This window comes from Streptomyces sp. NBC_00846 (assembly GCF_045207325.1).
Lineage (GTDB): Bacteria > Actinomycetota > Actinomycetes > Streptomycetales > Streptomycetaceae > Streptomyces.
Genome location: NZ_CP108846.1, coordinates 2,123,475 through 2,238,817 on the forward strand (window position 1 = coordinate 2,123,475; position 115,343 = coordinate 2,238,817).

Annotated in this window: 96 protein-coding genes, 2 tRNA genes and 3 pseudogenes (2 of these 101 cut by a window edge); 23 read left to right on the forward strand and 78 right to left on the reverse strand. The window is 69.9% G+C overall.

Annotated features, from left to right (window positions below):
* A protein-coding gene (gene dnaG, locus OG936_RS09855; protein ID WP_406493967.1) for a DNA primase crosses the window boundary here: on the reverse strand, positions 1-764 show its 5' portion. Its footprint begins 1,144 nt before the window's first position; 764 of the gene's 1,908 nt are visible here — the first part of the coding sequence; it begins with the start codon at positions 762-764; its stop codon lies beyond the left edge, outside the window.
* A gap of 357 nt (positions 765-1,121) precedes the next feature.
* On the opposite strand from dnaG, the gene OG936_RS09860 reads away from it, so the two are divergent.
* Positions 1,122-2,462, forward strand: coding sequence for an IS110 family transposase (locus OG936_RS09860; RefSeq protein ID WP_406491871.1), 1,341 nt, complete (start codon positions 1,122-1,124; stop codon positions 2,460-2,462).
* A 52-nt stretch (positions 2,463-2,514) separates the two neighbouring features.
* Here the strand turns inward: OG936_RS09860 and OG936_RS09865 are convergent, their stop codons facing one another.
* Entirely contained in the window at positions 2,515-3,807 is a 1,293-nt protein-coding gene (locus tag OG936_RS09865) for an NAD(P)/FAD-dependent oxidoreductase (protein ID WP_406493969.1), read from the reverse strand.
* Between the two features lie 199 nt (positions 3,808-4,006).
* Positions 4,007-5,353, reverse strand: a complete 1,347-nt coding sequence (locus OG936_RS09870) for a deoxyguanosinetriphosphate triphosphohydrolase (protein WP_406493970.1) — start codon at positions 5,351-5,353, stop codon at positions 4,007-4,009.
* A gap of 263 nt (positions 5,354-5,616) precedes the next feature.
* Between OG936_RS09870 and OG936_RS09875 the strand changes: the two genes are divergently transcribed.
* Positions 5,617-6,360: a vancomycin high temperature exclusion protein gene (locus tag OG936_RS09875; protein ID WP_406493972.1), complete on the forward strand. Its 744-nt coding sequence runs from the start codon at positions 5,617-5,619 to the stop codon at positions 6,358-6,360.
* A 55-nt stretch (positions 6,361-6,415) separates the two neighbouring features.
* Here OG936_RS09875 and cutA read toward each other — a convergent pair whose 3' ends face one another.
* A complete protein-coding gene (gene cutA, locus OG936_RS09880) occupies positions 6,416-6,757 on the reverse strand; it encodes a divalent-cation tolerance protein CutA (protein WP_383756417.1) in 342 nt (113 codons plus the stop codon).
* 257 nt (positions 6,758-7,014) lie between these two features.
* Here cutA and OG936_RS09885 point away from each other — a divergent pair, with 257 nt between their 5' ends.
* The 4 genes from OG936_RS09885 to OG936_RS09900 all read left to right on the forward strand — a co-directional run bounded on the left by OG936_RS09885 (position 7,015) and on the right by OG936_RS09900 (position 10,174).
* Positions 7,015-7,815: an aminotransferase class IV family protein gene (locus OG936_RS09885; RefSeq protein ID WP_406493974.1), complete on the forward strand. Its 801-nt coding sequence runs from the start codon at positions 7,015-7,017 to the stop codon at positions 7,813-7,815.
* Between the two features lie 57 nt (positions 7,816-7,872).
* A complete protein-coding gene (locus OG936_RS09890; protein WP_406493976.1) occupies positions 7,873-8,352 on the forward strand; it encodes a DUF5990 family protein in 480 nt (159 codons plus the stop codon).
* A gap of 401 nt (positions 8,353-8,753) precedes the next feature.
* Positions 8,754-9,422: a hypothetical protein gene (locus OG936_RS09895; protein ID WP_406493978.1), complete on the forward strand. Its 669-nt coding sequence runs from the start codon at positions 8,754-8,756 to the stop codon at positions 9,420-9,422.
* 128 nt (positions 9,423-9,550) lie between these two features.
* Positions 9,551-10,174 (forward strand): class F sortase, encoded by a 624-nt coding sequence (locus OG936_RS09900; protein WP_406493980.1) that lies wholly within the window; start codon positions 9,551-9,553, stop codon positions 10,172-10,174.
* 25 nt (positions 10,175-10,199) lie between these two features.
* Here OG936_RS09900 and OG936_RS09905 read toward each other — a convergent pair whose 3' ends face one another.
* Positions 10,200-10,988 carry a sulfite exporter TauE/SafE family protein gene (locus OG936_RS09905; RefSeq protein WP_406493981.1) on the reverse strand — a complete coding sequence of 263 codons (789 nt, stop codon included), beginning with the start codon at positions 10,986-10,988 and terminating at the stop codon, positions 10,200-10,202.
* 90 nt (positions 10,989-11,078) lie between these two features.
* Here OG936_RS09905 and OG936_RS09910 point away from each other — a divergent pair, with 90 nt between their 5' ends.
* On the forward strand, positions 11,079-12,008 hold the full coding sequence (locus OG936_RS09910) for an oxidoreductase (protein ID WP_406493983.1): 930 nt from the start codon (positions 11,079-11,081) through the stop codon (positions 12,006-12,008).
* A gap of 34 nt (positions 12,009-12,042) precedes the next feature.
* On the opposite strand, the gene OG936_RS09915 is transcribed toward OG936_RS09910, so the two are convergent.
* The 4 genes from OG936_RS09915 to dusB all read right to left on the reverse strand — a co-directional run bounded on the left by OG936_RS09915 (position 12,043) and on the right by dusB (position 18,662).
* Positions 12,043-12,456 (reverse strand): VOC family protein, encoded by a 414-nt coding sequence (locus OG936_RS09915; protein WP_406493985.1) that lies wholly within the window; start codon positions 12,454-12,456, stop codon positions 12,043-12,045.
* Between the two features lie 103 nt (positions 12,457-12,559).
* Positions 12,560-13,534, reverse strand: coding sequence for an ArsR/SmtB family transcription factor (locus OG936_RS09920; protein WP_383756396.1), 975 nt, complete (start codon positions 13,532-13,534; stop codon positions 12,560-12,562).
* Between the two features lie 524 nt (positions 13,535-14,058).
* Positions 14,059-16,806 carry a pyruvate, phosphate dikinase gene (gene ppdK / locus OG936_RS09925; RefSeq protein WP_383756394.1) on the reverse strand — a complete coding sequence of 916 codons (2,748 nt, stop codon included), beginning with the start codon at positions 16,804-16,806 and terminating at the stop codon, positions 14,059-14,061.
* Between the two features lie 707 nt (positions 16,807-17,513).
* Positions 17,514-18,662 carry a tRNA dihydrouridine synthase DusB gene (dusB, locus tag OG936_RS09930; RefSeq protein WP_383756392.1) on the reverse strand — a complete coding sequence of 383 codons (1,149 nt, stop codon included), beginning with the start codon at positions 18,660-18,662 and terminating at the stop codon, positions 17,514-17,516.
* 70 nt (positions 18,663-18,732) lie between these two features.
* Between dusB and OG936_RS09935 the strand changes: the two genes are divergently transcribed.
* Positions 18,733-20,217: an MFS transporter gene (locus OG936_RS09935; RefSeq protein WP_406493988.1), complete on the forward strand. Its 1,485-nt coding sequence runs from the start codon at positions 18,733-18,735 to the stop codon at positions 20,215-20,217.
* A 103-nt stretch (positions 20,218-20,320) separates the two neighbouring features.
* Here the strand turns inward: OG936_RS09935 and OG936_RS09940 are convergent, their stop codons facing one another.
* The 3 genes from OG936_RS09940 to OG936_RS09950 all read right to left on the reverse strand — a co-directional run bounded on the left by OG936_RS09940 (position 20,321) and on the right by OG936_RS09950 (position 22,477).
* Positions 20,321-20,587 carry a DUF6243 family protein gene (locus OG936_RS09940; RefSeq protein WP_406493989.1) on the reverse strand — a complete coding sequence of 89 codons (267 nt, stop codon included), beginning with the start codon at positions 20,585-20,587 and terminating at the stop codon, positions 20,321-20,323.
* Positions 20,588-20,774: 187 nt separating this feature from the next.
* Positions 20,775-20,978 (reverse strand): hypothetical protein, encoded by a 204-nt coding sequence (locus OG936_RS09945; protein WP_383756383.1) that lies wholly within the window; start codon positions 20,976-20,978, stop codon positions 20,775-20,777.
* 116 nt (positions 20,979-21,094) lie between these two features.
* Positions 21,095-22,477: a glycine--tRNA ligase gene (locus OG936_RS09950; protein ID WP_383756382.1), complete on the reverse strand. Its 1,383-nt coding sequence runs from the start codon at positions 22,475-22,477 to the stop codon at positions 21,095-21,097.
* Between the two features lie 208 nt (positions 22,478-22,685).
* Here OG936_RS09950 and OG936_RS09955 point away from each other — a divergent pair, with 208 nt between their 5' ends.
* From OG936_RS09955 to OG936_RS09970, 4 genes are all read left to right on the forward strand, one after another.
* A complete protein-coding gene (locus OG936_RS09955; RefSeq protein WP_406493990.1) occupies positions 22,686-23,639 on the forward strand; it encodes a metal ABC transporter substrate-binding protein in 954 nt (317 codons plus the stop codon).
* A 38-nt stretch (positions 23,640-23,677) separates the two neighbouring features.
* Positions 23,678-24,460 (forward strand): metal ABC transporter ATP-binding protein, encoded by a 783-nt coding sequence (locus tag OG936_RS09960; RefSeq protein WP_383756378.1) that lies wholly within the window; start codon positions 23,678-23,680, stop codon positions 24,458-24,460.
* A 2-nt stretch (positions 24,461-24,462) separates the two neighbouring features.
* Positions 24,463-25,356 carry a metal ABC transporter permease gene (locus OG936_RS09965; RefSeq protein ID WP_406493992.1) on the forward strand — a complete coding sequence of 298 codons (894 nt, stop codon included), beginning with the start codon at positions 24,463-24,465 and terminating at the stop codon, positions 25,354-25,356.
* Positions 25,357-25,421: 65 nt separating this feature from the next.
* Positions 25,422-25,856: a Fur family transcriptional regulator gene (locus OG936_RS09970; protein WP_266746107.1), complete on the forward strand. Its 435-nt coding sequence runs from the start codon at positions 25,422-25,424 to the stop codon at positions 25,854-25,856.
* A gap of 126 nt (positions 25,857-25,982) precedes the next feature.
* Here OG936_RS09970 and OG936_RS09975 read toward each other — a convergent pair whose 3' ends face one another.
* Complete coding sequence (locus OG936_RS09975; RefSeq protein ID WP_406381280.1) at positions 25,983-26,807, reverse strand: isoprenyl transferase; 825 nt, start codon at positions 26,805-26,807, stop codon at positions 25,983-25,985.
* Positions 26,808-26,859: 52 nt separating this feature from the next.
* The gene (locus tag OG936_RS09980; protein ID WP_327275340.1) at positions 26,860-27,066 is read right to left on the reverse strand and encodes a FitA-like ribbon-helix-helix domain-containing protein; all 207 of its coding nucleotides are present in this window, start codon (positions 27,064-27,066) and stop codon (positions 26,860-26,862) included.
* A 17-nt stretch (positions 27,067-27,083) separates the two neighbouring features.
* Between OG936_RS09980 and OG936_RS09985 the strand changes: the two are divergent.
* A pseudogene (locus OG936_RS09985) lies at positions 27,084-28,362 on the forward strand (RNA-guided endonuclease InsQ/TnpB family protein).
* Here OG936_RS09985 and recO read toward each other — a convergent pair.
* From recO to leuA, 3 genes are all read right to left on the reverse strand, one after another.
* Positions 28,339-29,085: a DNA repair protein RecO gene (gene recO / locus OG936_RS09990; protein ID WP_406493995.1), complete on the reverse strand. Its 747-nt coding sequence runs from the start codon at positions 29,083-29,085 to the stop codon at positions 28,339-28,341. The pseudogene OG936_RS09985 and the gene recO overlap by 24 nt on opposite strands.
* A gap of 58 nt (positions 29,086-29,143) precedes the next feature.
* Positions 29,144-29,821, reverse strand: coding sequence for a TerB family tellurite resistance protein (locus OG936_RS09995; RefSeq protein WP_406500386.1), 678 nt, complete (start codon positions 29,819-29,821; stop codon positions 29,144-29,146).
* Positions 29,822-30,028: 207 nt separating this feature from the next.
* Complete coding sequence (gene leuA, locus OG936_RS10000; RefSeq protein WP_406493997.1) at positions 30,029-31,825, reverse strand: 2-isopropylmalate synthase; 1,797 nt, start codon at positions 31,823-31,825, stop codon at positions 30,029-30,031.
* A gap of 295 nt (positions 31,826-32,120) precedes the next feature.
* Here leuA and OG936_RS10005 point away from each other — a divergent pair, with 295 nt between their 5' ends.
* Both OG936_RS10005 and OG936_RS10010 read left to right on the forward strand, forming a co-directional pair.
* Positions 32,121-33,197 (forward strand): M4 family metallopeptidase, encoded by a 1,077-nt coding sequence (locus OG936_RS10005; protein ID WP_327259317.1) that lies wholly within the window; start codon positions 32,121-32,123, stop codon positions 33,195-33,197.
* Between the two features lie 48 nt (positions 33,198-33,245).
* A complete protein-coding gene (locus OG936_RS10010) occupies positions 33,246-33,512 on the forward strand; it encodes a protealysin inhibitor emfourin (protein ID WP_406493999.1) in 267 nt (88 codons plus the stop codon).
* A gap of 144 nt (positions 33,513-33,656) precedes the next feature.
* Here OG936_RS10010 and OG936_RS10015 read toward each other — a convergent pair whose 3' ends face one another.
* The 9 genes from OG936_RS10015 to OG936_RS10055 form a co-directional block, all read right to left on the reverse strand.
* Positions 33,657-34,685, reverse strand: coding sequence for a GTPase Era (locus tag OG936_RS10015; protein WP_406494001.1), 1,029 nt, complete (start codon positions 34,683-34,685; stop codon positions 33,657-33,659).
* 62 nt (positions 34,686-34,747) lie between these two features.
* On the reverse strand, positions 34,748-35,692 hold the full coding sequence (locus OG936_RS10020; RefSeq protein ID WP_406494002.1) for a WxL protein peptidoglycan domain-containing protein: 945 nt from the start codon (positions 35,690-35,692) through the stop codon (positions 34,748-34,750).
* 92 nt (positions 35,693-35,784) lie between these two features.
* Positions 35,785-37,140: a beta-xylosidase gene (locus OG936_RS10025; RefSeq protein WP_406494004.1), complete on the reverse strand. Its 1,356-nt coding sequence runs from the start codon at positions 37,138-37,140 to the stop codon at positions 35,785-35,787.
* Positions 37,141-37,383: 243 nt separating this feature from the next.
* Positions 37,384-37,737: a cytidine deaminase gene (locus tag OG936_RS10030; protein ID WP_383756330.1), complete on the reverse strand. Its 354-nt coding sequence runs from the start codon at positions 37,735-37,737 to the stop codon at positions 37,384-37,386.
* A gap of 57 nt (positions 37,738-37,794) precedes the next feature.
* Positions 37,795-38,148: an MmcQ/YjbR family DNA-binding protein gene (locus tag OG936_RS10035; protein WP_383756327.1), complete on the reverse strand. Its 354-nt coding sequence runs from the start codon at positions 38,146-38,148 to the stop codon at positions 37,795-37,797.
* Positions 38,145-39,437: a hemolysin family protein gene (locus OG936_RS10040; RefSeq protein WP_406494005.1), complete on the reverse strand. Its 1,293-nt coding sequence runs from the start codon at positions 39,435-39,437 to the stop codon at positions 38,145-38,147. The genes OG936_RS10035 and OG936_RS10040 overlap by 4 nt, the downstream gene beginning before the upstream one ends.
* Entirely contained in the window at positions 39,434-39,931 is a 498-nt protein-coding gene (gene ybeY / locus OG936_RS10045) for an rRNA maturation RNase YbeY (RefSeq protein ID WP_406494006.1), read from the reverse strand. Before ybeY ends, OG936_RS10040 begins: the two co-directional genes overlap by 4 nt.
* Before the next feature lie 12 nt (positions 39,932-39,943).
* On the reverse strand, positions 39,944-40,972 hold the full coding sequence (locus OG936_RS10050) for a PhoH family protein (protein ID WP_406494007.1): 1,029 nt from the start codon (positions 40,970-40,972) through the stop codon (positions 39,944-39,946).
* A gap of 139 nt (positions 40,973-41,111) precedes the next feature.
* The gene (locus tag OG936_RS10055; protein WP_406494009.1) at positions 41,112-42,236 is read right to left on the reverse strand and encodes a carbohydrate kinase family protein; all 1,125 of its coding nucleotides are present in this window, start codon (positions 42,234-42,236) and stop codon (positions 41,112-41,114) included.
* 355 nt (positions 42,237-42,591) lie between these two features.
* Between OG936_RS10055 and OG936_RS10060 the strand changes: the two genes are divergently transcribed.
* Positions 42,592-43,947, forward strand: coding sequence for an MFS transporter (locus OG936_RS10060; RefSeq protein WP_406494011.1), 1,356 nt, complete (start codon positions 42,592-42,594; stop codon positions 43,945-43,947).
* On the opposite strand, the gene OG936_RS10065 is transcribed toward OG936_RS10060, so the two are convergent.
* The 9 genes from OG936_RS10065 to hrcA all read right to left on the reverse strand — a co-directional run bounded on the left by OG936_RS10065 (position 43,911) and on the right by hrcA (position 54,534).
* Entirely contained in the window at positions 43,911-44,903 is a 993-nt protein-coding gene (locus OG936_RS10065) for an adenosine deaminase (protein ID WP_406494013.1), read from the reverse strand. The genes OG936_RS10060 and OG936_RS10065 overlap by 37 nt on opposite strands.
* 38 nt (positions 44,904-44,941) lie before the next feature.
* Positions 44,942-45,850, reverse strand: a complete 909-nt coding sequence (locus OG936_RS10070; protein WP_406494015.1) for a ribonuclease Z — start codon at positions 45,848-45,850, stop codon at positions 44,942-44,944.
* Between the two features lie 18 nt (positions 45,851-45,868).
* Positions 45,869-46,228, reverse strand: a complete 360-nt coding sequence (locus OG936_RS10075; protein ID WP_383756312.1) for a histidine triad nucleotide-binding protein — start codon at positions 46,226-46,228, stop codon at positions 45,869-45,871.
* A gap of 234 nt (positions 46,229-46,462) precedes the next feature.
* Entirely contained in the window at positions 46,463-49,696 is a 3,234-nt protein-coding gene (locus OG936_RS10080) for a S41 family peptidase (protein ID WP_406494017.1), read from the reverse strand.
* A gap of 80 nt (positions 49,697-49,776) precedes the next feature.
* Positions 49,777-50,208 carry a hypothetical protein gene (locus OG936_RS10085; protein ID WP_406494018.1) on the reverse strand — a complete coding sequence of 144 codons (432 nt, stop codon included), beginning with the start codon at positions 50,206-50,208 and terminating at the stop codon, positions 49,777-49,779.
* A gap of 186 nt (positions 50,209-50,394) precedes the next feature.
* Positions 50,395-51,141, reverse strand: coding sequence for a 16S rRNA (uracil(1498)-N(3))-methyltransferase (locus tag OG936_RS10090; protein ID WP_406494020.1), 747 nt, complete (start codon positions 51,139-51,141; stop codon positions 50,395-50,397).
* A complete protein-coding gene (locus tag OG936_RS10095) occupies positions 51,138-52,211 on the reverse strand; it encodes a nitronate monooxygenase (protein ID WP_406494021.1) in 1,074 nt (357 codons plus the stop codon). The genes OG936_RS10090 and OG936_RS10095 overlap by 4 nt, the downstream gene beginning before the upstream one ends.
* 169 nt (positions 52,212-52,380) lie before the next feature.
* Positions 52,381-53,517: a molecular chaperone DnaJ gene (gene dnaJ, locus OG936_RS10100; protein WP_383756299.1), complete on the reverse strand. Its 1,137-nt coding sequence runs from the start codon at positions 53,515-53,517 to the stop codon at positions 52,381-52,383.
* Positions 53,518-54,534 (reverse strand): heat-inducible transcriptional repressor HrcA, encoded by a 1,017-nt coding sequence (hrcA, locus tag OG936_RS10105; protein ID WP_266746133.1) that lies wholly within the window; start codon positions 54,532-54,534, stop codon positions 53,518-53,520.
* Positions 54,535-54,729: 195 nt separating this feature from the next.
* Here hrcA and OG936_RS10110 point away from each other — a divergent pair, with 195 nt between their 5' ends.
* Both OG936_RS10110 and OG936_RS10115 read left to right on the forward strand, forming a co-directional pair.
* Entirely contained in the window at positions 54,730-55,452 is a 723-nt protein-coding gene (locus OG936_RS10110) for an MBL fold metallo-hydrolase (protein ID WP_406494024.1), read from the forward strand.
* Positions 55,453-55,477: 25 nt separating this feature from the next.
* Positions 55,478-56,296, forward strand: coding sequence for a DUF3097 domain-containing protein (locus OG936_RS10115; protein WP_406494025.1), 819 nt, complete (start codon positions 55,478-55,480; stop codon positions 56,294-56,296).
* 93 nt (positions 56,297-56,389) lie between these two features.
* Here the strand turns inward: OG936_RS10115 and hemW are convergent, their stop codons facing one another.
* The 4 genes from hemW to lepA form a co-directional block, all read right to left on the reverse strand.
* Complete coding sequence (gene hemW, locus OG936_RS10120; protein WP_383756293.1) at positions 56,390-57,631, reverse strand: radical SAM family heme chaperone HemW; 1,242 nt, start codon at positions 57,629-57,631, stop codon at positions 56,390-56,392.
* A gap of 111 nt (positions 57,632-57,742) precedes the next feature.
* Positions 57,743-59,668, reverse strand: coding sequence for a SpoIIE family protein phosphatase (locus OG936_RS10125; RefSeq protein ID WP_406500387.1), 1,926 nt, complete (start codon positions 59,666-59,668; stop codon positions 57,743-57,745).
* 210 nt (positions 59,669-59,878) lie between these two features.
* Positions 59,879-61,768 (reverse strand): AMP-dependent synthetase/ligase, encoded by a 1,890-nt coding sequence (locus OG936_RS10130; RefSeq protein ID WP_406494027.1) that lies wholly within the window; start codon positions 61,766-61,768, stop codon positions 59,879-59,881.
* A gap of 395 nt (positions 61,769-62,163) precedes the next feature.
* Positions 62,164-64,038, reverse strand: coding sequence for a translation elongation factor 4 (lepA, locus tag OG936_RS10135; protein WP_406494028.1), 1,875 nt, complete (start codon positions 64,036-64,038; stop codon positions 62,164-62,166).
* Between the two features lie 213 nt (positions 64,039-64,251).
* Between lepA and rpsT the strand changes: the two genes are divergently transcribed.
* A complete protein-coding gene (rpsT, locus tag OG936_RS10140; protein WP_124717766.1) occupies positions 64,252-64,518 on the forward strand; it encodes a 30S ribosomal protein S20 in 267 nt (88 codons plus the stop codon).
* 223 nt (positions 64,519-64,741) lie between these two features.
* Here rpsT and holA read toward each other — a convergent pair whose 3' ends face one another.
* On the reverse strand, positions 64,742-65,728 hold the full coding sequence (gene holA / locus OG936_RS10145; protein ID WP_406494029.1) for a DNA polymerase III subunit delta: 987 nt from the start codon (positions 65,726-65,728) through the stop codon (positions 64,742-64,744).
* A 477-nt stretch (positions 65,729-66,205) separates the two neighbouring features.
* On the opposite strand from holA, the gene OG936_RS10150 reads away from it, so the two are divergent.
* Positions 66,206-66,451: a hypothetical protein gene (locus OG936_RS10150; protein ID WP_406494031.1), complete on the forward strand. Its 246-nt coding sequence runs from the start codon at positions 66,206-66,208 to the stop codon at positions 66,449-66,451.
* Between the two features lie 24 nt (positions 66,452-66,475).
* On the opposite strand, the gene OG936_RS10155 is transcribed toward OG936_RS10150, so the two are convergent.
* The 9 genes and pseudogenes from OG936_RS10155 to OG936_RS10195 all read right to left on the reverse strand — a co-directional run bounded on the left by OG936_RS10155 (position 66,476) and on the right by OG936_RS10195 (position 78,626).
* Positions 66,476-67,360, reverse strand: coding sequence for a YceI family protein (locus tag OG936_RS10155; RefSeq protein ID WP_406494032.1), 885 nt, complete (start codon positions 67,358-67,360; stop codon positions 66,476-66,478).
* 210 nt (positions 67,361-67,570) lie between these two features.
* Positions 67,571-70,174: a ComEC/Rec2 family competence protein gene (locus OG936_RS10160; RefSeq protein WP_406494033.1), complete on the reverse strand. Its 2,604-nt coding sequence runs from the start codon at positions 70,172-70,174 to the stop codon at positions 67,571-67,573.
* Positions 70,171-70,599 carry a helix-hairpin-helix domain-containing protein gene (locus OG936_RS10165; RefSeq protein WP_406494034.1) on the reverse strand — a complete coding sequence of 143 codons (429 nt, stop codon included), beginning with the start codon at positions 70,597-70,599 and terminating at the stop codon, positions 70,171-70,173. Before OG936_RS10165 ends, OG936_RS10160 begins: the two co-directional genes overlap by 4 nt.
* Positions 70,600-71,456: 857 nt before the next feature.
* Positions 71,457-72,302, reverse strand: a complete 846-nt coding sequence (locus OG936_RS10170) for a DegV family protein (protein WP_406494036.1) — start codon at positions 72,300-72,302, stop codon at positions 71,457-71,459.
* A gap of 108 nt (positions 72,303-72,410) precedes the next feature.
* Positions 72,411-73,154 (reverse strand): hypothetical protein, encoded by a 744-nt coding sequence (locus OG936_RS10175; RefSeq protein ID WP_406494038.1) that lies wholly within the window; start codon positions 73,152-73,154, stop codon positions 72,411-72,413.
* 175 nt (positions 73,155-73,329) lie between these two features.
* Positions 73,330-76,203 carry a leucine--tRNA ligase gene (leuS, locus tag OG936_RS10180; protein WP_406494040.1) on the reverse strand — a complete coding sequence of 958 codons (2,874 nt, stop codon included), beginning with the start codon at positions 76,201-76,203 and terminating at the stop codon, positions 73,330-73,332.
* Positions 76,204-76,492: 289 nt separating this feature from the next.
* Positions 76,493-76,565: transfer RNA gene (locus OG936_RS10185), tRNA-Ala, on the reverse strand.
* A gap of 200 nt (positions 76,566-76,765) precedes the next feature.
* The gene (locus OG936_RS10190) at positions 76,766-76,999 is read right to left on the reverse strand and encodes a hypothetical protein (RefSeq protein WP_015608461.1); all 234 of its coding nucleotides are present in this window, start codon (positions 76,997-76,999) and stop codon (positions 76,766-76,768) included.
* Positions 77,000-77,258: 259 nt separating this feature from the next.
* Positions 77,259-78,626, reverse strand: a pseudogene (locus OG936_RS10195) (MFS transporter).
* A gap of 186 nt (positions 78,627-78,812) precedes the next feature.
* On the opposite strand from OG936_RS10195, the pseudogene OG936_RS10200 reads away from it, so the two are divergent.
* A pseudogene (locus OG936_RS10200) lies at positions 78,813-79,677 on the forward strand (helix-turn-helix transcriptional regulator).
* A gap of 150 nt (positions 79,678-79,827) precedes the next feature.
* Here OG936_RS10200 and OG936_RS10205 read toward each other — a convergent pair.
* From OG936_RS10205 to OG936_RS10235, 7 genes are all read right to left on the reverse strand, one after another.
* Positions 79,828-79,900 (reverse strand) — tRNA-Ala (locus OG936_RS10205).
* A gap of 160 nt (positions 79,901-80,060) precedes the next feature.
* A complete protein-coding gene (locus OG936_RS10210) occupies positions 80,061-80,714 on the reverse strand; it encodes a histidine phosphatase family protein (RefSeq protein WP_383756505.1) in 654 nt (217 codons plus the stop codon).
* The gene (gene rsfS / locus OG936_RS10215) at positions 80,711-81,142 is read right to left on the reverse strand and encodes a ribosome silencing factor (protein ID WP_383756270.1); all 432 of its coding nucleotides are present in this window, start codon (positions 81,140-81,142) and stop codon (positions 80,711-80,713) included. Before rsfS ends, OG936_RS10210 begins: the two co-directional genes overlap by 4 nt.
* 114 nt (positions 81,143-81,256) lie before the next feature.
* A complete protein-coding gene (locus tag OG936_RS10220; protein WP_406494042.1) occupies positions 81,257-83,044 on the reverse strand; it encodes an LCP family protein in 1,788 nt (595 codons plus the stop codon).
* A gap of 19 nt (positions 83,045-83,063) precedes the next feature.
* Entirely contained in the window at positions 83,064-83,681 is a 618-nt protein-coding gene (nadD, locus tag OG936_RS10225; protein ID WP_383756266.1) for a nicotinate-nucleotide adenylyltransferase, read from the reverse strand.
* A 38-nt stretch (positions 83,682-83,719) separates the two neighbouring features.
* Positions 83,720-83,884, reverse strand: a complete 165-nt coding sequence (locus OG936_RS10230; RefSeq protein WP_406494045.1) for a hypothetical protein — start codon at positions 83,882-83,884, stop codon at positions 83,720-83,722.
* Positions 83,885-83,968: 84 nt separating this feature from the next.
* Positions 83,969-84,121 (reverse strand): hypothetical protein, encoded by a 153-nt coding sequence (locus tag OG936_RS10235; RefSeq protein WP_406494046.1) that lies wholly within the window; start codon positions 84,119-84,121, stop codon positions 83,969-83,971.
* Positions 84,122-84,230: 109 nt separating this feature from the next.
* Here OG936_RS10235 and OG936_RS10240 point away from each other — a divergent pair, with 109 nt between their 5' ends.
* Positions 84,231-85,418 carry a M48 family metallopeptidase gene (locus tag OG936_RS10240; RefSeq protein WP_406494047.1) on the forward strand — a complete coding sequence of 396 codons (1,188 nt, stop codon included), beginning with the start codon at positions 84,231-84,233 and terminating at the stop codon, positions 85,416-85,418.
* On the opposite strand, the gene OG936_RS10245 is transcribed toward OG936_RS10240, so the two are convergent.
* From OG936_RS10245 to rplU, 17 genes are all read right to left on the reverse strand, one after another.
* Positions 85,330-86,472, reverse strand: coding sequence for a hypothetical protein (locus OG936_RS10245; protein ID WP_406494049.1), 1,143 nt, complete (start codon positions 86,470-86,472; stop codon positions 85,330-85,332). The two genes, OG936_RS10240 and OG936_RS10245, sit on opposite strands and share 89 nt — an antisense overlap.
* Positions 86,473-86,909: 437 nt before the next feature.
* Positions 86,910-87,512: a hypothetical protein gene (locus OG936_RS10250; RefSeq protein WP_406494051.1), complete on the reverse strand. Its 603-nt coding sequence runs from the start codon at positions 87,510-87,512 to the stop codon at positions 86,910-86,912.
* A 67-nt stretch (positions 87,513-87,579) separates the two neighbouring features.
* The gene (locus tag OG936_RS10255) at positions 87,580-88,863 is read right to left on the reverse strand and encodes a glutamate-5-semialdehyde dehydrogenase (RefSeq protein WP_266746157.1); all 1,284 of its coding nucleotides are present in this window, start codon (positions 88,861-88,863) and stop codon (positions 87,580-87,582) included.
* A 214-nt stretch (positions 88,864-89,077) separates the two neighbouring features.
* Complete coding sequence (locus OG936_RS10260) at positions 89,078-89,593, reverse strand: hypothetical protein (RefSeq protein WP_406494053.1); 516 nt, start codon at positions 89,591-89,593, stop codon at positions 89,078-89,080.
* A 144-nt stretch (positions 89,594-89,737) separates the two neighbouring features.
* Positions 89,738-90,823 carry a glutamate 5-kinase gene (gene proB, locus OG936_RS10265; protein ID WP_266752172.1) on the reverse strand — a complete coding sequence of 362 codons (1,086 nt, stop codon included), beginning with the start codon at positions 90,821-90,823 and terminating at the stop codon, positions 89,738-89,740.
* Between the two features lie 165 nt (positions 90,824-90,988).
* A complete protein-coding gene (gene rfbC / locus OG936_RS10270; protein WP_406494055.1) occupies positions 90,989-91,585 on the reverse strand; it encodes a dTDP-4-dehydrorhamnose 3,5-epimerase in 597 nt (198 codons plus the stop codon).
* 88 nt (positions 91,586-91,673) lie between these two features.
* A complete protein-coding gene (locus tag OG936_RS10275; RefSeq protein ID WP_406494056.1) occupies positions 91,674-93,656 on the reverse strand; it encodes a glycosyltransferase family 2 protein in 1,983 nt (660 codons plus the stop codon).
* A gap of 143 nt (positions 93,657-93,799) precedes the next feature.
* Positions 93,800-94,594, reverse strand: a complete 795-nt coding sequence (locus OG936_RS10280; RefSeq protein ID WP_406494058.1) for a class I SAM-dependent methyltransferase — start codon at positions 94,592-94,594, stop codon at positions 93,800-93,802.
* Positions 94,595-94,750: 156 nt separating this feature from the next.
* Complete coding sequence (gene rfbD, locus OG936_RS10285; RefSeq protein WP_406494060.1) at positions 94,751-95,635, reverse strand: dTDP-4-dehydrorhamnose reductase; 885 nt, start codon at positions 95,633-95,635, stop codon at positions 94,751-94,753.
* On the reverse strand, positions 95,632-96,618 hold the full coding sequence (gene rfbB, locus OG936_RS10290; RefSeq protein WP_406494061.1) for a dTDP-glucose 4,6-dehydratase: 987 nt from the start codon (positions 96,616-96,618) through the stop codon (positions 95,632-95,634). Before rfbB ends, rfbD begins: the two co-directional genes overlap by 4 nt.
* Entirely contained in the window at positions 96,615-97,685 is a 1,071-nt protein-coding gene (locus OG936_RS10295; protein ID WP_406494063.1) for a glucose-1-phosphate thymidylyltransferase, read from the reverse strand. Before OG936_RS10295 ends, rfbB begins: the two co-directional genes overlap by 4 nt.
* Positions 97,686-97,832: 147 nt before the next feature.
* On the reverse strand, positions 97,833-99,059 hold the full coding sequence (locus tag OG936_RS10300) for a glycosyltransferase family 2 protein (RefSeq protein WP_406494064.1): 1,227 nt from the start codon (positions 99,057-99,059) through the stop codon (positions 97,833-97,835).
* 141 nt (positions 99,060-99,200) lie between these two features.
* Positions 99,201-101,225, reverse strand: a complete 2,025-nt coding sequence (locus tag OG936_RS10305) for a hypothetical protein (protein ID WP_406494065.1) — start codon at positions 101,223-101,225, stop codon at positions 99,201-99,203.
* Between the two features lie 154 nt (positions 101,226-101,379).
* A complete protein-coding gene (locus OG936_RS10310) occupies positions 101,380-102,879 on the reverse strand; it encodes a D-ribitol-5-phosphate cytidylyltransferase (protein WP_406494066.1) in 1,500 nt (499 codons plus the stop codon).
* Positions 102,880-103,204: 325 nt separating this feature from the next.
* A complete protein-coding gene (gene obgE, locus OG936_RS10315; protein ID WP_406494067.1) occupies positions 103,205-104,641 on the reverse strand; it encodes a GTPase ObgE in 1,437 nt (478 codons plus the stop codon).
* A 161-nt stretch (positions 104,642-104,802) separates the two neighbouring features.
* Complete coding sequence (rpmA, locus tag OG936_RS10320; RefSeq protein ID WP_018103204.1) at positions 104,803-105,060, reverse strand: 50S ribosomal protein L27; 258 nt, start codon at positions 105,058-105,060, stop codon at positions 104,803-104,805.
* A 14-nt stretch (positions 105,061-105,074) separates the two neighbouring features.
* The gene (gene rplU, locus OG936_RS10325; RefSeq protein WP_030921216.1) at positions 105,075-105,395 is read right to left on the reverse strand and encodes a 50S ribosomal protein L21; all 321 of its coding nucleotides are present in this window, start codon (positions 105,393-105,395) and stop codon (positions 105,075-105,077) included.
* Positions 105,396-105,637: 242 nt separating this feature from the next.
* Here rplU and OG936_RS10330 point away from each other — a divergent pair, with 242 nt between their 5' ends.
* Entirely contained in the window at positions 105,638-105,805 is a 168-nt protein-coding gene (locus tag OG936_RS10330; RefSeq protein ID WP_406494069.1) for a hypothetical protein, read from the forward strand.
* A gap of 441 nt (positions 105,806-106,246) precedes the next feature.
* Here the strand turns inward: OG936_RS10330 and OG936_RS10335 are convergent, their stop codons facing one another.
* The 5 genes from OG936_RS10335 to OG936_RS10355 form a co-directional block, all read right to left on the reverse strand.
* A complete protein-coding gene (locus OG936_RS10335; RefSeq protein WP_406494070.1) occupies positions 106,247-110,410 on the reverse strand; it encodes a ribonuclease E/G in 4,164 nt (1,387 codons plus the stop codon).
* A 232-nt stretch (positions 110,411-110,642) separates the two neighbouring features.
* Positions 110,643-111,425 (reverse strand): TIGR03936 family radical SAM-associated protein, encoded by a 783-nt coding sequence (locus OG936_RS10340; protein WP_383756220.1) that lies wholly within the window; start codon positions 111,423-111,425, stop codon positions 110,643-110,645.
* Positions 111,426-111,547: 122 nt separating this feature from the next.
* On the reverse strand, positions 111,548-112,738 hold the full coding sequence (locus OG936_RS10345) for a hypothetical protein (protein ID WP_406494071.1): 1,191 nt from the start codon (positions 112,736-112,738) through the stop codon (positions 111,548-111,550).
* 89 nt (positions 112,739-112,827) lie between these two features.
* Positions 112,828-114,753 (reverse strand): TIGR03960 family B12-binding radical SAM protein, encoded by a 1,926-nt coding sequence (locus OG936_RS10350; protein ID WP_383756215.1) that lies wholly within the window; start codon positions 114,751-114,753, stop codon positions 112,828-112,830.
* Between the two features lie 50 nt (positions 114,754-114,803).
* A protein-coding gene (locus OG936_RS10355; RefSeq protein WP_406494073.1) for a CHAD domain-containing protein crosses the window boundary here: on the reverse strand, positions 114,804-115,343 show its 3' end. The gene runs 981 nt beyond the window's last position; only the last 540 of its 1,521 coding nucleotides appear in the window; the start codon falls outside the window, past its right edge; the stop codon is at positions 114,804-114,806.

Sequence of the window (115,343 nt, forward strand, 5' to 3'; positions counted from 1 at the left end):
TTCTTCGCCAGGTCGATGCCGTAGAGCACCTGGGACTTCTTGTAGATCGCGGTCTCGGGGGTGTTGAGGTACTTCGGTCCGTTGTCGTCGTCGCGCAGCTTGCGGGCGCCGAAACCGACGACCTCGCCGGAGGTGTCGCTGATCGGCCACATCAGCCGGCCGCGGAAACGGTCGATCGGGCCGCGCCTGCCGTCCTGGGAGAGGCCGGAGGCGATCAGCTCCTTGTCGCTGAAGCCCTTGCCGCGCAGATAGCGGGTGAGGTGGTCCCAGCCCGCCGGGCTGTAGCCGACGCCGAAATGGGCGGCCGCCGCCTGGTCGAAGCCGCGCTCGGCGAGGAACTTCCGGCCGATCTCGGCCTCGGGGCCGTCCAGCTGCTCCACGTAGAACTGGGCGGCCACCTTGTGCGCCTCGACCAGCCGGATGCGCTCACCGCGCTGGTGGGAGGGGTTGTAGCCGCCCTCCTCGTACCGCAGGGTGATGCCCGCCTTGGCGGCGAGCCGCTCGACCGTCTCGGAGAACGAGAGATGGTCGATCTTCATCACGAAGGCGATCGTGTCGCCGCCCTCCTGACAGCCGAAGCAGTGGAAGAGACCCTTGCTCGGGCTGACCTGGAAGGAGGGGGACTTCTCGTCGTGGAACGGGCAGAGGCCCTTGAGGTTGCCACCGCCCGCGTTGCGCAGCTGGAGATACTCGGAAACGACGGCGTCGATCGGGACCGCGTCCCGTACCGCCTTCACATCGTCGTCATTGATCCTGCCTGCCACGGGTGAAGTCTACGGGTGGGGTACGACAGCCGTGCCGCGCGCCGATGTGATCCGTGGAACCGGGCGGGGCGCAGCCCGGCCCGGCCCCGCCCGTCGGTGCGGCCCGGCTCCGTTCAGGTCAGTCCCCCTGATCCCTTTCGGGTACGCCTTGCTGGCGTGAAAACATGATCGCGGTGCCTGCCCGCCGACCCCGATGTCTCGTTGGGACGTTGAGCCCGTAGGTCAGTCTGGCGCCGGGACCGCAGAGGGGCCACGCACTGTTGCCTTCGAGCACGCCGGTCAGATTCTCGCTCCCCCAGCGGTCCCACGGGCAGGCGCCGTTCTGTTCGCGGACACGAGGACTGAGGGGAGCTGTCCATGGCCGAGGCCGAGGACCGTGAGGACGTCGAGGAGATCGAGCAGGCCGCCGAGCTGGTGGAACGCGTCGCCGCGATCGATATCGCCAAGGCGTCCGGGATGGTCTGCGTGCGGGTGCCGCACGAGGACAAGCCGGGCAAGCGCGTCCAGCGGGTCTTCAACACCGTCGCGACATCCGGCGCGATCCTGGAGCTGGCCGACCACCTGATCTGCCAGGGCGTCACCCGGGTGGTGATGGAAGCGACCTCGACATACTGGAAGCCGTACTTCTTCCTCCTCGAATCCCGAGGACTGGAGTGCTGGCTGGTCAACGCCCGGGACGTCAAGAACGTCCCCGGCCGGCCCAAGACCGACCGCCTGGACGCGGTCTGGCTGGCCAAGCTCACCGAACGCGGCATGCTCAGGCCCTCCTTCGTACCCCCGAAACCCATCCGTGAACTCCGCGATCTCACCCGGGCCCGGGCGGTGATGACGCACGAGCGCACCCGTCACAAGCAGCGAACCGAGAAGCTCCTCGAAGACGCCCAGATCAAGCTCTCCACCGTGATCGCCGACATCTTCGGCGTCTCCGGCCGGGCAATGCTCGAAGCACTCATCGCCGGGGAACGCAGCCCCAAGGCCCTCGCGGACCTGGCCCACGGCACCATCAAGGCCAGCCACGCCACCCTGGCCGAATCACTGACCGGCCGTTTCGAAGAACACCACGCCTTCATGTGCCGGATGCTGCTGGACACCGTCGACTACCTCACCGTGCAGATCGACAAGCTCACCGCCCGCATCACCCTGCGCCTGGCCGGACTGTCCACCACCGAGGACGACGAGGGCCCCGGACAGGGCACCCTCATACCGATCACCGACACCGAACGCCTCGACGAAATCCCCGGCATCGGACCGGGCACCGCGCAGGTGATCCTCGCCGAGACCGGCCTGGACATGAGCGTCTTCCCCACCGCCGGGCACCTGGTCTCCTGGGCGAAACTCTCCCCACGCACCATCCAGTCCGGCGGCAAGAACACCTCCGGACCCACCGGCAAGGGCAACCCCTGGCTCCGCGGGGCCCTCGGCGAAGCAGCGATCTCCGCCGCCCGCACCGACACCTTCCTCGGCGCCCGCTACCGCCGCATCGCCAAACGCCGCGGCCACATGAAAGCCCTGGTCGCCGTCGCCCGCTCCATCCTGGTCTCCGTCTGGCACCTCATGAGCGACCCCACCGCCCGCTACCGCGACCTCGGAGCCCACTTCCACACCCGCAACCTCGACCCCACCCGCAAGACCCGCGACCTCGTCCGCCAGCTCGCCGCCCTCGGCCACGACGTCACACTCACCCCGGCCGCCGCCTGACCGAACCCGCCGAAGCCCCCGCAAGCAGCCCCTCGACGTCACCGACCAGGGGCTACCTCGCCGTACCCGTCTCACCGTGGAGTTTTCCGGTCAGGGAGGTCAGTGGTACCGACGGGTCCGCCAGTGCGTCCGGGTCGATCTGCCGGTCGGACCGGATCAGTTCCTGCACGGCGTCGGTGACATCCCACACGTTGACGTTCATCCCGGCCAGCACCTTGTGGTCCTTCAGCCAGAAGGCGATGAACTCGCGCTTCCCCGCGTCGCCACGGATGACCACCTGGTCGTAACTGCCCGGCGGCGCCCAGCCCGAGTATTCGAGGCCGAGGTCGTACTGGTCGGAGAAGAAGTACGGCACCCGGTCGTAGCCGACCTCCTGGCCGAGCATGGCGCGGGCCGCGGCCGGGCCGCTGTTCAGCGCGTTCGCCCAGTGCTCCACGCGCAGCCGGGCGCCCAGCAGCGGATGGGCCACGTTGGCGACGTCCCCGGCCGCGAAGATGTGCGGGTCGGAGGTGCGCAGCGAGGCGTCGACGGCGATGCCGCCGCCGTCCTTGCGCGCGGCCATGGCGAGCCCCGCGGCTTCGGCGAGACCGGTGCGGGGGGCGGCGCCGATCGCGGCGAGCACGTCGTGGGCGGGGTACTCCTCGCCGTCGTCGGTGCGGACCGCGAGGACCAGGCCGTCCTGGCCGATGATCTCGGTGAGACGGACACCGAAGTGGAAGCGGACACCGTGGTCGCTGTGCAGATCGGTGAAGATCTGGCCCAGTTCGGGGCCGACGACATGGTGCAACGGGGTCGGCCCCGATTGGACGACGGTGACCTCGGCACCGTACTCGCGCGCCGCCGCCGCGACCTCCAGGCCGATCCAGCCGGCCCCGGCGATCACCAGGTGGCCGTTGTCGCGGCCGAGGGAGGTCAGCACGTTGCGCAGCCGGTCGGCGTGGGCGAGGCGGCGCAGATGGTGGACGCCGGCCAGGTCCGTACCCGGAATGGGGAGGCGGCGCGGCTCGGCCCCGGTGGCGAGCAGCAGCTTGTCGTAGTGGACGACGGTTCCGTCGCCGAGCTGTACGGAGCGGCCCGCCCGGTCGAGGACGGTGACGGGCTGGCCCAGATGGAGCTCGATGTCGGCGCCCGCGTACCAGGCCGTCTCGTGGACGAAGACGCTGTCCCGTTCCTCCTTGCCCAACAGGTAGCCCTTGGAGAGCGGCGGCCGTTCGTACGGATGGTCGCGTTCGTCGCCGAGAAGGATCACCCGGCCGCTGAAACCCTCCGTCCGGAGTGTCTCGGCCGCCTTCGCTCCTGCCAGTCCTCCGCCGACGATGACGAACGTCCGATGTGCGTCGACCACGTGATGCCTCCTCGGTGCTTACTGCGCGGGGCCCGACTGCGAGCGTCCCGCACGCAGCGTGATGGCGAAAGAGGGTGTACACCGATCAGGTCACACCCAGTGGTCGTGGGCAAGCCCGCGGACGAGGCCGGGAGGCGGTGACCGCCGGGCGCACGCGGTCGTACGCGGCGTGGTCCGGCCGCGTGGACGGGACCTCCGGTCAGCGGCGGCGTCTGGTGAGGGATGCGTGCAGGGAACGCGCCGAGGCGTCGGTCAGGGCGGCGATCTGGTCGACGAGGACCCGCTTGCGGGCCCGGTCCCCGGCGGCGGCGTCGAACAGTGCCCGGAACTGCGGCTCCAGCCCCTCCGGGGCGCGTGCGGTCAGCGCGGCGGCCAGTTCCGCGATGACGATCCGCTGGTCGGCGCGGATCGCCTCCTGCTCGGCGCGCTGCATGACGTACCGGTCGGCGACCGCCTTGAGGACGGCGCACTCGTTGCGTGTCTCGCGGGGAACGACGAGCTCGGCCGCGTACCGGATCAGCCGGCCCGTCCCGTACCTCTGCCGGGTGCCGGTCTCGGCCGCGAGGCAGAACCGGCCGATCAGCTGGCTCGTGGCGTCCTTCAGCCGGGCCTGGGCGACGGCGGACCCGTCGTAGCTGTGCGGCCACCAGTCCTGGGCGATGAGCCGGTCCAGGGCGTCGGACAGCTCCTCGGGGTCGGTGTCCGCCGGGACGTAGCGGCCGATGGCGACCGCCCAGATCGCGTTCCGCTCGGGCTCGGCGTAGAGGCAGTTGGGGTCGATGTGCCCGGCGTGCAGCCCGTCCTCGAAGTCGTGCACGGAGTACGCGACGTCGTCGGACCAGTCCATGACCTGGGCCTCGAAGCACTTGCGGTCCTTCGGGGCGCCGTGCCGGGCCCACTCGAAGACGGGCAGGTCGTCCTCGTACACCCCGAATTTCGGCGAGCCGGGGTCGGTGGGGTGTCCGCCGCGCGGCCACGGGTATTTGGTGGCGGCGTCCAGCGCGGCGCGGGTCAGGTTGAGTCCGACGCTGACCAGCTCGCCGGTCCGGGTGTCGGGCACGAACCGCTTCGGTTCGAGCCGGGTCAGCAGGCGCAGCGACTGGGCGTTCCCCTCGAAGCCTCCGCAGTCCGACGCGAAGTCGTTGAGCGCCTGCTCCCCGTTGTGTCCGAACGGCGGGTGGCCCAGGTCGTGGGCCAGGCAGGCCGCCTCGACCAGATCGGGGTCGCAGCCGAGCGCGGCCCCCAGCTCGCGGCCGACCTGGGCGCATTCCAGGGAGTGGGTGAGCCGGGTCCGCGGGCTGGCGTCCCAGGCGTTGCTGCGGGTGCCGGGGGTGACGACCTGGGTCTTCCCAGCGAGCCGGCGCAGTGCGGCGGAGTGCAGGACCCGGGCGCGGTCACGCTGGAACGCGGTACGCCCGGGCCGTTTGTCCGGCTCGGTGTCCCAGCGCTCGGCGTCGGCGGCACGGTAGGGGGCCATGCCGTGGTCCTGGGTGCCGTGGGTGCACTGGGTGCCGTGGGTGCACTGGGAATCCTGCGTACCGTCCATGGTTCCGACAGTAAACGGCCGGACCGACAGGACGGCTCAGCTGGTGCCGACTCCGTCGTGCGCCAAGGACGCGAGGGCGGGATTGCCGCATCGGTGCGCGGGAGCGAGGGCCGCTCACCGGGGGCGTCGCATCGAGCGGAGTGATCGGAAACGGTAACGAAATCAACGAAATAGGGAGATGGAGAACCCTTTCTCCCCGTCGGTCGTCCGATCATGTGGGACAGCGTGGACAGGGCGGGACGAGCGGGAACAGGGGAACACCCATGCGCGAGAAGCAGCCGGGACGGCTGAGAAGGCTCGGGCAGATCGGGCAGCTCGGGCGGTTTCGGCCGCGGTGGCCGCGGACGCGGCGCGGGCAGCGGCGGGCCGTACAGGGGGTGATGGTCGCCTGCCTGGTGGCGCTGGCACCCGCGACCTGGATGTACTCCGTCGCCGACGCCCGGGTCAGGACGACCGCGGACGCGCCCGCGCAGCAGGTCGCCGTGATGTTCGGGGCCGGGCTCTGGCAGGGCAAGCCGTCGCCGTATCTCGCGAACCGGCTCAAGGCCGCCGCCGAGCTGTACCGGGGCGGGAAGGTGAAGGTCGTGCTCGTGACCGGTGACAACAGCCGCGAGGAGTACGACGAGCCGGACGCCATGCGCACGTATCTCAGGGAGCAGGGCGTGCCGGACGAGCGGATCGTGAGCGACTTCGCCGGGTTCGACACCTGGGACTCGTGCGTCCGGGCCAAGAAGATCTTCGGGGTGGACCGCGCGGTGCTGGTGACCCAGGGGTTCCACATCCGGCGGGCGATCGCGCTGTGCCGGACCGCGGGGATCGACGCGTACGGCGTCGGCGTCGACGCCGTACACGATGCGACCTGGTACTACGGCGGGACGCGGGAGGTGTTCGCGGCGGGGAAGGCGGCGCTGGACGCCGTGTTCAGGCCGGACCCGCACTTCCTGGGCCCGAAGGAGCCCGGGATCGGGGAGGCCCTCGGGAAGGCCCTGGCGGCGGACGAGCGGTGACGGCCGCGGGTGCCGGTTCTGCAGAGTGCCGGGCCGGTTCTCAAGAGTGCCGGTTCTACAGAGGGGTGACCGGGGCGGTCTCGGCCGCGACCCAGTCGAGGTAGCGGGCGCTGCCCCGTACCACCGGGATCGCGATGACCTCGGGGGTTTCGTAGTCGTGCGCCGCCAGGAGATGCGCCTCCAGTTCGTCGTAGCGCCCGGCCGTCGTCTTGAACAGCAGCTGCCACTCCTCGGTGGTCTCGATGGCGTTCTGCCAGCGGTAGACCGAGGTGACGGGCGCGGAGATCTGTACGCAGGCGGCGAGCCGCGCCTCCACCGCGCCCTGCGCCAGGGAATGGGCCTTCTCCTCGCTGTCGGTCGTGGTCAGTACGGTCAGCCATGCCGGCGGCGTCGTCACCTTCGGGCTCCTCGGTGTCGGTCACTGGGTCATCAGGTGCCCTTCGATTGTCGGGGGCGTCGCGGCGCGGCGCAGTGCCCGGTGTCAGACGCCGTACGGACGGACGGGCGGCCTTCAGGGGCGCGGCGGAGGCGGTGGGGGTGGGTACGGGTGCTGTGGTGAGGTCCATGCGGAGAGGTTCATATGTCAACCATGGTTGAGGTCAAGGCCGGTCCGTCGGGGTCCGTCATCGCCCGTCGCGGCATACCGTGGGCCGCATGACCACTCCCCCTCCCGCGCCTTTCCCGTACGCCGAGTTCAACGGGCACCCGGCCACCGAGGCGGATCTGCGGATTCCCGCCTTCCTCGGCTACGGCCATTTCACGGCCATGCAGGTCAGGAACGGAAAGGTGCGCGGCCTCGCCCTGCATCTGGCCCGGCTGGACTCGGCGAACCAGGAGCTGTTCGAACGCCCGCTGGACGGGGAACGGATCCGCGAACTGATCCGGCACGCCCTGGACAGTGCCGGGGTACAAGACGCCTCGACCCGGGTGTACGGCTTTCTGCCGCCCGGCGATACGGAGACGACCGTCGTGGTCACGGTGCGCGGGCCGGCCCGGAAGTCCACCGAGCCGCACGACCTGATGTCCGTCCCGTACGCCAGGACCGTGCCGCACATCAAGCGTCCCGGCGAGTTCGGCCAGACGTACCACGCGCGGCTCGCCGCTCGCGCGGGTTTCGACGAGGCCCTGCTGACCCTGCCGGACGGTACGGTGACGGAGGGGGCGATCACCAACGTCGGCTTCTGGGACGGCACTTCGGTCGTCTGGCCCGCCGCCCCCGCCCTGCTCGGCATCACCATGGCGCTGCTGGAGCGGCAACTGCCCGGCGCGGGACTGGAGTCCGTACGGCGTCCGGTGACGCTGGACGGGCTGGCCGGGTACCGTTCGGCGTTCCTCACCAACTCACAGGGCATCGCGCCGGTCCGGCGGATCGACGACATCGAGTTCACGGTGGACGAGCAACTGATGAAGCACATCGGACAGGCGTACGACAGCGCGCCGTGGGACACGGTCTGAGGTCTCCCGGCGTCACGCGGGCCGACCGGCGCCCGAGGAAGGAAGGAGCATGGAGTCATGCTGATCCACATCGAAGGCTCTCGTCTCCCCGGCCTCACCTGCGGGCCCGACAGCGATTTCCCCGCCGCCCACAACATCCACGTGGCCGTGCAGCGCAAGGACAGGCCGGGCGAACTGCTCGGCCTGCACCGGGGTGACGCCCCGTCGGCCTCGTGGACCCTGAGCTGCACCGCGACCCCCACCGCGGACGGCGTCGATATCAAGGGGCCCTACGTGCAGAACCGGCTGGGTGGGCGCTTTGTCTACCTGTCCTGGGGCACGGTCGACGAGGACGGCGTCTTCAGCATGTTCCGGCGGGCCAAGCTGATGCTGGGCGACATCGATCCGGCCGTGCTCGAAGCCGCCGTGCGCTCGGGGCATCTCACCGCTCGGCTGCCTCTCTCCGATGCCAAGGGGCAGCCGCTCTGCGCCAGGGTGCGCCCGCCGGTCATCGAATGGTCCGCCACCGCGCCGTCCCGGGTGCGCCGCGTGTCCTGAGAGCGCCGCGCGGTTGCGGGAACGGCATGTCGCGGGGCGTCCGGCACGGAACCGCCCCCACCGGAGCCAGGGGGGATGGAGCCGGTGGGGGCGGCGGCCGGGGGCGGCCCGGTGCACCGTCCCGTGGGGGGCTTCAGGCGTGTGCCCGACCCCCACGAAGTCATGCGTGTGACGTACGCCACTCTCCTCCCGGATGGCATCACTCGATCGGCACCGAACGGTGAGATGCCAGCCACACTCACTTCGATCACGGCCGTGACCTGCACATATGCATCTTGGCAAGGATGCCGCGCCGAGCCGTCCGGGTGAAAGCTGACTTGGTGTCAGCAGGCATGGGCGACGGCCGGCCCGTTAGCTCGTGGTCAGGACACACCTACTCGCGCCATTGCCGGAGGAACCCCATGCGTCCTGCTCGCCCAGTGACCGGTGCCGCGGCTTTCGCGGTCACCATAGCCTCGCTCGGCCTCTTCAGCGCCGGGCAGCCCGCGTACGCGGGCGATTCCGGCACACTGCGCGCCGGTTCGGCGGCCGTACCACGGACCAACAGCGGCCCGCAGACGCAGGGCGGCGACAACGACAACGGGGACGACCCGCCCGGGGCCGCGCGCGACACCCCCTTCGGCCTCAATGTCCCCTCGCTGCTCGACTCCGTCGGCGGGCTCAACGCCTTCTCCGGGCTCAGCACCCCCTCCAGGAACGAGGACTCCAACGAGCGCGGGAACGGAAACCGGAACCCGTCCGAGGACCAGTGGGGCTCGTCCGGGCGCGACAACTCCTCGGGCCGCGACAACTCCTCGTCCGGACGCGACAACTCGTCCTCGGGCCGGGACAACTCCTCATCATCCGATCGCGACAACTCCTCGTCATCCGGCCGCGACAGCTCCTCGTCCGGACGCAACGACTCATCCGTGCCCACCGGTCCCATCGGGCGCGTCAAAACAGGCGTCGGCGGCAGTGTCCGGTCCGACACCTCCCAGATCGCGGCGGGCGCCGGCGTACTCGCCGGTGCCGCCGTCGGCGGAGCCTGGCTCCTGCGTCGCCGGGCGAGCGGCACGCAGGAAGCCGGCTGACGGAGACGGATTCACGTCTCCGTACCGCCAGGTTCCCGTCCCGGTGGCCGCGCGACCACCGGGACGGGACTGCTCCGTACCCGAACCCGTCCCCCTCCCGTCCGCGCTTCGTCACCCGGAGGACGACCGTGTCCCAGAAGGCCAAGGGCTGGCTGCTGGTCATCGCGGTGCTGGCCGGTGTCTGGCTGATCCGGCACGGCGCCGGCACCCAGCTGCTCCCGCCCCAGCCGACCACCGCGCAGGGCTTCGCCGCGGGCCCCGAGCCGCAGCCGGGGTCTCCCCTCGCCGAACCGCTGAAGCCCTCGGCACCCGTGCGCATCCGGATCCCGAGCATCCGGGTGAACGCCCCGATGATGCGGCTGGGGCTCGGGGCCGACGGCAGTCTCGACGTGCCGCCGGCCGGGAACCGCAACGTCGTCGGCTGGTACCGGGACGGCACTCCCCCGGGCTCCAAGGGCAGCGCCATCGTCGCCGGTCATGTCGACAACGCGCAGGGCCGGTCGGTCTTCTACGACCTGGGCTCCCTACAGAAGGGCAGCACGGTCGAGGTGGTCCGCCAGGACGGGCGCACCGCCGTCTTCTCCCTCGACGGGATCGAGGTCTACGAGAGCGACGACTTCCCCGACGAGCGGGTGTACGGTGCCTCGCCCTACGCCTCGCTGCGGCTGATCACCTGTGGCGGCGGATTCTCGAAGGCTACGGGCTACCGGGGCAATGTGGTGGCGTACGCGCACCTCACCGCGGTGCGGTGAACCGGGCGCACCCGGAGCGCGTCGTTCACGCCGCCCACTGGTCGAACCCCAGCTTCGCGACCAGTGAGAGCACCACGACCAGCAGAACGCCGCGGACGAACTCACTGCCCTTCCGAAGCGCCAACCGCGCCCCGATCAGCCCGCCCGCCAGGTTGAATACCGCCATCAGCGCGGCCAGTTGCCACAGCACGCTGCCCTGGTACGCGAACATCGCCAGCGCCCCGCCGTTGGTGCAGACGTTGACGATCTTGGCGGTGGCCGAAGCCGTCACCAGATCGAGGTGGAGCACCGCGGTCAGCGCCAGGACGAGGAACGTTCCGGTGCCGGGGCCGAACAGCCCGTCGTAGAAGCCGATGCCGCCGCCGACGAGCACGATCGCGGTGACGGTGCGGGCCCGGGTGACCTGGCGCCTCGTACCGTCGTCCACCGTGCTGCCGAACGAGGGCCGCAGCATCACGAACGCCGCCACCGCCAGCAGCACGACCATGATCACCGGGCGCAGCACCTCGCTGCTGATCCCGGCCGCGAAGAACGCCCCGGCCATCGAGCCGGCCAGCGCCGCGAGCCCGATCCGCAGGGCCGCCCCGACCTTGACCGGCGCCTTGCGTACGTACGTCACGGCGGCGCCCGTCGTACCGACGATCGCGACCGCCTTGTTGGTGCCGAGTACCTGCGCGGCCGGGGCATGGGGCAGTCCCAGCAGCAGGGCGGGCAGCAGGAGCAGCCCGCCGCCGCCGACCACCGCGTCGATCCAGCCCGCCGCGGCTGCCGCGAGGCAGAGGACGACCAGTGTGGTGAGTGCTATATCAGGCATGATCGCGACCTTAAGGACGCGACACGTGCCTCGTCCAACCGGTTCCGCCCGGCCCGTTCTCGCCGCGCGCCGCGGCCGTACGCTGGGCCCATGAGCCAGGGCTGGAACGCGAGCGACATCCCCGACCAGAGCGGCCGTACGGCCGTGGTCACCGGAGCCAACAGCGGCATCGGGCTGATCACGGCGCGGGAACTGGCCCGGCACGGCGCGCGCGTACTGCTCGCCTGCCGTGACGAGTCGCGCGGCAAGGAGGCCGCGTCCCGTATCCGGACGGCCGTGACCGGCGCGGACGTGGAGTTCGTACCGCTCGATCTGGCCGATCTGGACTCCGTACGCGCGTGCGCGGCGAAGCACACGCCCGACCGGATCGATCTGCTGATCAACAACGCGGGTGTGATGGCCCTTCCTTACGGGAAGACGGCGGACGGCTTCGAGAGGCAGTTCGGCGTCAACCACCTGGGGCACTTCGCCCTCACCGGGCTGCTGTTCCCGAAGCTCCTCGGCACCCCCGGGGCGCGCGTGGTGAGCGTCTCCAGCGGTATGCACGCCCTGTCCAACATCGACATGGGAGATCTCAACAGCGAGCGGAACTACCGCCGTTGGATCGCCTACGGCCGCTCGAAGACCGCCAATCTGCTCTTCGTCCACGAGCTGGCGCGGCGCCTGACGGCCGCCGGTTGCGAGGTGGTGGCCGCCGCGGCGCACCCCGGTTACGCGGCGACCAATCTGCAGACGGCGGGCGTCCGGATGGAGAACCGCAAGGCTGCGGACCTGGTGTTCCGGCTCGGCAACCGGCTCGTCGCGCAGCCCGCGTCGTCCGGCGCGCTGCCCACCCTGTACGCGGCCACCGCGCCCGGCGTGCGGTCCGACTCGTTCATCGGCCCGAAGCTGCTGGGCTGGCGCGGCGCACCGACCCCGTCCTGGCGGGCGGGCTGGACGCTGAACGATGTGGCGAGCGAGCGGCTCTGGGTGGCGTCCGAGCAGCTCACGGGGGTGACGTATCCGGTGCTCACGACCTGATGAGGACCGGATACGCCACCGCTGATCGGCGCGTTCAGGACTGCTGACCCTCGACGGCGGCCGGGTCCATCCACATGACCTCCCAGATGTGGTGGTCCGGGTCCTGGAAGGAACGGCCGTACATGTGGCCGTAGTCCACCGGCTCGTTGGCGGGCGATCCCCCGGAGTCGAGGGCGGTGTCCACCAGCTCGTCCACCTTCTCGCGGCTCTCGGCGCTGAGCGTGAGGATGACCTCGATGGACTTCGAGGAGTCGGCGATCTCCTTCTTCGTGAACTCCTTGAAGCGGGGCTCCGTGAGGAGCATGGCGAAGATGGTGTCGCTGATGACGAGACATGCGGCGGTCTCGTCGCTGAACTGCGGGTTGCAGGAGAAGCCGAGCTTGCCGAAGAAGGCCTTGGTGGTCTCAAGGTTCTTGACCGGCAGGTTCACGAAGATCATCTGAGGCATGGCTGTTCCGTTCTCTCTGGTGTTCTAACGTTTTACGACAGGTAGACGGCGGGGCTGCGCGGAACTCATCGGTACCGGCGAGGAAATTCTCCGTCCCGCGGGGTCAGGACAGGGCGAGCGGCGCGCCGCCCCGGAGCAGCGATCCGCCCAGCGGGGTCAGCGTGTGCAGGACCGAGCTGCCGTGCCGCAGCGTGTGGATCAGGCCCGCCTCGCGCAGCACACAGGCGTGCTGGCTGGCCGAGGCGAGGGAGACTCCTGCCCGGCGGGCGAGTTCGCTGGTCGTGCAGCCGCTGCCGATGGCCCGCAGGACCGTCGAGCGGGTGTGGCCGAGGAGCCGGCCGAGCCAGGGGCCCGGTTCGGCGAAGACCGGGGCGCGGGAGTGGGTGACCGGGTAGACGAGGACCGGCGGGAGTCGCGGGTCGCGCTGGACGACCGGGGTGACGCGGCAGAAGAAGGACGGCTGGAGCAGTAATCCCCGGCCGTTGAGATGGAGTTCGCGGTCCACGGGGTAGTCCGCCTCCAGCACGGGGGCCCGCCAGCGGATCATGGGCGGGAGGGAGGCGAGCAGTTCTTCCGCGCCGCCGTCCAGGAGGGCTCGGCCGCGGAGAGCACGGTCGGCCTCGACGCTGGCCTGGATGTGCGGCCAGTACGGTTCGATCGCGGCGCGGTGGTAGCTGCGCAGTGCGCCGACGAGCCGGTCGAGCGATTCGACGCGCCCGTCCTGGGTGCGGGCGCTCTCGCGGCGTCCGGCGGCCAGCAGGGCGAGTTCTGCGCGGATCCGCCCGGGCGGGGTGTCGCGCAGCGCCTGTATTCCGGCGTCGATGCCGTAGGGCTCGCCGCTTTCCTGAGATGGCGTCAGAAAGTCCGGGAAATAGCCGCGCGGTGGAATCACGGCGGACAACAGACGTACTTCACTGTTCAACCGGGGTCGGGTTTCCGTACGCCATTTCCCGAACACCGCGGGACCACGCCGGTCCCGCAGCCGATGGAAACTCAGAATGGTTTCCCACAGCGCATCGGGCCGGGTAGCCATCCGCACCTTGGAAAGGTCCACACCGGACATGTGGATACGCAGCACCGAACCCCCATTTGTTGCACCTGCAATTACCCCCGCTCAAGGGTAGGTGATCCGTAACAGCACGTCACCACGGGGTTTCGGCCAGAGGTGAAACGTCTCGCCTCCACACCCCGGCACCCGAAAGGCTGTACGTCGTCGGGTGCGAATCCGGTGCCACCGGAAGAGCGAGTGAAGGCCGTGGGGGGTTTTGCTCGTTCGGCGACGGTGCGCGACGGTGCGGCTCCGTGCCCGACGGCGGTAGGCCGGGTGCGGCCCATGGATGGGGATCCAGGGGCCGCACCCCGGTCCGTTCCGGGTCCGGCGCTCCGGCCCGCCCCGGTCCGGGTCTTTGCGCAGGGAACGAACTTTGCGCAGGGAACGAGAAAAGGCACAACGTCGAACAACTTGTTTCCCCAGAACGAAACGGAGGCGGCGGCACCCCGCGCGGGGTGCCGCCGCCTCCGGGAGTTCCGGAGCCGCCGCCGGCTCGGTGAGGGTACGAGTGGGCCGACGGCGGATCCGGGGTCAGGGGGGCGGGTGCCGGGTCAGCGGCTGTCGCTGCCGGACGAGTCCGCCGCCGCCCGGCCCGCCTCCAGGCGGGCGACGGGGATACGGAACGGGGAACAGGACACGTAATCCAGGCCCACCTCGTGGAAGAAATGCACCGACTCCGGGTCGCCGCCGTGCTCACCGCAGACGCCGAGCTTCAGGTCCGGGCGGGTGGCCCGGCCGGCCGCGACGGCGCTGCGGACCAGCGAGCCGACGCCGTCCTTGTCGATCGTCTCGAACGGCGACACCCCGAAGATGCCCTTCTCCAGGTACGCGGTGAAGAACGAGGCCTCCACGTCGTCACGGGAGAAGCCCCACACCGTCTGCGTCAGGTCGTTCGTGCCGAAGGAGAAGAACTGTGCGGCCTCGGCGATCTGACCGGCGGTCAGCGCGGCGCGCGGCAGCTCGATCATCGTGCCGATGCTCAGCTTCAGCCGGGTACCGGTGGCGGCCTCGACCTCGGCGATGACCTGGTCGGCCTCCTCGCGGACGATCTCCAGCTCCTGGACCGTGCCGACGAGCGGAATCATGATCTCGGCGCGCGGATCGCCCTTGGCGTTCTTGCGCTCGGCCGCGGCCTCGGCGATCGCCCGTACCTGCATGGCGAACAGGCCGGGGATGACGAGGCCGAGACGGACCCCGCGCAGACCCAGCATCGGGTTCTGCTCGTGCAGCTTGTGCACGGCCTGGAGCAGGCGCAGGTCGTTCTCGTTGGCGTCCTTTCGGGACTCGGCGAGCGCGACCCGTACCGAGAGCTCGGTGATGTCGGGCAAGAACTCGTGCAGCGGCGGGTCGAGCAGCCGTACGGTGACGGGCAGTCCGTCCATCGCCTCGAACAGCTCGATGAAGTCGGCCTTCTGGAGCGGAAGCAGCTCCTCCAGCGCGGTCTCGCGCTCGGCGTCGGTGTCCGCGAGGATCAGCTTCTCGACCATCTCGCGGCGCTCGCCGAGGAACATGTGCTCGGTGCGGCACAGGCCGATGCCCTGGGCACCGAAGCGGCGCGCCCGCAGCGCGTCCTCGGCATTGTCGGCGTTGGCCCGCACCCGCAGCCGGCGCACCCGGTCCGCGTACGCCATGATCCGGTGCACGGCGGCGACCAGCTCGTCGGCGTCGTCGGCGCCCGCGTGCATCCGGCCCTCGAAGTACTCGACGACCGGGGACGGCACGACGGGGACCTCGCCGAGGTACACCTTGCCGGTGGAGCCGTCGATGGAGACGACGTCGCCCTCCTCGATGACCCGGCCGCCCACCGCCATCCGGCGGCGCTTGGTGTCGACTTCGAGCTCCTCGGCGCCGCAGACACAGGTCTTGCCCATGCCGCGGGCGACGACGGCGGCGTGCGAGGTCTTGCCACCGCGCGAGGTCAGGATGCCCTCGGCCGCGATCATGCCGTCGAGGTCGTCGGGGTTGGTCTCGCGGCGGATGAGGATGACCTTCTCGCCGGACCGGGACCACTTCACCGCGGTGTACGAGTCGAAGACGGCCTTGCCGACCGCGGCGCCCGGTGAGGCTGCGATGCCGCGGCCGAGCAGTTCCGTTTTCGCTTCGTCGTCGAAGCGCGGGAACATCAGCTGCGCGAGCTGCGCCCCGTTGACCCGCTGGAGCGCCTCGGCCTCGTCGATCAGGCCCTGGTCGACGAGCTGGGTGGCGATCCGGAAGGCGGCACCGGCGGTGCGCTTGCCGACCCGGGTCTGGAGCATCCACAGCTGGCCGCGCTCGATGGTGAACTCGATGTCGCACAGGTCCTTGTAGTGCGTTTCGAGGGTTTCCATGATCCGCATCAGCTGGTCGTACGACTTCTTGTCGATCGACTCCAGCTCGGCGAGCGCCACGGTGTTGCGGATACCGGCGACGACGTCCTCACCCTGCGCGTTCTGCAGGTAGTCGCCGTAGACGCCCTGGTGCCCGCTGGCCGGGTCACGGGTGAAGGCGACGCCCGTACCGGAGTCGGGGCCGAGGTTGCCGAACACCATCGAGCAGACGTTGACGGCCGTGCCGAGGTCGCCGGGGATGCGCTCCTGGCGGCGGTAGAGCTTGGCCCGGTCGGTGTTCCACGAGTCGAAGACGGCCTTTATGGCCAGGTCCATCTGCTCGCGCGGGTCCTGCGGGAAGTCACGTCCGGCGTCCCGCGAGACGATCTTCTTGAACTGCTTGACCAGCTTCTTCAGGTCGGCCGCGTCGAGATCCACATCGACGGTGACGCCCTTGGCCTCCTTCGCCGCCTCCAGCGCCTCCTCGAAGAGGTCGCCGTCGACACCGAGGACGGTCTTGCCGAACATCTGGATGAGGCGGCGGTAGGAGTCCCACGCGAACCGCTCGTCGCCTGCCTGGGTGGCGAGACCGGCCACGGACTCGTCGGACAGGCCGATGTTGAGGACCGTGTCCATCATGCCGGGCATCGAGAACTTCGCCCCGGAGCGGACCGAGACCAGCAGCGGGTCGTCCGCCTGGCCGAGCTTCTTGCCCATCCGCGCCTCAAGGGCGTCGAGATGTGCGCTGACCTCGTCCCGGAGCTCCGCCGGCTCCTCGCCACTGTCGAGGTAGACCTTGCACGCCTCGGTGGTGATGGTGAAGCCCGGAGGGACGGGAAGCCCGAGATTGGTCATCTCGGCGAGGTTGGCACCCTTCCCACCGAGGAGGTCCTTCAGATCCTTGTTGCCCTCGGTGAAGTCATAAACGAACTTCTGGCCCTGGGCCTCCCGGGATTCCGGGGTGGATACGTGGGGATCTTTGTTTTCCGACACGGGTCTCGACTCCTCGAGGACGCGGTGGCTGCCCTGACGGCGAGGAACATACCCAGATCGAAGGTGTCTGGGTACGTCCGCTTGCGCGCCATGAGGCCTCAACCACCCGTCCGCCAGCAGATCGAAAGTGACATGGTCCGTCCCTCGATCGAAGGAATGTCTTCACTTCTTGAATGAATAAGCACTCAGCGCCACCGGAATCCCGCTGATCGATCACACAGAGCACCGGGAACGTCGATCGATCAAAATGGAGCCCATTGGCACCCAGTGCCACCATTTGAGAAGTGCAGCTCTCAAATTCGCGCTCATCTGAGCGTCTCGGTTCTCAGGGTGGCGAGAATCACTCTACGAGCAGCGCTCAGATGTCACCATCCGGACGCGTGTGCGGCGCCTGTCGGTCACGCGTTGATCATCGAGACGCAGCCGAGCGTGAACAGATATGGCTGCGCGAAGTCCGATGTGGATCTATCGGGACTCACCCATGGCCGGATGTCGTCGAACCCGGCCAAATAAGTCGCTCAGATGAGCGACGCTCGCGATGCGGCACGCGGTGCCTGTGCTGCGGTGAGCCTCCGACGGGGTCCGGAGGGCCGAAAGGGCTCCGGAAGGGCCGGAAGGGGCCGGAAGGGGCCGGAAGGGCACGAAAAGGGGCTCCCAGGAGCCTGTGCGGCTCTTGGGAGCCCCGGAAGAACCCGGGGGCAGCCCCGTCAGCCGCCCGAGGTGTCCAGCTCCGCGTCGGCGCCGACGCCCGCGCAGTCGTAGGGGTCCTTCAGCCAGCCGTCCGGCAGAACCACGCGGTTGTTGCCCGAAGTACGTCCGCGTGGCCCGTCGGCGCCGTCCGGCCACGGCTGGTCAAGGTCCAGCTCCCGCAACTGCCCGCCCAGCTCCTCCAGCGACGAGGTGATCGCCAGCTTCTTGCGCATCTCCGAACCGACCGAGAAACCCTTGAGGTACCAGGCGACGTGCTTGCGGAAGTCGATCACGCCACGGGTCTCGTCGCCGATCCACTCCCCCAGCAGCGTCGCGTGCCGGAGCATCACGTCGGCGACCTCCCGGAGCCCCGGCGCCTGCCGCGTCCGCGTCCCCTCGAAGGCGCTCACCAGGTCGCCGAACAGCCAGGGGCGGCCCAGGCAGCCGCGCCCGACGACCACACCGTCGCAGCCGGTCTCGCGCATCATCCGGCGGGCGTCGTCCGCGCACCAGATGTCGCCGTTGCCGAGGACGGGGATCTCCGGGACGTGCTCCTTGAGCCGGGCGATGGCGTCCCAGTCGGCGGTGCCGCCGTAGTGCTGGGCGGCCGTCCTGCCGTGCAGGGCGACGGCCGTGACGCCCTCCTCCACCGCGATCCGGCCCGCGTCGAGATAGGTGATGTGGTCGTCGTCGATGCCCTTGCGCATCTTGATCGTGACCGGCAGGTCACCCGCGTTGGAAACCGCCTGGTTGAGGATCGCGCGCAGCAGCGGCCGCTTGTACGGGAGCGCCGAGCCGCCGCCCTTGCGGGTCACCTTGGGGACCGGGCAGCCGAAATTCAGGTCGATGTGGTCGGCGAGGTTCTCGTCGACGATCATACGGACGGCCTTGCCGACGGTGACCGGGTCCACTCCGTACAGCTGGATCGAGCGCGGGGTCTCGCTCGCGTCGAAGTGGATGAGCTGCATGGTCTTCTCGTTGCGCTCGACCAGCGCCCGGGTGGTGATCATCTCGCTGACGAACAGCCCCTTGCCGCCGGAGAACTCCCGGCACAGGGTGCGGAACGGGGCGTTGGTGATGCCGGCCATGGGGGCGAGCACCACCGGCGGCTGCACCGTGTGCGGGCCTATCCGGAGCTGCGGGAGCGAGGGGGCGAGCGTGGTCATTGCTCCATTGTCGCGTACGGCGCGGAGCGCCCCGCCAGCAGAGTTCGTTAGTTAACCGTACTATCCATGTATGCCCGAGCTGAGCCCCCACCGACGGCAGTTGGTACTGGCGATCTGCTGTATGAGCCTGCTGATCGTCAGCCTCGACAACACCGTCCTCAATGTCGCCCTGCCGTCCATGCAGAAGGAACTGCACGCCACCGTGGCGGGCATGCAGTGGACGATCGACGCCTACACCCTCGTCCTCGCGTCGCTGCTGATGCTCGCGGGCTCCACCGCCGACCGGATCGGGCGCCGGAAGATCTTCAAGATCGGGCTCGTCCTCTTCACCCTCGGCTCGGTCCTCTGCTCCCTGGCACCGAACCTTGAGTCGCTGGTGGCGTTCCGGATGGTGCAGGCGGTAGGCGGCTCGATGCTGAATCCCGTCGCGATGTCGATCATCACCAACACCTTCACCGACCCGCGCGAGCGGGCCCGCGCCATCGGGGTGTGGGGCGGTGTCGTCGGCATCTCCATGGCGGCGGGCCCGGTGATCGGCGGTCTGCTGGTGGACTCGGTCGGCTGGCGATCGATCTTCTGGATCAATCTGCCGGTCGGTCTCGTCGCGCTCCTGCTCACCTGGCGGTACGTCCCCGAGTCCCGCGCCCCGAAGCCGCGCCGTCCCGACCCCGTGGGGCAGCTGCTGGTGATCGCGCTGCTCGGTTCACTGACGTACGCGATCATCGAGGCGCCCTCGGAGGGCTGGGACTCGCCGCGGATCCTGCTGTTCGCCGCGCTCGCCGGGTGCTCCCTGATCGGGCTGCTGCTGTACGAGCCGCGGCGTGCCGAGCCCCTGATCGATCTGCGCTTCTTCCGCAGCGCCCCGTTCAGCGGGGCCACCGTCATAGCGGTCTGCGCCTTCGCCGCGCTGAGCGGATTCCTCTTCCTCAACACCCTCTATCTGCAGAACGTGCGCGGGCTGAGCGCACTGCACGCCGGGCTCTACATGCTGCCGATGGCGGCCCTGACCTTTGTCTGCGCACCGCTGTCGGGGCGGCTCGTCGGCAGCCGGGGGCCGCGGCTCCCGCTGCTCGTGGCGGGGGTGGCCATGACGGCATGCGGGCTGATGTTCGCCGCGCTCGACGCGGAGACGAACGACGTCCTGCTGTTCACCGGCTACGTGCTGTTCGGCCTCGGCTTCGGCATGGTGAACGCGCCGATCACCAACACGGCCGTCTCCGGGATGCCGCGCTCGCAGGCCGGTGTGGCGGCGGCGGTCGCCTCGACCAGCCGGCAGGTCGGCGGGACGCTCGGGGTCGCCGTGATCGGTGCGGTGCTGGCGGCGGGCGTGGCCGGTACGGGGTCCCCGCGTAGCGCCGCGTACGCGACCGGGTTCGTGGACGCGAGCAAGCCCGCCTGGTGGATCCTCAGCGGGTGCGGGCTGTCCGTCCTGCTCGTGGGTGCACTGACCAGCGGGCGCTGGGCGCGGGAAACGGCGCGCCGGACCGCGGAGCGCCTGGAGGCGTCGGCGGGCGCCGCTGCCGGGGATCAGGCGTCGGCAAGCTCCAGGGTGTAAAGACGGAGCGGCCGCCGCCGGGGCGCGGACAAGCGGACAAGGGCGTGGGCCCGGACCACTTCAGGTGATCCGGGCCCACGGTCGTACGGGTGATCAGGAGGCGTCAGCTCCGCGCCGAGTCGTCCTGCTCGGACGCGCTCGGCTGCGCGGTGCCGTCCGACGACGGCTCGGCCCGGACAGAGCCGTCGTCGGAGTCGGAGGCTGATCCCGACTGCGCGCGCTCGCGCATCTTGCGCAGCAGTTCCTGCTTCTGGTCGGCGGCCGCCTTGCGGTCGGTGGTGCGGGCAGCGCCCACGCCCTGCTGCTCGGCGCGGGACAGCTTCTTGCGCTGTCCGCCCACACCGAGGAGGTTGTTACGGCTCTTGGCCACGGCGTTCTCCCATTCGTGGTGAGAATTGAGGTCTGAGGCGACCTGGATCGGTCCGATGGGCGGCGGGCGGTCGGGCCCGCCGCACTCTCACTCGTAGATCTGGAAGAACGAAGACATGCCCGAACCGTACCCCGGCCGGAACGGGCTCAGCACCCGGTTTTCCACCGGGTCGGCGCCCGCGGCCCGCTCAGGCGGTCCGGTCGACCGTTGCCCGGTGCGCCTCGGCGAGATGTTCCTCGGCCTTGAGCCAGGGCAGGAACTGGACGCCCTTGCGCCAGCCGCAGGTGTCGCAGTCCAACTGCCGCTGCATCCCCGGCTTCGTCACGTGGACGATGTGTTCACGGCCGTGCTGATCCCATCTGCTGACCTTGCTCGTGGTCGTGGACGGCATACGGGCCTCCTGGTGACGCGTGGACGCAACTGTTCGGCGTGGACAGTCTGCAACGAAGCCCCCGGTTCCGTACGGGGTACGGGGAACCGGGGGCTTCGCCGGGAAACCGCGGTGCGTCAGCAGCCCAGCAGCCGGGCGCCGAGGTAGGCCTGGATCTGGTCCAGGGAGACGCGCTCCTGCTTCATGGTGTCGCGCTCGCGCACGGTCACCGCGTTGTCGTCGAGGGTGTCGAAGTCGACGGTGACGCAGAACGGCGTACCGATCTCGTCCTGACGGCGGTAACGGCGGCCGATGGCGCCCGCGTCGTCGAACTCGATGTTCCAGTTCTTCCGCAGGTCGGTGGCGAGGCCCTTGGCCTTCGGCGACAGCTGCGGGTTGCGGGACAGCGGCAGGACGGCGACCTTGACCGGCGCGAGGCGCGGGTCGAGACGCATCACGGTGCGCTTCTCCATGACGCCCTTGGCGTTGGGCGCCTCGTCCTCGATGTAGGCGTCGAGGAGGAAGGCGAGCATCGCGCGGCCGACACCGGCCGCCGGCTCGATGACGTACGGAGTCCAGCGCTCGCCGGCCTCCTGGTCGAAGAAGGACAGGTCCGTGCCCGAGGCCTTGGAGTGCGCCTTGAGGTCGTAGTCCGTGCGGTTGGCGACGCCCTCCAGCTCGCCCCACTCGCTGCCGCCGAAGCGGAAGCGGTACTCGATGTCGGCGGTGCGCTTGGAGTAGTGCGAGAGCTTCTCCGCCGGGTGGTCGTACCAGCGCATGTTCTCCTCGCGCATGCCGAGGTCCGTGTACCAGTTCCAGCGCTGGTCCATCCAGTACTGCTGCCACTCCTCGTCCTCGCCCGGCTTGACGAAGAACTCCATCTCCATCTGCTCGAACTCGCGGGTCCGGAAGATGAAGTTGCCCGGAGTGATCTCGTTCCGGAAGGACTTGCCCATCTGGGCGATACCGAACGGCGGCTTCTTGCGCGAAGTCTGCTGCACCTGGCCGAAGTTGGTGAAGATGCCCTGCGCGGTCTCGGGACGCAGGTAGGCGACGGAGCCGGAGTCCTGGGTCGGGCCGAGGTGCGTGGAGAGCAGACCCGAGAACTGCTTGGGCTCGGTGAAGGTGCCCTTGTTGCCGCAGTTGGGGCAGTTGAGCTCGGTCAGGCCGTTCGCGGGAGCGTGGCCGTGCTTCTCCTCGTACGCCTCCTCCAGGTGGTCGGCGCGGAAGCGCTTGTGGCAGGAGGTGCACTCGGTCAGCGGGTCGGTGAACGTGGCGACGTGGCCGGAGGCGGACCACACCTCGGGGGCCAGGATGACCGACGAGTCGAGACCGACCACGTCCTCGCGCGAGGTGACCATGTAGCGCCACCACTGGCGCTTGAGGTTCTCCTTCATCTCCACGCCCAGCGGCCCGTAGTCCCAGGCGGCGCGCTGACCACCGTAGATCTCACTGCAGGGATAGACGAAGCCACGGCGCTTGCTCAGGCTGACGATGGAGTCGATCTTGTCGGCGGCCACGGTGCTCTCTTCATTACGACGGCGAAATTGGACAAGGGTGGCGCGAAGCGCCTCGGTGGGGGGTGACAGTCGGGAGACGGGCGGGCGAATACCCAAGATTACCGGCGGGCACGCCCCTGGGATCAAATCGGTATCGGCACGGACTGCCGAGGAGTCATCTCATCAGCCTTGTTGACAATCGTTTCCAGTTTTGTTGAAAATGACTGTCATGAACGTAAGCCGCCTCATACCCACTGCCGCCGTCGCCGGAGCAGCCGTCCTCGGTCTCACCGCGCTCACCGCCTGCTCCTCCTCGGACGCCGCCGACCACAAGAACGGCGGCAAGCTGAACGTGGTGGCCTCGTTCTATCCGATGCAGTTCCTGGCCGAGCAGATCGGCGGCAAGCACGTCTCCGTCACCACGCTGACCAAGCCGGGCCAGGAGCCGCACGACCTGGAGCTCAGCCCGCGGCAGATCGGCGGACTCACCGACGCCGGCTACATCCTCTACGTCAAGGGCATCCAGCCCGCCGTGGACGACGCGATCAAGCAGTCCGGGTCGAAGAACGTCATCGACGCCTCGACCCTCACCACGCTGGAGGACCACGGCACCGAGACCGGCGCCGACGAGCACGGCCACGAGCACCACGGCGACGAGGCCGGGGCCGACCCGCACATCTGGCTGGACCCGGTGAAGTACGCCGAGGTCGCCAAGGGCGTCGGGAAGTCGCTGGAGAAGACCGACCCCGACCACGCCGCGGACTACCGCAAGAACACGGAAGCGCTGGTCACCAAGCTCGACGGCCTGAACACGGCGTACGAGAACGGCCTGAAGAAAACCGCGACCAAGACCTTCATCACCACGCACTCCGCCTTCGGCTACCTCGCCGAGCGCTACGGCCTGACCCAGGAGGGCATCGCCGGCGTCGACCCCGAGGCCGAGCCCAGCCCCGCCCGGATCAAGGAGATCCACACCATCGCGGAGAAGAACAAGGTCTCCACCGTATTCTTCGAGACGCTCGCCAGCGACAGGACCGCGAAGACCCTCGCCAAGGACACCGGCCTGAAGACCGACGTCCTGGACCCGCTGGAGGGAATCACGGACAAGTCCAAGGGCGCTGACTACATCGAAGTCATGCAGTCCAACCTCGCCGCCCTGCAGAAGGCGCTCGGCGCGAAGTGATCCACGCAACACCCGTCACAGCCGCATCGGAGTCGCTCATGCCCGAGCCCGGGAGCACCACGACCGAACCCGTGATAGCCCTGCGCGGCGCCACGGCCACGCTCGGCGCGCGTCCGGTGCTGCGCGGCATCGACCTGACCGTCCACGGCGGCGAAGTCGTCGCCCTGCTCGGCGCCAACGGCTCGGGCAAGTCGACCGCCGTACGCTCCGTCATCGGTCAGGTCCCGCTCACCGGCGGCTCCGTCGAACTGTTCGGCACCCCGCTGCGCCGCTTCCGCTCCTGGGCGCGCGTCGGATACGTACCCCAGCGCACCACGGCGGCCGGCGGTGTCCCCGCCACGATCCGTGAGGTCGTGACCTCGGGGCGCCTGTCCCGGACGAAGCTGGGTCTGCTCCGCAAGGCCGACCGGGCTGCCGTCGACCGGGCCATCGAGCTCGTCGGCCTCGCCGACCGGGCCAAGGACTCGGTGGACGCGCTCTCCGGCGGGCAGCACCAGCGGGTGCTGATCGCCCGGGCGCTGGCCGCCCAACCGGAGTTGCTGATCATGGACGAGCCGATGGCCGGCGTCGATCTGGCCAGCCAGGAGATCCTCGCCTCGACGCTCCGTGAACAGGTCGCGGCCGGCACCACGGTGCTGCTCGTCCTGCATGAGCTCGGCCCGCTGGAGCCACTGATCGACCGCGCGATCGTGCTGCGCGACGGCTGTGTGATGCACGACGGGCCGCCCCCGAAGGCGCTGGGCCAGCACGCCCTGCCCGGACACGACCATGTACACCCCCACGCGGCCTCCGAGCCCGTCCGGACGGGACTGCTGAGCTGATCATGGAATTCCTCAACCCTCCGTTCATGCAGCGGGCCCTGCTCGCCGCCGTACTGGTCGGCGTCATCGCCCCCGCCGTCGGCATCTATCTCGTCCAGCGCCGCCAGGCCCTGATGGGCGACGGCATCGGCCACATCGCGATGACCGGTGTCGGCCTCGGCTTCCTGCTCTCCACCAGCCCGGTGTGGATGGCCACGGCGGTCGCCGTCGTCGGCTCCGTCGCGATGGAGCTGATCCGCTGGTACGGACGCACCCGCGGCGACATCGCGCTGGCCATGCTGTTCTACGGCGGTATGGCGGGCGGTGTCCTGCTGATCAACCTCTCCGACACCGGCTCCAACGCCAACCTCACCTCGTATCTCTTCGGCTCCCTCTCCACGGTCTCCACCGAGGACATCACCGCGATCTGCCTGCTGGCCGCCTTCGTGCTGCTGGTGACGCTGGGGCTGCGCCGGCAGCTCTTCGCCGTCAGCCAGGACGAGGAGTTCGCCCGGGTCACCGGGCTGCCGGTGCGCGCGCTGAACCTGCTGGTCGCCGTGACCGCGGCAGTGACCGTCACCGTGGCGATGCGGGTCGTCGGGCTGCTGCTGGTCAGCGCGCTGATGGTGGTGCCGGTCGCGGCCGCGCAGCAGATCTCCCGGTCCTTCAAGGTGACATTCGTGCTGTCGGTCGTCATCGGTACGGCGGTGACCCTGGCCGGCACCGTGACCTCGTACTACCAGGACGTCCCGCCCGGCGCGACGATCGTGCTGCTGGCCATCGTGGTCTTCGTCGGCCTGACGCTGCTCGCGACCCCGCTGGCCAGAAGGCGCGCCCGGCGCGACGAAGCCGCGTCCGAGGAGTGCACTCTGGAGGTACCGGCCTCCCGTCCGGCCCCGGACGGGCTCAGGGTTTGACCGTGGCGCCCGGGCGGGCTGGCACAATGGCCCGACACAGGTACGGGCGACACGAGGAGGCTGCTGTGGCGACGGCGCCGATCAGTGGAACGAACGCGGCCCCGGTACGCGGCCGCTCGACCCGGCAACGGGCGGCGGTGGCGGCGGCGCTCGACGAGGTGGACGAGTTCCGCAGCGCCCAGGAGCTGCACGACGTGCTCAAGCACCGCGGTGACTCGGTGGGGCTGACCACCGTCTACCGCACCCTTCAGTCCCTCGCCGACGCGGGCGAGGTCGATGTACTGCGCACCACGGACGGCGAGTCCGTGTACCGGCGCTGCTCGACCGGCGATCACCATCACCATCTGGTGTGCCGGATGTGTGGCAAGGCCGTGGAGGTCGAGGGGCCCGCAGTGGAGCAGTGGGCGGAGACGATCGCCGCGCAGCACGGGTATGTGAACGTGGCACACACGGTGGAGATCTTCGGAACGTGCGCGGAGTGCGCGGCCGTGAAGGAGTGACGGCCTTCGCGCGGGCGTTCAGCGCCTTTGTGAAGTCGGCCGTGGTCGGCTGGTGCTCCAGCTCGGCCACGGCCTCCTCCGCGTCCCGCCCCTGAGTTGTCATGGGGCGGGATCGTCACGGCAGGGTCAGACAGCCGGATCGGCGGTACCCGCCTCCACCGCGCCCCCGAAGCGCCGGTCCCGCTGGGCGTATTCCACGCAGGCCCGCCACAGGTCGCGGCGGTCGAAGTCCGGCCACAGCACGTCCTGGAAGACCATCTCGGCGTAGGCGCTCTGCCAGATCAGGTAGTTGGACGTGCGCTGCTCGCCGCTGGGGCGGACGAAGAGGTCGACGTCCGGCATGTCCGGGTAGTAGATGTACTTCGCGAACGTCTTCTCGTTGACCTTCGACGGATCCAGCTTCCCGGCCGCGACGTCCTGCGCGATCCGCTGCGCCGCGTCGGCGATCTCGGCCCGGCCGCCGTAGTTGACGCAGAAGTACAGCGTCATTTTGTCGTTGTCCTTCGTCTGCTCCTGGGCGACCTGGAGCTCCTGGACGACGGACTTCCACAGCTTGGGCATGCGCCCCACCCAGCGGATGCGGATGCCCAGTTCGTCCATCTCGTCGCGGCGGCGGCGGATGACGTCCCGGTTGAAGTTCATCAGGAACTTCACTTCCTCCGGGGACCGCTTCCAGTTCTCGGTGGAGAACGCGTACAGCGAGAGGTTCTTCACGCCCATCTCGATGCAGCCCTTGAGGACGTCCATGACGACGCCCTCGCCGACCTTGTGTCCCTCGGTGCGCGGGAGGCCGCGCTCCTTGGCCCAGCGGCCGTTTCCGTCCATCACGACGGCGATGTGCTTGGGCACCAGCTCGCCGGGGATCTTCGGGGGCGTGGCACCGGAAGGGTGCGGCTCCGGGGTCTTGTAGTCGCGCCGATTACGGCCGCCGAGCATCCCGCGTACTGCCATGAGCTTCTCTCGTCTCTCTGTGTCACCTGGTAATCGGAGGATGCCCGTATCTTCAGGCCCGTGAGGAATCCGGCTTCCCTCGTAGCGGGGCAACGGTAGGGGAATCGCCGCTGGGCGATGCCCCGTCCACCGTAACGTCACTGAGGCCGCCCTCGATCAGGTGCAGGATCTCGGAGTTGATCGACCGCCGGTCCGCGGCCGCCTGGACCGTCAGTCGTGCGTGCAAGTCATCTGGGATACGCAGAGCGAAACGGATCATGATGTTATTATGACGTCATGGCGACATCAAGGGAAGCCGAGGTGACCGAGTGCGCCCGGTACACCTACCGGCTTCGCGTGTCGCCCACCGCTCACACCGCTCTGAACGCTGAGTGGGACTGCTGCCGGTGGATCTGGAACGAGTGCGTGGCAAAGTCGAAGGCCGTCCACGCGCTCAGCCGGGCGACGGGCGAGAAGTTGACGTGCGGCCCGGCACAGCTCGACAAGATGCTGACAGAGGCCCGCGCCCACACTCCATGGCTGGCCAAGTGCTCCTCGGTACCTCAGCAGCAGGTCATCCGGGATTTCGCGAAGTCCCGGGCGAAGGCACTGAAGGACGTCAAGGCCCGGCTGCCCATGCACCGTCGGGCCGGAATGCCCAAGTGCAGGAAGAAGCACGAGGCGCTTCCCACGCTGAACTACACCCGTCGGGGGTTTCGCCTCAAGGACCGGCGCCTACATCTCGCCGGAGGCATCACCTTGACCGTGGTGTGGTCGCGAGAGCTGCCCGCCGCACCGTCCAGTGTGCGCGTATACCAGGACGCTCTGGGCCACTGGTACGCCTCCTTCGTCGTCCCCACTCGAGTGGATCCCCTTCCGCCGACCGGTGCAGTGCTCGGGATCGACTGGGGCGTGAAAGAGACCGCCACCACCACAAACGACGCCTACGACCTTCCCCACGCCCAGCACGGGCGAGGCGCTCAGGTGAAACTAACCCGCTACCAGCGGATGACGGCCCGACGCCGCCCCGCCGGAGGACGGGCCGCCTCCAAGGGCTACCGCAAGGCGAAGAGGCAGACGGCGAAGCTACACAAGAAGGTGGCTCGGCAGCGACAGGACACCGGTCGCAAGTGGGCCAAGAAGGTGGTACGCGCCCACGATGCCTTGGCCATCGAGGACTTCCGCCCGAAGTTCCTCGCACGGTCGACCATGGCACGCAAGGCGGCCGACGCCGCGATCGGCACCACGAAACAGACTCTGATCGAGATGGCCCGCAAGCACGCTCGGGACGTCCACCTCGTACACCCCGCGCACACCACCATGGACTGCGCACAGTGCGGAGCGAGAACCAAGCACGCACTCCCCCTCTCCGAAAGGACATACACCTGCACCGCGTGCGGAGCCGTATCCCCCAGGGATAAGAACTCCGCCCGCGTCATGCTGATCCGGGCTGGTCTCGTACCCGGCTGGTGCTGATCGTGCAAGACCTACGCGCCCGCCGGGCCGCAGGCAGCGTGAGCCAGGAATCCCCCTCGTTCGCGAGGGGGAGGAGTCAATTCTCTACGTACCGCAGTGAGCGCAGCCCGCGCTCCAGATGCCAGTGCAGATAGGCGGACACCAGTCCGCTCCCCTCCCTGACATGACGCGCCTCGCACGCGTCCGCCGTGTCCCAGTCGCCGGTGAGCAGCGCGCTCAGCAGCGTGACGGCCTCAGCCGAGGGTACGACGCTGCCGGGCACCCGGCAGTCGCCGCATACGACGCCGCCCGCCGCGACGGAGAAGAAACGGTTCGGTCCGGGCATTCCGCACTTCGCGCAGTCCTCGAAGCTGGGTGCGTAGCCGTTGACGGCGAGCGAACGCAGCAGGAACGCGTCGAGGATGAGATGCGGCTCGTGTTCGCCGCGGGCGAGGGTGCGCAGCCCGCCGACGAGCAGCAGGTACTGCTGGACCGCGGGCTCGCCCTCGTGGTCGGTGAACCGCTCGGCGGTCTCCAGCATCGCGGTGCCCGCGGTGTAGCGGGCGTAGTCGGTGACGATGCCGCCGCCGTACGGGGCGATCGTCTCGCTCTGGGTGCAGAGCGGCAGTCCGCGGCCGATCAGTTCGCTGCCCCGGGCGAAGAACTGCACGTCGACGTGGGAGAAGGGTTCCAGCCGTGCCCCGAACTTGGACTTCGTGCGCCGCACCCCGCGCGCGACGGCCCGCACCCGGCCGTGGCCGCGGGTCAGGATCGTGATGATCCGGTCGGCCTCGCCCAGCTTCTGCGTGCGCAGCACCACGCCGTCGTCCCGGAACAAGCTCATACGTCCATTGTCCGGTACGCAGACGGCGCGTCGGGCCCGCCCCCGCAACCGGGTCCGTTCAGGACGGGGTACGCGCCGCCGCGGCGAGAAGCCGGGCCGTGTCCTCGGCGCGGAGTTGCAGCGCCCCGCCGACCGTGGTCAGCACCTCGCGCTCCGCCTGCCCGTACGGGCCGTCGGCGAGCGCGATCCTGGCGCCCTGCAGCAGGATCGATTCGCGCCCGGCGGGGGCCAGATGCGGGGCGAGGGGTTCCAGCGCCTCGTGCAGTTCGATGGCGAGGGCCGCTCCGCAGGCCTCGGCTGCCGGGTCGAAGGCGGAGCCGTGGCCGATGTCGGCGGAGAGCACCTCGACGACGGTGGCGAGCTGTTCCTCCGTGCAGTCGTCGAATCCGGCTTCGCGCACGGCGGTGGCCGCGGTCTCCAGGACCGCACGGGAGGCGGTGCCGCCGGCCGCGAGTACGCCGAGCGCGACCGTGTGGACGGCGTCGCGGAGCATCGCGGAGAACCGGGTGGTGGTGGGGTGGTCGAGCACGTCGGTGCCGAAGTGGGCCCGGCAGGCGGCGCATTCGACGACGGGACCCGCGGTGCCGCGCCGCAGCGTCGGCACGCCGAGCACCGTGAAGCGCCGACGGCCGGTGAGGCGGCGGTAGTTGCGGTCGCCGCCGCAGCCGGGGCAGAAGAACTCGCCGTCGCCGACGGTGTCCCAGATGGTGCGGATGCCGCAGATACGCAGCTTCATGGCGCGTTGTCCCAGGGCTGACCGCACGTCGCACACCTCCGTAACACTCCGGCAACATTGCCGTGTCGACGTGATGTTAACCACAGTCGCGATGTGGCGTCAGTACCTCGATCGTCACAACCCCCGGAGATGGCCGAACCCCGCCCCCCGGAGGCGGGTGGGCGGGGTCTTCGACCGTGCGGGCTTCAGGCCCTTTCGGGCGCCGGGTCAGCGGGTGGCACGGTTGACGGCCGAGACGACCGCCTTCAGCGAGGCACGCGTGGTGTTGGCGTCGATGCCGATGCCCCACAGGACCTTTCCTTCGATCGCGCACTCGATGTACGAGGCGGCCTGGGAGCTGGCCCCCTCGCTCATGGTGTGCTCGGTGTAGTCCAGCAGACGGACGTCGATGCCGATGGCCTGCAGCGCTTCGAAGAACGCGGAGATCGGGCCGTTGCCGGTGCCGGTCAGCACCGTGTCCGTACCGTCCACGGTCGCCTCGACGGTGATCGTGTCCCGGCCGTCGGAGCCGGTCGTGGTCTGGCCGGAGCGGATCTGTACGCGACCCCATTGAGCCGCAGCGTCGTCCGCGTTCGGCAGGTACTCGTCCTGGAACGTGGACCAGATCTGCGTCGGCGTGACCTCGCCGCCCTCGGCATCGGTCTTGGCCTGAATGATCCGGGAGAACTCGATCTGCATCCGGCGCGGCAGGTCCAGCTTGTGGTCGTTCTTCAGGACGTAGGCGATTCCGCCCTTGCCGGACTGCGAGTTGACCCGGATGACGGCCTCGTAACTGCGGCCGACGTCCTTCGGGTCGATCGGCAGGTACGGCACCGCCCACTCGAGGTCGTCGACGGTCTTGCCCTGGGCGGCCGCGTCGGCCTCCATGGCGTCGAAGCCCTTCTTGATGGCGTCCTGGTGGGAGCCGGAGAAGGCGGTGTAGACCAGGTCGCCCGCGTAGGGGTGGCGCGGGTGGACCTCCATCTGGTTGCAGTACTCGCTGGTGCGGCGGATCTCGTCGATCTGCGAGAAGTCGATCTGCGGGTCGACGCCCTGCGAGAACAGGTTCATGCCCAGCGTGACCAGGTCGACGTTGCCGGTGCGCTCGCCCTGGCCGAACAGGCAGCCCTCGATCCGGTCCGCACCGGCCATGATGGCCAGTTCGGCGGCGGCGACGGCGGTGCCGCGGTCGTTGTGCGGGTGGACCGACAGGCAGATGTGCTCGCGGCGCGACAGGTTGCGCGACATCCACTCGAACCGGTCCGCGTGCGTGGACGGGGTCGAACGCTCCACGGTGGCGGGCAGGTTGAGGATGATCTCGCGGCCCTCCTCCGGCTGCCAGACGTCACAGACCGCCTCGCAGACCTCCAGGGCGAAGTCCAGCTCGGTGTCGGTGAAGATCTCGGGGCTGTACTGGTAGCCGAAGATCGTCTCCGGACCCAGCAGCTTCTCCGCGTACTCCATGACCAGCCGGGTGCCGTCCACGGCGATCTGCTTGATGTCGTCCTTCGAGCCGCGGAAGACGACCCGGCGGAAGGTGGGCGCCGTCGCGTTGTACAGGTGCACGGTCGCGCGGTGGGCGCCGACGAGGGACTCCACGGTCCGCTCGATCAGGTCCTCGCGGGCCTGCGTCAGGACGGAGATCGTCACGTCCTCGGGGATCGCGCCCTCTTCGATGATGGAGCGGACGAACGCGAAGTCGGTCTCACCGGAGGACGGGAAGCCGACCTCGATCTCCTTGTAGCCCATGCGTACGAGCAGGTCGAACATCTCGCGCTTGCGGGCCGGCGACATCGGGTCGATCAGCGCCTGGTTGCCGTCGCGCAGGTCGGTGGAGAGCCAGCGGGGCGCGACGGTGATCCGGTTGTCCGGCCAGGTGCGGTCGGGGATCTCGACGGCCTCGTAGCGGCCGTACTTGTGGATCGGCATCCCGGACGGCTTCTGCAGCTGAGTGGCGTTGGTGATCGGCGTGGGGCGGCCGACAGCGGTGTAAGTAGCGGGCTGAGCGGGATTTACGACGGTCATTGCGCAGGGCTCCTCGGGGGTCCAACCAACGGGACGGCCGACTGTGTCGCTGCAACACCAGACTCCGCGGGGAGGGGGTCGGCCTACGACTACAGGCCCTCGCCGCGGCAGCTAAGAAGAAGCAGCCCGAAACGCATGATGCGACGAGCGTAGCCGAGAGGCGTCCGATGCGTCCGTCCCGTATCAGTATGCGGGACCGGGCACCGGAAACACCCAAGAGTGATCAATCACTCCATTTCATCAATTCTGGTCGCCACCAGTGACACCACGATTACCCAGTGCCACAGTCGCAGGTATGCAGCCTCAGTCTCAGCACGGGTTCCGCCCCGTCTTCTGCACCATCGTGCCGCCCCATGTCCTCGACAAGCTGTCGCAGTCCGACAACCCCGATCTGGCGGGCCCTGCTCGCCGCACCCTGGAGAGCGACGCCGCCCGCCGCACCCGCCGCCAGATGGCCACGGTCGTCACCGTGCCCACCGCCCGCACGACCGAGGGGGAAGCCTCCGACAAGCCCGACCGGACCCTGTACGACTGCCGCCACCGCACCCGGCTGCCCGGCACCAAGGTCCGCGCGGAGGGCCAGGAGCCGACAAAGGACGCGAGCGTCAACCGCGCGTACGCGGGGCTCGGAGCCACCTTCGAGCTGCTGCTCACGGCGTACGGCCGCCGTTCGATCGACGGCAACGGGCTGCCGCTGATCGGATCGGTGCACTACGACGACAAATACAACAACGCCTTCTTCGACGGCGAGCAGATGGTCTTCGGCGACGGGGACGGCGAGATCTTCCTGGACTTCACCGTCGCCATCGACGTGATCGCCCACGAGCTGACGCACGGCCTCACCCAGTACACGGCCAATCTGAGCTACTACGGCCAGTCCGGCGCGCTCAACGAATCGGTGTCCGACGTCTTCGGCTCCCTGGTCAAGCAGTACTCACTGGGCCAGAGCGCCGACCGGGCCGACTGGCTGATCGGCGCCGGACTGCTGGCACCCGGTGTCCAGGGCGACGCCCTGCGCTCCATGAAGGCGCCGGGAACCGCGTACGACGACGACGTGCTCGGTAAGGACCCGCAGCCCGCGAAGATGGAGGACTACGTCCACACCAGCGAGGACAACGGCGGGGTGCATCTCAATTCGGGCATCCCGAACCGCGCGTTCTATCTGCTGGCGACGGCACTCGGCGGCAATGCGTGGGAGCGGGCCGGGCAGCTCTGGTTCGATGTGCTCACAGGTGGTCAACTGGCCGTGGACGCGGACTTCGCCTCCTTCGCCCGGTTGACGGTGGCCGCGGCCCGCAGCCGCTTCGGGGAAGGCGACGAGGCGGAGGCGGTCCTGAAGGCATGGTCGGAGGTGGGCGTACCGACCGCGTAGCGCACACAGCGGGCATTCCCGGGCCCGTCCGGCGATGGAGGACACCACATGCGGATCCAGGTCAGCAGGACCGGCGGCTTCGCCGGCATCACACGCCACCGCGAGGTCGACACCACCGGACGGGCCGACGCCGGGGAGTGGGAGGCCCTGGCCGAATCGGCGCTGGCCGCGGGCCACGACACCCCGCCCCCGGGCGTCCCGGACGGCTTCCAGTACCGGATCACGATCGGCGACCGCACGATCCACTGCGCGGACCCGAAGCTGACCGACGCCCAGCGCGCGCTGATCTCGCGCGTCCTGAAGGAGGGCGCGTGAGCGGGGCGTACGCCACCTGACTGCACGGGTCGGAACCCCGGCTCCGGGACGGAATCCCCGGACCGGGGCAGCGGTCAGAACCCCGGCTTCCGCAGCTGCTTCGGGCGTCTGCACCGGCCTCCGGCCCCCGGACCGGGGCAGCGGTCAGAACCCGAGCTTCCGCAGCTGCTTCGGGTCGCGCTGCCAGTCCTTGGCCACCTTCACGTGCAGGTCCAGGAAGACCGGCGTGCCGAGCAGGGCCTCGATGTGCTTGCGCGACTTCGTGCCGACGTCCTTCAGGCGCTTGCCCTTCGGGCCGATGATGATGCCCTTCTGGCTGGGGCGCTCGATGTAGACGTTGGCGTGGATGTCGAGCAGCGGCTTGTCCGCCGGACGGTTCTCGCGCGGCAGCATCTCCTCGACGACGACCGCGATGGAGTGCGGCAGCTCGTCCCGTACGCCTTCGAGCGCGGCCTCCCGGATCAGCTCCGCGACCATGACCATCTCGGGCTCGTCCGTGAGGTCGCCCTCCGGGTAGAGCGGCGGGCTCTCCGGGAGCAGCGGCGCGATCAGATCGGCCAGCAGGCTCACTTGGCCAGCCCCTCTCCCACCACCACCCTTGTTCGAGGGACTGCGTCCCGCCTCCTGCTCCGCCTCCACCGCGGAGACCGGAATGATCTCGGCCCACTCGAAGCCGAGCTCCTCGCCGAGGCGGGAGACGGCGAGCAGCTGTTCGGCGAGCTGCTTGGAGTCGACCAGGTCGGTCTTGGTGATGACGGCGATCTTCGGGGTCTTCTTGATGCCCGCGAGTTCCTTGACGATGTACTTGTCGCCGGGGCCGAGCTTCTGGTCGGCGGGCAGGCAGAAGCCGATGACGTCGACCTCGGCCCAGGTGGTCCGCACGACGTCGTTGAGACGCTCGCCCAGCAGCGTGCGCGGCTTGTGGAGGCCCGGGGTGTCGACCAGGATCAGCTGCGCGTCCTCGCGGTGCACGATGCCTCGCACGGTGTGCCGCGTGGTCTGGGGCCGGTTGGAGGTGATCGCCACCTTCTGGCCGACCAGAGCGTTCGTGAGGGTGGACTTGCCCGCGTTGGGGCGGCCCACGAAGCAGGCGAAGCCGGCCCGGTGGGGGGCGTTGTTCGCAGCCTGCTGTGCAGCGGCTTCTGTGTCAGGTCGAACGCTCATGGCGCCCATTGTCCCCGATCCTGGCGGCCCCGCCGTACCAACCGCCTCGGCGGGGCTCCTGCCGCGCCGTCTCAGGCCCTACGGGTGCGGCTCCGACGGGCCCGTATCCACATCCCCGCACCCCCGCCGACGATCACCAGCAGGACCCCGGCCACCAGCCAGGGCAGTGCGAAGTACGGGGCGGCGGCGGACTCGCGGGTGTCCCGGGCGCTCGCGGTCACCTTGATCTCTCCCCATTCCAGCTGCGGCGCGCCGGCCCACTGTTCGGTCAGCCGGACCCGCTGGCGGGGCAGCAGCTCGGAGGGGATCTTCTTCAGGTCGCGGGCGAGCAGGGTGCGGCCGAAGAGTCCCTCGGCCCTGAGAGCGACCTTGGGGTTGAGAGTGACGTTGCCCCGGTTGTGGAGCGTGTACGAGATGACGGCCCGGCTCTTCCCAGTGCCCGGGACCAGCGGCTGGCTGTGCTCGACCCGGACGTCGTCCACGGAGAGCGCAGGCATGGTCGGCCCGTTCACCCGCAGATAGATCCGTGCGCCGACCGCCTTGCGGATGCCGACGGCGACGGCTCCCGCATCGGCCGGGTCGATGCGTTCGTCGAGGGCGACGAGCGCGCCGGGGTGGTCGCCGGGCTCGGCGTCCTCGGGGACGGTGATGGTGAGCGGGACGGTGACGGAGCCGTGCGGCCGCACGGTGACGCGGTCGCGGTCGGTCCTCGCCCAGGCGCCGACCGAGTGCTGCTTCTCGTTCTGGGCGCGGACGGCGAAACCGCCGTCGCGTGCGGTGTTGTACGCGTCGGCCGCGTACAGCCGGAAGGTCTGCGGCCGGTCCGTCTTGTTGGTGACGGTGACCTTGTCGTCGAGTGTGGCGCCGGGGTCGGCGGAGAGGTAGAAGTACGGGCGCTGACCGGCCTGTGCGGTGGCCGGGTAGACCGACCAGCTGCCGTTGTCCGCGGCGTGCGCCGTGGGCGCGCCGGTCAGCAGGAGGGCGCCGGCCAGGAGGAGTACGTACAGCTTGCGCACGGTGCGGGGCCTCCGGGTTGGTCGGTCGGGGGTCGGGACGGGCGGTCCGGGCGGGTGCGCGCCCGGTCCACCGGTCGGTCGGGGCAGCTCGGTCACGTGAGCGTGAGAGTGAGCACGCCGGAGTACGCGCCGGGGGCGGTGTACGCCGGTACGGTCAGCGCGAGCCGGGCGTCGACGGTGAACTCACCGCCGGTGAGGGTCCCGTTCGGTGCGGATGCCAGCGTGGCGCCCGCGCTGCCGACCGGACCCTCGGAACCGGCCGCGCAGGTGCTGGCGCTGCCGGATTTCGTCGCGCAGACCGGGGTCCAGGCGAGAGCGGACGCGTCGATCGTCGCGCCGCCGGGGCCCTTGAAGTCGGTGACCTTTCCGGTCAGGGACCAGCCGGCGGGTCCGCCGCGGTAGTCCTCGACCGTCACCGTCTGGAGGGAGCCGCGGGAGGCGCCGCCCTTCCCGAAGTCGACCGCCGACATCTCGACGGCGTCCCCGGCCTGGACCATGGAGAGCGTGCCCGCCTTGACGGACGTGTTGAGCCGCTGGCTGCCGTCCGGGGTCTCCCCGCCGCCACTCGTGACGGTGTAGGCCTGCGGGCCCGCCCCCTTGGCCGCGTCCCAGCCGGCGCCCTCATAGGCGACGATGCCGGTGGTGGCCGGATCGCTGACGGTCAGCCGGCCGCTGAAGCCGCCGGAACCGTCCGCCTTGACGGTGGCCGTGTCGGCGGTCTGCTGGTCGCCGGCCCGGCCCGCGAGCGTGACGTCCGCGCCCGGGGTGAACTTCGACCCGGTCACGGTGACCGCGTCACCGGCCTGGCCGGATGCGGCCCCTAGCTGGATGGCACGCTCGTTGACCTGGCCGCCGCCGTCCGTCGCGATGATCGTCTCGGAGACGGGAGCGGGCGGGTCCGTCACCGTGCACGGAGTGTCCAGCTCCATGATGTAGCTGGTGTGGATGTTGTAGTCGCCCGGCGACAGCGTGATCTGGCCGGGCGCGGTGACCGTGAAGGTGCCGGTCATCGAGAACGACGGGAAGTTGCCCTTGCCGGGGACCGGATCGTTCTTCTTCGGGCCCGCGACGGTGACGCTCGCGGACTGCGCGCCGCCGACGGTGACCTTGCCGGTCGGCGTCATGATGTCGGCGGGCAGCGCCAGATCGACCGGGTTGCTCGCGGCCGGTTCGACGACGGTGTACGTGACCGTGACCGTGTCGCCCACGATCGGGGCGGCGTTGTCGACGGTGATCTCGGCCTTCGTCGTCCCGTCGATCGGCGGGATGCCCGCGATGGCCGGCGGGATGCAGTGCGTGGGGAAGTCCACCGGCGCGGAGGCCGTCGTGGTGGCCTGCGCGGGGCTCGCGAGCCCCCCTCCCCCCGCGACGACGAGCGCACCCACACCCAGCACGGCGGCCCAGCGGCGGCCGCGCGCGGGACGCGTTCGGGCACCGGATCTTCGCATGCTGATTCTTCGTACGGTCGGACGCATGGAGCCCCCTCCTGCCGGATACGGCGCAGCGGCTCTTCTGCGCCGACTGGGGGCCCATTGACGACTCCGGCCGAAAAGAAGTCAATGGCAGCGAAACGCATTGACTGATGGACCATCAGATACTGTCAAGATCCTCGTTCCCCTCACCTGGTGTGCGAACGCCCCGCGCCGGTGGGGTGCGGGGCGTTCGTACACGGTGTGTGGATTCGGTCGGCGTCAGCCCGCCGTCACGCTGACCCGCAGCGCGCCGTCGGGTCCGGCGAGCAGTACCGGTGTGTCCGGGCCGCCCAGGTCCCGTACCGCGGCGCGGTCCTCGTCCGACGGGGTCTGCGCCTCGGAGACGACTGCGGCCGCCTCCAGCGAGGTGGCGCCGCTGGCCACGGCCATCGCGACGGCGGTCTGCAGCGCGCTGAGCTTCAGCGACTCCAGCCGCACGGTGCCCGCGACGTACGTACGTCCGGTCTCGTCCCGTACGGCCGCACCCTCCGGCACACCGTTACGGGCGCGGGCGCTGCGCGCCAGCGTGACGATCTTGCGGTCCTCGGGGCCGAGGTCGGTGCTCTCAGTCATGTGCCGAGCATACGAACCGGGGGGCTCGTTCCCCGCCCCGCCCCACCCCCGAGGGGTCTATGCCCGGTCGAGCCTCAGCCGCTCCGCCTTCGGCAGGCCCGCGACCACCAGGTCGTAGGAGTCCTCGATCAGCTCACGGAGCACCCGGTCCGGTACCCCGGACACCGTCACCGTGTTCCAGTGGCGCTTGTTCATGTGCCAGCCCGGCACCACCGCGTCGTACTCCTCCCGCAGCCGCACCGCCTCGTCCGGATCGCACTTGAGGTTCACCGACAGCGGACGCACGTCCAGCGTGCTGAGCGCGAACATCTTGCCGAGCACCTTGAAGACGGACGTCTCCGGCCCGAACGGGAACTCCTCGACGCTCGCGTTGAACTCCAGGCAGAACGTCCTCAGCTGCTGCGGAGTCACTCCGCGTCCACCCCCTCCTGCCCCACGGGCTCCACCAGCACCGTGACGATCTTGTTCCGGCGGCCCGCCGTGGACTCCGCCGTCAGCCGCAGCCGGCGGCCGTCCGGCAGGTCGACGACTGCCGACGCCCCGGCGATCGGTACCCGGCCCAGCGCCTTCGCCAGCAGTCCGCCGACCGTTTCCACGTCCTCGTCGTCGTACTCGTCGAGGTCGAACAGGTCTCCGAGGTCGCCGATGTCCAGGCGCGCGGTCACCCGGAAGCAGCCGTTCTCCAGCTCCTGGACGGGCGGGAGTTCACGGTCGTACTCGTCGGTGATCTCGCCGACGATCTCTTCGAGGATGTCCTCGATGGTGACGATGCCCGCCGTACCGCCGTACTCGTCGATCACGACGGCGACATGACTGCGCTCCTGCTGCATCTCGCGCAGCAGATCGCCGGCGTTCTTCGTGTCGGGCACGAACGCCGCCGACCGCATCGCCGTGGAGACGAGATCGGCCTCCGACTCCCGGTTGATGTGCGTCTTGCGGACCAGATCCTTGAGATACACGATGCCGACGATGTCGTCCTCGTTCTCCCCGGTGACGGGGATCCGCGAGAAGCCGGAGCGCAGCGCCAGGGTCAGCGCCTGCCGGATCGTCTTGTACCGCTCGATGCAGACCAGGTCGGTCCGCGGCACCATGACCTCGCGTGCGAGCGTGTCACCGAGCTCGAAGACGGAGTGCACCATGCGGCGCTCCTCGTCCTCGATCAGCGACTCCGCCTCGGCGAGGTCGACCATCGCCCGCAGTTCGGCCTCGCTGGCGAACGGCCCCTTGCGGAAACCCTTGCCCGGCGTCAGCGCGTTGCCGATGAGGATCAGCAGCTGCGGGACCGGGCCCATGACCCTGGCCAGCGGCAGCAGGACGTACGCCGCCGCCGTCGCCGTGTTCAGCGGGTGCTGACGGCCGATGGTGCGCGGCGACACACCGATGGCGACGTAGGAGACCAGGACCATCACGGCCATGGCGACGGCCAGGGCCTCCCAGGTCTCCGGGAACTCCTTCAGACAGGCATACGTGACGAGCACACCGGCCGACATCTCGCAGGCGACCCGCACCAGCAGGGCGACATTGAGATAGCGGGTCGGGTCCGCCGCGACCTGTTCCAGCTTCTGGCTGCCGCGCCGCCCGGAGCGGACCGCCTCGGCGGCCCGGAAGCTCGACGTACGGGCGATGCCCGCCTCCGCGCAGGCCGCCAGCCAGCCGACGACGACCAGCAGCACGGCGCCCAGGACCAGAGGAACGCTCACGACACGGTGGGGGCGGGCGACGGGCCGGTCAGGCCGCGCTCGACACGCCAGCCGTCGACGATCGCGGCCTGGAGGCCGAACATCTCGGCCTTCTCGTCCGGCTCCTCGTGGTCGTACCCGAGGAGGTGCAGCACTCCGTGGACGGTGAGGAGCTGGAGCTCCTCGTCCATGGAGTGCTGCGTCGGCGCGTCCTCGCCCTGCTGCTTGGCGACCTCGGGGCAGAGCACGATGTCACCGAGGAGCCCCTGCGGGGGCTCCTCGTCGTCCTTGGACGGCGGACGGAGTTCGTCCATCGGGAAGGACATGACGTCCGTGGGACCCGGCAGGTCCATCCACTGGATGTGGAGCTGCTCCATGGCGTCGGTGTCCACCACGATCACCGAGAGCTCGGAGAGGGGGTGGATCCGCATCCGCGCGAGCGCGTAGCGGCCGATGTCGAGGATCGCCTGCTCGTCGACCTCGGTTCCGGACTCGTTGTTGACATCGATCGACATGGTGCGGCGCGACTACTTCCCGTTGTGGCTGTCTCGGTTGTCGTACTTCTCGTACGCGTCGACGATACGGCCGACGAGCTTGTGCCGGACGACATCCTGGGAGGTGAGCCGGGAGAAGTGCACGTCCTGGACGCCTTCGAGGATGTCCTGGACCTGACGCAGACCGCTCTTGGTCCCGTTCGGCAGGTCGACCTGCGTGACGTCACCGGTGACGACGATCTTCGAATCGAAGCCGAGCCGGGTCAGGAACATCTTCATCTGCTCGGCGCTGGTGTTCTGCGCCTCGTCGAGGATGATGAACGCGTCGTTGAGCGTCCTTCCCCGCATGTACGCCAGCGGCGCCACCTCGATCGTCCCCGCCGCCATCAGCCGCGGGATCGAGTCGGGGTCGAGCATGTCGTGCAGCGCGTCGTAGAGAGGGCGCAGATACGGGTCGATCTTCTCGTAGAGCGTGCCGGGCAGGAAGCCGAGCCGCTCGCCCGCCTCGACGGCGGGGCGGGTCAGGATGATCCGGTTGACCTGCTTGGACTGCAGGGCCTGGACCGCCTTCGCCATGGCGAGGTAGGTCTTGCCGGTGCCCGCAGGGCCGATGCCGAAGACGACGGTGTGCTTGTCGATCGCGTCGACGTACCGCTTCTGATTGAGCGTCTTGGGACGGATGGTGCGCCCGCGGCTGGAGAGGATGTTCTGGGTGAGTACCTCGGCCGGTGTCTCCGGGCCGTCCCCCTTGCCGCTCTCGGTTGCCTTGAGCATGGCGATCGAGCGTTCCACTGCGTCCTCCGTCATCGGCTGACCGGTGCGGAGCACCAGCATCATCTCGGCGAACAGGCGCTGGATCAGAGCGACTTCCGTCGCGTCCCCGGCGGCGCTGACCTCGTTTCCCCGGACATGGATGTCGGCCGCCGGGAAGGCCGTTTCGATCACGCGCAGCAGCGAGTCGCCTGAACCCAGGACCGTCACCATCGGATGCTTGGCCGGTACGGTGAACTGGGCTCGCGCCTGGCCCGGCGCGGGGGTCTGGTCTGTGGATGTCTGAGTCATGGGCCGGCTCTGTGGCCTGCACATACCTCCCGTTGCAAGGTTCTCGCCGATCGACAACCTCTGGATAACCAAGCCTACGACTCCGCGCTGACAACACCGAGGGCTTTTCCGTACGCACCGCGAACGCGTGTGCCCCGGGTCATGCCGGGCGGCGGAAGCCGATCGTCGGGACGGCCCGGCGCAGCGGCCACGGCCGGGCGGCCGTGGGCAGCAGTTTCTCCAGGAACGCGTAGCGCTGGAGCGCGGCCGGGTCCTGGTCAGCGAAGGTGCGGACCTGCTGCCACCAGGCGGCGATCTCGTCCCAGTCGGGTGCCGACAGCGATCCCCCGAACTCCTGCACCGAGAGCGCCGCGGTCAGTCCGGCGAAGGCCAGCCGGTCGGCCAGCGGCCAGTCCGCCAGGGTGCCGGTGACGAATCCGGCGACGAAGACATCGCCCGCCCCGGTCGGGTCGAGGGCCTCGACCTCGATCGCGGGCACTTCGGCGCTCGCCCCGGTCGCCGCGTCCACCGCGTACGCGCCGTCCGCGCCGAGGGTGACCACGGCGAGGGGCACCCGCTCGGCCAGGGCGTGGGCGGCGGCGCGCGGGCAGTCGGTGCGCGTGTAGCGCATCGCTTCCTCGGCGTTGGGGAGGAATGCCTGGCAGTGCCGCAGGTCGGTGAGGGCGTCCAGGTCCCAGCGGCCGGTCTCGTCCCAGCTGACATCGGCGAAGATCCGGGCGCCGTTCCCGGCCGCCTTGGCGACCCAGGGCTCGCTGCGGCCCGGAACGAGCGAGGCGATGGCGGCGCGGGCGCGGGGCGGGCAGCGCGGGAACAGAGGTTCCTCGGCGGGGATCGCGGCGCCGGGGGTGCCCGCGGGGCCCGGGGCCTCGTGACCGTGCGAAACCATCGTCCGCTCACCCTCGTACGCCATCGAGACGGTCACCGGCGAGTGCCAGCCGGGAACGGTGTGCGACATGGACAGGTCGATGCCCTCGCCCTGCTCCAGGGCGTCCCAGCAGTACTCGCCGTAGTGGTCGTCGCCGAACGCCGCGGCGAGCGAGGTGTGCAGCCCCAGCCGGGCCAGCGCCGTGGCCATGTTGGCGACCCCGCCGGGGCTGGAGCCCATGCCGCGGGCCCAGGACTCGGTGCCGCGCACCGGGGCGCTGTCCAGGCCGGTGAAAACGATGTCGAGGAAGACCGTGCCGGTGAGGAAGACGTCGCAGTCGGGGTCCTGCGGGGCGCGCAGCCCGTCCAGTGGGTCGATGCCTGGAATGTCTGTGCTCACCTTGCACTCCCCGGTCGTGGCAGATCTGGCCAGTGTGCCCGACGCGTGCCGGTATCCGGAGGGTCCGCGCCGCCGCTTCCGAGGGGCATGCGCCGGACCCGCACGCAGGGATGCCGACCTGCATAAACATGCGCAGCTACCCGCATGACCGAAGGGTAAACGCATACGTGATCCGGATCACACAGGGGCGCCTTTCGGTCGACTGGGTGCAGTTGATACAAATTGGGCCCGCGAGCCCCGTCTGCGACAGCTGCCGACGCGTGCACCGCCTTCCCCGTAGTTCTCGCATTCCCGCATTGCCCTCGCCTGCCCTCCCTACCTCCTTCGCCGCTTCGGCATGTCTTCAGGAACGCCCATGTCCTCGCGCCCTCGCGCCGCGTGGCCCCTGGTCGCCGTGTTCACCGCCGGTTACCTCGCCGCCTATCTGCTCCCCACCATCGTCGGGCGGCTCTCCGTCCATCTCGGTCTCAGTACGGCCCAGGCCGGTCTGGCGGGCAGTGCCCTGCTGCTGAGTTCGGCAACCGCCGGGTTCACACTGGCGGGCCGGGTCGAGGTGTACGGGCCGCGGAAACCGGCGCGGGTCGGGCTCGTGCTGGCCATGGCGGGGTACGGCTGCGCCGCGCTGGCGAGTTCCGTGCCGCTGGTGGTCATGGGCGCGGTGATCGGCGGTTTCGGCTCCGGTACGGCTACGGCGGTGGCCGCGGCGGGCATCGCCGCCCAGCGCGATCCGCACCGGACCTCGTCGCTCGGTCTGCTGAGCGTCTCCGCGACAGCGGGCGCCCTCTATCTGACGATCCCGCACCTCGGCGGCGGCCACCGGCTGCCGTTCGCCTCGATCGCACTGGTCGCGCTGCTCGTCTGGCCCGCCACGGCACGGCTCGGCCACGCCGGGGGCGGCAGTCCTGCCGCCCCCGTCTCGCGTCGGCTGCCGCACCGCCGCTCCGGCCTGGTGCTGGCGGGCGGCATGCTCGTCTGGTCCATGGCGCAGAACGCGCTGTGGGGCGTCAGCAGCCGGATCGGGGTGGTGCAGGTGGGACTCTCCGAGGTCACCATCGGCGCGGTGTTCGCCGCCGCGCTCGGTGCGGGACTGCTCGGGGTGATGGGCGCCGGGATGCTCGGGGCCAGGCTCGGCCGGGCGGTGCCGATCGGTGTCGGCACACTGATCATCGCGGCGAGCATCGTGCTCAGCTCGTCCGCCCGGAACCTCGGCTCGTTCGCGACCGGCGAGATCCTGTGGAACACCGTCTACCCGGTGGTCCTGTCGTACCTGATCGGCCTGGCCGCATCCCTGGACGTACGCGGGCGCTGGGCGGTCCTCGCGGGCTCCGCGTCATCGGTCGGGGTGGCCTGCGGGCCGGTCCTCGGCAGCGTGCTGTCCGAACAGGCCGGGTACCCGGTCATGGGCCTGGTCCTGGGGGCCGTGACGCTCCTGGTCGCGGCCCCGGTCACGGCCGTCGCCCTGCACACCGGTGGCCGTCCGCTGGTGCCGGGATCGGTGCGCCGCCGGGGTGGCGCCCCGGCCGCGCTGCTCGCCGTCACCACCGGGGCGGTGCCCGGCGCCGTGCCCAGGCTGGGCGCGCCCGAGCAGGCCGTCACGGAGATCAGCCTGCCCGTGCGCCGTAGGCGCCCGGTCAGGAACGCGTTCCGGACAGCCGGCCCGTCGGGCGGGGCCGGTCAGTCGAACGCGTACGCCTCGACCTCGGACAGGTAGCGCGCCCTGCGCTCCTCGTCGTGGTCGAGGAAGGCCGCCTCGAAGGAGTTGCGGGCCAGCGTGCGCAGCTGCTCCCGGTCCAGGCCGAGCGCCTCGTGGACGGCGTGGAAGGTGTCTCCGACGTAGCCGCCGAAGTAGGCAGGGTCGTCGGAGTTCACCGTGCAGAGCAGTCCGGCGGCCATCATGTCCCGCAGCGGGTGCTGTTCCAGGGTGTCGATGGCGCGCAGCCGTACGTTGGACAGCGGGCAGAGGGTGAGCGGCACCCGGTCGGCGACCAGCCGCTTCACCAGGTCCGCGTCCTCCATGCAGCGCAGCCCGTGGTCAATGCGTTCGACACCGAGGACGTCCAGGGCCTCCCGGATGTACTCGGGCGGGCCCTCCTCGCCGGCGTGGGCGACCTTGCGCAGACCGAGCGCTCCGGCGGCCTCGTACACCTCGCGGAATTTGACGGGCGGGTGCCCGGCCTCCGCCGAGTCGAGGCCGACCGCGCTGATCCGGTGCAGGTACGGCTTCGCGGACTCCAGGGTGCGCAGCGCCGATTCGGCGGACTGGTCGCGCAGGAAGCACATGATCAGCTGGGTGGAGATGCCGTGCTTCTGCTCGCTGCGGTCCAGCGCCCGGCCGAGCCCCTCGACGACGGTGCCGATCGGGACGCCGCGTGCGGTGTGCGCCTGCGGGTCGAAGAAGATCTCGGCGTGCCGGACGCCCTGGGCGGCGGCGCGGGTGAGGTAGGCGTCGGCGAGCTCCTCGAAGTCCTCCTCGGTCCGGAGCACGGCCATCAGCGCGTAGTACAGGTCGAGGAAGGTCTGCAGACCGTCGAAGAGATAGGCGGTGCGCAGCTCTTCGGTGTCCGCGTACGGGAGTTGCACGCCGTTGCGTGCGGCGAGCGCAAAGGCCAGCTCGGGTTCGAGGGTTCCCTCTATGTGGAGGTGGAGTTCGGCTTTGGGAAGGTGCACGGGAATTTCACGCTCACAAATGGTGGTACCGATGAGTGTCAGATGTGCCGGGTGGGCACGGGAACCCGGCCGAGGTCCCGGGCGACGGTCAGTTCGCCCTCGAACCCCGCATTGCGGGCCTGGGTCTCGAAGGCCGTCGGATCGTCGTACCGCTGCGAGAAGTGGGTCAGTACCAGGTGCCGTACGCCCGCGTCCCTGGCCACCCGGGCGGCCTGGCCGGCGGTCAGATGGCCGTGGTCGGTGGCGAGCCGTTCGTCCTCGTCGAGGAAGGTCGATTCGATGACCAGCAGGTCGCATCCCTCGGCGAGCACGTGCACGCCGTCGCAGAGCCTCGTGTCCATGATGAACGCGAACCGCTGACCGCGCCTGCGCTCGGAGACGTCGTCGAGGGTGACGGCGCCGAGGGCGCCCTCGCGCTGGATCCGGCCGACGTCGGGGCCCCTGATGCCGTGTTCGGCGAGTTTCGCGGGGAGCATGCGGCGTGCGTCGGGTTCGACGAGCCGGTAGCCGTACGACTCGACGGGGTGCGAGAGCCGGTGGCTGCTGAGCGTGTACGCGTCCGTGGTGGCGAGCACCCCGTCGGCGGCGACCGGGGCCTCGGTCAGCTCGACGGACTCGCGGTAGGCGGTCGCGTACCGCAGCCGCTCGAAGAAACGCTGCCCGCTCGCCGGGTAGTGCGCGGTGACCGGGTGCGGGACCTGGTCGAGGTTGATCCGCTGGATGACCCCGGCCAGGCCGAGCGAGTGGTCGCCGTGGAAGTGCGTGACGCAGATCCGGTCGATGTCGTGCGCGGCGACGCCGGCCCGCAGCATCTGGCGCTGGGTGCCCTCACCCGGGTCGAAGAGGATGCCCTCGCCGTCCCAGCGCAGCAGATAGCCGTTGTGGTTGCGGTGCCTGGTCGGGACCTGGCTGGCGGTGCCGAGGACCACGAGTTCGCGTACGGACACGGTGTGCGATCGACCGTCCTAGCCGGGGGGCCACTGGAGTCCGCGGCCGCCCAGGACGTGGGCGTGCGCGTGGAAGACGGTCTGCCCGGCGCCGGAGCCGGTGTTGAGGACGACCCGGTAGCCGGTGTCCACGATCTTCTCGTCGGCGGCGACGTTCCCTGCCTCGCGCAGTATGTCGGCGGCGATGGCCGGCTCGGCGGCGGCGAGGGCGGCGGCGTCCGGATGGTGGACGCGGGGGATGACGAGTACGTGGGTGGGGGCCTGGGGGTTGATGTCCCGGAAGGCGACGGTGGTTTCGGTCTCCCGGACGATGGTTGCCGGGATCTCACCCGAAACGATCTTGCAGAACAGGCAGTCGGGCTGCGGTTCTCCCGCCATGGGGCTGGCTCCTCGGTCGGTGGTGATCGTCGTACGGCATGGTATCGGGACGCCTGCGGCGGGCCTTGTCCCCCTGCCCACCCCTTCCCGCTACGCCGGCGGGGCTGAAAAACCAGCCTCGTCGGCGTTTGAGGCGCGGGGTCCGGGGCGGAGCCCCGTTGGGGAAGGAGCGGGGAGGGGGGAACAGGCACGCCGCAAGGCGACCCGCACCCCCACCCCGCCCCGCACGCCCCCTTACGCCCCCGGCCGCTCCGGCGCCCGCTTCGCCGGGGTCTGCGTCAGCGAAGCGAGTGCGATCCGGATCGCCTCGTCCAGCTGCGGATCGCGCCCCGCCGCATGGTCCTGCGGCGCCATCACGACCTCGACGTCGGGATCGACCCCGTGGTTCTCCACGCCCCAGCCGTAACCCTCGAGCCAGAACGCATACTTGGGCTGGGTGACCAGCGTCCCGTCCACGAGCCGGTAGCGGCTGTCGATGCCGATGACGCCGCCCCAGGTACGCGTGCCGACCACCGGGCCGATGCGCAGTGCCTTGATCGCGGCGTTCACGATGTCGCCGTCCGAGCCGGAGAACTCGTTGGCGACGGCCACCACCGGGCCGCGCGGTGCATCCTCCGGGTAGCTGTAGGGCTGCATGCCGCGCGGCATGGCCCAGCCGACGATGCGCCGGGCGAGCTTCTCCACGATCAGCTGCGAGGTGTGGCCGCCGCGATTCTCCCGGACGTCCACGACGAGCCCCTCGCGGGCCACTTCGAGCCGCAGATCGCGGTGGAGCTGCGCCCAGCCGGAGCCGACCATGTCGGGAATGTGGAGGTAGCCGAGGCGGCCTCCGGAGTGCTCGTGGACGTAGGCCCGCCGGTCGGCGACCCACGCGTGGTAGCGCAGCGCCTCCTCGTCGGCGACCGGTACGACGACGACATGGCGCGGGTCGCCGCCGTCCACCGGTGAGACGGTCAGCTCGACCGGTTTCCCGGCCGAGCCGGTGAGCAGCGGTCCGGGCCCGGCCAGCGGGTCGACCGGGTGCCCGTCCACGGCGAGAATCGCGTCGCCGACGCGCACCGCCACGCCGGGTGCGGCGAGCGGCGAGCGGGCCGCCGGGTCGGAGGTCTCGGACGGCAGGATGCGGTCGATGCGCCAACGCCCCTCGTCCGTACGGGAGATGTCAGCGCCGAGCAGACCCTGCCGGGCGGAGTCGTCGCGCCAGCCGCCGGGCGGGGTCACATAGGCGTGGGAGGTGCCGAGCTCGCCCTGCAACTCCCACAGCAGGTCCATCAGGTCGTCGTGGGTGGCGACGCGCTCCAGCACCGGACGGTAGCGGTCCAGGACGCCGTCCCAGTCGGTGCCGCCCATGTCGGGGCGCCAGAAGTTGTCCCGCATGATGCGCCCGGCCTCGTCGTACATCTGCCGCCACTCGGCGGCCGGTTCGAGGGTCCGGCGGATCCTGGAGAGGTCGACGGTGATGCTGCTGTCGCTGCCGCCGTCGTGGTCGTCGTCACCGGCCGGGACGCGGCTGTCGGACGGTACGACGCGCAGCTTGCCCCGGGTCCGCAGGGCGATCCGCCGGCCGTCTCCGCTGACCTCGAACCCGCTGACGTCGGAGGTGAGTTCCTCGCAGCGCAGCTTCTCCAGGTCGTACCGTTCGAGGACGGTCTCGGGCCGACGGGCGTCCGGCGTGGCGCCGCTCGTGCCGAGCACTCCGGTCACCGGGTGGTTCAGCCACAGCAGTCCGTCCTTCGCGGCGCGCAGCGTGGAGTAGCTGGCGGCCTCGACGGGCAGCGGCACGATCCGGTCGGCGAGCCCTTCGAGGTCGATGCGGGTGACGGGCAGCGCGGTCGGGTTGTCCTCGCCGTCGCCGCTCTTCTCCTTCTCGGTCGGGCGGCCGTGGCGCTGCGGTCCGAACGGGGAGGGCGTGGTGGCTGCGAGCGTCAGCAGATGCGGACGGCAGGCGCCGATGAACGCCAGGTCGAAGACGTGGGCGTCGTAGACCGGGTCGAAGGACCGCTCGGAGAGGAACGCGAGGTGCTTGCCGTCGGTGGTGAACGCCGGGGAGAAGTCCCGGAAGCGCAGCGGGGTGGCCTCGGCGACCGACAGGTCGGCGACGTGGGCGAGCTTGAGCTGCCTGAGTGGCTCGGGCCCGGGGTGCGACCAGGCGAGCCAGGAGGAGTCGGGCGAGAAGACGAGGCCGGAGGCGTCGCCGTGTTCGCTGTGGTCCACCTCGTGGACCTCGCCGCTCTCCCGCTCGACGATCAGCACCCGCCCGTCGTGCGTGGCGACGGCGAACCGGCTGCCGTCCGGGGCCGCGGCGAGGCCGAGGACCCTGCCGATGCGGCCCGCGGCGAGGCGGCGCGGTACGGAGCCCGGTGCGGTGCCGGTGGCGGGCGCGCACTCCAGGGCGTCGTCGCCCTCGGCGTCGGTGACCCAGACGACGTGCTGGTCGCCGTCGGCCTGGAAGGCGCGCGGCATGCGCGCCCGCACCCCCGGTTCGACGGCGAGCGCGCGGGCCGGGCCCTCACGGTGGGTGACCCAGTGGACGGCGCCGCGCGTCCCGACCGCGCTGCCGCGGCCCGTGCGGTCCGGGGACGCGGCATCGAGGTGGCTGTCGGCGTGCACGGGATGGGGCTGGAGGTCGGCGCGCTGGCCGCCGAGCCGGATGTCGAGGCGGCGGGGCGCGGCGCCTTCGAGGTCGTCCAGCAGCCGGAGCTCACCGGCCGATGCGTAACAGACGCGGGTGCCGTCGGTGCTCGCGTGGCGGGCGTAGAAGCCGTCGGCCTCGGTGTGACGGCGCAGGTCCGAGCCGTCGGGGAGCGAGGAGTAGAGCGCGCCGGCCCCCTCGTGGTCGGAGAGGAACGCCACGCGGTCACCGACCCACATCGGGCATTCGATGTTCCCGTCGAGGTCCTCGTGGAGCCGGACGAACTCCGCCGGGCCGTCGGCCTCGCCCTCCACCGCGATCCACAGCTTGCCCGCGGTGCCACCCCGGTAGCGTTTCCATTTGGCGGCCTCGCGCCCCATGGTGGCCGAGAGCAGCAGGATCCGTCCGCCCGGCCCGTACGCGAGGGAGCCGACCGGCCCGTACGGCAGGGTCCGCGCGGGCCCGCCGTCGACCGGGACGGCCCTGGCCCAGCTGCGCCGCAGTGACACCTGTCCCTGGGTGCTGATGACGAGTACGTCGCCCTCGGGCGTCCAGCCGCGTACGGAGGTCCGCGCGTCGCCCCAGTACGTGAGCCGCTCGGAGGGGCCGCCGTCGACCGGTGCGACGTGCACTTCGGGCGCCCCGTCCCGGGTGGATGTCCAGGCGACGCGGGTTCCGTCGGGCGATATCCGCGGGTTGTTGACGGGTCGGTTGTCGGCGCTGACGCGCCAGGCTCGGCCGCCGTCCAGCGGCGCCAGCCAGACATCGTCCTCGGCGGTGAAGGCGATCAAATCGCCCTGGACATGGGGGTATCGGAGGTAGGAAGGCTGCGTCACACCGATCACCCTAGGCCGCGGGCTCGCTCCGCGGAACCGAGTTGGCCGGAGTCCACCGGGTGGTTCGGGGCCTGTCACGCTCATTTGCCCTGGGGCGATTCGGTCACCGTGACCGTCACGGTGACGGTCGGCCGTGCAGTGCCGCTGCCGCCCCCCAGAGGCGGATTCGCCGCGCCGGTCGACGGTGCGGCGTCGCAGTTGCCCAGCACAGCCGCCCGGAAGACGGCCTTCCCGCCGGCCTTCGCGGTCAGGTCGCCCCGCACGCACCGCCCGTCGAACTCCTGGGTCACGTTGCCGTTGATCGTGATGTCCTTGCCTTCCTTGGTCCTTCCGGTGCAGTCGACGTCCGCGGTCCGGCGCGCGGAGGCGGCGGGCGACGCGCCCCCGATCAGGCCCGCGCCGGTATCGGCCGTGCAGTTGAGCCACTGGACATGGACCCCGCGGCTCTCCAGGGCGCTGGTGGCGGTCCGGTCGGTGGTCACGGCGATGGACGCGGAGTTCAGCCCGCTCACGGGCTCACAGGCCACCACACCGGCGGCCGCCGCGCCCGCGAGCGCGGACGCGGCCAGAAAACGACGGGCCCTTCTCCGACCCCATGCCCTTGATGTCCCCATACGGGCAGCTTCCCACCGTTCCCCCACGGAATGGTAGACGGCTTGCGGCCATACCGGAGTTGGCGCCGGAGCGCGAGAGGGGGCTCACGACCAGCGGCCGGTGCGCCCCAGCAGCAGTGCCGTCGCCGCCGTACCCGCCGTCGAGGTTCGCAGGACGGACATTCCGAGCCGGCAGGTGCGGGCGCCCGCCCCGGCGAAGACCGCCAGTTCGTCCGGCGACACACCACCCTCGGGGCCGACGACCAGCACGATCTCGCCCTGGGTGGGGAGTTGGACGGTGGCCAGCGGCTCGCTTTCGTGCCCCCGGTCCTCGTGCAGGACTGCGGCGAAGTCCGCCGTGGCCAGCAGTGCGGCAACCTGCTTGGTCGTCATCGCGTCCGCCACCTCGGGAAACCGCACCCGGCGCGACTGTTTACCGGCCTCCCGGGCGGTGTTGCGCCATTTCGCGAGGGACTTGAGTCCACGATCGCCCTTCCACTGCGTGATGCAGCGCGATGCCTGCCAGGGCACGATCACGTCGACACCGGTCTCCGTCATCGTCTCGACCGCGAGCTCGCCGCGGTCACCCTTGGGCAGGGCCTGGACGACGGTGATACGGGGCGTGGGCCGCGGCTCCTCGCGGACCTCCACCAGGTCCATGACCACGAGCCGGTCCTTGCCCTCGGCGGCCCTGACGACCCCTTGCGTCCACCGGCCGTGGCCATCCGTCAGCACGACGTCCTCACCGGCACGCAGCCGCTTGACCGATACGGCGTGCCGCCCCTCGGATCCTTCCAGCACGAACTCGGGCCCGCCCGGGACCTGTTCGACGACGAAGACCGGTGCGGTCACTGCGTACTCCCTGTGTTCACGGCCGTCCGTGCGGCGTCCAGTTCCTCGACGAGCAGTTCGATCAGCCGGCCGGCGGGCAGCTCGCGGGCCAGCCGGTGCCCCTGGCCCGCCCACAGCGCCATGCCCTGGGCGTCGCCGGCCTTGGCCGCCGCCTTGCGCAGACCGGCGGTCAGGTAGTGGACCTGCGGGTAGGCGGCGGGGGCGTACGGGCCGTGCTCGCGCATGAAGCGGTTGACCAGGCCGCGGGCCGGGCGGCCGGAGAAGGCCCGGGTCAGGGCGGTCCGTACGAACAGCGGGTTGGTCAGCGCCTGTTTGTGCAGCGGATTCGCCCCGGACTCGGGGCAGACGAGGAACGCCGTGCCGAGCTGGGCCGCCGCCGCGCCCGCGGCGAGCACCGCCGTGATCTGGGAGCCGCGCATCAGCCCGCCGGCGGCGATGATGGGCACCTGTACGGTCTCGCGGACCTGGGCCACCAGGGAGAGGACTCCGATCCCGGTGCCGTCGGTCTGCGGGTCGTCGCGATGGGTGGACTGGTGGCCGCCCGCCTCTATGCCTTGCACGCAGACCGCGTCGGCGCCCGCCCACTGGGCGGCCTGGGCCTCCTCGGGCGTGGTGACCGTCACGACGGTGTACGTGCCGACCCCGGCGAACGCGTCGAGGGTGTCCCTGGCCGGGCAGCCGAAGGTGAACGAGACGGCCGGGACCGGGTCCTCCAGGAGGATCGCGAGTTTGGCGTCGTAGTTGTCGTCGCCGCCGGAGTCCGGATCGCCGAGCGGAGTCTCGTACCAGACGGCCTCACCGGCGAGTTGGTGCCGGTACACCTCGACGGCGCTCGGATCGGCGAGTGCGGGCTGCGGCATGAAGAGATTGACGCCGAAGGGCTGACCGGTCAGCCCGCGCAGCTGCTTGATCTCGTGGTACATGCCGTCCGCCGTCTTGTACCCGGCGGCGAGGAAACCAAGACCGCCCGCTTCGGCGACGGCCGCGACGAGCGGCGGACAGGAGACACCCCCTGCCATCGGGGCCTGCACGATCGGATACCGGCAGAGATCGGTCAACACGGATGACATGACCGCATCGTGTCACGTCCCGCTCACCTCGGCGTGCCGAGCCCCGGGTCCTCTTTGTCCTTAAATCTGTCCTCGAACGCCGGACGGCTCGGCAAGCGAGCCCGTCCGGCTTTCAGGGACGGCGTTCAAGGACGGCACGCAGGACGGGCGGGGCCGTCCCCAGGGACCGTCAGCGGCCGTTGAAGGCGTCCTTCAGGCGGGAGAACAGCCCCTGCTGCCCGGGCTGGAACTGGCCGGTGGGCCGCTCCTCGCCGCGCAGCTTCGCGAGGTCCCGCAGCAGTCGCTCCTGCTCCGGGTCCAGCTTCGTCGGGGTCATGACCTCGACGTGCACGATGAGATCGCCGCGCCCGCCGCCCCGCAGATGCGTGATGCCGCGGCCGTGCAGCGGGACCGACTGGCCCGACTGCGTACCGGGCCGGATGTCGACCTCCTCCAGGCCGTCGAGCGTCTCCAGCGGCACCTTGGTGCCGAGCGCGCCCGCCGTCATCGGGATGGTGACCGTGCAGTGCAGATCGTCGCCGCGGCGCTGGAACACCGCGTGCGGCAGCTCGTGGATCTCCACGTACAGGTCGCCGGCCGGGCCGCCGCCGGGGCCGACCTCGCCCTCGCCCGCGAGTTGGATGCGGGTGCCGTTGTCGACACCGGCGGGGATCTTCACGGTGAGCGTGCGCCTGGACCGGATGCGGCCGTCGCCGGCGCACTCCGGGCACGGGGTCGGCACGACCGTACCGAAGCCCTGACACTGTGGGCAGGGCCGCGAGGTCATGACCTGGCCGAGGAAGGACCGGGTGACCTGGGAGACCTCACCGCGGCCGCGGCACATGTCACAGGTCTGGGCGGAGGTGCCGGGAGCGGCGCCCTCGCCGTTGCAGGTCGCACAGACGACCGCCGTGTCGACCTGGATGTCCTTGGTGGTGCCGAACGCGGCCTCGGCGAGATCGATCTCCAGCCGGATCATCGCGTCCTGGCCGCGCCGGGTACGCGAACGTGGCCCGCGCTGCGACGACGTACCGAAGAACGCGTCCATGATGTCGGAGAAGTTGCCGAAGCCACCCTGTCCGAATCCGCCGGCGCCACCGCCGCCGGAGGCGGACAGCGGGTCGCCGCCGAGGTCGTAGACCTGCTTCTTCTGCGCGTCCGACAACACCTCGTAGGCGGCGTTGATCTCCTTGAACCGCTCCTGGGTCTTCGGATCGGGGTTCACATCCGGATGCAGCTCGCGAGCGAGCCGCCGGAATGCCTTCTTGATCTCGTCCTGAGATGCGTCGCGGCGCACGCCGAGTACGGCGTAGTAGTCCGTGGCCACTTACGACTCCGCCAGGATCTGTCCGACGTAACGTGCCACTGCGCGTACCGCTCCCATCGTTCCGGGGTAGTCCATGCGGGTCGGTCCGACCACGCCGAGTTTGGCGACTGCTTCGTCGCCCGAACCGTAGCCGACCGCGACGACGGACGTGGAGTTGAGCCCCTCGTGGGCGTTCTCGTGCCCGATTCGTACGGTCATGCCCGAGTCCTTGGCCTCGCCGAGCAGCTTCAGCAGCACGACCTGCTCCTCCAGTGCCTCCAGCACCGGCCGGATCATCACAGGAAAGTCGTGCCCGAAGCGGGTGAGGTTGGAGGTGCCGCCGATCATCAGCCGCTCCTCCGTCTCCTCGACGAGGGTTTCGAGCAGGGTGGAGAGCACGGTGGAGACCGTTCCCCGGTCCTCGCTCTCGAATGAGTCCGGCAGATCCTGCACCAGTTGCGGGACATCCGCGAAGCGGCGCCCGACGACCCGGCTGTTGAGCCGGGCCCGCAGATCGGCGAGCGACGTCTCACCGAACGGGGCGGGACAGTCGATCATGCGCTGTTCGACCCGGCCGGTGTCCGTGATCAGCACGAGCATCAGCCGGGCGGACGCCAGCGACAGCAGTTCCACATGCCGCACCGTGGACCGGGTCAGCGAGGGGTACTGCACGATGGCGACCTGCCGGGTCAGCTGCGCGAGCAGCCGTACGGTACGGCCCACGACGTCGTCGAGGTCGACCGCGCCGTCGAGGAAGTTGTGAATGGCTCGGCGTTCCGGCGACGAGAGGGGCTTGACGCCCGCGAGCTTGTCGACGAAGAGCCGGTAGCCCTTGTCCGTCGGGATGCGTCCCGCACTGGTGTGGGGCTGGGCGATGAAGCCCTCGTCCTCCAGCACCGCCATGTCGTTGCGGACGGTGGCCGGGGAGACCCCCAGCTTGTGCCGCTCGGTGAGCGCCTTGGAACCCACGGGCTCCTCGGTGCCGACATAGTCCTGGACGATGGCGCGCAGCACTTCGAGTCTGCGTTCGCTGAGCATCGCGCACACCTCCAGCTGTGTTCCTCGTGGTTCTCGGGCCGTTCCTGGGTCATTCCCGGGAATCCGCCTGGCACTCTGTCGTCGCGAGTGCCAGCAATCCCCCGGCCAGTGTACGGCGGCCGAGTGGGGGCCTAGCAAGGGCGACCGGCCACGCCACCCCGAGACCGCGCAGGTCGTTGCCGATAGCGTCGCTGTATGGATGCCTTTTGGGAAGAGTTCGGCTGGGAGCGACTCGGTCACGGAATGGGCCGCCGGCGCCTTCCCGGATGGGACGCGACCGTCGCACTGGTGGTCGGAGCGGAGGGAGTTCTGCTCTACGACACCGGATCGACACTCCGCGAAGGCGCCGAAGTACGGGCTCAGGCACAGGCCCTGCTCGGCCGGAAGGTGACGCATATCGCACTCAGCCACCCGCACTTCGACCATGTGCTGGGCACCGCGGCGTTCTCCGGCGCCCAGGTGTACGGGGCGGTCGGCATGGCGGGCCTGCTGACGTCCGGGGCGGACTCCCTGTACGCCTCCGCGGTACGCCACGGGGTGTCCGAGCACGACGCGGCGGAGGCCACCGGTGTCGTGGTGGCGCCGCACCACGAGGTGTGCGGTGAGTGGACGCTCGATCTGGGGGGCGGCCGCCAGGTGCTGCTGGCGAACGTGGGCCCCGCCCACAGCGGCCACGACCTGGCCGTGCTCGTGCCCGGCTCCCCCGCGGTGGTGCTCTGCGGGGACCTGGTCGAGGAGTCCGGTGAACCGCAGGCGGGCCGGGACGCGGTCCCGTCGCGCTGGCCGGCCGCGCTGGACCGGCTGCTGGAACTCGGGGGCGAGGACGCGGTGTACGTGCCGGGGCACGGGGCGGTGGTGGACGCGGCGTTCGTCAGGGCGCAGCGGGACCGGCTGGCCGCCCTCTTCGGCGTGTCGTGACCGGTTCCCGTCCTATCGTCTTCCGATGCGCAGCTACCAGCCGGACCTGACCCCGCCGTGGAAGAGGTCCGCCCCCGTTCCCGAGGTCCCCGCCGAGCCCGATCTGGTCGTGGAGGAGGTCTCCACCGGATTCTGCGGTGCGGTGATCCGCTGCGAGAAGACGGCCCAGGGTCCGACGGTGACCCTGGAGGACCGTTTCGGCAAGCACCGGGTGTTCCCGATGGAACCGCGCGGCTTCCTGCTGGAGGGCCGGGTGGTCACGCTCGTACGGCCGTCGGCCACCGCGCCCGTGCGCCCGGCGCGCACGGCCTCGGGCTCGGTCGCGGTCCCCGGGGCGCGCGCCCGGGTCGCGCGGGCGGGCCGGATCTATGTGGAGGGCCGCCACGACGCGGAGCTGGTCGAGCGGGTCTGGGGCGACGATCTGCGGGTCGAGGGCGTGGTCGTCGAATACCTGGAGGGTGTCGACGACCTCCCGGCTGTCGTGCGGGAATTCTCCCCCGGCCCGGACGCCAGGCTGGGCATCCTGGTCGACCACCTGGTTCCCGGCTCCAAGGAGTCCCGGATCGCGGACCAGGTCTCGGACGCGAACGTGCTGGTGGTCGGCCATCCCTACATCGACGTGTGGGAGGCGGTGAAGTCGTCGTCCGTGGGGATCGACGCCTGGCCGGTGATCCCGCGCGGCCAGGACTGGAAGACGGGCGTGTGCCGCGCGCTGGGCTGGGAGGAGAACACGGGCGCGGCCTGGCAGCGGATCCTGTCCACGGTGCGCTCGTACCGGGATCTGGAGCCGGCCCTGCTGGGCTCCGTGGAACACCTGATCGACTTCGTGACGGCGCCGGAGTAACCAGCCGACAGCCCTCCGGCGATCGAGGAGCGAAATCAAGCCCCTCCGGCGATCGAGGAGCGGTGGTCCGGGGGCAGAGCCCCCGGACCACCCTCAGTCCACCAGATCCCGCACCACCGCGTCCGCCAGCAACCGCCCCCGCAACGTCAGCACCGCCCGCCCCCGCTCGTACGGGCCGGGCTCCAAGAGCCCGTCCGCCAGGGAGCGGCGGGAAGCGGCCAGCCCCGCCGGTGCCAGCAGCGACAACGGGCATCCGTCCACGAGCCGCAGCTCCAGCAGGATCCGCTCGACCCGCCGGTCCTCCGCGGAGAGGATCTCGCGCCCGGCCCCCGGCGACCGCCCCTCGGCCAGCGCCTGCGCGTACGCCCCCGGATGCTTCACGTTCCACCAGCGCACCCCGCCGACATGGCTGTGCGCCCCGGGACCGGCACCCCACCAGTCGGCGCCCCGCCAGTACAGCTCGTTGTGCAGGCACCGTCCCTCGGGCGTGCGGGACCAGTTCGACACCTCGTACCAGGAGAAGCCCGCCGCGGCCATCGCCTCGTCCGCGATCAGGTACCGGTCCGCGTGGGCGTCGTCATCGGTCATCGGGATCTCGCCGCGCCGGATCCGCCGGGCCAGCTGCGTGCCCTCCTCGACGATCAGCGCGTACGCCGACACGTGGTCCGGCCCCGCCCCGATCGCCGCGTCCAGCGAGGCACGCCAGTCGTCGTCGGACTCCCCGGGCGTTCCGTAGATCAGATCGAGGTTGACGTGCTCGAAGCCCGCCGCCCGCGCCTCGGCGACACATGCCTCGGGCCGGCCCGGCGTGTGCGTGCGGTCCAGGATCTTCAGCACGTGCTGCCGCGCGCTCTGCATCCCGAACGAGACCCGGTTGAAGCCGCCCTCGCGCAGCTCGGCCAGATACGCCGGATCGACGGATTCCGGGTTGGCCTCGGTGGTGATCTCGGCATCGTCCGCGAGCCCGAACTCCGCACGGATCGCGCCCAGCATCCGTACCAGGTCCCCGGCGGCCAGCAGGGTCGGCGTGCCACCGCCGACGAAGACCGTACGGACCGGACGCGGATCGTCGCCGAGGACCTTGCGGGCCTGGCGGACCTCGCCGATCAGGTGGGCGGCGTAGTTGTCCCGGGAGGCCAGCGCACCGCCGGAGCCGCGCAGCTCGGTGGCGGTGTAGGTGTTGAAGTCGCAGTAGCCGCAGCGGGTCGCGCAGTAGGGCACATGCAGGTAGAAGCCGAGCGGCCGGTCGGCGGCGCCTTCCAGGGCATGGCGGGGCAGCGCCCCGTCGTCGGGTACGGGTTCACCATCGGGCAGTACGGAAGGCATACCGCCCATTGTCGCTCGCCGCCGGGGAACCCCGGGCCACGTCCATGATCACGAAGGCCGCCCGTCCGTCGCCGGACACGGGCCGGGTGAGGCCGGGCGCCCGTCCCCGGCCTCCTGGCCTCACCCCGCCTGCAGCACCAGCAGCGCCAGATCGTCGTCGGGCGGCCGCTCGGCGAATTCGTGCACAGCCCGCTTGATGCGGTCCGCGATCCCGTCCGCCGACAGCCCGGCGCAGTCGGCCAGCGCACGGGCCAGACCGTCCCCGTCGTCGAACATCAGCGCCCCGGAGCGCCGCTCCGTCACGCCGTCCGTGACGCACAGCAGGCTGTCGCCCGGTGCCAGGTCGAAGCTCTGGCTCTCGTACGCGACGTCGTCGAAGATCCCGAGCAGCATCTGCGGCTCGGCGGCCGGGCGCACCGAGCCGTCGGGCCGCAGCAGCAGCGGCAGCGGGTGGCCGGCGCTGGCCACGGTGCAGCGCACGCCGCCGTCGGGCAGCGGCACCAGTTCCCCGTACAGCAGGGAGAGGAAGCGGGACTGCCCGGTGTCCGCCGTCTGCTGGCCGCCCGCCGCGGCCACCATGAGCGCGGCCGCCTCGGCGGCCTCCATCGCATCGTCCAGGAGCAGCCGGTTGAGCCGGTCCAGCACCTCGCCGACGCCGAAACCCTCACGGGCCAGCAGCCGCAGCCAGGGCCGGGCCAGACCGGTGACGACGGCGGCTTCGGGGCCGCTGCCCTGGACGTCGCCGAGTACGAAGCACCAGCGGTCGCCGGGGCACGGGAAGATGTCGTAGAAGTCTCCGCCGACGACGCCGTCGTCACTGGGTTCGTACACCAGTGAGCTGGTGACGCCGGGTATGTCGGCGACCTTGCCGGGCAGCAGTGCGCGTTGCAGGATGCGGCTGATGGTGGCCTGCCGGGTGTACGCGCGGGCGGCGCCGACGGCGAGGCCGACACGGCGTACGAAGTCCTCGATCAGGGCGGTCACTTCGTCGGGGACGCGTGCGGTGCCCTCGCGGCCGAGGAATACGGCGCCGAGGGTCCGGCCGCCCGAGGTGATCCGGTAGGCGAGAGCGGACTCGGGGGGCTCGTCGGCCTTCTCGCCGTCCTCCTCTCCCCCGGGCCAGGGCAGCGAGACGGGCCCGGTGCCCACCCGCTCGGGCAGCCGGATCGGGTCCTGCTCCAGCAGCGTACGCAACTGCCCGGTCTCGGCCTCGTCGCGGTGCCAGACGCTGGCGAGCCGGGGCACTGCCGCGGGACCGCCGTTCTCGGGTTCCAGCCAGATCGCGCACCAGTCGGCGAGTCTGGGCACCAGTAACTGTCCGGCGAGCGCCGCCACGATGTCCTCGTCGAGCTGGCCGGCGAGCAGGTCCGAGGCCTCGGCGAGGAACGAAAGAGCGCCGCGGCCCGCCCAGTCCGCGCCGTCGCGCAGGGCCCGCCGGGCGCTGGGGGCGAGCAGTTCGGCGGCGCGCAGTCCCTGCTGGAATCCGGGCTCGGTGGACGGTTCGGGGAACGGGTTCCAGTCGTCGACGGGGAGCCGGGCCCAGACCGTCTTGAGGCCGGTGCGGTAGGTGATGCCCCAGCGTTCGGCCAGGGTGCCGACGAGCTGGAGTCCGCGGCCGTACTCGGCGGGATCGGCGGAGCCGGTGGTGGCCCCGCTCTCCGCCGCGTCGGCCGGGTCGCCGTCCTCCGTACGTTCGCTGCGCACGGCGCGGGCCGGGTGGTGGTCGGAGACCTCCAGCACCAGGGCCGCGGCCTCGTCCTCGGTGGCCTCCTCCAGCCGGCACAGCAGCTCGACGTTGGTCCCGGCGTGCACGACCGCGTTGGTGACCAGCTCGCTGACGACGACCGCCGCGTCGTCGGCCAGCCGCTCGCTGAAGCCCACGGCCGCCGGCAGTCCGAGCCCGCTCCATTCGGTGAGCGCCGCCTCGACGAACCGGCGGCCGGCGGAGGGTGCGAGGAGGTTTCCGGGCAGGGACGTACGGGCGACGGGCCGTGCGTCCGCATGGCCGACTGTGTTGCCGGGACGTTGAACGATGTCCCGCTGCAAGGGAATGGGCCCCACGGTGCAGCTCCTGACCTGTTCGCGCTCTGTCTGTTCTCGTTCTGTCTGTCTGTTCTCGCTGGGCGCCACTGACGACACCGACAGAGTGACAGATGGACCATGCCCATAAGCGGCGAGTTGCCGAAGTGGGCGGAGAAAGTGAGCGGAGCGTGACAGGGGCGGCCGCACCGTACGGCCGCCGCCCGAGGAGCTGTGTTACGCCTCGCGGCTCCCCGCGTACATGTCGTCGATGAGGTCCTTGTACTCGCGCTCGACGACCGGCCGCTTCAGTTTGAGACTGGGCGTCAGCTCGCCGTGCTCGATGTCGAGATCGCGGGGCAGCAGCCGGAACTTCTTGATGGTCTGCCAGCGCTGCAGCCCCTCGTTGAGCCGCTTCACGTAGCCCTCGATGAGCGCGACCGTCTGCGGGGCGGCCACCACGTCGGCGTACGGCTTCCCGCCCAGACCGTTCTCGGCGGCCCAACCGAGGATGGTCGGCTCGTCGAGTGCGATCAGGGCGGTGCAGAAGTTACGGTCCGCGCCGTGCACGAGGATGTTGGAGACGAACGGGCAGACCGCCTTGAACTGTCCCTCGACCTCCGCCGGGGCGATGTACTTGCCGCCGGACGTCTTGATGAGGTCCTTCTTGCGGTCGGTGATCCGGAGGTAGCCGTCCACGGACAGCTCTCCGATGTCACCGGTGTGGAACCAGCCGTCCGCCTCCAGCACCTCGGCGGTCTTCTCCGGCAGACCCTGGTAGCCCTGCATCAGACCGGGACCGCGCAGCAGGATCTCGCCGTCGTCGGCGATCCGTACTTCGGTGCCGGGGAGCGGCTTGCCGACGGTGCCGGTGCGGTATGCCTCGCCCGGATTGACGAAGGAGGCGGCGCTGGTCTCGGTGAGGCCGTAGCCCTCCAGGATGTGGATGCCGGCGCCCGCGAAGAAGTAGCCGATGTCGGGGGCGAGTGCCGCGGAGCCGGAGACACAGGCGCGCAGCCGGCCGCCGAAGGCCTCGCGGATCTTGGCGAAGACGAGGGTGTCGGCGACCTTGTGCTTGGCGCCGAGCGCGAACGGGACGGAGGCCGTGCCGGTGCGCCGGAAGTTGTCCTGCGCGACGGTCGCGTACTCGCGGGCGACCTTGGCCGCCCACTGGAAGATCTTGTACTTGGCCCCGCCGCCGGCCCGCGCCTTGGCGGCGACACCGTTGTAGACCTTCTCGAAGATTCGGGGAACGGCGGCCATGTACGTCGGCTGGACCACCGGCAGATTCTCGATGATCTTGTCGACCCGGCCGTCGACGGCGGTGACGTGGCCGACCTCGATCTGGCCGGAGGTGAGGACCTTGCCGAAGACGTGCGCGAGCGGCAGCCAGAGGTACTGGACGTCGTCCTTGGTGATCAGGCCGGTCCCGACGGTGGCCTTGGCCATGTAGGACCAGTTGTCGTGCGGCAGGCGTACGCCTTTGGGGCGGCCAGTGGTGCCCGAGGTGTAGATCAGGGTGGCCAGCTGGTCGGACGTGATCGCGGACACCCGCTCCTCGACCGCGCCGGGGTTCTTCGCCAGGTGCACTGCGCCGCGGGCTTCCAGGTCGGCGAGGGTGAGCACCCAGCCCTCGGGGTCGCCCTCGGCGGGCCCGGCGTCCTCGGGGTCGATGACGACGACATGGGCGAGGTTCGGCAGCTCGGCGCGGCGCTCGCGGGCCTTGGCCAGCTGGCCGGCGTCCTCGGCGATCAGCACCCGGCTCTCGGAGTCGGAGAGGATGAACGCCGACTCCTCGGCGTTGGTCGACGGGTAGATCGTGGTGGTGGCGGCGCCCGCGCACATCACACCGAGATCGACGAGGATCCATTCCACGCGGGTACTGGCGGCGAGTGCGATCCGCTCCTCCGGCTGGACGCCCAGACCGATCAGCCCTGCCGCGATGGCGTACACGCGCTCGGCGGCCTGTGCCCAGCTCAGCGACTTCCACTCGTCGGGCCCCTCGCCGGCGGCCGACGGAACGGGGTAGCGGTAGGCCTCCCCGTCCGGGGTGGCCGCCACGCGGTCGACGAAGAGGTTCGCCACGGAGGGCGGTCGGCTATCGATCAGGGTCTGTGTGTCGCTCACGACGTCCTCCGGGCCTGCGGCGGTACTTCACGACCGGCTGCTTGTTCCTGCTGACTGCTGCTTGTTCCTGTTGTTCCTGTGCGTGTCCTGCGTACGTCTGCGTTTCTGTCCTGCGGCACCTGGCCTGCGGTGCCCGATCCCGCTTGTTTAACTGGCGAGTAACTACGAAGCCGTGATCAGGGTAGAGCGCGCGCGCCCGCCGCGTAAGAGGCAACGGGCCGCCGCTTCATAACGAACGGGCCCCTGTGGCGCAGTGCGCTGCGACACAGGGGCCCGTTGGGCTACCACCGAGTAGGGGACGGGACGGAGCCGGCCTGCGTGCCCGCCCCGGAACGGGAGCCGGGGCGGGATCCGGAACCGGAGCCGGGAGCCGCCCCTCGGCCTCGCGGCGGGGGCTACTTCTTGCCCTTGCTCTCCCCGCCCGACTCGTCCGTCGAGAGCACGGCGATGAAGGCCTCCTGCGGCACCTCCACATTGCCGACCATCTTCATCCGCTTCTTGCCTTCCTTCTGCTTCTCCAGCAGCTTCCGCTTACGGGAGATGTCACCGCCGTAGCACTTGGCGAGGACGTCCTTGCGGATGGCGCGGACCGTCTCACGGGCGATGACCCGGGAGCCGATGGCGGCCTGGATCGGCACCTCGAAGTTCTGCCGCGGGATCAGCTCGCGCAGCTTGGCGACGAGCCGCACCCCGTACGCGTACGCCTTGTCCTTGTGCGTGACCGCGGAGAACGCGTCGACCTTGTCGCCGTGCAGCAGGATGTCGACCTTGACGAGCTGGGCGGACTGCTCGCCGGTGGGCTCGTAGTCGAGGGAGGCGTAGCCCCGGGTCTTGGACTTCAGCTGGTCGAAGAAGTCGAAGACGATCTCGGCGAGCGGCAGGGTGTAGCGGATCTCGACCCGGTCCTCGGAGAGGTAGTCCATGCCGAGGAGGGTGCCGCGCCGGTTCTGGCAGAGCTCCATGATCGCGCCGATGAACTCGCTGGGGGCCAGGACCGTGGCGCGCACGACGGGCTCGTGCACCTTGTCGATCTTGCCCTCGGGGAATTCGCTCGGATTGGTGACGGTGTGCTCGGTGCCGTCCTCCATCTCGACGCGGTAGACCACGTTGGGGGCGGTGGCGATGAGTTCGAGGCCGAACTCGCGCTCCAGCCGCTCTCGGATCACGTCGAGGTGGAGCAGGCCGAGGAAGCCGACGCGGAAGCCGAAGCCGAGCGCGGCGGAGGTCTCCGGTTCGTACACCAGGGCGGCGTCGTTGAGCTGGAGCTTGTCGAGCGCCTCGCGCAGGTCCGGGTAGTCCGAACCGTCCAGCGGGTACAGACCCGAGAACACCATCGGCTTGGGGTCCTTGTAGCCGCCCAGCGCCTCGGTCGCGCCCTTGTTCAGGGAGGTGATGGTGTCACCGACCTTGGACTGCCGGACGTCCTTCACACCGGTGATGATGTAGCCCACCTCGCCCACGCCGAGGCCGTCGGCCGGGGTCATCTCCGGGGAGGAGACCCCGATCTCCAGCAGCTCGTGGGTGGCGCCGGTGGACATCATCCTGATGCGCTCGCGCTTGTTGAGCTGGCCGTCGACGACACGGACGTACGTGACGACACCGCGGTACGAGTCGTAGACCGAGTCGAAGATCATCGCGCGGGCGGGGGCATCAGCTTGGCCGACCGGGGCCGGTACGTCCTTGACCACGCGGTCGAGCAGCGCTTCCACACCGAGGCCGGTCTTCGCCGAGACCTTGAGCACGTCCTCCGGCTGGCAGCCGATGAGGTTGGCCAGTTCCTCGGAGAACTTCTCCGGCTGCGCGGCCGGCAGATCGATCTTGTTGAGGACCGGGACGATGGTGAGGTCGTTCTCCATCGCCAGGTAGAGGTTGGCCAGCGTCTGGGCCTCGATGCCCTGCGCGGCGTCGACCAGCAGGACCGTGCCCTCGCAGGCGGCGAGCGAGCGGGAGACCTCGTAGGTGAAGTCCACGTGGCCCGGGGTGTCGATCATGTTGAGGACATGGGTGCGGCCCTGGTCCTCACCCGTTTCGGGCGCCCAGGGCAGACGCACCGCCTGGGATTTGATGGTGATGCCGCGCTCGCGCTCGATGTCCATCCGGTCGAGGTACTGAGCGCGCATCTGCCGCTGGTCGACCACGCCCGTCAGCTGAAGCATCCGGTCGGCAAGGGTCGACTTGCCGTGGTCGATGTGCGCGATGATGCAGAAGTTGCGGATCAGCGCCGGGTCGGTACGGCTCGGCTCGGGCACGTGGATAGGAGTCGCGGGCACGCAGGGTCCTGATTCTTGAGACGCCGAACGCCGTGTCTCGGGTCGATGTCGGTTCGGTCGGATCGATACGTAGCCTCCATCGTCCCATGGTTGCGGGGCGGAGACCGGTTTGGGCCGGTCGGAGCGGGGCTGGTACCGTTGACAGCTGTGCCTCGCGACCCTCGGGCCGTGCGGCGCACATCGAAGATCCAACGAACCTGAAAAGGCTCTTTCGTGGCGAACATCAAGTCCCAGATCAAGCGGAACAAGACGAACGAGAAGGCGCGCCTGCGCAACAAGGCCGTCAAGTCCTCGCTCAAGACCGCTATCCGCAAGGCCCGTGAGGCTGCCGCCGCCGGTGACGTCGAGAAGGCCACCACGGCCGCTCGCGACGCCTCCCGCGCGCTCGACAAGGCCGTCTCGAAGGGTGTCATCCACAAGAACGCCGCCGCCAACAAGAAGTCGGCGCTGGCCTCCAAGGTTGCCTCCCTCCAGGGCTGAGCTTTCTGAGTTACCGCCGGAACGGACCAGCGGGCCCTCTCTCCCGCCCCTGACCGGCCCCCGCGCCGCACACCGAACCTGCGTTCGCCACGCGGGTGCGGCGCACCGAGTGTGATCCGAAGGCCCTGGCCTCCGCTCTCCCCAGAGCGGGGCCGGGGCCTTCGGTGTACGCCCCGCTCGAGCCGCTATGTTTTTTGCGGTCGGCGGTCCGGCCACCGCTTTCCTACCGTCCGGACCGCGCTGCCCGCGCCACCGCGACCACGGCCTTCTCCAACGCGTACTCCGGGTCGTCGCCGCCGCCCTTGACCCCCGCGTCCGCATCCGCGACCGCCCGCAGCGCCACGGCCACGCCGTCCGGCGTCCACCCCCGCATCTGCTGACGCACCCGGTCGATCTTCCACGGCGGCATGCCCAGCTCACGGGCGAGGTCCGCGGGGCGCCCTCCGCGGGCCGAGGACAGCTTGCCGATGGCCCGTACGCCCTGCGCCAGCGCGCTGGTGATCAGCACGGGCGCCACTCCGGTCGACAGCGACCAACGCAGTGCCTCAAGCGCTTCGGCCGCCCGTCCCTCCACCGCGCGGTCGGCGACGGTGAAGCTCGACGCCTCGGCTCGACCCGTGTAGTAACGGGCGACGACCGCCTCGTCGATCGTGCCCTCGACATCCGCGACGAGCTGCGAGACCGCGCTCGCCAGCTCCCGCAGATCGCTGCCGATGGAATCGACCAACGCCTGACACGCCTCGGGGGTCGCCGAGCGACCCAGCGCCCTGAACTCCGACCGTACGAACGAGAGCCGCTCGGCCGGTTTGGTCGTCTTCGGACAGGCAACCTCCCGCGCCCCGGCCTTGCGCGCCGCGTCCAGCAGCCCCTTGCCCTTGGCGCCGCCCGCGTGCAGCAGAACGAGGGTGATCTCCTCGACCGGATCGCCGAGGTACGCCTTGACGTCCTTGATCGTGTCGGCGGAAAGGTCCTGCGTATTGCGCACGATCACCACCTTGCGCTCGGCGAAGAGCGACGGGCTCGTCAGCTCGGCGAGGGTGCCGGGCTGGAGCTGGTCCGAGGTGAGGTCGCGAACGTCCGTGTCGGGGTCGGAGGCGCGGGCCGCCGCCACCACCTGTTGCACGGCGCGGTCGAGGAGCAGGTCCTCCTGGCCCACGGCGAGCGTGAGGGGGGCGAGCGGGTCGTCGGTGGAATTCCTTCTGGTGGCCATCGCCGTCCAGCATCCCACGCGCCACTGACAGTCGTCGGACTCCCCACCCGCCTCGTGCGGACGCCGGGGCAGCCTCGCTGTCCGGCGTGCTGACGCCGGGCATCCGATCACCGGGAACCCTCGATGCTGAAAATCTTCGCTCAACGAATCGGGAGATTCAGCCCGCTGGTACGGTCCCGGCCGCCGTATGAGATCCAGCGAGTACCAGGAGCAGCAGGACGGATTCCGAAATTGAACTCGCCAGCGACTCCGTATCGTCGACTCGGCAACACCGGTCTGGAAGTCTCCACTCACACTCGGCCCGGACGACCTGCGACGCCTGGCCGCGGCGCTGCCGCCGTCGGTGGTCGCCGGTGGCCGAACTCGCGAGAGCGTCATGCACATGAATGGTCGTTAGGCACTCGACACCACTGGCTCGGCAGCCCGGTGCGGACCGGACCTGACCGCGCGGTGTACCCGGTACGGGAGAATGGGCAGGTGAGCGATGTGAGACATGTGCTGGTGCTGCCCGACCGCGACGCCGCGGAGGAGGTGGCCGGAGAGCTCGGCGACCGTTTCGGGGTCACCGAGGAGCCCCAGCTCGTACGCGACGCGCTGGCCGGCGAGGACGACGCCGAGGACGCCCAGTGGCTGGTGGTCGTGGAGGACCCGGCAGCGCGGCTGGACTCCGCGGTGCTCGACGCGTTCGCCGCGGAGTACGACGGGTGGCTCGAAGCGCCCTGACAGGGCGCCTGGGCGCCTGCCTGCTCAGCTCTTGGGGACGATCTGGATGTCCATGTCGATGGCGATGCTGGAGCCGACGGCCGCGATGCCTCGGGCCAGCATGGTCTGCCAGGTGAGGGTGAAGTCCTCGCGGTGCAGTTCCGTGGTGGCCCGGCAGGCGGCGCGGGTCTCGCCCTCCAGGCCGCTGCCCAGGCCGAGGTACTGGGTGTCCAGCGTGACCGTACGGCTGACACCGTGCAGAGTGAGCGCACCGGTCACACCCCAGCGCGTGCCGCCGCGGTGGACGAAGCGGTCGCTGTAGAACTCCAGCGTCGGGTAGCGGCCCACGTCGAGGAAGTCGCTGGAACGCAGATGGTCGTCGCGCATCTGTACGTTCGTGTCGATCGAAGCGGCGTCGATGATCACGTGCATGGCGGAGCTCTCCATGCGGTCGGCGATCCGGACGGCACCGGCGAAGGTGTTGAACCGGCCATGGATGCGCGCCATACCGATGTGCCGTGCCGTAAAGCCGATCTGTGAGTGCATCGGCTCGACCTCCCACTCGCCCGGGACGGGCAGCTGCGGGGGCACGGACAGCTGCAGCGTCACATCACCGAGGCTCGCGTGGCCGCCCTCGACGACCGTGGCCGCGCCGTGGAACGGGGTGAAGCCCTCGGCCGTGACGGCCAGTCGGTACTCACCGGCCGGGACGGTGGCGAGGACGCTGCCGTACGGATCCGTCTCACCGCCGACGACCTTGCGGCCCGCACTGTCCGTGACGACGAACTCGGCCTGCGGCACTATCTCGTTGACGGGATCGAGCACCCGGCAACTGAGCACTCCCGCGGTGCGTGGCACCTCGAAGCCGGCAAGAGCGTTGCCTCGCGCGGTATCCGTCGTTCTCTTGCTTCCCAGCCAACGGCCGAACATCTTCTACCTACCCTCGGGGGCGATTCACCTTGGGCCCTGACGGCTGGACGTCCTCGTCGGAGCAGCGGCCCACCGACGAGCATTCATTCGATCACCAATGTGGCGTTCGAGGCAAACGCAGCAGCTCGCAGGGGCTTGCGTAGAGGTGTTACCGATGGTCCGAATTGGCCACTCCGTTCCTGCGCCCGGCCGGCGAGCTGGAGCTCGGGCTCATGAGCTGCCCACCGCGCTCAGCCCCGTCCCGGCACCCGTCACGGCGATCGCGCCGTCCGTGTCCGTGCGCAGCACCACCGCGCCACGCGCTCGGAGCGCGTCGACGGTGCGCGGGGCCGGATGCCCGTACGGGTTGTCCCTGCCCACGCTCACCAGGGCGAGTCTCGGGCGCGCGGTGTGCAGCAGAGCGGGGTCCTGATGGGCGGAACCGTGATGGGCAACCTTGAGCACATCCACCGGCGGCAGCGCGGGATACCTGCGCAACAGCCCTCGCTGCGCCGGAGGTTCGAGGTCGCCCAGGAGCAGCAGGGACAGCCCGCCGGTCCGTACGTAGAGAGTGACGCTGGCATCGTTCGGCTCCTGCGGTACGGGCCCCGACACGGCTCCCTGGTACCCCGGTGCGCCACCCGCTCCCCTGCCTCCCGCCGGCCACAGGACTCGCCAGTCGAGGGGCCCGATCCTGCGCCGTTCACCGGGGACCGCCCGCACCACGGGGACGCCCGTCGCGGCGGCCGTTCTCCGGACGAACGCGACCTGGTCCAAAGGCTCGTCCAGGTTCGTCGCCTGAATCGCCCCGACAGCTCTGCCCCGCAGCGCACCGGGCAACCCCCGTACATGGTCCGCGTGGAAATGCGTGAGGATCAAAAGCGGCACCTCGGTGATGCCCAGGTCGCGCAGACACCGATCGACGAGCCGCGGATCGGGACCGGCGTCGACGACCACCCCCCGGCCCTCCCCCGCGGCCAGTACCAGGGAGTCCCCCTGACCGACGTCGCACATCGCGAACGCCCAGTCGGGCGGCGGCCATCCGGTCAGCACACGGGTGAGCGGAACCGGACGCAGCACCGCGACGATCAGCAGCAGCGCGGCGGCCGAGCATACCCATGGATGGCGGACGATACGCCGGGCGGACAGCACCACCACTGCCGTCAGCACGGCGAGCAGTAACGCACCCTTCCCGCCGTCGGGCCAGTCGATTTCCGCCCCGGGCAGGGCTGCCCCGGTGCGGGCCACCGAAGCGATCCACCCGGCCGGCCACCCCGCGAGCCGGGCCAGCAGCTCCGCCACCGGTATGGCCACCGGCGCCAGGGCGAGCGCGGCGAACCCGAGGACCGTGGCCGGTGCCACCGCGAATTCGGCCAGCAGATTACACGGGATCGCCACCAGACTGACCCGGGAGGCGAGCAGTACGACGACCGGCGCGCACACGGCCTGCGCCGCGGCGGCCGCAGCCAGTGCCTCGGCGAGCCGGGACGGAATCCGGCGTCGTTGCAGCGCCTCGCTCCACTTCGGGGCGATGGCGAGCAGGGCACCGGTGGCCAGGACGGAGAGGACGAAGCCGTAACTGCGTGCCATCCACGGGTCGTACAGAACCAGCAGAAGGACCGCCGCGGCCAGCGCGGGGATCAGCGATCTGCGGCGCCCCGTGCCGATGGCGAGCAGGGTGATCAGCCCGCAGGCCGCGGAGCGCAACACACTCGGCTCCGGCCGGCAGACGACGACGAAGGCGAGCGTGAGCCCGCCGCCGAGCAATGCGGTCATCCGCAGCGACATTCCCAACCGGGGTGCCAGACCACGGCGTTCGACACGCACGGCCATGCCCGGTGGCCCGATCAGGAGAACGAGCAGGATCGCCAGGTTGGCTCCGGAGACCGCCATCAGGTGGGTGAGGTCCGCCGATTGGAAGGCATCGTGCAGTTCCGGAGTGACCCGTGAGGTGTCACCGACCACCAGGCCGGGCAGAAGCGCCCGCGCATCGGGATCGAGCCGCTCGGTCGCCTCCCGCAGACCGCCACGCAGAGCGCCGGCCATGCGCTGAACCGCGGAAGGGGGCCCGGTGACATGCGGCGGGCCCTTGCCCTCCGGCCGGAGTACGGCGGCGTTGTGCTCGCCTTCGTGCAGGGGCGGCGCCAGTCGGCCCCCGATGCGCAGTCGTGTGGAGGGGAGCAACTCCTGCCACCCGGCCATCGATCCGCCGGGCGAGACGATCAGCAGCACCGGCGTGCGCAGCCGGATGACCGCACCGTCGGGCCCGGTCAGCCGGGTGATCTCGGCATCCATGAGGAGGGAGGCGGGTGTGCTGCGGTCGCCGCGCACCCGGGGCACGGTCTGCCGGGCATCGGACGTCACCGTCACCTCCGCGTCCACTCTCGCGAACCGCTGGGCCAGCTCGTGGACCGGACCCTGCCGTACGTCCGCGCTGTGCCAGCCGGCCGACGCGGCCCCGGCCGCCGCGCAGAGCAGTGCCGCAGCGGTTGCAGTTGCGGTGGTGTACGGCCGCCGCCGGTTGTGTACCGCGCTCTCGTCATCTGCCGCCCCTCCCCCGGTACCGGCCGGCAGTCCTCGCATCGCGCGGGTCGCCGACATTCCGGACGTCGCCAGGAGCACCATGGCCGCGCCGACGCAGAGCATCACGCCCGCCGTGGTCCACCTTCCCGGCACGCCGAGCGCGAGCGCCGCTCCGGCCCAGGCCGCCAAGGCCGGCGGGACCAGCCGAAGGTCTAGTGGGCCTTCCTGCCGCGGGTCGGAGGCACCCAGCCGCCGGCCCGAGGCCGCATGGACGTCCGAGTGGTTCTCCACGTGGTTCTCCGAGTGGTTCATGGCACCACCAGAGGTTGGAGGTCGGCGAACCGGCGATCGCCGATCCCGTTGACCTCGCGGAGTTCGTCGACGGAACGGAAACCGCCGTGCTGGGTGCGGTAGTCGACGATGTGCTGGGCGAGAACCGGACCGACGCCGGGCAGGGAGTCGAGTTGTTCGACGGTCGCCTGATTGAGGCTGACCGGTCCCGTTGTGGTGCCGCCGCTGCCGGTGCCGCCCGTGGCGGCACCTCCCGTCCCGCCCATGAACGGAGGGCCCGGTGGAGCGCCCACCACGATCTGCTCCCCGTCCATGAGCACCCGCGCCTGGTTGAGCCCGGCGAGGTCGACACCGGGCCGGGCTCCGCCCGCGGCCCGGATCGCGTCGGCGACCCGTGCGCCGGACGGCAGTTGATGGATCCCCGGCAGCCGCACCTTCCCGCTCACATCGACGACGATGTGCCCGCCCGGCCCTGTCGCGGGTGGCGGCCCCGGTAACGGCTCCGGCGCTGCCGCCACCCCTGGCGACGGCTCCGATGTCCCGGCGTGCGCAGCTTCGTTGACCGGATCAGGAGCTCGTACGGAATGGGGGCGCGCGGACCAGAAATGCAGTGCGGCGAAGACCGCGGTCGCGATCAGGACGACAGACAGCGCGGCAAGGGTCCTTGGCTCCAAACCGCATCTGAGCCGAAGCCACACCGGAATCCGCTCCCGCAGCGCGGGTGCCACCCTCGCCCGCAGCCCCGGAGCCGACGCAGAAACCGGTGTCGAGGCCGACGCAGAAGCCGGTGTCGAGGCAGGCACAGAAACCGGTGTCGGAGCCGGCGCAGAAACCGTAGTCGTAGTCGTAGCCCTACCAGGAGCGGGACTTGGTGTCGGGCTCGGAGCAGGAGCCGGAGCAGAAACAGAACCAGGAGCAGGAGCAGGAGCCAACGCCGAGGCGGGAACGGGCGACGGAGCCACTGCCACCCCGAGCGCGGGCCGCGCGACCCGTCCGCCGTGTGCCCCTCCCATGAGGGCGTCCGCCCGCTGCCGCGAAGCCGCCGCCACAGCGCCCGCACGTCCGCGCGAGGGCCGTCGTCGTCCGGGTCCGAAGCCGGGACCGCTACGGGGGCCGCCGGGGCCGCTGCCGCTGGTTGCACGATGTGATCGGGGAGCCATGCCTCACGACGGTAGGCACATCCGTCCGAACCCGCTGAGCGGACCTGATTTCGGTGGACAACCGAGCAGTTGTGGATATCTCGGCCACCCCGAGGAGTGAGACCCGAGGACCGATATCCAAGGAGCAGGGCCGCGAACCGGCTTCAGCGCGGCGAGACCACGGCCCCGAGCAGTCCGGGCCCGGTGTGCGCGCCGATCACCGCGCCCACCTCGCTGACATGCAGATCGACCAGGCCCGGCACCCGCTCGCGCAACCGCTCGGCAAGCCGCTCGGCCCGCTCGGGTGCCGCCAGGTGATGCACGGCGATGTCCACCCGGTCGCCGCCCGAGCGTTCCGCAACGATCTCCTCCAGGCGCGCGATGGCCTTCGAGGCCGTCCGCACCTTCTCCAGCAGTTCGATGCGGCCACCATCCAGTTGGAGCAGCGGCTTCACGGCGAGCGCCGATCCCAGCAGCGCCTGGGCCGCACCGATACGACCGCCGCGACGCAGATAGTCCAGCGTGTCGACGTAGAAGTACGCGGAGGTACCCGCGGCCCGCTTCTCCGCGGCTGCGACGGCCTCGTCCAGGCTCCCGCCCGCCTCCGCCGTCTCCGCCGCCGCCAGGGCGCAGAATCCCAGGGCCATGGCGACCATCCCGGTGTCCACCACCCGCACCGGAACCGATGCGTCCTTCGCCGCGAGCAGGGCGGCATCGTATGTGCCCGAGATCTCGGCCGAGAGGTGCAGCGAGACGATGCCGCCGGCTCCGGCCTCGGCCGCCGCCCGGTACTCGGCGGCGAAAACCTCCGGACTGGGCCGGGAAGTCGTCACGGGACGACGCTTCTGGAGCGCCAGTGCGAGGGAGCGGGCCGAGATCTCGGTGCCGTCCTCCAGCGCCTGATCACCGAGGACAACGGTCAGCGGCACCGCGGTGATGCCGTGCCGCTCCATCGCCTCGGGCGGCAGGTAGGCCGTGGAATCGGTGACGATCGCGACATGGCGGGACATGAGCGGGAGGTTACCTGGCGGGTCCTCGGCTCGGCAGTCCGACCCCGACCGAATGATCGCTCCGGACCGCTTCGGACCGCATCGGGTCACCGCCGGTCGTCGAACGTCTCAGTTCGTCGTTTCGGGCCGAGTCGCCTTCTGCCACGGGTACTCGGTCCGTCCTTGCGGGTCCGGAGCGGTGATCGCCTGCGCCGTACCGTCGGCCGCCCCTCGTTCCTGCCCCGGCCGGCTCGGCTGCCCTTGCCTCTGCCCTTGCCCCGTCCCCCACCCTTGTCCCCGGCCCTGGCCGTGGACCGGTTCGTCCGGCTCCACCGTCCAGTGCCGCAGCGCCCCGGCCTCGACATCGATCTGCGCATTCAGCGCGTCCAGATCGTCGTCGGCGAACTGTCGCGCCCGGTCCCGCGCGGCCCATCGCAGCGAATCCGCGGAGTGTGTGATCCGCTCCGTACGCTGCTTCAGGCCCGGCAGCATCGACGCGACGATCGCCCGGTCGGGCTCGCGCTCCAGTCTCTTCAGGTCGTCGTCCAGCTCCCGCCCGTGCGTGCTCAGCCGCTGGAAGAGGCCCAGTGACTCCGAGAGCGAGGCGTCTTCGGCGACTCCCGTCTGCAACGCCTCCTGCGTGGCCCGCATGGATGTGCGCAGCGCGAGCCGCAGCTGCGCCAGCTCTCCGCCCACGCCCGTCTGGCCGTAGCTCTTGGCCCGCAGCGTGGTGTCCTCGACGGTCCGGCGCGCCTGCGTGATCGTACGGTCCACACCACGCTTCGCCACGCCGATGGCCTTGACGCTCACGTACACGCCCAGGGCCACGAACGCGAAAAAGAGCAATCCCAGGATGAGGATCACGGCTTCCATGAGCGCCCCTCGCATCTCGTTTCGGCTGCCGGGTGCCGGCCCCTCCACCGTAAACGGAAAGGGCAGACCGAGGGTTCCTTCCGAACCCCCAGTCTGCCCGTAGGGGAACGCCCCCACACCGCGGCACAAAACCGGCGAATGCTCGACAACCGTCACGCGGGGGCGACGACCGCCGTCATGCGGGGACGATATTGACCAGCTTCGGCGCCCGCACGATCACCTTGCGGATTCCCGCGCCGCCCAGCGCCGCGACCACGGCCGGATCGGCCAGGGCCAGTGCTTCCAGCTCCTCGTCCGTGATCGACGGGGAGATCTCCAGACGCGCCTTGACCTTGCCCTTTACCTGCACGACGCAGGTCACGGCCTCGTCCACGACATACGCCGGATCGGCGACCGGGAAGTCCTGGTGCACGACCGACTCGGTGTGACCCAGCCGGTGCCACAGCTCCTCGGCGATGTGCGGGGCCAGCGGCGCCACCAGCAGCACCAGCGACTCGGCGACGCTCCGGGACAGCGGGCCGTCCGCCTTGGTCAGGTGGTTGTTCAGTTCGGTGACCTTGGCGATGGCGGTGTTGAAGCGCATCCCGGCCATGTCCTGGCCGGCCCCGTCGATCGCCTTGTGCAGCGCCCGCAGCGTCTCCTCGCCCGGCTCGCTGTCGATGACGGTGACCTCGCCGGTCTCCTCGTCGACAACATTGCGCCACAGCCGCTGCAGCAGCCGGTACTGGCCGACGACGGCGCGCGTGTCCCACGGCCGCGACACGTCCAGGGGGCCCATGGCCATCTCGTACAGGCGCAGCGTGTCCGCACCGTACTCGGCGCAGATCTCGTCCGGCGTGACGGCGTTCTTCAGGGACTTGCCCATCTTGCCCAGGACGCGGCTGACCTTCTCGCCCTGGTAGTAGAACGTTCCGTCGCGCTCCTCGACCTCGGCCGCCGGGACCGCGATGCCGCGGCTGTCCCGGTAGACGAACGCCTGGATCATGCCCTGGTTGTACAGCTTGTGGAACGGCTCGGCGGACGAGATGTGTCCCAGGTCGTGCAGCACCTTGGACCAGAAGCGTGCGTACAGCAGGTGCAGTACGGCGTGCTCGGCACCACCGACGTACAGGTCGACGCCACCGGTCGGCTGCCCCTCGCGCGGGCCCATCCAGTACTGCTCGATCGCCGGGTCGACCAGCTTCTCGTCGTTGTACGGGTCCAGGTAGCGCAGCTCGTACCAGCAGGAGCCCGCCCAGTTGGGCATGGTGTTGGTCTCGCGGCGGTACTTCCTCGGGCCGTTGCCGTCGCCCAGGTCCAGGGTGACGTTGACCCAGTCGGCGTTCCGGGACAGCGGGGTCTCGGGCTGGGTGTCGGCGTCCTCGGGGTCGAAGGTGCGCGGCGAGTAGTCGTCGACCTCCGGCAGCTCCAGGGGCAGCATCGACTCGGGCAGCGGGTGGGCGATGCCGTCCTCGTCGTAGACGATCGGGAAGGGCTCGCCCCAGTAGCGCTGACGGCTGAACAGCCAGTCACGCAGCCGGAAGTTGACGGTGCCCTCGCCGACGCCGCGCTCCTTCAGCCACTCGGTGATCTTCGCCTTGGCGTCGGCAACGCCCAGACCGTTCAGCGAGATCTCGTCATTGGCGGAGTTGACCAGCTTCGCTTCGTACGAGGAGAAGGCGTCGTCCCATGCCGAGGGGTCCGTACCGCGGTCGTCCGACGGCTGGACCACACAGCGCATGGGCAGCTCGAAGGCGCGCGCGAAAGCGAAGTCGCGCGCGTCGTGCGCCGGTACGGCCATGATCGCGCCGGTGCCGTAACCCATCAGGACGTAGTCGGCGATGAAGACCGGAACCTTTTCGCCGCTGACCGGGTTGGTCGCGTACGCGCCGGTGAAGACACCGGTCTTGTCCTTGGCCTCGGCCTGCCGCTCGACCTCGGACTTGGCGGCGGCCAGCTTGCGGTACGCGGTGACGGCCTCGGCCGGGGACGCGTGCCCGCCGGTCCACACCGCGTGGGTGCCCTCGGGCCAGGCGGCCGGAGTGATCCGCTCCACCAGCTCGTGCTCGGGCGCCAGCACCATGTAGGTGGCACCGAACAGGGTGTCCTGGCGGGTGGTGAAGACGGTGATGTCGCCCGCGCCGTCGACCGGGAAGTCGACGCGCGCGCCTTCGGAACGCCCGATCCAGTTGCGCTGCTGCAGCTTGATGGCCTCGGGCCAGTCCAGCCCGTCCAGGTCGTTCAGCAGCCGGTCCGCGTAGGCCGTGATGCGCATGTTCCACTGGCGCAGCTTGGCCTTGAAGACCGGGAAGTTCCCTCGCTCGGACCGGCCGTCGGCCGTCACCTCTTCGTTGGCCAGTACGGTGCCCAGGCCCGGCGACCAGTTGACCGGGGCGTCGGAGGCGTACGCCAGGCGGTACCCGCTCAGGACGTCTGCGCGTTCGACGGCGCTCAGGGCGCTCCAGTCACGGCCGTCCGGAGTGGGACGCGAACCGCTCTCGAACTGTGCGACCAGCTCGTCGATCGGGCGGGCCCGGTCGGCCTCGGTGTCGTACCAGGAGTTGAAGATCCGCAGGAAGATCCACTGGGTCCACTTGTAGTACTCCGACTCGATCGTGGCGAACGAGCGGCGCTTGTCGTGGCCCAGGCCCAGCCGGCGCAGCTGGGCCGTCATGTTCTCGATGTTGGCCTCGGTGGAGACCCGCGGGTGCGTGCCGGTCTGCACGGCGTACTGCTCCGCGGGCAGGCCGAAGGCGTCGAAGCCCAGGGTGTGCAGCACGTTGTGCCCGGTCATCCGCTGGTGGCGGGCGAAGACATCGGTGGCGATGTAGCCCAGGGGGTGACCGACATGCAGGCCCGCACCCGAGGGGTACGGAAACATGTCCATGATGAATTTCTTCGGCTTGGCGGCCAGTTCCGGATTGCCCGCCAGGTCACCGGACGGGTTCGGCGCCTCGTACGTGCCCTCGGCGTCCCAGAAGTCCTGCCAGCGTGCCTCGATGTCGGCGGCCATCGCCGCCGTGTAGCGGTGCGGCGCAACCGTCTCGGCTGCGGAATTCGTCTCGCTCATGATCCTCAAAGCTCCATCGATCGTCATCTGCCGGCGCCCACGTCTACGGACACACGTCTACGGAAACGAAAAATCCCCTCGCACAGGAGGGGACGCCGCGCCGATTCCGACCAGGCATTCTCACCGGTCGGGACTGATCAGCGCGGCTCGCTAAGCAGAAGGCGTACGGCACGCATGGCGTCAGGGTACCGCACGGGCCCCGGACCGGTCCTGGCGCGACCGATCCATGGACGCATGCACGAGAAGCGGGCCACCCTGTATGGATGACCCGCTTCTCATTTCTTCACTGTGGAGCTAAGGAGAATTGAACTCCTGACCTCCTGCATGCCATGCAGGCGCTCTACCAACTGAGCTATAGCCCCGTGCTGCGTGCCGCCCGGTTCCGTTTGCCCCTGGCGACATCGAGAACATTACCGGTGACCCCGCCGGTCCACCAAATCGTTTCCCGCCTACCCGGATTTGACCAATTTCGCGGCACCTCGGTCAGAGGACGAGGCGAGCGGAACGCGGGGGCTCGCGAGGGGGCGCATACAGAAGGTGCACACAGCGGTACACAAAGGGCTCACGCGGTGGCGAAGGAGTAGAAGCGCTTGAGAGTGCAGTGCTCCTCCAGCAGCCGCCCGTAGATCGGCTCCCCCTCGAGCTCCCGGTACGTCTCGATCGGGTCGCCCTTTATGATCAGCGCCCGCGCACACTCCTCGCACCAGTACTGGTACTCCGGATTGATCGGATCCATGTCCCTGACGATGGGCGTACCGCTGCCGCACCAGTCGCACTTCCGCCTGTGTGCACCCATGAGTCAGCTCCGGCTTTGGCCACGGGCAGTACACACGCAGGAGATTCCGCCGTTCTCGCCGAGCATGTGGGCCGCGCGGGGCGGACCACCGGCAAGGCGACCGGTCCGGGCACGGCGTTCAGGGACAAGGAGCAGGTCCGGGACCTCGTGACGGCTCGCAGGCATCGCGCGCTCCCTCCCGTTCGGTCCGTCGCCCCCTCCGGCGGTCCGATTCTGCCATGACCCCGCAAGGGGGGCAGCCCAGCGGATATCCGGTCGGTCACCGACGCCGCACGAGACCCGCCGAGACGCCCACCAGAGCCGCCGCAGACAGTGCGAGAGCGCATGCCCACACGACGTGCCCCGGCCCTTGCATCCCTGACGTATCAAGGCGGTTGAGATAGAACGTGCCGAAGGTCGCGACACCGAGCAGCTGACCGAGCTGGGTGACGGTCACCAGTACACCGCTCGCATCAGCCACATCCTCCGGACGTACGTTCGCCAACGCCCCCGTAAGGGTGTGGCTGAAGCCCAGCGCCATGCCGCCGCCCATGAGCGCAAAGGCCGCATACAGCCAGAGACCGCCGTCGCCACCGTCACGCATCAACAGCCCGATGGCCACAGAGCCGATGGCCACCAGGGCGAACCCGCCCGGAACCAGCGCGCTTTGAGGCCGCGCCGGCCATCGGCGCCAGGTCAGCCCGATCGCGCCGAATACCAGCGCGGTCGGTGCGAACATCAGCCCCGTGCGCAGCGCCGAGTAGCCCAGGCCGCCCTAAATATGCAGCGTCATCGTGAAGAGGAAGCCCGCGTTGACCGCCATCACCACGAGAATGCGCAGTGCCGCCCGGGCGATACCCGGGATGCGCAGCACCCTGGGCGCCATCAGGGGCGCACCACCGCGCGCGGCAAGCCGTGACTCGTACCTGGCGAACCCGATGAAGAACCCCACGGCGGCAATCAGGCAGACCAGGGTCCAGACCGGCCAGTCCAACTCCTGCCCGAGCACCAGAGGGACGGTCAGCAGTGTGACGGCGGCGGCCAGCAGTACCAGCCCCGGCAGATCGAGCCCGCGCGCCCGCGCCTGGATCCTGGCAGCCCCGGTACGCGGTTCGCCGGGCAGCACACGGAAGCCGAGCACCAGCAGGACCAGCCCGATCGGCACATTCACCAGGAAGACCGGCCGCCAGCCCGCGCCGAACAGATCGGCGCTGACCAGGACTCCGCCGACCACCTGCCCGGCGGCCGCGCCGGTGGCGAGCACCGCACTGTAGGCACCGAGCGCCCGGATCCGCGCCTCGCCGGTGAAGTGTCGCTGAAAGAGGCTGAGCACCTGCGGAATCATCACCGCCGCACCCGCCCCCTGGATCAGCCGGAAGGTGATCAACTGTCCGGTTCCTGCCGCGAGTCCGCAGGCCGGCGAGGCGGCGGTGAAGACGGCGAGTCCGGCCAGATGGGCCCGGCCGTGTCCGAGCAGTCCGCCGAGCCTGGCGCCGATGACGGGCAGTACGGCGTACGCGATCGTGTAGCCGGCCACGATGAGCTGCAACCCGGCTCCGAAGGCGCCGAGTTCGCTCCTGATCGTCGGGGCGGCGACGTTGACGATGAAGGTGTCGAGCAGCGCCATGAACTGAGCCGCGAGGACCAGGGCGAGCACTCTCCCCCGGCGTTTGTCAGTGGTGACGTCTTTACTGGTTATGGAATGTGGAGTTGTCTCGGCGGTCGTCGTCGTGGCGTCGAGCCTGACTCCGGATGGATACGGGTAACGAGAGCCCGCTGATGCCGGCACCGACAGCACCTGGCAACTCCCGCACGAGTCAACGACGATGGGGGTGTGACCTCGGTGACGAAAGATCAACAGGCCCGACACCGGAGGCGACCGGAGCTCACGGCCTTTCTGCGCAACCGCCATGCGCGGGGGTCGCCGGCCGATGTGGGCATGGCGCCCGGGCTGCGCCGCCGCACCCCGGGCCTGCGCCGCGAGGAGGTCGCCCAGCTCTCCGGCATCGGTGTCACCTGGTACACCTGAATGGAACAGGGTCGTCCGATCAACGCGTCACCGCAGGTCCTGGAAGCCGTGGCGCGCACCCTGCGGCTGGACACCCCGGAGCGCGAACACCTCTACCACCTGGCGGAGGTGGCCTACGCCCCCGGCAGACAGACCGACACGATCGAGGTCGGGCCGGAAATCCAGGGCAATCATCGACGCGCTCGATCCGCACCCCGCCGTGGTCTGCAACACGCGGTACGACGTCCTGGCCACCAACCCCACCTACCTCGACCTGTTCGACATCCCCGAAATAGCGGGAACGGGCGTACGCAATGCGCTGTGGACGCTGTTCACGGTGCCCGAGGACGCCTGTCCCGTCGTTCACCGGCCCCAGGAGCTGCCGATCGTGGTGGCGACGCTGCGGGGAGCTTACGGGCCGCATACGGGCGAGCCCGCCTGGGAATCGTTCGTCGAAAGCCTCTCGGCCGCCAGCCCGCACTTCGCCGAGCTGTGGCGCAGCGGGGATGTCGCCCCGCCGGGGTCGCGGGTGAAGGCCTTCCGGCACTGGACGGCCACCGCTGAGATACGGATGACTTCGGTGTCGCCGTCCGTCAATGGGCTGCCGGAGTGCCGGATCGTGGTCTACACCCCGACCGATGAGGAGAGCGAGGAGCAGGTCGCGGCGCTGCGGCGACGCCGGGAGGCGTGACCGGACACATGGTCAGAGGGGCGGGCCGGGGCAACGGTCGGGCGAAACGGAACGGTCGGGGCAAACGGAACAGTCAGGGAGGCCGGTCCAGTGGAACGGTCAGGGACAACGCAAAGATCCCGCCCCCTGTTGGGGACGGGATCCTGATTGTGGAGCTAAGGAGAATTGAACTCCTGACCTCCTGCATGCCATGCAGGCGCTCTACCAACTGAGCTATAGCCCCGCTGCTCGCTGTGTTTCCCTGCGTTTCCGCGCTGCGAACAAGAAGAACTTTAGCCTGTGACCAGCCAGAAAGTGAAATCCGGCCTACGTCGCCCCGAGGCAGCCTCCGAGCGCCGTCCGCGCCCGCCCCACGGGCAGCCCCCGGCCGGGTGTCGTCACTGCTACGTGTCGTCACCGAGCACCGGCTCGGGCAGAGTGCCGGCGTTGTGCTCCAGCAGGCGCCAGCCGCGCGCACCCTCGCCCAGCACCGACCAGCAGCAGTTGGAGAGCCCGCCGAGCCCTTCCCAGTGGTGCGACTCCAGGCCCAGCAGCCGACCGATGGTGGTACGGATGGTGCCGCCGTGGCTGACGACGACGAGCGTGCCGCTGTCGGGCAGCTTGTCGGCGTGTTCGAGTACGACCGGGGCGGCCCTGTCGGCGACCTCGGTCTCCAGCTCACCACCACCGCGGCGCACGGGCTCACCGTGCTTCCACGCGGCGTACTGCTCGCCGTACTGCCCGACGATCTCCTCGTGGGTCAGGCCCTGCCAAGCACCGGCGTAGGTCTCGCGCAGTCCCGCGTCGTGCGCGACTTCGAGGCCGGTGATCGCGGCGAGCTCGGCAGCCGTGGCCGCCGCCCGCTGCAGATCGGAAGCGACGATCGCATCCGGCCTCAGCGAGGCGAGCAGCCGGGCGGCCCGCTGGGCCTGCCCGATGCCGGCCTCGGTGAGCGCGATGTCCGTCGAGCCCTGGAACCGGCGCTCCAGATTCCAGGCTGTCTGGCCGTGACGCCAGAGGACGATCCTGCGGCCCCTGCCGCTTCCGCTGCCGTTCAGCTCTGCTCACCTTCCGTGCTGCCGGTGAGCTGCGCGTGCTCCTCGGCCTTGCCGCGGGTCTTGACGGCGTCCTCGGGGAGCGCGATCTCGGGGCAGTCCTTCCAGAGGCGCTCCAGCGCGTAGAAGACACGCTCCTCGCTGTGCTGGACGTGGATGACGATGTCGACGTAGTCGAGGAGGATCCAGCGCGCGTCACGGTCGCCCTCACGGCGTACCGGCTTGGCGCCGAGCTCCTTCTGGAGCCGCTCCTCGATCTCGTCGACGATCGCCTTGACCTGGCGGTCGTTGGGGGCCGAGGCCAGCAGGAAGGCGTCCGTGATCGACAGCACATCGCTGACGTCGTACGCAATGATGTCGTGCGCGAGCCGGTCGGCGGCCGCCTGAGCGGCGGCGTTGATGAGCTCGATGGAGCGGTCCGTGGCGGTCACAAGCAGGCTTTCGTCGGCGGTCAGATCAACCCCTAGGGTCTCACGGACCGCCGACAGCCCACACAGCGAACGTTCGAAGGCCGAATCGACATCATCCGGCCGGCGCGGCCCCGGTCATTTGATCTTGTAGTTCTGACCGAGCACTACGGACACATCCGCGTTCGCGGCGGGCTTGCCTTGCTTCACCGCGCTTGTCGGCAGCCCCAGGGTCTTGGCGACCTGCGTCGCCTTTTCCTTGTCCGCCGCGGTCTGGTAAAGGATCTCGGACAGTGCCACGGCCTCGGCCGTGGCACCGCCGCCGACGAAGGCATAGCCACCGTTGACCAGCTTGATCCGGGCGGACTCGGTGCCGTCCTTGTCACCAGTGGCGTTCTTGACTCCGACCCGTACCGTCGCATCGGCGGACGGCGTCTTCACCGTGCCGCCCAGGATGTCCTTGACGACACTCTCGGTGGCCGCTTCGGTGAGTGTGCCGTCGGCCTGCACCGGCAGCAGGGCCGTCTTGTAGTCGCCGATCTTGGCGCGCTGGGCGAGCTTCGCGAGGGAGGCTCCCAGGTCCTTCTCGGGGAGCGACGGGTCGAGGATCTGCGCCAGCGTCTGCACGGTGACCGTGGCGGCCTTCGGATCGTCCGAGATCTTCCGCAGAACACCCCTCAGCACGTCCCCGAACCGCGTGAGCTGCTTCGTCTCGGCCTCACCGGGCGCCCGGTAGGTGGTGTACGCGACGGCCATCTGACCGCTCAGGGTCTGCGCCTCGCCCTTCTTCACCAGGGGGGAAGCGCCCGCCTTCGTGTCGGGCACCTCGGTGTCGGTGTCGACCTCGATGTGGCCGACCAGATCGACGAGGGTCTCCAGATAGGGGGTGTCGAGCCGCCACGTACCGCTGATGCTCGTGCCGAGCAGCGTGTCGATGGAATCGCGGGTGCCGGTGGTGCCGTCGTCCTCGACGGACTTGCCGAGGGTGGTCGTGACGCCATCGTCGTCGGAGACCGCGAGCGAGTTGGGGAGCAGGACCGTGGTGCCCTGTTTGGTCGTCACATTGTCGACGAGCAGCGCCGTGGAGGTGCCGCCGTTCTTGGTGTTGCGCAGATGAACCACGATGACGTCCCGCTGCTGCGGGCCCGTCGATGCCGTGTTGCCCTTCTCCGAACCGGAGAGGCCGGGGATCTTTCCGGCGGACCAGAGGTAGCCCACACCGCCGACCACCACCAGGACCACCACGACTATCAGCGCGACCATGCGGTTGCGGCCGCGGCGCCGAGCCTCCTCGCGCCGCTCACTGCGACTCTCGGTGAACTTCAGCCAGTCGATGACGTCTTCGGAGTCCTCGTCGGGCTCCTCGATGAAGGAGAACTGCTCGGTGCGGTAGTCGGCGCGGCGCTGCCCGGGAACGGCCGCATCCGGCCCGGCCCCGGCGTCGCGCTCCGGCCGGGGCTCCTGCGTGACCGGCGCCGGAGCGGGCGCAGTCGGGGGCTGTGCCGAGGGCTGCGCGGATGCCTGCTGCGGGATGTTCCACTGCTGGGTGGTGTCGACCGCGGCGGGCTGCCGGCCGGTGTCGTAGCCGTAACCGTCGTAGCCGCCGTAGGTCTGCTGCTGAGGCGGCTGCGGTTGCTGCGGTTGCTGCGGTTGCTGCGGTTGCTGAAGCTGCTGCGGTTGCTGGGGCAGCTGGGAGCCGTACGGGTCGTACGGCTGCTGGGGCTGGGTGTACGGGTCGTATCCGTACGTCTGCCCGCCCTCATACGGCTGCTGCTGAGGCTGTTGGGGCTGCTCGGGCTGTTGAGGCGCATACGGGTCGTACGCCTGCTGCCCGGCCTGTTGGTACACCGGCTGCCCGTACTCGTCGTAGCCGACGATCTGCGGCTGCTGGTAGTACGGGTCGTACGGGTTCTGTCGGTCGTTCACCGGTGCCCCTCTGCGTGGCTCATTCGCCGCGGTACAGCTGGCGCTTGTCGATGTAGCGGACCACACCGTCCGGCACCAAGTACCAGACCGGCTCCCCCTGCGCGACCCTCTGCCGGCAGTCCGTGGACGAGATCGCGAGCGCGGGTACCTCCACGAGGGAGACCCCGCCTTCCGGCAGTCCGGGGTCCGTGAGCACATGCCCCGGCCGCGTCACACCGATGAAGTGGGAGAGCGAGAAGAGTTCGTCGGCGTCCCGCCAGGTGAGGATCTGCGCGAGCGCGTCGGCGCCGGTGATGAAGAAGAGGTCCGCGTCACCGTGGACCGCGCGCAGGTCCCGCAGCGTATCAATGGTGTACGTCGGCCCGCTGCGGTCGATGTCGCTCCGGCTGACCGAGAACTGGGGGTTGGACGCCGTCGCGATGACCGTCATCAGATAGCGGTCCTCGGCCGGGGAGACGATTTTGTGGCTCTTCTGCCACGGCTGCCCGGTCGGAACGAAGATCACCTCGTCGAGGTGGAACTGGGCGGCCACTTCACTGGCCGCCACCAGGTGTCCATGGTGAATCGGGTCAAATGTCCCGCCCATCACGCCGATTCGGCGCTTTCTGTGGCCGGTAGGCACTTCCTGCTCTCCCATGCGTGCAGAGCCTACTGGCACAGCTGTACGCCTCCGCCTCAGCGGTCGCGGTTGAAACGAGTGGTGATCCACAGCAGGAGCAGCAGCACGACGAACGCACCGCCTCCGGTGAGAAACGGGGTGAGGCTTTGGTGGTTGCCACCGTGTTCGCCGCCCTCGGCGGCGAGAGTGACCAGCTGGTGCGCGGTGCTCGTGAGGCTCATCTTCGGCAGGACCTATCGATCGGGAGTCGGAAGGAAGACGTCGCGCACATCGTATGCGGGCGCCTCGGGCACGCTCACGCCGACTCAGTCGTTGTTGTCGTTGTTGCGGTATCCGCGGAGCAGGAACCAGCCGAGCAGGCCGGCTCCGACGAGCGAGGCGAGCAGCACGATGCGGAGCGTGTTGCCGGGCCCTTGAACCTTGGATGCGGCGGCGAGCAGAGCAACGGTTTGCGGCATGTCGGGCGTCTCCTCAGTTATCCACAGCCTCCGCACACCGTAGCCCCAGCACCTAGGCTGGTATCTGTCAGGGGGCGAGCGACGTCTCGTACGAACAGGGGGCCCATTCATGACCGAAAGTAGCCACGAGAGCCGCGAGAACGTGCCGAGCAGGCAGCGCAGGCGCTTCGCAGGAATCTCGTCCCGGGCCTACGAACACCCGGCGGACCGCTCGGCTCTGGTGGCCCTGCGCAAGCTGAGCGGTTTCGACACCGTCTTCAAGACACTGAGCGGTCTGCTGCCCGAGCGGAGCCTGCGACTGCTCTTCCTCTCCGACTCCGTCCGGGTGAGCGACGCCCAGTTCGTCCATCTCAACGAGATGCTGCGGGACGCCTGTTACATCCTGGACCTGGAGAAGGTCCCGCCGATGTACGTCAATCAGGACCCACAGCCCAACGCCATGTGCATCGGTCTCGACGAGCCGATCATCGTGGTGACGACGGGGCTGGTGGAGCTGCTCGACGAGGAGGAGATGCGGGCCGTCATCGGCCACGAGGTGGGACACGCCCTTTCCGGCCACGCCGTGTACCGCACGATCCTGCTGTTCCTCACCAATATCGCGCTGAAGGTCGCCTGGATCCCGCTCGGCAATGTCGCGATCATGGCGATCGTTACGGCACTGCGGGAATGGTTCCGCAAGTCGGAACTGTCGGCCGACCGGGCGGGGCTGCTCGTCGGCCAGGATCTGCAGGCATCGATGCGCGGCCTGATGAAGATCGCGGGCGGCAATCATCTGCACGAGATGAATGTGGACGCCTTCCTCGCCCAGGCCGACGAGTACGAGAAGGGTGGCGATCTGCGCGATTCGGTGCTCAAGATCCTCAACCTGCTGCCCCGTTCGCACCCCTTCACCACGGTGCGTGCGGCCGAGCTGAAGAAGTGGTCCGAGACCCGCGACTACCAGCGGATCATGGACGGCCACTACCCGCGGCGCGACGAGGACAAGGACACCTCGGTGACGGATTCGTTCCGGGAGTCCGCGACGCATTACGCGGACGCGGTGCGCAGCAGCAAGGACCCGCTGATGAAGCTGGTCGGCGACATAGCGGGCGGTGCCGGAGACCTGGGCGGCAAGCTCCGTGACAAGTTCACCGGCCAGGGCGGTGGCACGGCCGGCAAGGGCGGTGGCGGGGCCGGCAAGGGCGGTGGCGGGGCCGGCAAGGACGGCGCTACGGACGGCTCCACGGGCTCTGCGAGGCCAGAGGAGCCTGGGGACCCTGACGGACCGGGGACTGCGCCGGGGCCTGCGGGGAGCTGACCGTCAGCGTTCCGCACAGTGCCGCCGTGGGCCGGCCCGTTGCATACGGGTCGGTGCCCGCAGGGCCGTGGGCGACGGCTCGCTGCCCGGCAAGCAGCGGCCGCAGCGTACCGGTGGTGTCCGTCGGGCATGCCTGTGGTCCGGCCTGGACGTAGCTGGTGCGGACCTCCAGCCGGTGCAGTCGCAGATCTTCGCGGTCGAAGCGGAAGACCAGCTCGCGTCGCACGGTGAAGAGCGAGGCGCCGTCCGCCCGTTGGGGTCCCGGGGCGGCCGGGCGGAGCGTGTAGGTGAAGGTGTGGTCCGACACCACTTCCAGGGTGTCCGACCCCGTCTCGGTGTAGCTCAGGGTGCCCCGGACCCGGATGTCCGGACCGGCCAGCGCCACCTTCGCCGGGTCGAACCGCACCAGCCAGCCGGTCGGGGCATGCTGTCCGTCGTCGTCCGGCCGGTTCATGCTGCGGTCGAACTGGGCCGTCTGGTCCGGGGCGAGCAGCAGTTCCACCGGCCGCACCGCATGGCCGGTGAGGACGTCCGGGTCGAGCGAGGATGCCACCAGGTAGTCCTTGACCGTGGTCAGGGCCGCCGCCACCTGGCTGTCCGCGAAGTTGTCCGTCGCCCGGATCGCGGGGAGGTTGATGCCTCCGGCACCTTTTGCGAACTGCGCGGCGGGGCTCTTCGCAAGAAGATCCGCGGGTGTTCCGCCGGGCACGGCGGACTGGGGGGCCAGGGGTACGACGGTCGATCTGAGCGTCTCGGCTCTTCTACCGACGGGCGCCTGGTAGGGATGGCGGAAGCCCATGTACACGGCCGTCGCGAAGGCCAGGGCGATCAGGAGGACCAGGGCGACGGCGGCTCTGGAGCCGGCCCGGAGGCTCCGGGGCGGGAGGCTGCGTACGGCGCGGGCGTGGTCCCCCATGCGTTCCTCGGCGGAGAATTCCTTCAGCCGTGCAGCACGCACGAACGACTCGTCGAAAACGAGTGACCGGTACTCGTCCTCACCGCCGCCCGGCGCGTTCTCGGGCGAACCTTCTGGTGGTTCTCCACGGTCTGCCATGACTTCTCCCGACTCCACGTCACCGACCGGGGCCGAAACGCTTCGCTCTGCTTCGGCCGAGTGGCTTCGGACAGGGCCTGCCCGCCATGAGTTCGCATGACTGCGCATGTACGGACAAGTGAGAAGCCCCCTCGTAGAGAGGGGTCACACCTTCAGGGTAGGTCGATTACGACCGAGGTAAACGCCGAGCCGCCGGAGAACCCACCGGAGAGTTGCCCGGATGCCCGGAGAACCGCACCCAGGATGGGCGCCGGACGTCCCCAGGGCCCGCGCGGGACGAGCTGAGGTCCCTCGAGGGACGCTTTCCCAGGACATGCGCGGAATCCCCTGGAACATGCGCCGGACGCCCTTGGAACCGGACGGGCGACGCGGGGACAGCAGGAGCGTAAGCGCGCGGGGCACGGCGTACGCAGGGGGCCTCTGCCCGTCCGGTGGCGTCAGCCGGTGTGGGGGACCGCCGAGACCGTGGGGCGGGGATATCCGGCCGAGGCCGAGGGGAAGGCGTTGGGGGCGGGGCCAGGGGCACTGTCCACGCCCGTGGTGGCGGGCGGTGGGGCGGGGGCCTGGCGGTTGCCCGAGCTGTTGCGGTAAACGGCGCTGAAGGCCAGCGCGACCATTCCGATGCCCATCAGCACGGCCAGCAGCCAGGCCACCGGCCGGTGCCAGCGTGCAGCACCCCGGTAGGGGCGCAGAGCGCCCCCGTGGCGCCCGTAGGGGCCGGTGCCGTACGCGTCGTCATCAGGGTCCAGCGGGTCGTCGTAGGCGCTCCCGCGGTCGTATGCGCCACCCTGCCCGTATCCCTCGTCGGGGAGTTCGTCGTCCAACGGCCCGCCGCCGGCTCGCGCCCGGGACGCCTCCGCCTCGGCACGCGCCTGCGCAGCAGCCAGCAGCCGCTCGACGGCGGTGGGTTCATGGATCTCGGCGGCCCGTACGAAGTCCTCGTCGAACACCACGGAGGCGAAGTCCTCGTCCGCGCCCCCGCGGTCGTCGTCGGGCTCCCAGCCGTCCGGGAACGGCCTGCCCCCCACGTCGTCCGGCACCGCTCCAGACTAGACCCGCCGGGTCGTTCTGGGCAGGGAGCCGACAACATTCACCGGACGCGGACGGTCACCGCACGTGGCCGTCGCCCGTGACGATGTACTTCGTCGAGGTGAGCTCCGGCAGCCCCATCGGGCCCCTGGCGTGCAGTTTCTGGGTGGAGATACCGATCTCGGCTCCGAAGCCGAACTGGCCGCCATCGGTGAACCGGGTGGACGCGTTCACGGCTACCGTCGTGGAATCCACCAGTTGAGTGAACCGGCGGGCGGCAGCCTGCGACGTGGTGACGATCGCCTCGGTGTGGCCGGAGGACCAGAGCCGGATGTGCGCGACGGCCGCGTCCAGCGACTCCACGACTGCGGCGGCGATGTCGTACGAGAGGTACTCGGTCTCCCAGTCCTCCGGCGTCGCCGCCACCACGGTGGCCTTGGACCCCTCGGCGTATTCGAGGACCCGCTCGTCGCCGTGCACGGTCACCCCGGCGTCGGCCAGCGCGTCCAGGGCGCGCGGCAGGAAGTCCGCGGCAACGTCCTTGTGGACCAGGAGCGTCTCGGCGGCGTTGCAGACGCTCGGCCGCTGCGCCTTGGAGTTGATCAGGATGTCGACGGCCATGTCGAGGTCGGTCTGCGCGTCCACATACACATGGCAGTTGCCGGTGCCGGTCTCGATGACCGGAACGGTGGACTCCTCCACCACCGTGCGGATCAGCGAGGCGCCGCCGCGCGGAATGAGGACGTCGACGAGGCCGCGGGCCCGCATCAGTTCCCGCACCGAGTCGCGGTTCTCGCCCGGCACCAACTGCACCGCGTCGGCCGGCAGGCCGGAGCCCCCGACGGCGTCCCGCAGCACCCGTACCAGCGCGACGTTCGAGGAGTACGCGGAGGACGAGCCGCGCAGCAGGACGGCGTTGCCCGACTTCAGGCAGAGGGCCGCAGCGTCGACCGTCACATTGGGCCGGGCCTCGTAGATGATCCCGACCACGCCGAGCGGCACCCGGACCTGTCGCAGATCGATGCCGTTGGGCAGGGTCGAGCCGCGGACGACCTCGCCGACCGGGTCGGGCAGCGCCGCCACGTCCCGCACGTCGGCGGCGATGGCGCGGATCCGCTCCGGCGTGAGGGTGAGCCGGTCGACGATCGACTCGCTGGTCCCGGCCTCGCGGGCGCGGGCGACGTCCTCGGCGTTGGCCGCGACGATCTCGCTCGTCCGCACCTCCAGCGCGTCCGCGATCGCCAGCAGCGCATCGTCCTTCGCCGCGCGCGGCAGCGGCGCGAGATCGGCGGCGGCGGAGCGTGCCCGGTAGGCGGCCTGGGCGACCGGGGACATGTTGTCGTACGGCGAGAACGTGGTCATGCCCGCAGAGTAGTGCGCCCACTGCGGGCACCCCTCACGTATCCCGTGATGCGAGACAACTGCCCCGAGGCCGTTCCCGACCCCGACATGTATGGAGGACAGCCGCCCCGGAACCGCCCCCGGGACTGCTCCGTGACACGGGACGACCACCCCGAGGACGACCAGCTCCGAAGACAGCCGCCCGAAAACGACCGCCCCGGGGCCGTCGCCGTGCTCAGTACGGGTGGACGCCGACCGGGGCGGCCGGGGGCGGTCCGTATCCCTCGGCGACGCGCTGGTGGTACGTCTCGCGGTCGATGACCTCCAGGCCGACGATCTCCCAGGGCGGAAGCTTGGCGGTGGAGCGGTGCTCTCCCCAGAGCCGCAGCGCGACGGCCGCCGCGTCGTGCAGATCGCGGGCCTCTTCCCAGTAGCGGATCTCCGCGTGGTCGTTGGCGTACCGGCTGGTCAGCAGGAAGGGGTGGTCGTGCGCGAGCTGTTCGAGCCCGCGTCTGACCTCCTCCAGCGGAATCGCGGTGCCCGAGACACTGAGCGTGATGTGCCAGAGTCTCGACGTGGTCCGTTCCTCCTCCGCTCCGGCCGGTTCGGACCGCGTGGTCCGGTCGTCCGCACGGTCCATGGACCGTCTTTCGTCGGACCGTCTCCCGTCGAAGCCGGCACCTGCTCCGACACTGGTCAGGGCCCGGCCACCCGTTCCTCGGGGCGGCGCCCCCGGGCGCGCTCGTCTCACCGGCGGCCTCCTGTGAATGCGTTTGCTGTGCTGTACCCCGCTGTGTCCCCGTGACAAAGTTGACCAGTCCGCGGCCGAGGTTGGGGCGGTTTTCGTGAAGGTCTCCGCCCCGAGGCTGGACTTTCAGCCGTTTCAGGGCGTCTGTCAGGGGTGCAGGAGGACGAGATCGTCCCTGTGTACGACCTCGCGCTCATATGCCGGACCGAGTTCGCGCGCCAGGTCGCGGGTGGAGCGGCCGAGCAGCTGCGGGATCTCCTTGGCGTCGAAGTTGACGAGTCCGCGGGCCACGGGGCGGCCTTCGAGGTCGCGCAGCTCTACCGGGTCGCCCGCGGTGAACTCGCCGTCGACCGCGGCGATTCCGGCGGGCAGTAGCGAGCTGTGCCGTTCGACGACCGCCTGCACGGCGCCGTCGTCGAGGGTCAGCGAGCCCTGCGGCGTGGAGGCGTGGGCGAGCCAGAGCAGCCGGTCCGCCGACCGTCGTCCGGTGCGGTGGAAGTACGTACCGGTGTCGCGTCCGGCCAGGGCGTCGGCGGCCCGGCTCGCCGAGGTGAGGACGACGGGGACGCCGGCAGCCGTGGCGATCCGGGCTGCCTCGACCTTGGTGACCATGCCGCCGGTGCCGACGCCTGCCTTGCCCGCGCTGCCGATGGTGACACCCGCGAGGTCCTCGGGCCCGGCCACTTCGGCGACCCGTGAGCTGCCCGGGGTGCTCGGATCGCCGTCGTACAGCCCGTCCACGTCGGAGAGGAGGACCAGGAGATCGGCGCGGACGAGATGGGCGACGAGCGCGGCGAGCCGGTCGTTGTCGCCGAACCGGATCTCGTCGGTGGCGACGGTGTCGTTCTCGTTGACGATCGGGAGCGCGCCCATGTCCAGGAGCTGGTCGAGGGTGCGGTAGGCGTTGCGGTAGTGGGCGCGGCGGCTGGTGTCGTTGCTGGTGAGCAGCACCTGGCCGACGCGCACGCCGTACCGGGCGAAGGAAGCGGTGTAACGGGCGACGAGCAGCCCCTGGCCGACGCTGGCCGCGGCCTGCTGCCTGGCCAGGTCCTTGGGCCGGCGGAGCAGCCCGAGCGGGGCGAGTCCGGCCGCGATGGCGCCGCTGGAAACGAGGACGATCTCGCGCTCCCCGCCGCTCCTCACCCTGGCGAGCACGTCGACGAGCGCGTCGACGCGATCCGCGTCGAGGCCGCCGGCCGCGGTGGTGAGGGATGAGGAACCGACCTTGACCACGATCCTGCGGGCCTCTGCGACGCCCTGCCTTGCCCCTGACACGTACATCCCCAATGATTCGGCTCCGCCCGGCCCTGGCAATCTACGCCAGCGGCCGGGCGGTACGTCCGTCCGTTCCGCAGCGTGGGATGCGCGACCCGCGCCGCCGCGCATCCCGTACGTGGCTCAGCGCGCGCGCAGCTGCTCGCGGAAGGCGACGCAGTCTTCGTAGCGGGGCAGCAGCCCCTGCCGCTCGGCCTCGGCGAGCGTCGGCGCCTGCTCGTCCTTGGGGGAGAGCAACGGCTCGATGTCCTCGGGCCAGGCGATGGCCAGTTCGGGATCGAGCGGATTGATGCCGTGCTCCCGCTCGGGCGCGTATCCCTCCGAGCAGAGGTAGATCACGGTCGCGTCGTCGCTCAGGGCGAAGAAGGCGTGGCCGAGGCCTTCCGAGAGATACACCGCGTGGTGGTTCCGGTCGTCGAGGCGGACGATCTCCCACTGCTTGTAGGTCGGGGAACCGACCCTGATGTCGACGATGACGTCCAGGACGGCGCCGCGTACGCACTTGACGTACTTGGCCTGGCTGGGTGGCACATCGGCGAAGTGGAGACCGCGCAGGGTCCCTCGGCGGGACACCGAGCAGTTCGCCTGGACCAGGCTGAGGTCCTGGTCCGTGGCCGCACGGAAATCCGCGCCGCGGAACCACTCGTGGAAGCTGCCGCGGTCGTCGGGGAACACCTTCGGCTCGTGGACCCAGGCGCCTTCGATGGACAGAGGTCGCATGCTGTTCTGCTTTCTCACTGCAAGGTGCTGCCGGTCTTCTCACTGCAAGGTGACGCCGGTCGTTGTCGTCGGCTGCGCAGCGGAGGGGCTACTTGAACAGGGTCCGCTTGATACGTCCGGCCACGCGCCGTACCAGGGACCTCTTCGGTGCGGGAGCAGGGGACTTCTTGGCCGCGGCGGCCGCCGTGATCACGGACATCGTTGCGTCGGCGGCGACAGCGACGGCGACCGGAAGCTTGGCCCAGCGCGGCTTGCCGCGTCGGGCGGACGGCAGGCCGATCTCGATGCTCCAGAAACGTCCGGTGCCCAGCCCGTCCGGGAGGTGTGCGGACAGGACCGCCGCGGTGGGGCCGGCCGTGAGAGTCGCGACGGTCTCGGCCGTGCTCCCGCCGGACAGGGTCTTGTAACGCAGCCGGGCGCTCTCGGTACCGACGGTGCCGTTCATCGCGAGGGGGACAGGCAGTTCGATCCGGCCGTCCGCCAGGACGGTGTCCTTCGGGGTGAGGCTCTTGAGGTCCCGGTCGAACCGGCTGGTGGCAAAGTCCACGTCGAGGGAGAGATTGCCGTACGGCTCGGTCCAGTACGGCAGGACCAGCCGTCGGGGCTCACCGCTCAGGGCACCGTGTCGGCCGGTCTCCACACCCTCGGCACGGGCCGATCCGAGGCGAGTCTCCTTGGTCCAGCCGCACGAGCTGATCCGGATCAGGACGTCCCATATGCCGTCGCCCAGCGGTGCGCCGTTGGCCGCGGACTCCGGGTCGATCGTCGCCTCGGCCCGAAGCACCAGCCGGAACGTGGTCCCGTCGTCGGAGGGAATGCGCTCACGGGTGAACTCGACTGGCTGGAAGAACTCCGCGGCGGTGGTCCGTTCCCGTACGACCACATCGACCTTGGCCCTGGCGGCGGTCGCGAGAGGACTGGCGCCGAGAGCCACGACGGCGTCCAGGGCGTCCTGCGACAGCGGCAGGTTCAGCAGGTCCTGTTCGCCCTCGGTCCGGAAGGTCATCGGTTCGCCGTCGGTCTGGTACTCGGCGGTGAAGCCTGCCTCGAGCCGCCCGGCGTCCCACTTCAGGGACTCCAGGAAGCCGGTGGGCTTGATCCCGGCCTCCCAGCGGGCCAGTTCCTCGATGTCGGCGAGGCGGTCGGCCACGACGAGCGCGGCGACTATCTGCTGGGTGGGCTGCATCCCCCGCGCGACACCGGGTCCGAACCGTTCGGTGACGACGCCCCGGATCTCGGTGTACAGCTCCTGACGGTAGTCCTCCGGCAACGCCAGCAGACGCTTGCCGCGAAGGCGCTCGACCATCTCGTTGCGCAGCCAGCGGCGGAACATGTTGTCGCGGAGCGTGCCGGGCTCCGTGTACTTCTCGACGATGTCGAGGGCTTCCCGGAGGTTGTTGTAGTAGCCGACCGGGTCGAAGCGCTGGAAACCGGCGTTCGAGGCGTCCTCACGCTTGATGTGGTAGTAGCACAGGTAGTCGCTGAGAACCGCGATGTTGGAGGCCCGAAGGTACGTCTCGACCACGAAGACGTGGTCCTCCAGACGCCGACGGCCCTCGCGGAAGCTGATGCCCTTGCTCTCCAGGAATTCCTTGCGGAACATCTTGTGCGGCGTGAGGCTGGTCATGAGCGGGGCGCTGGAGACGTCGGCGCGCGGATGGTTCACGCGGAAGAGCTCCACCGGCACCGGACGGCCCTTGCCGGCCATCTTGCCGATGACGACGTCGGCCTCGTTCTCGACGCCGTAGTTGTACATGCGCTCCAGCGCCTCGTCACCCAGCCAGTCGTCGTTGTCGACGTACATGACGAACTCGCCCTTGGCCGCGGCGGTGCCGACATTGCGGGGCTTGCCCGACCATCCCGAGGATTCCTGGTGGATAACGTGCATGTGCGGGTACTTGGCGGCGATCTCGTCCAACCGCGCCGGGGTGGCGTCGGTGGAGCCGTCATCGACGAAGATGGCCTCGTACTCGTCGTCCGGAAGGCTCTGCCGAAGCAGTGAGGTGATGCAGTCCTCGATGTACTCACCCGGGTTGTACACCGGGATGACGACGCTGACCTTGACGGACATGCAGTTAGCCCCAACAAGAGGAGGAAGGCCCCGGCGTCTCATCGCCCTGGGAATGGGAATATGTACGTATCAGATTATCGCGAGTACGCGGGAGAGGCCCGACGTGATGTCGGACCCCTGCATCCTCGTCCGGCGCCCTCGGCTCAGCCGGTCAGCGCCTCGATCCGGCGGCGCAGCGGCGCGTAGGCCGAGCGCGGGCGGCGCAGGTTGCGGGCACGGACCAGCGAGGGCCAGAAGTCGGCTTCGAGCAACCCCTCGGCCTGTACGGCGTTCTTGCGTACCAGCAGCTCGTCGGGGACGTTCTGCGGGTCGGGTACGACGTATTCCTCGATGATCTCGTCGTACGCGTTCTTCAGCACCGTGCTGTCCGGGTCGGCGCCGAAGATCAGCGCGACACCGGTGGGTCGGGTGTCGACCTCGATCACCGTCAGGTCGGGGCGAAAGCGCCGCAGTACGGTAGCCACCTTGTAGACATCTCCCGTCCAGGCGTCGGTGTGCCGGTCGCGGGCCGCCTCGTCGACATCGCGCGGCAGCATGTCGTCCAGCACGATCACGCTCGACCAGCGGGCGTGCTTCTCGACGTTCATGAAGTCGCGCAGGGCGTACTCGAAGAGGTGCATGCCGTCGATGAAGGCGAGCTCCAGCTTCGGGTCTCCGCCGAGCACATTGAGCGGATCACGGCGGGCCAGGGCGCGGAACGGGTTGCGGCCGTTGCGCAGGTGCAGCAACGGGTCCTTGCGGGCGAAGAAGGCGTCGCTCGTCGCCTTGACCAGGTGGACGTCACAGCTGATGTCCGTCACGACACGGAAGGCGGGGTCGACAGCGACGGACGGCACTCGCGAGAGGGCCAGGCTCCTGCCGTCGTTGACCCCGATCTCCAAATAGTTCCGAGGACGGTAGACGCGGTGCAATTGACGCAGAAAGTCATGGCGGTTCACGTGGAGCGGCCCTTCGAAGGAAACCAACTGGTCTGGTCCCCGGCGAAGTTACCGCATGAGCGCACCGTGATGTAAGCGTTCTCCCCCAGCTAAACCTTTGTTGTTCAGAACTTTTGAATTCGCCAGAATTTGACCACCGGGACGATCATTTGGCGATCACGGCCGCTCTGCCGCAAGGAGTGCCGGAAATGCCTCGTCCAGCGCTGCCCGCCAGTCCCGGATCGGTTCGATCCCGGCCGTCGCCCAGCGATCGTGCCCGAGCACGCTGAAAGCGGGCCGGGGAGCCGGCCGTAGGAAGGCCTCGCTGGTCGTGGGGCGGACGCGTGCCGGGTCGGTACCGAGCAGCCGGAAGATCTCCCGGGTGAAGCCGAACCAGGTCGTCTCGCCACCGCTGGTGCCGTGGTAGACGCCCGCGGGGGCGGTGCCCGCGAGGGCGGCCTGTCCGAGCCGGACCAGACGGTCCGCCAGATCGACGGTCCAGGTGGGCTGTCCGCGCTGGTCGTCCACCACGTCGAGGGTGTCCTTGACGCCCTCCAGCTTGATCATCGTACGGACGAAGTTTCCGCCGCCCGCGCCGTACAGCCAGGCGGTGCGGACCACGTAACCCGTGTCCGGCAGGGTGTCCAGCACGGCCCGCTCGCCGGCCAGTTTGGTGCGGCCGTAGGCGCTGCGCGGTCCGGTGGGGCCGTCCTCGGTGTAGGGCTTCTCGCCGTCCCCGGCGAACACGTAGTCGGTGGAGACCTGGAGGAGGACGGCACCGTGTTCGCGGCAGGCCGCGGCGAGGACGCCGGGGCCGGTGCCGTTGACCCGCAGCGCGGCCTCCTCCTGGGACTCGGCGTCGTCAACGGCAGTCCAGGCGGCGCAGTTCACCACGACGGCGGGGCGGTGCGCGTCGAAGCCGGCGCGCACCGAATCGGGGTCCGCGATGTCCATGGCCGCCCGGTCCGCAGCGACCACGGTGACGTCCTCACCGGCGAGCCGGGCCAGGACGTCCCGGCCCAGCATCCCGGCGGCTCCGGTGACCAGCCAGACGGCGCTCACAGGGCGGCCCGGTCCTTCAACGGCTCCCACCAGGCGCGGTTGTCGCGATACCACTGCACGGTCTCGGCGAGGCCGGTGCGGAAGTCCGTGCGGGGCTCGTAGCCGAGCTCCTCGCGGATCTTGGTGCAGTCGACGGAGTAGCGGCGGTCGTGGCCCTTGCGGTCCTCGACGTAGGTGACGCTGGTGTCCCAGTCGGTGCCGCAGGCGTCCAGCAGCAGGCCGGTGAGCTCCTTGTTGGAGAGCTCGGTGCCGCCGCCGATGTTGTAGACCTCGCCGGCCCGGCCCTTCGTGCGGACCAGTTCGATGCCCTGGACGTGGTCGTCGATGTGGAGCCAGTCGCGGACGTTGGCGCCGTCGCCGTACAGCGGGACCGTCCTGCCGTCCAGCAGATTGGTGACGAAGAGCGGGATGACCTTCTCGGGGAAGTGGTGGTGCCCGTAGTTGTTGGAGCAGCGGGTCACCCGCACGTCGAGGCCGTGGGTGCGGTGGTACGAGAGCGCGATCAGGTCGCTGGACGCCTTGGCCGCGGAGTAGGGCGAGTTGGGCGCGAGCGGGTCGGTCTCGGGCCAGGAGCCCTCGTCGATGGAGCCGTAGACCTCGTCGGTGGAGATATGCACGAAGGTCTTGATGCCCGCCAGGTGCGCGGCGTGGATCAGGGTGTGGGTGCCCACGACGTTCGTACGGACGAATTCGGCGCCGCCGTCGATGGAGCGGTCCACATGGGACTCGGCGGCGAAGTGCACCACCTGGTCGTGCTCGGCCATCAGCTTGGTGACCAGCTCGGTGTCGCAGATGTCTCCCTGCACGAAAGCGAAACCGGGGTGGTCGCGCACCTCGTCGAGGTTGGCCGGGTTGCCCGCGTAGGTGAGCTTGTCGAGCACCGTGACGGCGATGTCGCCGGGGCCTTCGGGACCGAGCACCGTACGGACGTAGTGCGAGCCGATGAAGCCGGCGCCGCCGGTCACCAGAATGTTGGTGGTCATGAAGAGATCTGTACCTTGCTGTGGTCGCCGAGCACGAGTCGGTGGGCGGACGGGGAACGGGGGGCGGGGGTCACCTCGACGTCACGGCCGATGAGCGACGCCTCCACGCGGCGGACACCGGCGACGGAGGCGCCCCGCAGAACGATGGAGTACTCGATCTCGCTGTCCACGATCCGGCAGTCCTCCGAGACCGAGGTGAACGGGCCGACGTACGCGCCGCTGATCACCGACCGGGCGCCGATGATCACGGGTCCGACGATGCGGCTGCCACTGACCTTGGCGCCCGCCTCGATCCGCACCCGGCCGATGATCTCGCTCCCCTCGTCGACGTCGGCCTCCTCGTGGGACGGCTCGATGGTCTCCAGGACGGTCCGGTTGACCTCCAGCATGTCGGTGACGTTGCCGGTGTCCTTCCAGTACCCGCGGATCGTGGTGGAGCGGACGTCGCGCTTCTGGTCGATCAGCCACTGGATGGCGTGGGTGATCTCCAGTTCACCGCGCCAGGAGGGCTCGATCGAGCGGACGGCCTCGTGGATGGCGGGGGTGAAGAGATAGACACCGACGAGCGCCAGATCGCTCTTGGGTTCCTTCGGCTTCTCCTCCAGCGCCGCCACCCGGCCCTCGGCGTCGAGCTCCGCGACACCGAAGGAGGTGGGGTTGGGTACCTGGGTCAGCAGGATCTGCGCATCGGGCCGGTCCGTGCGGAACTCCTCCACCAGACCGGTGATCCCGCCGACGATGAAGTTGTCGCCGAGGTACATGACGAAGTCGTCGTCCCCCAGGAAGTCACGGGCGATCAGCACCGCGTGGGCGAGGCCGAGCGGCTGGTCCTGCGGGATGTAGGTGACCTCGATGCCGAGCCGGGAACCGTCGCCGACGGCCTCGCGGATCTCCGGGGCGGTGTCGCCCACGATGATGCCGACCTCGGTGATCCCCGCTTCCGCGATGGCTTCCAGCCCGTAGAACAGCACGGGCTTGTTCGCCACGGGCACCAGTTGCTTGGCCGAGGTGTGCGTGATGGGCCGCAGGCGGGTACCGGCCCCTCCGGATAGTACGAGAGCCTTCACGTGACCAGTCCTCATGGGGGAGATATCGGTCTTGTCGCAGCTGCAACTATTGCCGATTTTACTGAAAATTGCTGCGCAATTCGTCGTACGTCAACTCTGTGAACGAGCCGGGGACACACGTCGGAAGCCGGGCCGGGACAGGCCCGCTCAGCCTGTGACGAGCCGTGCCCTCCAGCGCCGTACGGCCCGCCGCAAACGCCGCACGGCGCGCCGCGACCGTGACATCCTGCGGGCCGCCGCCACGGGGCTCTCGATGCGCTCGCCGCCGTGCCAGTCGGGCACGGTGACCTCGAAATCGGAGTCCGAGAGGCCGCTCGACCGGTCCCGGAAGTGCGGGTACGCGAGGAAGACCCGGTCGCCCTTGCCCGAACGGACCACGTCCGGAACGGACTTCTGCCGTAAGTACGTCAGCACGTCCACCAGCACGTCGGACCGGCCCCGCGCGACAGCGGCGAGCCGCAGCCTCTCGGCGACCTTGATCAGGCGTGCCACGCCGTCGTTCCAGTACACGTCCATGAGCGGCGCCGCGAGTTCCATCTTGTCGCGCCGGACCTCTTCCGAGTCCCGGAGGAAGACGGGCCCGAACTGCTGGAGCATCCCGATCGTGAAGGGCCGGATCATCAGGATGTCGCGCTTCGGCCCGGCTGGCTCGAGCCGGTGGATGAGCGCCATCATGGCCCGCATGGAATCGAAGCGCCACAGATAGGTGCCACTCCTGGTGACGTGCTTTCCGTCGTCCCGGCCGACCAGGTGGTAGCAAGTGTAGTCGGAGATGACGGAGACTCCGGCGCCGCGCAGATACGCCTCCATGGTGAAGAGCGCGTCCTCGCCGGTCCTGAGTTCCTCGTCGAATCTCAGGCCGATTCGCTCCAGCAGTTCACGCCGGAAGAGTTTCTGCGCACTCAGCGTGTAAATAATCTTGGAGTTGTATATGTCGACACGGCTCCTGGTGGCTGTCCACATCGACATGGGCGCTCCACGGTTGACCCCGGCCACCTTGCCGAGCACCACATCGGTATGCGCCCGGTCGGCCATCGCGACCATCCGCTCCAGGGCTTCGTCACCGAAATAGTCGTCCGCGTCGAGGAAGAAGACATAGCGGCCCCGGGCCAGACCGAGACCCACATTGCGCGGCCCGCTGGGGCCACCGGAATTCGCCTGCCTGATCACCCGGGTCGCGACCGCGGACCGGGCCGCGAACTCCTCCAGGTACTCGCCGGTTCCGTCGGTCGAACCGTCGTCGACTGCCACCATCTCGATCCGGTCGGCACCGATGGTCTGTGCCTCCACCGATTCAAGACAACGGATCAGATAGGGCATCGCCTCGTATGCACCGATGATCACGGATACGTCAGGAATTGACTTCTCGTTCACACCATCAGAAGACAGTCGACCTCAAACGTTGGTTGCCCGATACCACGCACCTAAAGTGTGACCCTTATCGCAAAGACCCGGCACAGCCCTTTTAGGGCTGTGCCGGGCCTGCTGAATTGCGTTAATGAACCAGCCGAATTCTCAGCCACCCACGCGTTCGCCGAGACTTCGCGCCAGGCCCGCGTTCCGGGCCTCCGACTTGACCGCGAGATCCTTCACCGCCGTGTCGAACTGCACGATCGAGGTGGGCTCGTCCGGGCCGAGGAGGTACTCCTTCAGCTGGCGTCGGTCGGCCGCCAGGGTGTCCGCCGCGGGGTCCACCACCGCCGCGAGCAGGGCGTCCAGCTCGGTCGCGGCATTGGACAGGACGACCGCGGCACGGACCGCGGTGTTCTGCCGGCGGAATTCGTCCTCGCCCAGCGCCGCCGAGTCGGTGACCGCGTACGGCTTGCCGCTCGCGATGAAGTCCGACACCACGCTGGAGATGTCCGAGACCATGGCATCCGACTCGTTGAAGCAGTCGTACAGCCGCATCCGGGCACCCGTCACGACCTTGTGCTCCCACCAGCCGAGCGCCTGCCACGAGGCCGTGTTCCACTCGTCCTTGAGCCGCGCGATCTCGGCCTCGCGCGCCGGGTCGGCCAGCGAATCGCGGGACATCTCGGCCTCGTCGCCCGCGACGTTGCCACCGCTCGACAGTGCCGTGAGCCGCGCCTCGATACGGGCCAGTTCGGTCCGCGCCTCGGCCTGCACCGCCTGGAGCGCCGCCGATTCCTTCGCCCAGCGGGGGTCGTTGGCACGCTCGGCGGCGGCCTTCTCGATCAGCGCGGTGATCCGCTGGTGCACGGCCTTGGCCCGGGCGCTGCGGGTTCCCGTGAAGGGGTGCGGCTTGTAGAGCAGCCGGACCGGCTGCTCCGCGTTCAGCAGCCGGTTGACGATGTTCTCGCCGGCCAGCAGGAGCGAGGTGTTGCCGGGGTTGTCGTCCCAGCCTTCCCAGGTGGGGGCGTACAGCACGGTCGGGATCGGGTTCTTCGGCGCACCGGACCACGGCTGGATCGCCGCCAGTTGCGGGCGGCCCACTTCGACGATGTCCTCGTCGCGCACGCCGACGTCGGCCAGCGCGTAACGGTCCCGGCCGGCCCGGCCCGCGGTCCACACCTCGTCGTAGGCCTTGCTGTACGGGTTGACGCTGGCGAGCTTGTCGCTGTCGCCGTGCCCGATGAAGACATGCTTCATCGTCGGCACCCGGAGCAGGTGGATGTTCTTGCCGACGTTGGCCGCGTACAGCGCGACCCGTACCGACGAGAGGTTCATGTTCATCAGGTGCACGCCACCGGGCACACAGAGCACCGGCACCGACGTCGTGTTCAGCTGAGGCAGTATCGCGCGCTCACGCAGCAGGATCAGCGGGCGGCCGTCGAGCTGCGCCATGGTCTCCAGCCACATGTTGACCTGGTAGGCCGAATCCTTGGAGCCGGAGAAGTAGAGAACCACGTTCGGCTTGTACTCGCCCAGCCAGGTGTCCACGGCGCTCAGCACCTGGGCCTCGGGCGCCACCAGCCGGCTCGGACGTATGTACGGCAGGAGCGCCGCCAGGTAGCAGAGCGCGAGCACCAGCGTGACGGCCAGGCCCGCGTAGGCGAAGCCGGTCACTCCGGTCTCGATCGCGACCAGCACACCCACCATCGCGAAGGTGTCCAGATGGAGCATCTTCTCCGCGGGGCGGTTCAGCAGCAGCGACGGCGGAGCGTCCGGGATCCGTACCTGCTTCAGGCCGATGTTGCGCGTGACCACCGGGAGCTTGCGCCGGAGTCTGATGAGGGTGACCACCGCGCTCTGCGGTGCCTGGAGGCCGTAGAAGGCCAGCAGGCAGGCGACCGTCACGTAGAACAGCGTCTCCTCCCCGTACCCCATGCGGGAGAGCAGCAGGATCAGCAGCAGCTGGCGGACCAGGAAGCGGATCGAGAGCCCTGCGCGGACCGCGGCGAGCCGGTTGATCAGATAGCTGCCGCAGTGATGCAGATAATGGTCGGCCAGATATGTCACCGCGGCGGCGCCGGCGAAGAACCAGAGATTGGGGATTATCGCCGCGAGCATGATGCACGGAAACCCCAGAGCCATGAGGAGAGCGGCGGCCAGCTCCGAACCGCTGCCCACACGAGCCATGCGAATGGCTTTCGAAATCACGAAGTACCGCTCCCGGGGGTGCCGACTGATTACCTTGCGAGGGAAATGTGAAGCCGGAGCTTCACGAATTCGGACCCCTGCAATTCGCTCGCGGGCGTCTACAGGGGTCCGAATAGTCGATTGTCAAGCAGTATTACACATCGGCCTGTCGGTCCAGGACTGCGGCCAGAGCCTGCTCGAAACCCGACGCCTCGGAAGCACCACGGGTCGGGTCCTGCTGGCGTACGTCGATGACATGGCCGGTCATCTCGGAGAGCAGGACATCGAGGGAGGTCCTGGCGACCGCCTCGGACGACAGCAGCGTACCCGCGGGCTCCTCCCCGAACGCCTTGGTGCGCATCGGCGTGGCGGTGCGCTCGGGGTTCACGCAGTTCACCCGCACGCCGTCGACCGCCCACTCGTCCGCGAGCGCCTGAGTGAGATTGACCATGGCGGCCTTGGTCGACGAGTACAGGCTGTACTCCGCGCGACCCCGGGTGTAGCTGCTGGAGGTGTAGAGCAGCAGCTGCCCCTTGGTCTCGGCTAGGTACCTGTACGAGGCACGGGCGATCTGCACCGGCGCCAGGTAGTTGACGTTCAGCGCTTCCTGGATGGTCGCGTTGTCCGTCTCGGCCAGCTTGCCGATGCGGAGCACACCCGCGGTGTTGATCACGTAGTCGATGCGGCCGGTGTCCGCGTACGCCTTGGAGAGCGCCTCGTCGATGTGCTCCGGGTTCTCCACGTGCGTACCGGTGGTGGAGCGGCCCAGGGCGTAGACGGTGGCGCCGTAGGACTCGGCGAGGGTCGCGATGTCCGCGCCGATGCCGTACGAGCCGCCGAAGACGACGAGGGTCTTGCCGGTGAGCAGTTCGCGGTAGGCGGCGTCATCGGTCGGCTGCGGGACGGCCGTGGAGGCCAGCTGGAAGAGCTTGTCCGCGATGAAGACGTCGACGGGCTGGGTGACCTTCATGTTGTACTCGTCGCCCGCGACGACGTAGATCGGCACGTCGGGGAGGTACTTCAGGACGACCGAGCAGTCGTCGGTGGCCTGGAAGTTCGGGTCGTCCGCGGCGACCTCGTACGCCCGGCGGATCGTGGAGAGCTTGAAGGCCTGCGGCGTCTGACCGCGGCGCAGCCGGGAGCGGTCGGGCACATCGGTGATGAACTCGCCGTCGCCGCCGTGGGTGCGGGTCACGATGATCGTGTCCGCCGACGGGATGGCGACGTCGACCGCCTGGTAGCGCTCCAGGGCGTCGACGCAGTCCTTGATGACGCGCTGCGACAGCAGCGGGCGCACGGCGTCGTGGAACAGGACGTTGCGGTCCTCGCCCTCGGCCAGGCCCTCGCCGAGGGCCGCGATGGCGCGCTCCGTGGTCTCGTTGCGGGTGGAGCCGCCCTCGATCACCTTGGTGACCTTGGTGAGCCCGGCCTTGGCGACGATCTTCTCCACGTCGGGCACGTAGCCCGGCGCCATCAGCACGATGATGTCGTCGATGGAGTCGGCCTGCTGGAAGATCGACAGCGTGTGCTCGATGACAGCCTTGCCTGCGATCTTCAGCAGCTGCTTGGGGATGGACAGCCCCACGCGCTGGCCGGTGCCGCCTGCGAGCACGACTGCTGTGGTTCGGGCTTTGGCTATGTGCTGAGCAGACACAAACGACCTACTTTGCGGGGGTTGGGAGATACAGCGATGGTTGCACTCTCCGTTTCCGTCCCGCAAGGTGGACGTCGGCCGCAGCATGCCGTATGGACACCTCGTGTTGCCCTGCGATCAGGGCGAATACCGGAATTGATACTTCTCGGACTGGTGACTGACACCACACGATTGAGTGACATGAATTCACCCTTGAGTGGGTTCGGCCCCTCTGATCGGGTGACGCCGAGAGCATGCCGGCCGCCGGACGGGGTGACGGAACAGACCCGTCCGGCGGTATGGCTTCGAATTACTGGAAGTGCGGCTGCGGCTGCGGCCGCACGTCCTAGAACGGGTTGAAGTCGTCGAACTCGCGCTGTGCGTCGTCGCGTTCCGTCTCACGGTCGCGGCGGCGCTGCGCCGCCGGGCGCGGCGCTTCGAGACGGTGGTCCTCGCCACGTCGGCCGAGCATCTCCGCGCCCGCCGCCATGGTCGGCTCCCAGTCGAAGACGACCGCGTTGTCCTCGGCGCCGATGGCCACGCCGTCGCCCGCCCGGGCGCCGGCCTTCATCAGCGCGTCCTCGACACCGAGACGGTTGAGCCGGTCGGCCAGGTAGCCGACGGCCTCGTCGTTGTTGAAGTCGGTCTGCCGGACCCAGCGCTCCGGCTTCTCGCCGCGCACCCGGTAGAGGCCGTCCTCCTCCTGGGTGACGGTGAAGCCCGCGTCGTCGACGGCCTTCGGGCGGATGACGATACGGGTCGCCACCTCCACGGGCTTGGCCGCGCGCGCCTCGGCGATGACACCCGCGAGCGCGAAGGAGAGTTCCTTCAGGCCGGTGCGGGCGACGGCGGACGCCTCGAAGACGCGGTAGCCGCGCGCCTCCAGATCCGGGCGGATCATGTCGGCGAGGTCCTGGCCGTCCGGGATGTCGATCTTGTTGAGAACGACGATGCGGGGCCGGTCCTCCAGGCCGCCGTACTGCTTCAGCTCCTCCTCGATCATGTCGAGGTCGGAGACCGGGTCGCGGTCGGACTCCAGCGTCGCGGTGTCCAGGACGTGCACGAGCACCGAGCAGCGCTCCACGTGCCGCAGGAACTCCAGGCCGAGACCCCGGCCCTGGCTGGCGCCGGGGATGAGGCCCGGGACGTCGGCGATGGTGTACACGGTGCTGCCCGCGGTGACCACGCCGAGGTTCGGGACGAGGGTCGTGAACGGGTAGTCGGCGATCTTCGGCTTGGCCGCCGACAGGACGGAGATCAGCGAGGACTTTCCGGCACTCGGGTAGCCCACCAGCGCGACGTCGGCGACGGTCTTGAGCTCCAGGACGATGTCGCGGGCCTCACCGGGCTCGCCGAGCAGCGCGAAGCCGGGGGCCTTGCGGCGGGCGGAGGCCAGTGCGGCGTTGCCGAGGCCGCCGCGGCCGCCCTGTCCGGCGACGAACGTGGTGCCCTGGCCCACCAGGTCGGCCAGCACATTGCCGTTCCGGTCGAGCACGACCGTACCGTCGGGCACCGGCAGGACCAGGTCCTGCCCGTCCTTGCCGGAGCGGTGGTCGCCCGCGCCGGGCTGCCCGTTGGTGGCCTTGCGGTGGGGGCTGTGGTGATAGTCGAGGAGGGTGGTGACGGCCTGGTCGACGATCAGGGTCACATCGCCGCCGCGGCCGCCGTTGCCGCCGTCCGGACCGCCGAGCGGTTTGAACTTCTCACGGTGTACGGAGGCGCAGCCGTGGCCCCCGTTACCCGCGGCGACATGCAGCTCGACGCGGTCCACGAAGGTGGTCATGGTTGGAACCTCCAGTTACATACGTGCAGAAATGTCTCACTCGTGCCGTCCCGCATAGGAGAAAGCCGTCTCTCATGGGAGAAACACGCGAAAGGCGGACCCGCTTCCCGTACGGGAAGTGAGGTCCGCCTCCGCAGAAACCGCTCGACGAGCGCCGAAAATCAGCCGGCGATCGGAACGATGTTCACGACCTTGCGGCCACGGTGCGTGCCGAACTCGACCGCACCGGCGGCGAGTGCGAACAGCGTGTCGTCGCCACCACGGCCGACGCCCGTGCCCGGGTGGAAGTGGGTGCCGCGCTGGCGGACCAGGATCTCACCGGCGTTGACGGCCTGACCGCCGAAGCGCTTCACGCCGAGCCGCTGAGCATTGGAATCGCGCCCGTTCCGGGTGGACGATGCGCCCTTCTTGTGTGCCATGTCTCCTCAGTCCCTTACTTCGCAGCCGCGGGGATACCAGTGACCTTGATCGCCGTGTACTGCTGACGGTGACCCTGGCGACGGCGGTAGCCGGTCTTGTTCTTGTAGCGAAGGATGTCGATCTTCGCGCCCTTGTGGTGGTCCACGACCTCGGCCTGGACCTTGATCCCGGCCAGCACCCACGGGTCGCTGGTCACGGCGTCGCCGTCGACCACGAGCAGGGTCGAGAGCTCGACCGTGTCGCCAACCTGGGCAGTGGAAATCTTGTCAACCTCAACGATGTCACCGACAGCAACCTTGTGCTGGCGGCCACCGCTGCGCACGATGGCGTACACGCGGATCTCTCTCTCGCTCGGAACGGATCCCCTGATGCCAGCCGCCCGCACAGGCCGAAGCCCGCGACGATCCGGAAGGATGAGCGGCCTCTCCTGGCGGACAGGTCCATCAGGAGGAATGTGCTCAGGGGTGGGCGCGCATGGAAACACGCCGAGGGTCAAGGTTACGGGGCAGCGAGGTAGGGGTCAAACCGGGGCCGGCCGCGCGGCTCCTCGGGTTGAAGCGCCTTGACGCTCATTGGTTGGCGCACCTCGACACTCTTCGCCCTGAGACGGACACGCCCGCGCTCTCTCCCACCGGCCGCCGCCGACTGCTCCTCCTGCTCGTGCCCGTCGTCTACGTACTGCTGCAGCTCACGGCAGACTCCCAGCGGGCCCTGTTCCCGGACTCGTACCGCTGTGCGCGCTGAGGAGCAGTACCTGGGCTCCTCTCCCACGAGGGGGCGCACCACACCGCGCTCAGCGCTTTCTGTACGAGCCGGGCCGAGGCGGCGGCGAAGAAGGCCCATTGAGTTGCGGCCCGATCACGCCACCGGGTGGACTGTGGAAAAGGCGGTAGCGGGATATCGGTACGACCGAGACACTGCGGGCCCGCGGTCGTAAGGGCCAGGTCACCATGGCCACAAAGGCTGGTTGCCCTGCCTGAAGCGGGCCGACACGCCGATCAGCATTCTCCGGAATGACATATCCGGCCGCGGCCGCGTCACATTATCGGGATTTTCATAGCGGGTTTCGTTGAGGTTACGGCTGAAGAGACGCGGCCCACACGTTCCACACCGGCGTCTGACATGCGAAAGAGGTGCGGTACCCGCGAGGGAACCGCACCTCTCTCCTTGCTGTCTGACCGCTGGTCAGCTCTCGGTACCGGCTGAGACCGAGGGCTGCGGCGACTGCTCAGCGGCGACCGTCTTCTTCGCCGCCGCCTTCTTGGCCGTCGTCTTCTTCGCGACGGTCTTCTTGGCAGCCGTCTTCTTGGTGGCTGCCTTCTTGGCGGTGGCCTTCTTGGCCGTCTTGCGGGCCGTCTTCTTGGCCGGGGCCTCCGCCATCGGGGCTTCCGGGGCTTCGGCGGGCTCGGCTTCGGGCTTCGGCTCGGCTTCGGGCTTCGGCTCGGTGGAACCGGTGACCACGACGACCTCTGCCGCGTCCGCGCCCGCGGGCGAGCCCGCGGGGGCGGGCGCGCCCGCGGGCGAGCCCGCGGGGGCGGGCGCGCCCGCGGGCGAGCCCGCGGGGGCGGTGACCTTGCGGGTCACCCGGCGGCGGGCACGCGGCGGAGCGGCCGCGGGGGCCGCCTCTTCGGGTGCTGCCTCGGGCTGCGGAGTCTCGATGACGACCGGGGCCTCGATGACAACCGGGGCCTCGATGACGACCGGGGCCACAGTGGCCGGGACCTCAGCAGCGGCCGGGGCTTCCTCGGCGGCCGGAGCGGTCGCCTTCCGGGTCGCCCGGCGGCGCGTGCGGCCCTGGGGGGCCTCGGCGACGGGCTCCGGCTCCATCACCGGCTCGGGCTCCGCGGCCACGACCGGCTCCGGCTCGACGACCGGCTCCGGGGCAGGGGCCGCTTCGGCCTTCGGGGCGCCGGCCGGAGCCGTGGCCTTACGGGTCGCGCGACGCCGACCGCGACCGCGCGAGGCTGCCGCCTCGGCCTCGGCCGCGCTGCTGTACAGCTCCTCGTCCGGAACGAACTCCGGCTCGGGCAGCGCCACCGGGGCGGCCACCTCGGCAGCCACCTCGGCCTCGGTCTCGACCTCGGTGACGTGCTCGTGCTCGGGCTCCTGGCCCGCGCCGACCCGACCGCGCTTCTTGACACGCTTGCCGCCGCCACCGACCGACGTCGGCTGCTCCATGTGCACGATCACGCCGCGCCCGTTGCAGTGGACGCAGGTCTCGGAGAAGGACTCCAGCAGACCCTGGCCCACCCGCTTACGGGTCATCTGGACCAGGCCCAGCGAGGTGACCTCGGCGACCTGGTGCTTCGTACGGTCACGGCCCAGGCACTCCAGCAGACGCCGCAGCACCAGGTCCCGGTTGGACTCCAGCACCATGTCGATGAAGTCGACGACGACGATGCCACCGAGGTCGCGCAGCCGCAGCTGACGCACGATCTCCTCGGCCGCCTCCAGGTTGTTCTTGGTGACGGTCTCCTCGAGGTTGCCGCCCTGGCCGGTGAACTTGCCGGTGTTGACGTCGACGACGACCATCGCCTCGGTCTTGTCGATCACCAGCGAGCCGCCGCTCGGCAGATAAACCTTCCGGTCCAGCGCCTTCATGAGCTGCTCGTCGATCCGGTACGTCGCGAAGATGTCGACCTCGGAGGTCCAGCGCGACAGGCGGTCCGTCAGGTCGGGCGCCACCTGCGAGACGTAGCCGTGGATGGTCTCCCACGCGTCGTCGCCGCTGACGATGACCTTGGAGAAGTCCTCGTTGAAGATGTCGCGGACGACCCGGACGGTCATGTCCGGCTCGCCGTAGAGCAGCGTCGGCGCGTTGGAACTGCCGGTGCTCTTCGCCTTCTTCTGGATGTCCTCCCACTGCTGCTGCAGCCGCTCGACATCACGGCTCAGCTCGTCCTCGCTGGCGCCCTCCGCCGCGGTGCGGACGATGACGCCCGCGTCCTCGGGAACGATCTTCTTGAGGATGGTCTTCAGCCGGGCCCGCTCGGTGTCGGGCAGCTTGCGGCTGATGCCGGTCATCGAGCCCTCGGGCACATAGACCAGGTAGCGGCCGGGCAGCGAGACCTGGCTGGTCAGGCGGGCGCCCTTGTGGCCGATCGGGTCCTTGGTCACCTGGACGAGGACGGACTGGCCGGACTTGAGCGCGGTCTCGATACGGCGCGGCCCGTGGGCCATGCCGAGCGCCTCGAAGTTCACCTCACCCGCGTACAGGACGGCGTTGCGGCCCTTGCCGATGTCGACGAAGGCGGCCTCCATGGACGGCAGTACGTTCTGCACCTTGCCCAGGTAGACGTTGCCGACGTAGCTGGTGGCCTGCTCCTTGTTGACGTAGTGCTCGACGAGCACGTTGTCCTCAAGAACGCCGATCTGGGTGCGCTCGCCGTTCTGGCGGACGACCATGACCCGCTCGACGGCCTCACGGCGCGCCAGGAACTCGGCCTCGGTGATGATCGGGACGCGACGGCGGCCCTGCTCACGGCCCTCGCGGCGGCGCTGCTTCTTCGCCTCCATGCGGGTCGAGCCCTTGATGGACTGGACCTCGTCGAAGCCGGTGCCGGGCTCCCGCTCTTCCTTCTTACGGGGCTCGCGGACCTTGACGACCGTACGCTCCGGGTCGTCGACGCCGTTGTCCGTCTCGGACGGGACGTCGCCGCTGCGACGACGACGGCGACGACGGCGACGGCTGCTGCTGGATCCGGCGACGGACGCCTCGTGCTCCTCGTCCTCCTCCTCTTCGGACTCCTGAGCGCGCTCCTGGTCACCCTCGGCGGCAGCCTCGTCGCCGAACTGCTCCGCGGTCTCGTCGTCCTCGGCGCTCTCGCCACGACGGCGGCGACGGCCTCCACGACGGCGACGGCGCGAGGGCCGGTCCCCGTACTCGTCCGTCTCCTCGCCCTCGTGCTCGGCTTCGCTCTCGCCCTCCGGCTCGGGCTCCTCCTCGACGTGCTCCTCCACCTCGACGGCGGGAGCGGCGGCCTGCTCGGGCTCGGCGGCCTCACCGCGACGGCGGCGACGGCGGCGCGAACCGGTCTGCGGCGCGGCCTCGGCGGCCGGTGCCTCGATGGTGGCGGCCGGCTCCTCGACCGTCTCAGGCTCTTCCTCGACCTCTTCGTGACGCGAAGCGGCAGCGGCGGCCGCCGCGGTCTCCGGGGTCTGGAACATCGGCTCGGCGAAGACCGGTGCCTGGAACACGGCCACGGCGGGGCGCTCGGCGCGACGGCTCTTGCGTACGGGCTCCTCCTCCTTGGCGGTGAACTCGGGGCGGCCGGCGGCCGCGGTGGCGCGGCGCCGGGTGCGGCCACGCGGTGCGGCCTCCTCGGCGGGCTCGGCGGCCGGCTCCTCGGCGGCGGCCTCGGTGGCCTGCGGCGCACCGGCCGGAGCGGTCGCCTTACGGACCGCGCGACGACGCCCGCGCGGGGCCTCGACGGCTTCTTCCTCCGCTTCCGCGGGCGCGGCGACTGCCTCGGCGTGCTGCGGTGCACCGGCCGGAGCCGATGCCCTGCGCCGGGTACGGCCGCGCGGCGCGGCGGCCTCGGCGGCCGGCTCGGGCTCGGCAGCCGTCACGGGCGTCGCTTCCTCGACGATCTCAACGGCCTCGGCAGGCTGCGGCGCACCCGCCGGAGCGGTCGCCTTACGGACCGCACGACGACGCGTACGCGCCGGCGGCGCCTCCACGACCTCGACCTCGGCTTCGGCTTCGGGTTCGACAACGGCTTCGACAACGGGCTCGGCAACGGCCTCGGCAGCCTGCGGCGCACCCGCCGGAGCCGTCGCCTTACGAACGGCACGACGACGCGTACGCGCCGGCGGCGCCTCCACGACCTCGACCTCGGCTTCGACAACGGGTTCGACAACGGCTTCGACAACGGGCTCGGCAACGGCCTCGGCAGCCTGCGGCGCACCCGCCGGAGCCGTCGCCTTACGGACCGCACGACGACGCGTACGCGCCGGCGGCGCCTCCACGACCTCGGCTTCGACATCTGCCTCGGCTTCGACGACGGGCTCGGTGGTTTCGGCGCTCGCGGCGTATGCCACGATCTCGGCGGCCTCGGCGGCCTGCGGCGCACCCGCCGGAGCGGTCGCCTTACGGACCGCACGACGGCGCGTGCGGGCCGGCGGCGCGGCTTCTGCGGCCGGGGCGCTCCCGGCTTCGGTGGTGGTGCTGTCGGACACTGCGGCGTCAACGGCCGGTATGGCCGGAGCGGCGGTGCCCGGGGCCTCCGCCACCGGCGGGCCGGCGGGGCGGGACGCGGCGCGGCGCCTGCGGCGCGGCGGCAGCTTGTCGCCAGGTGCGTTGTTCTCTTCGGCGTTCCCGGTCGTGCCGGGTTCGTTGGACTGGGGCATGCGGGCGGTTCTCCCGTCAGGCTCCCGGGCGCCGCGTCTGGTTCCGGTCCAACACGGTCCGCGTGATGTACGCGGGACCGGCGTCCGGGGCGCGGGCGCCGCACGGGAACTCAATGTCTGGCTCGCCGGTTCCGTACGCGAGGTGCGTACGGCCTGGCGAAAGTCTTATGGGTCATCGCGCGGCCCGGCCCAGGTGGCTCCCGAGTCGGAGAGCTGCGCTGCAACGACCGCCTTACGCGGAACCTGCACCTTCCGGCGCCGTCGCGACGGCGGTCCCGGCGGCCGTGGATGGAGCGGCCGGGGCTGCCTCGCGGTCGGGCGCGAGCGGGTCGGTCACCGTGCCGGACTCCTCGTCGAAGAGCCCCTGCGCCAGCCTGGTCACCGCTGCGGGTACCGGCGGCGCCAGGTCGGCCACAACGCGGAGACCGGACAGGACGTCGTCAGGTCGCACGGCAGGTGTCACGTGCCGAACAACCAGCCGCAGTATCGCACAGGGCCTGTCCTCGGGCCTATCAGGCTGTGGATCAAGGGCCTCCAGGCCGACCACGGCGGCGCGGGCGTCGAAGGTCCGCATGCCGTTCTTCGCGCGGCGCTGGACCTCGACGGTCTGCGCCCCGTTGAAGGCGGCCACGGCCTTCGCTGCCTCCTCGACGGGGACTCCGTCGAGACGCAGTTCCCAGATGGAGGCGGTCAGCCGGTCGGCGAGACCCGAGGTGCGGGCCTCCACGGCGTCGGTGACGTCGAGACCGTCCGGCAGCGAGGCGTTGAGCAGCTCGCGCAGGACCGCGGGATCCCGGGCCTCGGTGAGGGCGATCTCCAGAAACTCGGCCTCACTGCCCGTGCCGGTGGGTGCGGCATTGGCGTACGAGACCTTCGGGTGCGGGGTGAAGCCCGCCGAGTAGGCCATGGGCACCTCGGAGCGGCGCAGTGCCCGCTCGAAGGCACGCTGGAAGTCGCGGTGGCTGGTGAACCGGAGGCGGCCGCGCTTGGTGTAGCGCAGTCGGATGCGCTGCACTGCCGGTGCGGGCGGCGGGCCTTCGGGCTGTCGCTTGCCCAGTGGTTCTTCTCCTCGGTGCGGGACGGACGCGGTGGCACGCCGCCCTCGAAATGCGGGTGGCCCGGGGTGTCCGGTCCGGCTCACCCCCGCTCGGTGTTTTTCTCTCCGAGCAGGGAGATCTCTGGTTCGGGCGCCGCGCTGGGCACAGTCGTTGTACTACCCAGAGTACGCGCAAGAGGGCTCCCCGGTTCCCGGGGCTCGGGCGCCCCCGGTCCGCCGACCAGTGCCCGCCAGGCATCACGGCGCGCCCGCGCCACGGTCTCGCGTGCCGTGCGCAGCGCCGACCGGGCCGCGCGTCCGGTCTCGACGGCGGCCCGCTTGGCGGGGGCCCAGACCGCGTCCCGTACGAAATGCCCCACCGGCGTGCACACCGCGCGGTAGGCCCAGGTCACCGGCGCCCCGACCAGATGCCACGCCAGCCAGGCGATGGCCCGGCCGACGGCCCGCGAGATGTACCCCGCGATCCGCCAGGCGACACCGAACGCTGCGGCGATCTCCCGGCCGACCGGAGCGAGGACCCGCCGGTACAGCAGGCCGAGCGGCGCGACGAGCAGCGTCAGGACCAGCCACTCCACCGCTGCCCACAGCCCGCTCCCGGAAGCCGCGATCCCGCGTGCCAGCAGTTCGAGCAGCCAGGTGAGGCCGTGGCCGAGCGGGGTGAGCAGTTCGCGGTACGTCCAGGCCAGCGGCCGTACGACCAGGTGCTCCACCAGCCAGACGACGGCGAGCGCGAGCGGCACCAGGACGTACCGCCACAGGGCGGCCAGAGGCCAGACGAACAAGGCGGTGAGCACCCAGCCGATCGCGACGGCGATCCCCCGCCCGGCAGGGACGAGCAACGCGCGGTACACCCTGCCCAGCCCGTGCCCGATCGGGGTGAGCACCGCCTTGTACAGCCACACCACCGGCACCACGAGCCCGTACCGCACCGCCGGCACCAGCACGTACCGCCAGAGCGCGACCCACGGCCATACGAAGACCGCCGCGGCCAGCCACCGCAGCGCATGGCCCAGCGGGGTGAGCACCCATGCGTACAGCCAGACCGCGGGGGCCACCACCAGCGTCGCGAACAGCCAGGCCAGGGCCCGGCCCAGGGGGCGCAGCAGGATGCGGTCGGCGGCACGGGCGGCGACCGTCAGGACGTCCCAGACCATGCGTACGGGCAGGACGATCACCAGCACCACGATCCGTACCGGAATCCTGATGAGGGTGGTCAGACAGCCCTCACCGACCTCGTAGTGCGCGGGAACCTGGTGCTTGCCGTAGTCCATGCCGTACATGACGCGAAGGCCCGGTCCGGGGTTTCCCGGGCCGGGCCTTCGTCACCGAGCTGTCACCCGGACGGACGGGTCCGGGGCGGCTACTTCACGACCGACAGCGGCAGCAGCTTCTTGCCGGTCGGGCCGATCTGGATGCTGGTGTCCATCTGCGGGCAGACGCCGCAGTCGAAGCACGGGGTCCAGCGGCAGTCCTCGACCTCGGTCTCGTCGAGCGAGTCCTGCCAGTCCTCCCAGAGCCAGTCCTTGTCGAGACCGGAGTCCAGGTGGTCCCAGGGCAGGACCTCTTCGTACGTCCGCTCCCGGGTGGTGTACCAGTCGACGTCCACGCCGTACTCGGGCAGCGTCTTCTCGGCGGCGGTCATCCAGCGGTCGTAGCTGAAGTGCTCGCGCCAGCCATCGAAACGGCCGCCGGACTCGTAGACCGCGCGGATGACGGAGCCGACGCGGCGGTCGCCGCGCGAGAGCAGGCCCTCGACGATGCCGGGCTTGCCGTCGTGGTAGCGGAAGCCGATGGAGCGGCCGTACTTCTTGTCGCCGCGGATCTTGTCGCGGAGCTTGGTCAGCCGGGCGTCGGTCTCCTCGGCGCCGAGCTGCGGGGCCCACTGGAACGGCGTGTGCGGCTTGGGCACGAAGCCGCCGATGGAGACGGTGCAGCGGATGTCGTTCTGGCCGGAGACCTCGCGGCCCTTGGCGATCACGTTGACCGCCATGTCGCCGATCTGGAGGACGTCCTCGTCGGTCTCGGTGGGCAGACCACACATGAAGTACAGCTTCACCTGGCGCCAGCCGTTGCCGTACGCGGTGGCGACGGTACGGATGAGGTCCTCTTCCGAGACCATCTTGTTGATGACCTTGCGCATCCGCTCGGAGCCGCCCTCGGGGGCGAAGGTGAGTCCGGAGCGACGGCCGTTGCGGGTCAGCTCGTTGGCCAGGTCCACGTTGAACGCGTCGACGCGGGTGGAGGGCAGCGAGAGGCCGATCTTGTCCTCGGTGTACCGGTCGGCGAGGCCCTTGGCGATCTCGCCGATCTCGGTGTGGTCCGCGGAGGAGAGCGAGAGCAGCCCGACCTCTTCGAAGCCGGTCGCCTTGAGACCCTTCTCGACCATCTCGCCGATGCCGGTGATGCTTCGCTCCCGCACGGGGCGCGTGATCATGCCGGCCTGGCAGAAACGGCAGCCGCGGGTGCAGCCGCGGAAGATCTCGACGGACATCCGCTCGTGGACGGTCTCGGCGAGGGGCACGAGGGGCTGCTTCGGGTACGGCCACTCGTCGAGGTCCATCACGGTGTGCTTGGACACCCGCCACGGCACGCCCGACTTGTTGGGCACGACACGACCGATGCGCCCGTCCGGGAGGTACTCGACGTCGTAGAAGCCCGGGACGTAGACGCCGCCGGTCTTCGCGAGCCGGAACAGCACCTCTTCGCGGCCGCCGGGGCGGCCCTCGGCCTTCCAGCCGCGGATGATCTCGGTGATCTCCAGGACGGCCTGCTCGCCGTCGCCGATGACCGCGCAGTCGATGAACTCGGCGATCGGCTCGGGGTTGAACGCGGCGTGGCCGCCGGCCAGCACGATCGGGTCGTCGACGGTGCGGTCCGCGGCGTTCAGCGGGATGCCCGCGAGGTCCAGGGCGGTGAGCATGTTGGTGTAGCCGAGCTCGGTGGAGAAGCTCAGCCCGAAGACGTCGAAGGCACGGACGGGGCGGTGGCTGTCCACGGTGAACTGCGGGACCTTGTGCTCGCGCATCAGCTCTTCGAGGTCCGGCCACACGCTGTAGGTGCGCTCGGCAAGGACGCCCTGGCGCTCGTTGAGTACCTCGTAGAGGATCATGACGCCCTGGTTGGGCAGTCCGACCTCGTACGCGTCCGGGTACATCAGTGCCCAGCGGACGTCGCATTCGTCCCACGGCTTGACGGTGGAGTTCAGCTCACCGCCGACGTACTGGATGGGCTTCTGCACATGCGGGAGCAGAGCTTCGAGCTGTGGGAAGACCGAATCGACAGACATCGCGAACTTTCGAGAGCCGGCAAGGGTGACCATCAAGCGTACCCCGGCACTCAGCCTTCCAGCGCCGACCGGATCCGGGGCCGCGACGCCCGCTTCCACACTTCGGGCAGCTCCCGTTCCCCGGCGGCGGCGGCCGCCTCCTCCCGCCCGTACAGCAGTCCCCAGGTGAATCCCGGTTCCCCCGCCGCGTGTGCCTGGACGGCCAGGGTGCGCAGGGCGTCGCGGGCCACGACGCTGTCCTGGTGGTCGCCGAGAAGGGTCTGGAGGGCCTTCATCCGTTTGGCGAACCGCTTGGCCGGCTTCCCCAGCGCGGGCCCGGCCGCCTCCGCCGCGTAGCGGGCGCGCTTGGCCGCCTTGCGAGCGTCGTGCATGGCGAGATCGCGGTCCTCGCCGGGCGGGAGTTCCAGGGCGCGGCCGACGCGGGTCGCGAGGCGCTCGTACTCCTTCAGTACGGCGCGGGGCAGTGCCCGGTCGGGGCCCTTGGACGCGGCGGGCAGCAGGGGCGGGGCGGCGAGCAGGGCGTCGAGGCTGTCCAGGAGTGCCAGGTAGCGCGTTGAGTCGAGTACGCCGACGGTCCGGCTCCGGGAGCC

Coding starts and splice junctions, on each gene's coding strand:
- OG936_RS09860 (WP_406491871.1), top strand. CDS start 1,122: ATGGCCGAGGCCGAGGACCGTGAGGACGTCGAGGAGATCGAGCAGGCC.
- OG936_RS09870 (WP_406493970.1), bottom strand. CDS start 5,353: ATGGACGGTACGCAGGATTCCCAGTGCACCCACGGCACCCAGTGCACC.
- OG936_RS09875 (WP_406493972.1), top strand. CDS start 5,617: ATGCGCGAGAAGCAGCCGGGACGGCTGAGAAGGCTCGGGCAGATCGGG.
- OG936_RS09885 (WP_406493974.1), top strand. CDS start 7,015: ATGACCACTCCCCCTCCCGCGCCTTTCCCGTACGCCGAGTTCAACGGG.
- OG936_RS09890 (WP_406493976.1), top strand. CDS start 7,873: ATGCTGATCCACATCGAAGGCTCTCGTCTCCCCGGCCTCACCTGCGGG.
- OG936_RS09895 (WP_406493978.1), top strand. CDS start 8,754: ATGCGTCCTGCTCGCCCAGTGACCGGTGCCGCGGCTTTCGCGGTCACC.
- OG936_RS09905 (WP_406493981.1), bottom strand. CDS start 10,988: ATGCCTGATATAGCACTCACCACACTGGTCGTCCTCTGCCTCGCGGCA.
- OG936_RS09910 (WP_406493983.1), top strand. CDS start 11,079: ATGAGCCAGGGCTGGAACGCGAGCGACATCCCCGACCAGAGCGGCCGT.
- OG936_RS09915 (WP_406493985.1), bottom strand. CDS start 12,456: ATGCCTCAGATGATCTTCGTGAACCTGCCGGTCAAGAACCTTGAGACC.
- dusB (WP_383756392.1), bottom strand. CDS start 18,662: ATGACCACGCTCGCCCCCTCGCTCCCGCAGCTCCGGATAGGCCCGCAC.
- OG936_RS09935 (WP_406493988.1), top strand. CDS start 18,733: ATGCCCGAGCTGAGCCCCCACCGACGGCAGTTGGTACTGGCGATCTGC.
- OG936_RS09945 (WP_383756383.1), bottom strand. CDS start 20,978: ATGCCGTCCACGACCACGAGCAAGGTCAGCAGATGGGATCAGCACGGC.
- OG936_RS09955 (WP_406493990.1), top strand. CDS start 22,686: ATGAACGTAAGCCGCCTCATACCCACTGCCGCCGTCGCCGGAGCAGCC.
- OG936_RS09960 (WP_383756378.1), top strand. CDS start 23,678: ATGCCCGAGCCCGGGAGCACCACGACCGAACCCGTGATAGCCCTGCGC.
- OG936_RS09965 (WP_406493992.1), top strand. CDS start 24,463: ATGGAATTCCTCAACCCTCCGTTCATGCAGCGGGCCCTGCTCGCCGCC.
- OG936_RS09975 (WP_406381280.1), bottom strand. CDS start 26,807: ATGGCAGTACGCGGGATGCTCGGCGGCCGTAATCGGCGCGACTACAAG.
- OG936_RS09980 (WP_327275340.1), bottom strand. CDS start 27,066: ATGATCCGTTTCGCTCTGCGTATCCCAGATGACTTGCACGCACGACTG.
- recO (WP_406493995.1), bottom strand. CDS start 29,085: ATGAGCTTGTTCCGGGACGACGGCGTGGTGCTGCGCACGCAGAAGCTG.
- OG936_RS09995 (WP_406500386.1), bottom strand. CDS start 29,821: ATGAAGCTGCGTATCTGCGGCATCCGCACCATCTGGGACACCGTCGGC.
- leuA (WP_406493997.1), bottom strand. CDS start 31,825: ATGACCGTCGTAAATCCCGCTCAGCCCGCTACTTACACCGCTGTCGGC.
- OG936_RS10005 (WP_327259317.1), top strand. CDS start 32,121: ATGCAGCCTCAGTCTCAGCACGGGTTCCGCCCCGTCTTCTGCACCATC.
- OG936_RS10010 (WP_406493999.1), top strand. CDS start 33,246: ATGCGGATCCAGGTCAGCAGGACCGGCGGCTTCGCCGGCATCACACGC.
- OG936_RS10015 (WP_406494001.1), bottom strand. CDS start 34,685: ATGGGCGCCATGAGCGTTCGACCTGACACAGAAGCCGCTGCACAGCAG.
- OG936_RS10025 (WP_406494004.1), bottom strand. CDS start 37,140: ATGCGAAGATCCGGTGCCCGAACGCGTCCCGCGCGCGGCCGCCGCTGG.
- OG936_RS10030 (WP_383756330.1), bottom strand. CDS start 37,737: ATGACTGAGAGCACCGACCTCGGCCCCGAGGACCGCAAGATCGTCACG.
- ybeY (WP_406494006.1), bottom strand. CDS start 39,931: ATGTCGATCGATGTCAACAACGAGTCCGGAACCGAGGTCGACGAGCAG.
- OG936_RS10050 (WP_406494007.1), bottom strand. CDS start 40,972: ATGACTCAGACATCCACAGACCAGACCCCCGCGCCGGGCCAGGCGCGA.
- OG936_RS10060 (WP_406494011.1), top strand. CDS start 42,592: ATGTCCTCGCGCCCTCGCGCCGCGTGGCCCCTGGTCGCCGTGTTCACC.
- OG936_RS10075 (WP_383756312.1), bottom strand. CDS start 46,228: ATGGCGGGAGAACCGCAGCCCGACTGCCTGTTCTGCAAGATCGTTTCG.
- OG936_RS10095 (WP_406494021.1), bottom strand. CDS start 52,211: ATGTCATCCGTGTTGACCGATCTCTGCCGGTATCCGATCGTGCAGGCC.
- hrcA (WP_266746133.1), bottom strand. CDS start 54,534: ATGCTCAGCGAACGCAGACTCGAAGTGCTGCGCGCCATCGTCCAGGAC.
- OG936_RS10110 (WP_406494024.1), top strand. CDS start 54,730: ATGGATGCCTTTTGGGAAGAGTTCGGCTGGGAGCGACTCGGTCACGGA.
- OG936_RS10115 (WP_406494025.1), top strand. CDS start 55,478: ATGCGCAGCTACCAGCCGGACCTGACCCCGCCGTGGAAGAGGTCCGCC.
- hemW (WP_383756293.1), bottom strand. CDS start 57,631: ATGGGCGGTATGCCTTCCGTACTGCCCGATGGTGAACCCGTACCCGAC.
- holA (WP_406494029.1), bottom strand. CDS start 65,728: ATGGCCACCAGAAGGAATTCCACCGACGACCCGCTCGCCCCCCTCACG.
- OG936_RS10155 (WP_406494032.1), bottom strand. CDS start 67,360: ATGTTCGGCCGTTGGCTGGGAAGCAAGAGAACGACGGATACCGCGCGA.
- OG936_RS10160 (WP_406494033.1), bottom strand. CDS start 70,174: ATGAACCACTCGGAGAACCACGTGGAGAACCACTCGGACGTCCATGCG.
- OG936_RS10170 (WP_406494036.1), bottom strand. CDS start 72,302: ATGTCCCGCCATGTCGCGATCGTCACCGATTCCACGGCCTACCTGCCG.
- OG936_RS10175 (WP_406494038.1), bottom strand. CDS start 73,154: ATGGAAGCCGTGATCCTCATCCTGGGATTGCTCTTTTTCGCGTTCGTG.
- leuS (WP_406494040.1), bottom strand. CDS start 76,203: ATGAGCGAGACGAATTCCGCAGCCGAGACGGTTGCGCCGCACCGCTAC.
- OG936_RS10190 (WP_015608461.1), bottom strand. CDS start 76,999: ATGGGTGCACACAGGCGGAAGTGCGACTGGTGCGGCAGCGGTACGCCC.
- nadD (WP_383756266.1), bottom strand. CDS start 83,681: ATGGGAGAGCAGGAAGTGCCTACCGGCCACAGAAAGCGCCGAATCGGC.
- OG936_RS10230 (WP_406494045.1), bottom strand. CDS start 83,884: ATGAGCCTCACGAGCACCGCGCACCAGCTGGTCACTCTCGCCGCCGAG.
- OG936_RS10235 (WP_406494046.1), bottom strand. CDS start 84,121: ATGCCGCAAACCGTTGCTCTGCTCGCCGCCGCATCCAAGGTTCAAGGG.
- OG936_RS10240 (WP_406494047.1), top strand. CDS start 84,231: ATGACCGAAAGTAGCCACGAGAGCCGCGAGAACGTGCCGAGCAGGCAG.
- OG936_RS10245 (WP_406494049.1), bottom strand. CDS start 86,472: ATGGCAGACCGTGGAGAACCACCAGAAGGTTCGCCCGAGAACGCGCCG.
- OG936_RS10255 (WP_266746157.1), bottom strand. CDS start 88,863: ATGACCACGTTCTCGCCGTACGACAACATGTCCCCGGTCGCCCAGGCC.
- rfbC (WP_406494055.1), bottom strand. CDS start 91,585: ATGCGACCTCTGTCCATCGAAGGCGCCTGGGTCCACGAGCCGAAGGTG.
- OG936_RS10275 (WP_406494056.1), bottom strand. CDS start 93,656: ATGTCCGTCAAGGTCAGCGTCGTCATCCCGGTGTACAACCCGGGTGAG.
- rfbB (WP_406494061.1), bottom strand. CDS start 96,618: ATGACCACCAACATTCTGGTGACCGGCGGCGCCGGCTTCATCGGCTCG.
- OG936_RS10305 (WP_406494065.1), bottom strand. CDS start 101,225: ATGGCTCGTGTGGGCAGCGGTTCGGAGCTGGCCGCCGCTCTCCTCATG.
- obgE (WP_406494067.1), bottom strand. CDS start 104,641: ATGACCACCTTCGTGGACCGCGTCGAGCTGCATGTCGCCGCGGGTAAC.
- rpmA (WP_018103204.1), bottom strand. CDS start 105,060: ATGGCACACAAGAAGGGCGCATCGTCCACCCGGAACGGGCGCGATTCC.
- OG936_RS10335 (WP_406494070.1), bottom strand. CDS start 110,410: ATGCCCCAGTCCAACGAACCCGGCACGACCGGGAACGCCGAAGAGAAC.
- OG936_RS10345 (WP_406494071.1), bottom strand. CDS start 112,738: ATGGACTACGGCAAGCACCAGGTTCCCGCGCACTACGAGGTCGGTGAG.
- OG936_RS10350 (WP_383756215.1), bottom strand. CDS start 114,753: ATGTCTGTCGATTCGGTCTTCCCACAGCTCGAAGCTCTGCTCCCGCAT.